The organism is Snodgrassella sp. CS2 (assembly GCF_050310315.1).
In the GTDB taxonomy this organism is placed as follows: Bacteria; Pseudomonadota; Gammaproteobacteria; order Burkholderiales; family Neisseriaceae; genus Snodgrassella; species Snodgrassella alvi_E.
Window position 1 is genome coordinate 458,812 of record NZ_JBNPBA010000001.1, and the last position, 115,343, is coordinate 574,154.

Here is a 115,343-nt window from a genome sequence, read left to right on the forward strand (position 1 = left end):
TAGCTATCGTTAATGTTTCTGCACCCACCTTATCGCTGGGGCACATCGGTATTTTTTATGCTTTAGCTGAAGCTGCCGGACTGGATGATCAGCAAGCTGCTTCACTATTACAGCTAATGCAGGCAAAAGACGCCTCAGCCGTCGAAAAATGTGTCCTGCAATGGCAGCTTTCGCAACAGTGGATTGATGCCTTCATCGCCTTACCCACCCTATATGGAACGCAAGAAGTATTACAGACCGCCCGCACCATCTTGCCTGACTTACCTGAAATCAGCATAGCACTACAACAGCTTCAGCAAATATGTGCGGCTTTTGCTAGCAACAGCATCTTTATCGATCTGAGCGAACTGCGAGTAGACAATTACCATACCGGATTACTGTTTGCCGCCTACAGTGAAGACTGGCCAGATGCGTTGGCACGAGGCGGCCGTTATGATGGATTGGGCAAATATTTTGGCCGTAGCCGCCCAGCCTCAGGATTCAGTTTTGACTTACGAGATTTAATTGGGCATCTGCCACCAGTAGAAAAACTACGCGGCATAAAAGTCAGCGTGCACGATGGCCCCGCTGCAAAAAACGAAATAGAGCAACTGCGTTCAGCCGGTGAATGTGTCATCATTGATTACACTCCTGAATGCAACGAAGTTAAAGGATGCGACCGCCAACTTGTCTGGCAAAACCAGCAATGGCAACTGATTCCTTTGGAGCAATAACCAACCTTTAGTATGAGCAGGTAAATCTATATGGCAAAAAACGTCGTCGTTGTCGGTACCCAATGGGGTGATGAAGGCAAAGGTAAAATTGTAGACTGGCTGACCGAACGTGCCTCCGGCGTGGTACGTTATCAGGGCGGACATAATGCGGGTCATACTCTCGTAGTCAACGGAAAAAAAACCGTATTGCGACTAATTCCAAGCGGTATTTTACATACAGGAAAACGCTGTTTTATCGGCTCTGGCGTGGTGGTATCACCAGAGGCCTTACTGAGTGAAATGGCTGAATTACAGCAAGCCGGTATTGATGTCACCAAACAGCTGACAATTGCCCCAACTTGTCCCTTAATATTACCTTACCATATTGCACTGGATCATGCCCGTGAAGCAGCCAAAGGCGATAAAAAAATCGGTACCACCGGCCGTGGTATTGGTCCGGCCTATGAAGATAAAATTGCTCGGCGAGCAGTACGGATAATGGATTTGTTTCAGCCAGATGTCTTAGAGCAAAAAATTAAAGATGCTGTTGCTATCTATAACTGCCAGCTTACTGGCCTGTACGGACAAGAAGCTCTGGATGCAGATAAAATCTATCAGCAAACTTTAGAACTGGCAGACCAGATACGGCCGATGGTTGGGGACGTTTCACGCGAGCTGAACGATATGAACGCAAGCGGCGAATCATTACTTTTTGAAGGAGCACAAGGCACGTTCCTCGATATCGATTATGGCACTTATCCTTTTGTTACCTCTTCCAACTGTATTGCCGGTGCTGCAACAGTCGGTTCTGGTGTCGGACCAACTAAAATCGATTATGTTCTGGGCATCGTCAAAGCCTATACTACTCGCGTTGGCTCAGGTCCGTTCCCGACAGAACTCTTTGACAACGTGGGCGAAGGTCTGGCCCAACGCGGTAATGAATTCGGTGCTGTTACCGGACGTCCGCGCCGCTGCGGCTGGTTCGATGCCGCACTGATGAAACGTTCCATTCAGGTAAATGGTATCTCTGGTTTATGTGTTACTAAGCTGGATGTAATGGATGGTATGGACAGCATCAACATCTGCGTTGGTTACGATTATAATGGTGAAAAAATAGATATTCTGCCTTGCGGTTCAGATGCTGTCTCCGCTTGCACACCTATTTATGAAACCATGCCTGGATGGAAAGAAAGTACCTTCGGCCTGAAAACCTACGATGCATTACCGGCTAATGCTAAAGCTTATCTGAAACGCATTGAAGAAATCTGTGGTGCACCAATTGCCATGATTTCTACCGGCCCAGATCGCGAAGAAACTATTTTGCTGCAACACCCCTATGAATAAATAAGTAAAAAGCAAAAACCCATCAATATGATGGGTTTTTTATTATTGTTAGGTTCCTGAACAGTTTTACCTATTTTATGCTATCAAAAGCCACTTGCTTCTTTCTCAACCGGCGCAGCTATTTTGCTTTGTGAAAAAGATTGTGCCACCACAAAGCAACACTATCCAGCCAGCGACTGAACCAACCCGCCTCATCCACATTATGCAGTGCTACCACCTGCTGTTCAGCAATTGTCTGGTTTCCAGCCAGAAGCTTTAACGTCCCTATATTCTGACCTTTATACACAGGTGCCACTACAGGCTGTACAGCATCTAGTTCAATTACAAGCTCTTTAGCTCCATTAGCAGGCACAGTAACATAGGTATCACGCAAAAATCCGACTGGCACCTTTCGATGTGCACCCTTGTAAACAGTGATATCTGCAAGTTTATGTCCCGCCGGATATAAGCGCACCGTATTGAAAGAAGTCAGAGCCCAGCTTAATAGCTTACTGCCTTCAGCAGCTCTGGCCTCACTGCTGTCTGCACCTACGAGTACTGCAATATTACTGCGGTCATTGCGCTTGCTGCTTACAGCCAGATTATATCCGCCATTAATACTATACCCTACAGCCAGACCATCCACCTGATCATCGCGAAACAACAGCAGATTTTGGTTTAACTGCGTTACTCCGTTATAACTAAATGATTTCTTAGCAAACCATTTTTGATACTGTGGAAAATCACTAACCAGTCTCTGTGCTAATATCAGCAAATCTCCCACACTACTGTATTGTCCTTGTGCCGGCAAACCGGTGCAATTCATAAAATGGGTGTGATGCAGCCCCATTTTCTGCGCTTGTGTATTCATACGTTGTACAAAGGCTTTTTCACTGCCGCCCACTGCTTCAGCCAGCGTTATTGCCGCATCATTGGCAGAAATCACCAACATACCCTGCACCACTGTTTCAGCCTGTACCGGCACACCCTGCTGTAAAAACATTCTGCTGCCGTCTGTCTGCCAACCAGTCGAAGAAACCTGCAATTGCTGACGAGCTTTCAGTTTGCCACTTTGCAAAGCATCAAAAACTAAGTAAGCCGTCATCAGCTTAGTCAAGGCTGCAGGTTCAATCCGAGCATCCTTATCACGGCTTGCCAGAATCATCCCGCTTTGCTCATCCGCCACCGCATACGCTGCAGCATTAATCACAGGCAATTCTACTGCCTGCGTCATTGGCAGAACTGCCAGCAATATCGTTGCCCATAGTCCACAAATTAAATTTCTCATAATTTTTTTAGCACATTCAAAATCGGCTTTGCCTGCATTCACCCAATCTTTAACCGGATATTATAAACATTTGACCGCACTAGATAAGCGATATTGGCAAATTTACTTGCATAAAAAAAACAGCCGCGTTATCGTTAATTTTTGATTAATTCCGTTAAGCAGATAATCTGCATAATAAAATCAGACTCTTCTTTATAAGCAATCATGAACAAACACGCAAACTACCTTACCCGCATACTCACCGCCGCTGTTTACGACGTGGCCATTGAAACGCCTTTGGATTATGCCACCAACCTATCCGACAGACTCAACAACCACATCTGGCTAAAACGTGAAGATTTACAGCCGGTATTTTCTTTTAAAATCCGTGGCGCCTACAACAAAATGGCCAAGCTGGACAAAACTACTCTAAAAAAAGGGGTTATTACTGCTTCAGCTGGCAACCATGCACAGGGTGTAGCTTTGTCTGCGCAAAAACTAGGATGTGAAGCAACAATTGTCATGCCTCAAACCACACCACAAATCAAAATTGATGCCGTCAGAAAACGGGGAGGAAAAGTTGTATTGGCCGGTGAGTCATACAACGATGCTTATAACCACGCCATGCAACTGGTTGCCGAAAGCGGCTTAACCTACATTCCGCCGTTTGATGATCCTGATGTGATTGCCGGACAAGGCACCATTGGCATGGAAATTCTGCGTCAGCATGCCAAACCAATAGATGCAGTTTTTGTAGCCATCGGTGGTGGTGGCCTCGCTGCTGGCGTTGCCGCCTATATCAAAAACGTACGTCCAGAAATCAAAGTAATCGGCGTTGAAACCGAAGATGCTTGTGCCATGAAACAATCCATTGCAGCAGGTAAACGCATCGAATTATCTGAAGTTGGCCTATTTGCCGACGGCACCGCCGTCAAACTGGTGGGCGAAGAAACATTTGCTTTGTGCCGCGACCTTTTAGACGACATCATCATTGTCGATTCCGACAGCATTTGTGCGGCGATAAAAGATATCTTCGATGATACTCGCAGCATTACCGAAACCTCAGGTGCACTTGCCCTAGCCGGCCTAAAAGCATATATCGCAAAGAATCAGTGCCAGCATCAAAATTTGATAGCAGTCACAAGTGGTGCCAACATGAACTTTCATCAGCTTCGTTATGTATCCGAACGTTGTGAGCTGACCGAAGGCCATGAAGGTATTTTTGCTGTTACCATACCGGAAAAACCGGGCAGCTTCCGCCACTTTATTGAACTGATAGGCAACCGCAGTATTACAGAATTCAATTATCGCTACGGGGATAACCAGAAAGCGCATATTTTTGTCGGGATCCAGAGTAACGACATCGCCGATTTACAGAAGATTGCACAGGAACTAAACAGCAACGGTCTACCTACCATTGACTTAACTCATAACGAAATGGCCAAACTGCATATCCGCTATATGGTGGGCGGTCGCACTGGAAAAGTAGCCAATGAGCGCCTGATAAGCTTTGAGTTCCCAGAGCGGCCAGGCGCATTAAAACGCTTTCTGTTACACATGCAGTCTGACTGGAATATTTCCCTGTTTCATTACCGCAACCATGGTGCAGATTTCGGCCGCGTATTAGTGGGTCTGGATATTCCTCCTTCTGATACAGAAAAATTCCATACATTTTTGGAACACCTTGGTTATCAATATCAGGAACAGACGCATAATGCTGCTTATCAGCTGTTTCTGAGTGAAACCCTAGACAAAAAATAAATCCAGTATAGACTGTAGTAATGGCTTGAATTAACTCAGTCTTAAGTGTTTAAAAATTAGAAAAACAACTGGTAACATCAAAAGACATTATCGGCAGGCTGCAACAATCAAATTTTTTAAGCGGAATAAATTGCTCAGCCTGCCATAATTTTTAACTAGATAACAATTCCTGCTTATCTCACCATGCCAGAATTATCAGCTCTATTTTGAGAAAACTTCTTTCAAAGCGTTATTTTCCCCAATAAAAGTCCAATCAAAATAAAAAAAGCTAAAGATTAAACCAATCTTCAGCTACAACAAATAATAAGAAAAATACGAATCAAAAATTAATACTGCCAAAATTTATTTTATATTCCGTCGTTCATAGACAGCCTGCGCCAAGGTACCGGCATCGACATACTCCAGCTCTCCACCCAGAGGCATACCGCGAGCCAGCCGCGTAATTTTAGCTGGAAAATCCGTAAGCAACTGCGACAGGACATAAGCCGTAGCATCACCTTCAGCTGTAAAACTCGTAGCAATAATAATCTCTTCTACTTCATATTCCTGTAACCTTGTAACCAGCTTATCCAGCGCTATAGCCTGTAAATCTGCGCCCTGTGTCGGGTTTACCTGTCCCATCAGCACAAAATACAGCCCATCATGACAATTCGCTGATTCCATACTGGCTACATCCACTGGCATCTGCACAATCATCAGCCGCTTCGCGTCACGAGTTTTATCCGCACAGATGGCACACAATTCACCTTCGCAAAAAGTATTGCACAACCGACAATGATGCACCTGTAACAAAGCGGCCTGAATAGCAGCGACTAACTCCTCTGCACCAGCACGCTTATGCTGTAGTAATTCATAAGCCATACGCTGTGCCGTTTTAGGTCCCACATTCGGCAAGACTTTTAACGCATTGGTTAAACGGCTCAAAGCATCAGTGTTTTTTGTGCTCATTCTATTACTCATTAACACGCTGCTGAAGATTTAATTTATCAGCCAATATACAATTAGCGGCAACAGCCATTTGATTGATTTTATTTCAGATTTAAATCAATTACCGCATGGCAAAAGCTAAAAGGAAAAAGCCGCTGCAAACGCATGTTCAGCCAATTTATGCTATTTTTTAAGATAAAAGGAAGAGCAACTCATCCAAATCACCCTCCCTGTGTAATAAATTATTTAAAGAAATCACCCATACCAGCAGGCAGATTCATACCTTGCGTAAACTGCCCCATCCGTTCAGAAGAAGTGGCCTCAGCCTTACGCACTGCATCATTTACCGCAGCCGCAATCAAATCTTCTAGCATTTCTTTATCTTCAGCTGCATCGGCAAGCAGAGTGTCATCAATATGAATACGCTTAACCCCGTAATGACAATTCATGGTTACCTTAACCATTCCGGCTCCAGATTCACCTTCCACTTCCACATTAGCCAGTTCTGCCTGCGCTTTTTTCATGCGTTCCTGCATCTGCTGCGCCTGCTTCATCAAACCACCTAAACCTGCTTTTCCAAACATAGCAACTTCCTTTTACTTCAAATTTAAACGGAAAAAATTAAACCAAATATTGTAATTAATCTTCAGCCAGACGCAAGCTTTCAGGAATCCAACTTGCGTTAAAGGTATCCATTAGCATTTTTACCGCTGGCTGCGCTTCCAGAATCGATTGTGCCTGCTGCTGAGCTTCAGCATGCAGACGCTGTTGACGCATCTGCGGTGTTTCCAGCGTACTTTGTTCTTGCCAGCTGCAAGTCTGCAGCCGAATCGGCCGCTTATAAACTTCCGAAAGAGTTTCAGCTAACCGCGTTAATAATTCACGGTTAGCTGTCGGTTCTCCCTGCTCTGCAAGCGCAATCGTCAATTCACCAGTATGTTCTTCATAGGCAGCAACGGCAGAATGTTGGCTGAACAACTGTACAGCTCCAAGCCGGTGTGCCAGCAAAGTTAATATTTCTGGCCAGTTCTCAGCACTTAGAGGCGGAAAACTATTCTGAAGTATTTCCGGTTGTGTTTTATCAGCTTGATCAGCAGCTAAGCTGCCTGAGTCAACCTCCAACTGTGGAGTAGAAAACTGCTCAGACACATCAGGCTCATCAGAGGTTAACAAAGGCGGTGGCATAGAATTGTCATCAACTGCATCAGGCAAATCTGAAGGAACATCTTCCCACGGAGGTGGTAACCCCTCATCAGCCATTGCTGATCTATGAGCATTCACATCAGGTGGAACTGCCTGATAATCAATACCACTAGATGTTGCTGCTGGGGTGGTTTCCACGTGTGTAGCGGGCTCTGCCTGTACATTTTGCTCAGCATCAGTGCTCACCCCTTCGTTACCCGATATATCCGCAGATACTGGTGTCTCCACAGATTTAAAATATTGTCCTTCAGCAACCAGAAGATTACTATCCGGCGGATTTTGCAGTTGAGTGCCGCTAAGCTGACCATGCAGAAGTTGAGTATTTACTGCAGCAAGTGGTGTAAAAGCCAACATGCGCAGCAAAGTCATTACGAACCCAGCCTTCTCATCCGGTGCCAGAGGTAAATCCGCTTTACCTCGTAAAGCGCATTGATAGTAGAGTTGTATTTGCTCACCAGAAAACTGGCCGGCAAAGCGGGTTAAAGCCGCATATTCAGGTTCATCCGATGCAATGGCAGAAGGCACTGTTTGCAAAATAGTTAAACGTTGTAACAATAAAGCCAGCTCTGTCAGCGCACTGTCAAAACCCACTGCACAGCTAGCCATTTCTTCAGCCTTGGATAACAAAGCTTTTCCATCACCTGTAGCCAGCGCTTCCAGTAAAGCATACAAATAGCTTTTATCCACCGCGCCAATCATATTGCGCACATTTGCTTCGGTCACCTTGCCAGAACCAATTGCAATTGCCTGATCAAGCAAACTAAGCGCATCGCGCATGGAACCGGCAGCCGCTCTACCCAACAGCAGCAATGCCGCATCTTCATAATCAATCTGTTCCTGCTGTAATACATAAACCAGATGATCGTGCACCTGCGTGCTGTTCAAATTACGCAACACAAATTGGAGGCAGCGGCTCAATACTGTAATCGGTACTTTTTGTGGGTCGGTTGTAGCCAGAATAAACTTCACATGTTCGGGTGGTTCTTCCAGCGTTTTAAGCATGGCATTGAATGCACTTTTGGACAGCATATGCACTTCGTCAATAATATATACCTTATAGCGTCCCATCGTAGGTGCATACTGCGCGTTTTCCAGCACCTCACGGATATTATCAATCCCTGTATTAGAGGCCGCATCAATTTCCAGTACATCAACGAAGCGTCCAGCATCAATCTGACGGCATGAATCGCACTGATTACACGGTTCGCCATGTTCAACATGCAAACAATTGAGGCTTTTAGCCAGAATACGGGCGATGGTAGTTTTACCTACACCACGTGTTCCAGTCAGCATATACGCATGGTGCAAACGGCCTTTATCAAGCGCATTCACCAATGCCTTAACCACATGCTCCTGCCCCACTAAATCAGCAAACCTTTTCGGCCGCCATTTACGCGCCAATACTTGATAAGTCATAACCGTCCACAACCGCCAGCCACAGCAGAATCTATACTCAAAAAATGAAATTTTGTCTGTCAGAAATACACAGACAGGCACCACATTGTAACCAAAAACAACCTACAGTGGTTAGGATAAAAGACAGCAAAAAATCGTAGATAACAATAAGAAATCGTTTAGAAGAAATCGTATTAATAAGGCCTGTCAGAAAGAATTCAAGCATTATCAGCAAACGACTTTTTTACATTCTGTAATTCATTGCCATAAGAAGATTAAATACTAAATATGAAACATAATTTACTGCACCCATACCAGCTTTACATCAAACAACTCAGATCAATTTATACAACTGGAATAATGAGTTCAGCACATTTTTTCGTAGCTCTAGGTTTGGTACAAAATTCAGAAGGTAGCTTAGCTTATTCGCCAAGCCACCTAGCTCAGCAGTTAGCTTGGACAAAGTGACAAATTAAACATTATAAATTTGCATTAGCATCAGCCAGATTATTGGCAATCTGCCGCACCGCAGCTACATAATGCCGGCTGTGATTATATTGCCAGACCGTATAAAAATTATTTAGCCCAAACCAGTAATCATACACACCGGGTGATATTTCTAGCCGGTACAAAATACCCTTTTCCTGATTGCCTATCTGCGCCGGAATCACCACACCCAGTCGACGCAATTGCCCAGCAGTATATTTTAGGGAAGTTGGCTCATCAATAATCTGTAGTAATTGTGGCGTTGGCTGCATACTCACCTGTACCGCAATCGGTGCACCAGACTGCCAGCCATGTTGCTTCATATAATTGGCCACTGAAGCCAGCGTATCACCGGCATTGCGCCAGATATCCCTATGCCCGTCACCATCCCAATCTACAGCATATTGATGAAAACTGGATGGCATAAACTGCGGCATACCCATTGCTCCGGCAAAACTACCTTTGAAACTAAATGGATCCTGTTTTTCCTCATAAGCCAGCTGCAAAAATTCTGCCAGCTCGCGCTGAAAATAAGCTGCACGGCGCGGATAGTGATATCCAAGGGTAGTCAGCGCATCCGCCACACGATATGAACCCATACTCGCGCCATAATTGGTTTCAATACCCACTATTGCAACCAGTAATTGTGGCGTTACACCATAGCGTTTGGAAACCTCCTGAATCACAGCAGCATTATTCTGCCAAAAAGAGTTACCTGTACTGATACGCACATTATTTGCATTATTCTGAACAAAGGTATACCACGGTAGAGAGGTGCCCGGCTTATCCATGCCACGGATAATACTCGGGCGATAGCGTACTTGCCGAAAAAAATTCTCCAGTTGCTCGCGGCTGTAGTGACCACGTTTTATCTCATTATCAATAAAGCGGTTCACATCATTACGGCCTAGCAAATCTAAACCGCTATCGGTTAATGCAAACACTTTTTCATCAGCCTGTGTGGTTACAGTAGCCGTTACAACAGGTTTAATTGGTTTATTCTGCATAGATTGTGTGCTTTGGCAGGCCGCCAGCAATAAGGCTGCACCTGTAATCAGTAGGTATTTCATTATTATGGTTCCTAATATATGCTTTATGCACAGTCTAAACTATTTTTACCATCTATAACAAAAAAGCTGTCTGGAATAATCCAGACAGCTTACGCTTTCCTGATGTGTGGTCAGTTATACTTATTCAGCAGCAGCCACAACAGTTACCGTAATAGCAGCCACAGCATCACTGTGTAGCGCTACTTCGATTTCATATTCGCCAATGGCTTTTAACGGACCGTTAGGCAGACGTACATTAGCTTTCACTACTTCCACACCGACTGCTGCTTTAATGGCTTCTGCAATATCATGAGTAGTAACTGAACCAAACAAACGGCCGTCCACACCAGCTTTCTGAGCAACGCTGATTGTCTGACCATCCAGTTTCAGCTTGCGTGCTTCGGCGTCGGCCAATACTGCTGCTTGATGAGCTTCATACTCAGCGCGTTTTTCTTCAAATGCAGCCAGATTGGCAGCATTGGCACGCTGTGCTTTGCCCTGAGGAATCAGAAAATTACGGGCATAGCCGTTTTTTACATTAACTAGATCACCCAGATTACCCAGGCCACCGACTTTTTCTAACAAAATAATCTGCATAATAACTCTTCCTTATTATTTATGTTGATCGGTGTAAGGCAGTAAAGCCAGAAAACGGGCACGTTTTACCGCTGTAGATAGCTGACGCTGATAATGTGCTTTGGTTCCAGTAATACGAGCCGGAATGATTTTACCGTTTTCGGTAATAAAATCTTTTAACAAGTCAACTGCTTTATAATCAACCTGTTTGATACCTTCCGCAGTGAAGCGGCAAAATTTTCTACGTTTGAATGATTGACGAGCCATGTCGTTTAACCTTTATATTCGCGAATTTGTTGGATATGCAGTACCGGCCGAGAATGATAAATACCTTTTTGGCTCAGAAATCCATTGATTTCCACCATACTACCCGGCTGATACGGCCAGTGTGCAGCCAAATCACCTAATGCTTTTGCCTGAATTTCCATTTTCGCCAGAAACCGCTGTTGTAGCTCCATCTGCCACGATTCATGGGTAAGCCACATAGTCAATACCGGCAAACCAGCGGGGGTATAACGTAATTCATTCAGACTTTTAATCTGAGCACAAAGGCATAATTGATTCAGCAAACCAGCCTCAATAAATTAATCAGGCTTCAGCTTGCTCTGAAGTGGCTTCAGTGCTGTTACCTGCTAACAGATTCTTGGACTTCTCGTCTTTCATCATCGGAGAAGCTTCAGTTACTGCTGCGTCCATTTTCACAGTCAAATGACGCAGTACCGCATCATTAAAGCGGAACGCAGTCTCAATTTCGTCAATCACTTCTGGTGTAGTTTCAACGTTCATCAGCACATAGTGTGCTTTGTGAATTTTGTTGATCGGGTAAGCCAGCTGACGGCGACCCCAGTCTTCCAAACGGTGAATTTTACCGTTGGCATCAGTAATCATGGTTTTGTAACGCTCAACCATAGCACCGACCTGTTCGCTTTGATCCGGATGGACAATGAACACGATTTCATAATGACGCATGAATACTCCTTGTGGCTAATCAATCCCTTTACCATGCGAAGTGTAAAGGGCAAGGTTGGAAAACCAGCTATTATAAATATTTTTGCATACAGAATCAAATAATAGTCTGCCATCTCCACCCAAATATTGTGAATAACTGTTTTATATACAGACATACTATGAGATTTCTTTGTATCACTGTAGCCCAAAATGTCACTTTACTGTTCTTAAGTCACATCATTAACCCAAAACATTTCAGTAGCCATACTAAATTTTGATAACGACGGTTTACAGAACTCCACTAAAACGCCTACCATTAAGGTTATATTCAAATATTGTTTCTTTGCCCCACCATGAATAACTATTTCGACTCCATGTTTGCCCGCAAAGAATTTCTGGCACGCCTGATGGTACACAGCTTAAAAACCAGCAGTGGCTGGCTCGAACTTGCCTTTGCTGTGATAATTATGTTTGGTACGTACTGGCTAAGCTTGAAAATACTGGCCGTTATCAACCGACATACTCAGCAAAGAGAAATCAAATTTCCGGTTCTGCTTCATTTTATTACACGCTTATTATGGCCGGTATTACTGTTACTGTGTACCATCATTGCCATGGTTATCTGGCGCTTCAGTACCGGTGAATCTGTTCTGTGGCTACAGCTTACGGCCTTTACCGCACGCTGGCTGCTGATGATTCGTATTATCATGGCCGTATTGCACAACGCCATACCCAATAACCGCTTCAACGAACGCTATGAGCGGTCTCTTTCTACCTTTTTATGGGTATGCTTTCTGCTCTGGCTCACCAGTCTGGATACCTTTATTATTCGATTACTCAAATCACTGGCCTTGCCAATAGGTTCAACCAGCCTGAGTCTGTATACCGTCATTACCGGCAGCATTATTGTTGGCATCGCTATCATTATCGCAATGTGGCTATCGCGCATCACCGAACAGCATATACTTAAAGCAGAAAAACTTGATGTAAATCTGCGCTATGTGCTGGTGAAAATTGTTAAAACTCTGCTTGTGGTTGTGGCTGTACTGATTGCGCTTCCAATGGTAGGTATCAATCTCACTATTCTGTCTGTATTCGGTGGTGCATTGGGTGTTGGACTTGGTTTGGGTTTGCAAAAAATTGCCAGTAACTATGTATCTGGTTTTATCATTTTGGCAGACCATTCCGTGAGACCAGGCGACCGGCTGAATATCAATAATTTTACCGGTTATGTGACCAAAATAACCGCTCGTTTTGTGGTCTTGCGCAGCAGTGATGGTTCTGAAGCATTGATTCCTAACGATACCTTCGTTTCCAATACAGTAATCAATGATTCCTATTCCAGCAAAATCATGTCTAACAATCTTACCTTACAGGTTGCTTACAATACCGACCTGCCACAGGCACTTGAAATATTGAAAGAAGCAGCAGCCAAACAGGCACGAGTGTGCGACGACCCAAAACCAAATAGTTTTGTCACTGGGTTTGCCGATTCGGGTATCAATCTGTACGTTAATTACTGGATTCGCGATCCCGAAAATGGATTTATGAGCATTAACTCAGCCATTTTGCTGGAAATATGGAACCGTTTCAAAGAAGTAGGTATAGAATTTCCATTTCCGCAGCAGGAAATCCGCATACTTAACGATGCAAGCGATCCCATTACCTGTGACAGCATAACGCACCAAGTTACTACTGAAGAAGAACCATCTTTTTCTGAACCACTGCCAACTGCACTCAGCGTTTCTTCTTTTCATGCAGGCCAGCATAAACCTCATGAGTAGTCTTAACACCTATAAAATGCCGGTGTCTGTACTGGTGGTGGTTTATAACAACAACCACCAGATACTGCTACTTGAGCGCGCAGATAAACCCGGCTACTGGCAATCAGTCACTGGCAGTCAAGAAGCCGGAGAAACTCTGGAACAAACAGCCAGACGTGAACTGGCTGAAGAAACTGGTATTATTTCTACCGATATTGTCGACTGGCAGTTTTCAAGCGTGTTTGAAATTTATCCACATTGGCGGCATCGTTATGCATCGGGCGTAACACATAACACTGAACATGTTTTTTCGGTTTGTATAGACGCTTCTACTCCTATTAAACTATCACCACGCGAGCACCTGCGTTACCAATGGTGCCCTCTAGGGCAAGCTGCTGAGCAGGTTTTCTCACCTTCCAACCGTGCAGCACTTATCCAGTTGCCCCAACGCTGGTGATTCTATTTTTCCAACACCTTTCATGAACGCCATCACTATTGCCACTTACAATATTCATAAAGGCATGTCTGCACTAAACCAGAAAGTACAGCTGTTGCAAATGACTACAGCTTTACAGCAGCTTGCTCCAGATATCTTGTTTTTACAGGAAGTACAGGGATACAACAGCAAACGAGCAGACAATATTCCTGATTTTCCTCGCCAACCACATTACCAGATTCTCAGTGAACAACTGGACTATCACGTGAGCTACGGCCGCAATGCACGCTACAAATACCGCGATCATGGCAATGCTATCCTTAGCCGCCACCCCATGATCACTTGCCATAACCTGGATATTAGTGTCAATAAAATGGAACAGCGTGGACTGTTACACTGCGAAGTTCAGCTTCCACAATGGCAAATGCCATTAGTGTGTTTGTGTGCTCATCTCAATCTGCGCGAACCAGATCGTATTAAGCAGTATCAAACTATATATGATTATATTCAAAGTGAAATAGACCCTGCGAAGCCCTTGATTCTGGCCGGAGACTTCAACGACTGGCGCCAGCGTTCTTACAATACTCTTGACCCAAAACTGAATCTGCAAGATGCATTTTGTAATTACCACAACGCACCAAAAACTTTTCCTGCACGCTTACCCCTTTTAAGCCTCGATAGAATTTTCATCCGCCATTTAAAAGTACTGGCAGCCAAACCATTAACTGGTCAGCCTTGGCAGAAACTATCTGACCACCTGCCCTTGTTTGCCATCATTTCTCCTGAAAACGAAAAAAATTCATCAGCACACTAATCGTGCTGCTACAATTAATCAAAAACCATATAGAATAGCAAAAATAAACAAAGGGATAGATAATTAGTTAGTAACTATTTTGTTAACCTTAATACCTTAAATATCAGATTGAATTATGCTCGCTTTCTTTACAAGACAAATACTGAGCCTATTTTCATAATAGCTTTCAGCAGTTTCAGCAGCAAAGTTTTCTCATCATGTCTAATTAGCGAATTGCAAGATGCCAAACTGGTTTATGCAGACATCACAAAATATACTGAAGTTTGGCATCAACTCTTTGCTATTTTATTTTTTATTTCTTCTGGTAGTTTGTTTCTTTTTATATAAGATTCCAGAAAATTTTCAATTGCAAAACTCATAACACCGTATTTAAACTAAACCTGTTATTAAAAGATTTATCTTTCCAATTGTTTGGTTTTGTCTCGCACTCACTTAATTAAACAAGCATATTCATCCGAATATAATTTTCTCAGCCAGTTCCATCGCTATTTCGTTACCTGCAACCTTTAATTATTTGCACTTAGTGTAATGCTGGCTATGTGGCTATTTTAATCTAGACAATGATGCCAGATTTCTTTCACCATTATTAATAAAATTATTTTATATTAAAATTTAAATTTAACCATTCAAATTATGATGTTGAATATAGGCTTTGGTTTGCCATCCATAAAAATACAATCGGTAAATTTGCTGTCTTCAAATCATTAGAATTCATTGATAAATTTCACTCGGCATACATTGCGCCCATAACCTCACGCCAAACAATTAGATACAAGTTAGCTGAATGCATATTAAAAACAGTATCTAAGCAATCTATTGATAAATTAAAATTATAATTATTCAACTAATAACAATAGGCATTTACTCGTTCAATTATCAAACAAGCTTACATCCAATCCCAAAAATCAGAACCTATTTAGAACAATCAGGCGTCGAATAGACGATTAGAAGTACCCTGTAAAAAGGATTAAAATACCACACTCAATTTCACCAAACCTCACTGGCGGTGATATCAAACTCATTAATACTATTAACAGTATGCTGAGTAATAAAATAATAGGATAGCAATTATGAATTTTCCTCCCCGTATCATGCCAAACACCCGAATGCGAAGAATGCGGCATGATGATTTTTCACGCCGCATGATGCGTGAAACCATCCTAACAGCAAATGATTTTATTTTGCCGGTTTTCGTGCACGAAAAAAGCGGTCGCACTCCGGTCGACTGTATGCCCGGTGTTGAACGGTTATCCATTGATGAATTGTTAAAAGTTGCCGAACAAGCACTTGAACTTGGTGTACCAGTACTGGATTTGTTTGGCGTACCCAATCCAGAATGTAAAACAGCTGACGGACGTGCAGCATGGGATGAAAATGGTATTATCCAGCGGGCTATTCGCGCTTTAAAATCACGCTTTCCTGAATTGGGAGTGATGGCTGATCAGGCTCTTGATCCCTATACCACTCACGGGCAGGATGGATTACCAGATGCAAATGGCTATATTCAAAATGACGAAACAATAGAAGCTATTATAAAACAATCATTATCTCACGCCGACGCAGGTGCAGATATTCTTTCACCAAGTGATATGATGGATGGACGGATTGGTGCCGTACGTGAAGCTCTGGAAGAAAATGGTTTCATCCATACCCGCATTATGTCCTATGCTGCCAAATATGCCTCTGCTTTTTATGGTCCGTTTCGTAGTGCTGTAGGTAGTGCAGGAAATTTGGGTAAAGGGAATAAATATACTTACCAGATGGATCCCGCAAATAGCAATGAAGCACTTCATGAAGTCGCACTGGATATTGCTGAAGGTGCTGACATGGTAATGATTAAACCAGGTATGCCCTATCTGGACATCATACGAAGAGTTAAAGATGAATTTGCTGTACCTACTTATGCATATCAGGTTTCAGGCGAATACGCTATGCTTCAGGCTGCGATACAAAATGGCTGGCTAGATGCGGACAAGGTGATAATAGAAAGCTTACTGGCGTTTAAACGAGCTGGTGCTGATGGCATCCTGACCTATTTCGCACTAGATGCTGCTCAACGGCTCAAACAACAATCCAACGTTTAATTTTTCATTCATCATCAATCCCATAACGATTGCATAGAGCTGTCGTAACCGATCTTCCTTTATAGCTAAGGCCGGCAGCATCCATGCAATCCCAGAACAATCTAAACTCTACTTTTTTCCTCATATTCTGGCTGATCCAAACTACCCTAACACTTAAAATTTTTGATTAAAATTACAGCATCATTTACATACTTATTTAATAACTTTGAAACACTCGAATTTACTTTGCGCTATTACAATTTAATTTAAATAATTCTTGGCTCAGCTATAAAATGGCATGTTAATTGCTTTAATGAAAAATGAAATAAGTTAATCTCTATCCAACATTGATACATTAAAAAATTAAATAAAATAGACATCTACATCGATTAAAAACTTTATTTGCTTCGTATTTTAATTAATCTTATCAACCACATTCATCCTTAGCGATAAAATTACAACACAGCTAATTTTTTTATTACGAAACTATATTTATATAAATTTCCTTAAAATATAATTTGTTACCTTTTTTTATAGCTTATTTTCTATTTTGAAATACAATCAGCATATTCGATATGCGCAATTAAAATTATAAGAGAGCTTATTTTGATATAGATTAATTATTTCTAAGAAAACTAAATTGTAATTCATGTAAATATCATCTTCTTAGATAGCAGCAGGAAGAAAACCAATTTATAATTTTTAGTTATATATCAATTATTTATTCATATACCTAGTAAAGATATTTTCAATTCAGAAATGTAATCCAGTAGCAATAATTGTGTGTTAATAATTGTATTAATATATTAATGTAATTTTTAAGCTTTACCCATTTCTTCCCATGTCTATAAAAAAAATAAAAATAAATGTATGATTTTTATATAAAATAAAAACAGAAATAAAAACAAGAATAATACTTATTTAACATTCCTTAAATAACATATAGCCACAGGCAATATACAGTTTGCCAACATTGTCTTAAAATAGTAACTCCCGTTTTTTACAAACGTTAATCGTGTTTCCCGTAATGTTGAGGTCGTTACATGAAATTAAGTAAGCTCTCAGGGATAGTATTGACGATGCTGATCGGTTCGCTGTTGTTAAGCGGCTGTGATGCAGCTCTGCTAAACCCTAAAGGCCATATAGGTCAGGAAGAACGCACGCTGATACTGACAGCAATCTGCTTGATGTTGATAGTCGTAATTCCGGTGATTATTATGGCAATTCTCTTCTCTCTGAAATACAGAGAGGGAAGCAATGCCAAATATTCGCCGAAATGGGCGCATTCCAATAAACTCGAGGCCGTAGTTTGGGGCATTCCTATCCTGATTATTCTCATTCTGGGAACAATCACTTGGAAAACCACTCATTCTCTGGACCCGTATCGTCCGCTGGAAAGTGATAAAAAACCAGTAGTAATTGAAGTTATTTCATTAGACTGGAAATGGCTGTTTATTTATCCAGAACAGGGTATTGCTACAGTTAATGAAATCGCTTTTCCGAAAGACACACCGGTGGAATTCAGAATCACTTCCAATACAGTGATGAATTCATTCTTCATCCCCCAGCTGGGTAGTCAGATTTACGCTATGGCCGGTATGCAGACCAAGCTACATCTGGTAGCTGATACTGCCGGTGAATACAAAGGTATTTCATCCAGCTACAGCGGTGCCGGTTTCTCTGGTATGAAATTCACTGCCATTGCTACACCGGATGAAGCCAGCTTCAATCAATGGGTGGAAAAGGTGAAACAGTCGCCAAATACACTTAATGACATGGCTTCATTCAACAAACTGGCTGCGCCTAGCCAATTCCACAAAGTGGAATACTTCTCCAGCGCAAATCCGAGTTTGTACGGCAACGTGATTGCTAAATTTGCCAATCACAATATGCCGGCTACTCTACAGGCCAGTGCCGCCAGCAGTGCTGAGTAAGCTTGCGAGGAAATAAACAATGTTCGGAAAATTATCTTTAGATGCGATACCGTTCCATGAACCAATTGTCATGGTAACGATTACAGCCATCATCGTCATAGGTTTGGCGTTGGTGGGTGCAATTACGTATTTTCATAAATGGACCTATCTGTGGAAAGAATGGTTTACCACAGTTGACCACAAACGTATCGGTATCATGTACATCATTGTCGCAGTCGTGATGTTGGTACGTGGTTTCGCCGATGCTGTGATGATGCGTAGCCAGCAGGTACTTGCCTCGTCTGGTACCAGTGATGGCTTTCTGCCGCCACATCACTATGATCAGATTTTCACCGCCCACGGTGTAATCATGATTTTCTTTGTAGCGATGCCATTTGTTATTGGTTTGATGAACTTCGTCATTCCGTTGCAGCTAGGCGCGCGCGATGTGGCTTATCCATTCCTAAATAATCTGGGTTTCTGGTTTACTGCTGTCAGTGTGGTGCTGGTTAACCTGTCACTGGGTCTGGGCGAATTTGCCCAAACTGGCTGGCTGGCTTATCCACCGCTGTCTGGATTGGAATTCAGCCCTGGAGTTGGTGTAGATTACTGGATATGGAGTCTGCAGATATCAGGTATAGGTACTACGGTAAGTGCGGTTAACTTTATCGCTACCATACTGAAAATGCGTGCTCCTGGCATGACTATGATGAAAATGCCTATCTTTTGCTGGGCTTCTTTCTGTAGCAATATTCTGATTCTGACTTCTTTCCCGATTTTGACTGCATCTGTAGCGATGCTGACATTAGACCGTTACCTTGGCACCCACTTCTTTACCAATGAACTGGGCGGTAACATGATGATGTATATCAACCTGATTTGGGCATGGGGTCATCCAGAAGTTTATATTCTGATTCTGCCAATTTTCGGTGTGTATTCAGAAGTAACTGCTACATTCTCACGTAAAACCATGTTCGGCTATACCTCAATGGTATGGGCCACCGTGTGTATCACCATCTTGTCTTTCATCGTATGGCTGCACCACTTCTTTACCATGGGTTCTGGTGCCAACGTTAATGCGTTCTTTGGTATCGCCACTATGATTATTTCCATTCCGACTGGGGTGAAAATATTCAACTGGTTGTTTACTATGTATGAAGGCCGTATTTCTTTCCATGTCCCAATGCTGTGGACGGTAGGCTTTATTATTACTTTCTCCGTAGGTGGTATGACCGGCGTACTGTTAGCTGTACCAGGTGCCGACTTTGTACTGCATGGCAGTCTGTTTTTGGTAGCCCACTTCCATAACACTATTATCGGTGGTGTGGTATTCGGTCTGTTTGCAGCGCTCAACTACTGGTTCCCGAAAGCATTTGGCTTCAAGCTGAATGAAACATGGGGTAAACGCGCCTTCTGGTGTTGGTTTATCGGCTTCTTTGTTGCGTTTATGCCGTTATATGCACTGGGCTTCATGGGCATGACCCGTCGTTTGAGCCAGCACATTGACCCAGCTTTCCACACGCTGCTGTGCGTAGCTGCTGCTGGTGCTGCCATCATTGCTCTTGGTGTGGTATGCATGGTGATTCAGGTAGTGGTTTCCTGCATACATCGTAAAGAAAATCTAGATGTGACCGGCGACCCATGGGATGGCCGCACACTAGAATGGTCTACTTCTTCTCCAGTACCCTTCTACAATTTCGCTATTCAGCCTCAAGTTGAATCCCGTGATGCATTCTGGGACGAAAAGGAAAAAGGTATTGCGTATAAGAAACCAGCTAAATATGAAGAAATTCATATGCCGAAAAATACAGCTGCCGGTCTCGTTATCGGTGTATTCTCCCTGATTTTCGGTTTTGCCATGATTTGGCATATCTGGTGGATGGCCATCATTGGCTTCGCTGGCATGATTATTAGTCTCATTGCCAAGAGCTTCGACACCGACGTGGATTACTACGTACCGGTTGCTGAAATTGAAGCCATTGAAAGCAAACGTTTTAATGAATTAACTAAAGCAGGACTGAAATAATGTCAACTGAAACCTTGATTCACGGTAAGGCGCCTGAACACGCTCACCACGACAACGGTTCACTGAAGGTATTCGGGTTCTGGATTTACCTGATGAGTGACTTGATTTTGTTCTCTTGTCTGTTTGCCACCTATATCGTGCTCCTGCCGGGCACGGCTGGTGGCCCAAGCGGCAAAGACATTTTCGAGCTCCCTTTTGTGCTGGTAGAAACTTTTGCTCTGTTACTGAGTTCCATTACATACGGCTTTGCCGTACTGGCAATGAATCGCAATAATCAGAGTCAGGTTTTGTTGTGGCTGGTTATAACCTTTGTATTCGGTGCCTGCTTCATCGGGATGGAGCTGTATGAATTCCATCACCTGATTACACATGGTATGGGACCGGATCGCAGTGGATATCTGTCTGGCTTTTTTGCTCTGGTAGGTACCCATGGTCTGCACGTTACCGCCGGTCTGATCTGGATGGCAGTTCTGATGATTCAGGTTGCTTCGCGTGGTCTGACTAGTGTTAACCGTATGCGTATTAACTGCCTGAGCCTGTTCTGGCACTTTCTGGACATCGTGTGGATTTGCGTGTTCTCAATTGTATATCTGATGGGGGTAGCGTTATGAGTCAGTCAAACCATCAAGACCATATTCCACAACATGGCAGTGCTAAAAACTACGTCATTGGTTTTATCCTGTCGGTGGTATTAACTCTGATTCCGTTTCTGATGGTCATGAATCATGCAGCAGACAAGAAAACTTTGTTTGCGGTGATTGTGATTACAGCTGTATTACAGCTTATTGTTCAGTTGGTATGCTTCCTCCATTTGGGCAGTAATCCCGAAGAACGCTGGAATCTAATTTCATTTATTTTCACCGCAATTGTGATTGTATTGCTGGTAGGCCTTTCCATTTGGATTATGTGGAGCCTGAATGCAAACATGGTGTTAGGTTAAAGGCAGTTCATGATTAAGCCATACCTGCAAGTAACTAAACCAGGTATTATCGTCGGCAACCTGATTTCGGTTGTCGGCGGGTTTTTGCTGGCTTCCAAAGGCAGCATTAACGGTTTCCTGCTAATTCTTACTCTGCTGGGCGTGTCTCTGGTAGTAGCTTCTGGCTGTGCGTTCAATAACCTGATTGACCGTGATATCGATCCGAAGATGGAACGTACCAAGAATCGTGTTCTAGTACGAGGGCTCGCCTCTGCACGGGTGACCTTTGCATTAGCCACGATACTGGGTATTGCTGGGTTTATTGTGCTCTATTTTGGTGCTAACCCGTTGGCCATGTGGTTATCTGTAATGGGCTTTGTGGTTTATGTAGGGATTTATAGTCTCTATATGAAACGGCATTCTGTTTACGGTACCCTTATTGGCAGTCTGTCAGGTGCCGCACCTCCAGTGATTGGTTATTGTGCAGTAAGCAATAATTTTGATGCTGGTGCACTTATTCTGCTAGCGATTTTCAGTCTCTGGCAAATGCCACATTCCTACGCTATTGCGATTTATCGCTTTAAGGATTATCAGGCAGCCAATATTCCGGTTTTGCCAGTGGTAAAAGGTATTGCGGTAGCCAAACACCATATCACGTTTTATATCATTGCTTTTATGTTTGCGACACTGATGCTGTCTATAGGTGGTTATGCCGGATACAAATATCTGGTGGTGGCTGCTGCCGTCAGTGTATGGTGGCTGTGTATGGCACTATCTGGTTATAAAGCACAGAATAATGACCGTATATGGGCACGTAAACTGTTTGTATTTTCGATTATAGCTATCACTACCTTAAGCATTATGATGTCGGTAGATTTCATGACACCGGCTTCTCCTACTGTATTAAGCTTGGCTGGTTGATACCGTAAACATGAATACATAATAATACGCAAACCACCCCAACCTGCCTTTGTTTCTTTTACAATAGGCAGGTTTTTCTTTTAAGCTGTACTCAATATGAATTCCAACAATAATGATACACACATGAACTCCGCCGAAAGGCGAGCAACATGGGGATTAGGAGCGGTTTTTTCATTGCGCATGCTGGGCATGTTTATGGTTCTGCCGGTACTGACCACTTATGGAATGACATTACAAGGAGCCAATGAAAGCCTGATCGGACTGGCTATAGGTATTTATGGCCTGATGCAGGCTTTACTACAGATTCCTTTTGGCTTATGGTCAGACCGTTTTGGACGCAAGCCACTGATTGTGGGCGGTTTGATAATCTTCACTCTGGGCAGCATCATTGCCGCTGTAACCACCTCAATCTGGGGCGTGATTTTGGGACGAGCTTTACAGGGTAGCGGCGCAATTGCCGCAGCCGTAATGGCTCTACTTTCAGATTTAACTCGTGAACAGAATCGCACTAAAGCGATGGCTTTTATCGGTATCAGCTTTGGCATAACATTTGCATTGGCCATGGTATGCGGCCCAATTATCACACATGCATTTGGTTTACACGGTCTATTTTGGGTCATTGCCTCACTGGCAGTAATCGCTATTGCACTGACGTTATTTTATGTACCCGTGAGCAGTGTTCATGTGCTCAATCGTGAATCTGGTATCGTAAAGGGTAGCTTTGTTACTCTATTGTGTAATGCACCCTTACTCAAGCTCAACATAGGTATTTTCTGTCTGCATTTTCTTCTGATGTCTACCTTTGTTGCTCTGCCTTTGCAACTTGAGCAAGCAGGATTTCCAGCATCCAAACACTGGCAAATTTATTTATACACAATGCTGATTGCATTTATTACGGTCTTGCCACCGATCATTTATGCAGAAAGTAAACGCCGGATGCGACGCGTTTTTGTCATATGCGTTACCGGTCTGATGCTTGCAGAAACAGTTTTATGGCTGGCCAATGTTTCCTTTTGGTCCCTAATTGTAGGTGTATTGTTGTTTTTTATTGCGTTTAATTTGATGGAAGCCTTGCTGCCATCTTGGGTAAGCAAAGAAGCGCCTGCCGGTTTTAAAGGCACAGCAATGGGCATTTACGCTACGGGACAGTTTCTCGGAGTAGCCTGCGGTGGCACTATCGGTGGCTGGCTGGCTGCACATTGTGGTGCTCATTCAGTTTTTTTGTTTGGTACAGTATTAGCTGTGGTGTGGTTGCTGCTAAGTTTTACTATGCAGGAACCACCCTATCTGGCTAGTCTGCGCTTGACGCTGGGCAGCAATCAGATTTTGCCCGAGAATGCACGCCAACAATTATTGCAGCAGAATGGAATTAGCCAAGTTTTGATTGTGCCTGAAGAACACAGTATCTACATTAAAATTGACAGTAAAATTACCAGCCGCCAACAGTTGGAAGCTTTTATCAACTCCATCTGCAGATAGGTATCTATTAACAAGACGGTTTTTCCGTATCCGGCTCATAGTTTAAATTAAAATAGCTGCCAGAATTTAACTTACGCTAATTATTTATTTCTAAGCAGTTTTATTTTTAGACTTGGCCATATTTTATGGCGTTCAATATTGATAATTTTTTCTACCATTTCTCACAGGAATGAAGTATTTATGCTTGCTCAAAGGCCTGCATAATTTCCTGTGCTAGCACAATCTGGCTATCAACTACTTTTGTAGCACCAGCTTGGATAAATAATTGCTTATCCTGTTCATATCGGCTAAACGTCACGATTTGCAATTGAGGATTGAGTGCCAGTGCAGCTTTGATAATTGAAACAATCTCTGTTTTATTTTGGATGGTAATAATCAAATTTCTGGCTTCGGACACAAATACTGCATCAAGCATCCCATCAGACAAAGCGTGTCCGTAAGCCACTGGTATCTGACGTGCTCGTAGTTCTGTTACTACGTCAAGCCGGTTTTCCTGAACATATACTGTTTCATTCTGAGCCTGCAAATGCCTGATAATTTCCTGCCCTACCGGACCAGCACCAACGAGGACGGTATGATTGCTGACAGCTGGCGCAACAGCCATGTCTTCATCAACAAAATAAATCGATACCGGTTTAATGGGAGCAGCCACTTTTGCATGAGGCTTATCAGACATCATTCCGCTGTCAATCACGCCTGGTGCTGCTGAGGTAGCCTGTTGATTCTGTTTTTCTAGATACCGGTTTAGCCAGACAAACAGAAAAGGATTACAAATAATGGAAATTAGGGCACTCCCTAATATCAAATCGCTGGCCAAGGGAGGCAATATTTTGTATACCGACCCTAAGCTGGCTATCATAAAAGAAAACTCCCCAATCTGCGCCAATGCTACGGCAATGGTTAATGCTGTTTGTGGCGGATAACCAAATACGCGCACAATCAGAAATGCGCCTGCACTTTTGCCAATTACCACAACCAGCAGGGTTGCTATGAGCAATAAGGGTTCACGAATAATAATACTGGGGTCAAACAGCATCCCTACTGAAACAAAGAACAAAACTGTAAAAAATTCTCTCAATCCGCTCGAAGCATCTTCAGCTGTGTGATTCATACTGGTTTCACTGATGATCGCTCCAGCAAAAAACGCACCCAGTGCAAATGAGACACCAAAAAGATAATTGGCTAATATGGCGCAACCCAGGGCTACGGCTATAACCGCCAGCCGGAATAGTTCTGGACTACCGGTGCCTACTACACGCTGTAAGGACCAGGGTATGAGACGGCGCCCCAGAAACAGCATCACTACCACAAACGCAATAATCTGAACACTGGTTTTGCCTAGTAAATAAAATAAATCAGCACTCGAAACACTTCCTTGTCCTGACAATACCGGCGCCAGCGCCGGAATCATGACCAGCACAAACACCATGGCTATATCTTCCACAATGAGCCAGCCGGTGGCAATGCGGCCTTGCGTAGAATCCCCCAGATGCCAGCGCTGCAAAGCAGCTATTAAAACTACCGTAGAAGCACAAGATAAAGCCAGCCCAAACACAATTCCGGCACCAGAGCTCCAGCCGGCCAGCCATGCCAATAGCCAGCCTAACAGGGTAGCCAGTGCAATCTGTATCAGTGCTCCAGGAATGGCAACACGTTTGACTGCAAGCAAATCGCGGATAGAAAAATGTAAACCCACTCCAAACATGAGCAAAATTACGCCCAACTCCGCCAGCTGCTGTGATAAATGCATATCAGCAGTAAAACCTTTGGTGTACGGTCCAACAATAATCCCTGCAAAGAGGTAGCCAACTAAAGGTGGCATACGTAATTTGTGGGCTATATAACCGAGTATAAAAGCAAAAAATAATCCGCCTACAATGGTTTCTACCAGTGGAAATGAGTGGTGCATTGATTTCTCAGGGTAATAATCAGTAATAGTAAGTAATCTATATTAACGGATAATTCTTGATAAATAAAAGCTTTTATCAGCTTTTCATATATAATTATCGTTTTTTATCTAATCTTTGCATATATTATAGTTAAGTATCCCCATTTATTAATTGCATTAATGAAGGGGACATCAAATTGTACTTATTTCGGAGACATATTCCATATTCTTAGTTGAATATGGAAATATTATTTTTCTGCACGAAATAGTTAAATTTTTTTTATTTGTGTCTGCCTTGTACTTAATAATGTTAGTTAAATTTACTATAATATTGGTTTAGGAAAGTTTTATTAATGACTATAAACAGGATACCGCCGGTAGTTGCCTATCCGGGTAAAAGCGCTTTGTTTATTACGCTTGGCATTAAGGACAATGAAACAGCAGTTGCTGAAGTTCTTGATTTTATCACCGGTTTTTCAGCTTTAATACGCAGTCTACATGGCCGTTTTCATGATGAACATTTCAATGCGTTAATGGGGATTGGTTCGGATGCGTGGGACAGATTGCGTCCAGCGAAACCCAAACCGAAAGAGCTAGTGCCTTTTACTGAAATCAAAGGTGCTAAGCATACTGCTGTGGCCACACCAGGCGATTTATTTTTCCATATTCGTGCAGACCGTCAGGATATTTGCTATGAAATGGCCGCAATGATCCATGAAATTCTGGGAGAGGCCACTTATCCGATAGATGAGGTCAGCGGATTCCGTTATCTGGATGGGCGTGCCATTATTGGTTTTGTCGATGGTACTGAAAATCCTGACGACGAACGCAAAATGGATTATGCCGTGGTTGGAGATGAAGATCCGTTGTTTCGTAACGGTAGCTATGCTTTCACTCAGAAATACCTGCACAACATGCAGGCATGGCGACAATTATCAGTTGAGGAACAAGAAAAAACTATCGGTCGGCGCCGATTCAATGATATTGAACTTTCCGATGAGGAAAAACCGCAGACAGCACATAACAATGTCAGCAAAGTTTATGATGCTGAGGGTAATGAACTAAAAATAGTTCGCGCAAATGTTGCTTTTGCCCATCCATCGAAAAATGAATATGGTACATTCTTTATTGGCTATGCCCGTTCATTTGCTGTTACCCGTCAGATGGTTAAACAAATGTTCACCGGTAATGCAGAAGGACATGTCGATCGTTTGCTGGATTTCAGTACCCCAGTGAGCGGCAGTCTATACTTCATACCTTCTCCTGATTTAATGGATGAATTTGATTCGTAAGTTACTTTTGCATGTTTTATTCAAGGGGAACCTGCTCGAAACTGCGACAGATTCGGTTTAACTCTAATTTATAACATCATCTCAATAAAGGAAAACTGTTTGCATGGGTAGTGTACTTTTTTTACAGGCCATCACCGTTATTTTTTCGTTGTCCATAGTCACGACGCTATTAAATAAACGGTTGTTTGATATGCCACAGGCCATCGGTGTGCCGATTGTTTCCGCAATTCTTGTATTCGCTCTGCAATGGGGTATGAATTTGTTCGGACGCAATCATTTTATTCATGTGGATATCCAGGCGTTGAAAGCTGCGGTTGGCCATATTAATTTTTATGATTTTCTGGTTAACGGTGTAATCTGTTTTATCCTGACTTCCTCTGCCCTCAAATTCAAGATTTCCGATTTAAAACGCTACTGGCGTCAGATATTAATTTTAGCCACTCTGGGTTTGCTGTTGTGTTCCGTACTGTTTGGCGGGCTGCTTTATGCTTTCCAGTTTCTGGTAGGAGATTATGTCCCGCTGCTCGTGCTGCTACTACTTGGTTCTGCCCTCGGTGCCACTGACCCTATCGGTATCAAGGGCGTATTGAGCTCAGTTCGCACACCTCGGCATCTGATGGTTAAGCTGGAAGGTGAATCTTTATTTAACGATGCAATGTGTATCGTGGTGTTTATGACCATTTTAACGCTGATTAACGGCCAGCATGTATCACCCATAGGTGTGATTGAGAATTTCTTCTATGAAATTATTGTAGCCGTGATTATCGGTTTTATCTTTGGTATCGGCGCATTACGCCTGCTACACGGTAAACATGAAAATGAATCACTGATTTTAGCCACTGCCCTGCTCGCTTCTGGTTCATATCTGGTAGCCTATTTTGCCCATGCTTCCGGCCCAATTGCCTGCGTGGTTGGTGGTCTGATTGTCGGTAATAAATGGCAGGAAGTATTGCAGAAAAAAGAAATAGATGATGTTAATAATTTCTGGCATGCGGTAGAAGGGATCATCAATTCTTTCCTATTTACCCTGATTGGTCTGGAACTTTTTATTGTAGACATGAGCAAAACGCTGGTTATCGGCGGTATTGTTGCATTCGTGTTACTACATCTGAGCCGCTTTATCGGCAATATTCTGGCCTTTATGCTGTTTCCTAAAGTGCATAAGAAAAGCTACCACGGCAGCCTGACCATTCTGTCATGGGGTGGTGTGCGCGGCGGTATTTCTCTGGCTTTGATTCTAGCCGTAGCCAATATGCCGGCATTGGCCAAATACAGTGATATTCTTGTTGGTTATACTTTTATCTGTGTATTGCTATCAGGTGTAGTATGTGGTCTGGGGTTACCGGAAGTATTGAATGCGTTTTATTACAATCCGGACGAGCCGAAAACCGGTTTTCGCGGCTGGTATCAGCGCCAGTGCCATCGTTTTAACCGCAGTGGTGTGATGTATACTATTGAAGATCGGTCTGATGGTTCAGAATATATTTCTGTTTATAATCCGATTGCTGTAGCTACCGCTGCTGCTGACCCGAGTGAAGAGATTGCTCTGACACCAGAAGAATTAAAACAGAAAGTAGACAAATTGGAAAATCCGGATAATTTTTAATCTGAATCTAAAAATGCCGGCTTCATCAAGCCGGCATTTTTATTAAGTGTTTATTAAGCCATGTAGGCAAAACTTTTTTTATTTCAATTGTGCCTCTATAAATTCTCGTACTGCTGCGGCATCGTTATCCATGATGGTAACACGCTGTGGTAAATCTTCCAGCCCAGCCAAATTATCTGGCCGCGGGATTTTGACATTATCACCTACGGCTTCATGGATAGTCTGGGCAAATTTAGCTGGCTGTGCTGTTTCTAGACAAACAATAATTTCACCAGCTTCGCGCAATTGCCGTGCAACTTTTACACCATCAGCAGTATGAGGATCTATTAGCTCGCCGTCTTCTGCATAAACTTGTGCAATAGTATGCAGACGGTCGGTATGTGTGCTTTTACCAGCAGCAAAGCCATACTGGTTGTGGATTTTGTCGAGCAATGGGCTTAGGTCAAACCCGCTGCCAATGGCTACCTGTTGCCAGAGCTGCTGCACTTTAGCACCATCGTGGTCCAGCAAATCATATACAAAGCGTTCGAAATTGGAAGCTTTGGAAATATCCATCGAAGGGCTGGAGGTAACAAAAGTATGTGCTGCATCCCGCGGACGATAATGACCAGTATTGAAAAATTCGTTCAATACATCGTTTTCATTTGTGGCAACTATCAGACGGTGAATGGGCAGACCCATACTTCGCGCAATATGTCCGGCCAGTACATTACCGAAATTACCGCTTGGTACACAAAATGATACTTTCTGCTCGTTACTGTTGGTGGCAGCAAAATAGCCTTTAAAATAATACACCACTTGCGCCACTATCCTGCCCCAGTTAATCGAATTAACCGTACTCAGATGGTAATTAGCCTTGAAAGCATGATCATTCTGTAAAGCTTTCACAATGTCCTGACAATCGTCGAACATACCTTTGATAGCGATATTGAATATATTGCCATCCTGCAAGCTGTACATTTGTGCACGCTGAAAATCGCTCATTTTGCCAAAAGGCGATAACATGAACACATTTACTCTGTCTTTACCCCTCAAGGCATATTCAGCTGCAGAACCAGTATCACCGCTGGTGGCGCCGATAATATTGAGATAACGGTTTTCTCGTCCAAGCACATATTCAAAGAGATTGCCCAATAACTGCATGGCCATATCTTTAAAAGCTAGTGTAGGGCCATTAGATAACGCTTGAATATTGACACCGTCATGCAACGTTCTCAGAGGCGTAATTTCATCGCTACCAAATACATCTGCAGTATAGGTTTTGCTAATGATTGTCTGTAAATCCGCTTTAGGTATGTCAGTAGCAAATAAGCTGATGATTTGCAGAGCCAGCTCAGCATAGCTCAATGAGCGCCAGTCATGCAGAGTAAATGCATCGATATGTGGATAGCTTTGTGGCAGTAACAATCCACCATCATCAGCCAGCCCCGCCATTAATGCCTGACTAAAGCTTTTTGTTGCTGTCTGCCCTCTGGTACTAATGTATTTCATTGTTTCTCCTGTATGATTCTGAAATCATATCTGAACCATAGTTAATAACGCTGCATTCCGTAGCTGCATTTTTCAGCCTCTGATGCAATTAATACACTTACATTCTGCTGGCGATTTTGTGGATTGACCATTTTGATTACTTCTTCGATGCTGAACTTACGTTTGTTTTGCTCAGCAATACAACTACAATACTGTTTACTCACTCCAGAAAGGTCAATTGTACCGAGTCCACGGATAAGCAGTGGCTTACTCAGCTGAAGCTGACACTCATTATTAATCATGTAACCAGCTATGCCGGAGATCAGTCCGTATTCTGCTTTTTTATCATATTGAATACCGACCCCTATCACTACCACTACAAAAACCAGCAGAAACAATATTTTATTCATGAATTTTTGTCAGTTGCATTATAATCAAACCCGAATACAACCACCCTTTTTTAAGATATGTAATCACACGATTATACACGCAATGTAAAATCTGAATAGCGGGCAAACTTCATTCAATCAGGTACAATATCTTACACGAATTGCCGTGTACAGAATGACACGATATGGATTTATTTAATCAAAAACCTTTAGCCCCACTGGCAGAACAGTTACGTCCACAGAATCTGGATGAAGTGATCGGCCAGCAACATCTGATTGGTGAGGGTAAACCATTACGGGTCGCAGTAGAAACTGGACATCTACACTCTATGCTGTTGTGGGGTCCTCCTGGCGTTGGTAAAACCACACTGGCACGCATTCTGGCACAGAGTTTCAATGCTCAGTTTATTCCATTGTCAGCGGTTTTTTCCGGTGTCAAGGAAATTCGTGCGGCGGTCGAAAAGGCGCAGCTGGCATTACAACATGGTCAGCGCACTATATTGTTTGTAGATGAAGTGCATCGCTTTAATAAATCTCAGCAGGATGCATTTTTACCCTATGTAGAAAACGGTCTTTTCACATTTATTGGCGCCACCACTGAAAACCCCTCTTTCGAAGTGAATCCAGCTCTTTTAAGCCGCTCACAGGTTTATACGCTGCATTCGCTCAGCATTGAAGAATTAAAACAGCTTCAGCAGAAAGTATTCAGTCTGCAGGCTTTCAAAACATTCAGTATTGATGAGGATGCTCAGACACTCATTCTCAACAGTGCCGACGGTGATGGTCGGCGTTTTCTAAATCTTCTGGAGCAATTAATTCACACTGCACAGGCTCAGCAGCAAAGTGTTATCAGTGCAGCATTAACGGCCAGTAGTCTTGGCACACAGCTGCGTCGTTTCGATAAAGGTGGTGACAGCTTCTACGAACAGATTTCTGCTTTACATAAGTCTGTACGTGGTTCCCATCCTAATGCCGCTATTTACTGGTTTTCACGCATGCTCGATGGTGGCGCAGACCCGCGCTATCTGGCAAGGCGCATTATCCGTATGGCGTGGGAGGATATCGGGTTGGCAGATCCTCGGGCAATGCAAATAGCGAATGATGCAGCCCTCACTTATGAGCGTCTGGGCAGCCCCGAAGGCGAACTAGCTCTAGGGCAGGCTGTATTGTATCTAGCCTGTGCTGCCAAAAGTAATGCAGGATATATGGCTTATAATGAGGCACGTGCATTTGTTAAACAGCATCCCTCCAGTGAAGTGCCTGTACATTTGCGCAATGCACCTACTAAGCTGATGAAAGAGCTGGGTTATGGCAGAGAATACCGTTATGCACACGATGAACCCAATGCTTATGCAGCTGGTGAAACTTATATGCCAGACGGTATGGAAGAACCGTCTTTTTATCAGCCAGTAGCACGCGGGCTGGAAATTAAAATCGCGGACAAGCTGGCATTTTTACATAATCTGGACGAAGAGGCCGGTCAGAATGCAAACAAATAAGCAATCACTTTGTACACTTGAAACCCAGCCATTTGGCTTGATAGATGGAGACAGCGCCACACTATGGACATTGTCCAATAGCAACGGCATGAAGGTATCGGTAATGGATTTTGGTGCCATTATTACTTCAATTGTAATACCAGACCGAGACGGCAATTCAGTGGAATGTGTACTGGGCTTTGATAATGCTGAAGACTATGCCAGCAATAGCTATCGTGCCAACAATCCGCATCTGGGAGCAGTAATCGGGCGACATGCTGGCCGTATCAGCCATGCGAAAGCAAAGCTAAATCAGGAATGGATTCAGTTGTCACCCAATCAGGGCGAGCATCACATGCATGGCGGATTTTGCGGCTTCGACCAGAAATGGTGGACAGTGCATACCACGCACACAGATGACGAATGCGCTTCCATCACGTTGCAATTATTCAGCGCCGATGGAGAAGAAGGCTATCCCGGCAATCTGAACGTTCAAGTTTGTTATACTCTGACAGCTAATAATGAGTTAAATGTTGATTTCAGCGCTGAAACAGACCGAGATACGTTGATTAATCTTACTCAACACAGTTATTTCAATCTGGCTTTGCGTGAAAATACTGTCAGCGAGCATCAGTTATGGTTGTTACCTATGGAAGTAATTGATACAGATGCAGATATGATGCCTACTGGTGAGGTTTCTAAGACACCAGCAGCACTGGATTTCCATTCTGCCCGCCCTATTGGCAATAGTGTAATTGATACTGCCTATATCTTACCTCCTCATTCCAATCAAAGCATTGTAGCGAGTATTAGCGCGCCAGATACGGGACTTTCAATGGCGGTTAAAACTGATGCACCGGTAATGGTGGTTTATAACGCCCAGCATCTAACAAAACAACCGATACCGCAACGTAAAGCACTGCAACCATTTGCTGCCATCTGTTTTGAACCGCAGGGTTATACCGATGCAGCAAACCAGCCAGCTTTTCCCAATAATATTCTCCGGGCCGGGACTACATATAAACAGCATATCAGCTATATATTTAGCCGCAATCCTATCCAACCCATATGTAGTTAACCCTACTTAGACCTACAACTGCTGGATGAAGGCAAATTAAGGTGTAAAATCTTTGATTGCTAAACAGAGTAAATCCAGTTCGACTAAGGACCATATCGGTACATTGCTCGTGATAAAATGAATACGTCTTTTACCAACCCATATTGCTTAGCATGAAATGGAATGATATTCAGGCCATAGCATTCGATCTTGATGGTACGCTGGTCGATTCAATTGCCGATTTGTGTGCAGCGGCCAATCATATGCGTGCCGAAATGAATCTGGCACCTTTACCCGCAGAAGAACTCACCAGCTACGTAGGCGATGGTTTGTCTAGTCTGGTGCATCGGGCGCTCAGTGGAAGTAAAGACGGACAGGCTGATGAAGCTAGCTGGGCACAAGGTTTTACTGCATTTATTGCTTATTACCGTACTCATCTAAGTGTTCATACCCGTCCCTATCCTGAGGTTGAAACCGCACTAGCTCTATTTCGTAACAGGGGATTACCCTTAGCGGTAATTACTAATAAAAATGAAATTCTTGCAGTGGAATTATTGTGCGAACTGGGACTGGCCGATTCTTTTAGTTTAGTGGTAGGTGGTGACACACTGAGTGAAAAGAAACCCTCCCCTATGCCCTTATTGCACACAGCCGAAGTATTAGGTGTTGCTATTCAGAATTTATTAATGGTGGGTGATTCAGCAAATGACATTCTTGCAGCCAAAGCTGCCGGTGCCTTAAGCTGTGGCGTAACTTGGGGCTATGCCGATATGGGACTACTGGCACAAAACCCCGATACCAAACCAGATATCATTATTGACCATCTGCCTCAGATTGATGATGGCATGCGGCATCATGGCGATAGTGAAATCCGCGCATGAAACCAAAAATCAGCTTACGCGGCCGTGCCATTGCTATATTGGCACGGCAAGAAATCAGCCGTGCTGAGCTGACACGTAAATTACGCCCGCATGTAGAAGAAAACGATGATATTGAATCTTTGCTAGATGAACTAGCCGAGCGGCACTGGCAATCTGATGCTCGCTATGCGGAAACCTACATCAACAGTAAAAGCCGTATACACGGCAATCTGCGATTACAGCAAAGCCTTAAACAAAAAGGAGTTAAAGCGGAGCTGATAGCCGATTATCTGCCAAACAAAGCGGAACAAATCAGTAATGCAGTCGCTGTTTTACAAAAAAAATATCGCCGGCCTCCATCTGATTTAAAAGAAAAGCACAAATATATGCATTTTCTAGCCTATCGTGGATTTAGCATGGATATTATCAATACAGCTATGCATCGTGCTTGGGAAGAGAGTATTCTTCCAGAGGAAGAGTTTTGGGAATAGCGTATAAAAGGCAATAAAAAAATTGATGGGTTTGATGAAAAAAGCTGAATTAGTTACGCGCTCAGTTTTTGGCAAATCGCGATAATTAAAAAGTCCGGTAATTGGCCGGACTTTTTAATTATTGACAGACTATATCAATGCAGACTGACATCTTCACGTTTCACTTTGTCATTACTGGTGCCGGTAGGTTTGGTTGACCAGTAACCTGCAAGAAACGAACCGGAAATATTATGCCACAGTGAGAATATTGCTCCGGGGATTGCAGCCATTGGCCCAAAGAAATTCGTGCCTAATACTGCAGCCAGACCTGAGTTCTGCATACCTACTTCCAGTGCAAGGGTACGACAAATGGATTTATCAAAACCAAACAGCCGTCCACCCCAATATCCACCAATCAGCCCCAAACCATTGTGCAGAATTACGCCAAATACAACAATAGCTGTTTCAATCCCTATTTTATCACTGCTCAGCGAAACTACCGTTGCCAATACAAGGATAATTACGCACATGGTAATCAATGGCAATGAGGGTACAATTTTTTTTACTTGCTGCGGGATAAAATAATTTATCCCCACTCCGATAGCAATCGGTAATGCCACAATAAGCAGAATTTCCTTGAGCATATTCACTACCGGTACAGCAATAGAAGCTGCAATGTACAATTTAGCCAGTAATGGCGTAGCAAAAATACCCACTACAGTAGACAGCGCACTGATGGTTACCGAGAGTGCAACATCCCCTTTAGACAGAAATACCATAACGTTGGAGGCAGTACCACTGGCTACACATCCTACCAGCACCATGCCTGCTTGCAATTCCGGCGACATGTTAAGCAATCTGGCTATCAGCCAAGCTGCCAGCGGCATAATCAGATAATGCAGGCCAATACCGGCCACGATTGGTGCCGGCCGTTTTAATACACGGGTAAAATCGGCTATTTTCAGTGTCATGCCCATGGACAGCATTACCAGCATCAGCATTTCTGAAATATAAGGTTTCAGTGGTGCGAAAACAGCAGGATTCAGATAGGCGAAGATAGAACATAAGGCTGCCCACAGTGGGAACAGCCTTGTAATGATAGCAATCACGAGAATTTTCTCATGTAATAACAGTAATCAGCTTAGGCAGCCATTGCTTTGATTTTGGCAGCCAGACGGCTTTTATGACGTGCAGCCTTGTTTTTATGGAAAACACCTTTATCAGCAATGCGATCAATCACTTTAACGCTTTCGCTGTAAGTAACCTGAGCAGCGGCTTTATCACCAGCTTCAACAGCTTTCAATACTTTTTTAACCGCAGTGCGAAAAGCGGTACGCAAGCTAGCGTTGTGAGCACGTTGTTTTAGTGCCTGACGAGCGCGCTTACGAGATTGTGCACTATTGGCCATCAATATCTCCTAACATACATATACAAATCATGAAACGCCGAATTTTAATGACTTCGCAGCATAAATGCAAGTGCCCTTGTTGTTTTTTAGCTGGCTTCGGCTGGTGGCAAGTAATTAAGATTACTTAGCTTACTCGTGTTTTTCGTCCTTGATGATGGCATTTTCCGGCAGCTGGCGGAAGTAATCACTATGCCAGTATGCTTGTGTACCTTCACGTATCAGTACCAAGCATACGGCAGCCAGAGGCAGCGCCAGCAGCATGCCTACAAAGCCCAGCAACTGTCCAAAAGCCATTAAGGAAAAAATTACCCAAAAAGGTGACAGTCCAATGCGGTCACCGACAATTTTCGGCGTAACGAAAAAACTTTCCAGAAACTGGCCAATTGCAAACACACCCCATACCATCAGTAGTCCTGTCCAGCCATTAAACTGCAATAAAGCTGCCAGCGTAGCCAGCAACAATCCGGTAAATGCACCCAGATACGGTACAAACACAAGCAAACCAGCCACCATGCCAATCGCAAATCCTGATTCTAGTCCTACCAGAGCGAGTCCCAAACCATATACCAGCCCCATAATGACCATCACTAATAATTCACCGCGCAGAAATTCACCCAGAACAGTATCCATATTAGTGGAAATGCGATTGTAGACCGGTAGAGCTCGGCGAGGAATCAGGTGGCGGATACCGGCTGTCCAGCGGTTCCAGTCGAGTAGAAAGTAGTACAACAGGAATGGCAATAACAACAGATTGGTTATCCATTCCACCATGCCGCTGCCATGCTGCCATACCACTGGCAACACTTTCGAAGCAGCATCCTTAATGCTGGCATTGTGGGTTTGAATCCATTGACCAACATAGCGGGACATGTAATCAGCATCCCAGCGCAGGCGAATATGAAAAGTCTGATTCAGCCACGGAACCAGTTTATGATGAACCCAATTGAGAAAATCTGGCAGCTTTTCATAAATGCTGTCGAGCAGATTAATCAGCATTGGTATGACAATCAGTAACAATACCACGATTACACTCAGCCCTAGCAGCATCACGAGCATGGCTGCAATAGAGCGTGGGATCTTCAAACGGCGCAATTTTTCTACCAGCGGATTAAGAATATAGGCCAGAACCCCTGCTGCTACAAAAGGCATTAATATCGGTTTTAGTCCGATAAACAAACTGATGGTGCCCAGTAGTACTAGCGCGCCAATAATCCATGGAGTAACAGGAGAATGTTTTTTGCTGTTGATATTCATTAAATATACTCTTGCTGATTAAAAAAATAAGCTTGCAGCAATAATCAGGCAATAACCTGCCTTTTATTATTCTAATAATAACTGAATAAATAACGTTCTGAAATAATTTATCTGCTAAGGTGATTATATCTGTAAATATTACGTAATGATCATGGAATAAGCTATCTCATCTATTTCTATCTTCTCACTGCCCAATAAAAAAGCCAGCTGTTCGAACCAATTCGAACAGCTGGCTATAACAAGCCTTCAACAGCTTATTTTTTACGCTGTGGAGGTAAATCAGTACAGGTTCCCATGGCTACTTCAGCAGCCATGCCAATAGATTCACCAAGTGTTGGATGCGGATGAATGGTACGGCCGATATCATCTGCATCACAACCCATTTCGATGGCCAGACAGATTTCACCAATCATGTCGCCGGCACTGGGGCCGACAATGGCACCACCAATAATCAATCCACTATCGGCATCGAAAATTAGTTTCGTCGCGCCCTCACTGCAACCATTGGCTACAGCTCTGCCAGAGGCTGCCCATGGAAACACTGCTTTAGTGATTTTGACACCATCTTTTTTAGCCTGATCTTCGGTTATACCAGCCCAGGCCACTTCGGGATTAGTATAGGCCACACCAGGAATTACCCTTGCGTCAAAATAAGCTTGATGACCGGCGCAGTTTTCGGCAGCAACGTGACCTTCATGTACAGCTTTGTGCGCTAGCATTGGTTGGCCGACAATATCTCCAATTGCATAAATATGCGGCACATTAGTACGCATCTGTTTGTCTACATTGATAAAGCCACGTTCGGTAACCGCTACACCGGCATTTTCAGCACCAATCAGCTTACCATTCGGGGCACGGCCGGCAGCCACCAGTACTAGATCATAGCGTTGTGGTTCAGCTGGTGCTTTATCACCTTCAAAGGTAACATAAATACCGTCTTCTCTGGCTTCCACTGCTGTAGTTTTGGTGTTCAGCATAATATTATCGAAACGATGTTCGTTTTTCTTTTGCCAGATTTTTACCATATCACGGTCAGCGCCGAGCATCAGGCCACCCATCATTTCCACTACATCTAGGCGTGCACCGAGCGTACTGTAAACCGTGCCCATTTCTAGGCCAATGATACCGCCACCGATTATCAACATTTTTTCGGGCACAGATTTCAATGCCAGTGCACCGGTAGAATCGACAATGCGTGGATCCTCTGGAATAAACGGCAGATTCACCACACGACTGCCGGCTGCAATAATGGTGTTTTTGAAAGCCAGAGTAACTGTTTCGCCGGTTTCTGTTTTACCTTCGCCGGAAGTCAGTTTGACCTCAATGTGATGTGGATCGATATACCGGCCATTACCGCGGATAATATCGACTTTACGTGTTTTAGCCATACCGGCAAGACCACCTGTCATTCTGGCAACTACTTTTTCTTTGTAGCTGCGTAGCTGGTCTATATCGATTTTTGGAGCCGGATACTCAATACCATTGGCTTTAAGCTCTTTTACTTCGTCAATCACTGCAGCGTTGTGCAACAATGCTTTGGAAGGGATACAACCCACGTTCAAACACACACCGCCTAGCGTGGCATAACGCTCTACAACTGCTACTTTGAGGCCTTCGTCGGCCGCAGCAAAAGCTGCAGAATAGCCACCAGGGCCACCGCCTAACACGACTACATCATATTCAGCATCACTGCTGCCGCTGTAAGTGGCCACTTGCGAAGCTGCAACGGGAGCTATTTCACTGGCCGGTGCCGCTGCTTTGGCTGTTGCAGCCGCAGCTTCTATTACAGCAATCACCCCACCCTCAGAAATTTTATCGCCTACTTTAACTCTAACCTCCTTTACCACGCCGGCTATTTCAGCCGGTACATCCATCGTAGCTTTGTCAGTTTCCAGTGTAATGAGGGTATCGTCTACCGCAATGGTATCGCCCGTTTTGATTTCTACCGCTATGATATCAACATTCTGATAATTGCCAATATCCGGTACTTTCAGTTCAATTAAGCTCATGATCTAACCTTTTCCAGACTGTTGTATGTTAAACAACAGTATGTGCCTGTATTTCATGTATTCAGGCTGCCGAAAACGTTTCGGTTTTCAGGCAGCCTCCGGAATTGAAGTTTTACAGAGTAACGCGGCGGAAATCAGCCAGCAGCTGGCTGATAAATACCAGAAAACGCATGCCGGCTGCGCCATCAATCACACGATGGTCAAAAGATAGTGACAGCGGACACTGTAAGCGCGGTTCGAACTCCTTACCATTCCAGCTTGGTTTAATCTGCGATTTGCAAACGCCAAGAATCGCCACCTCAGGTGCATTGATAATTGGCGTAAAGCCGGTGCCGCCGATGCCACCTAGAGAAGAAATGGTGAAGCAGGCACCTTGCATTTCCTGTGGTTTGAGCTTGCCTTCACGTGCACGCTTACTCATGTCGGCCAGTTCCTGCGTGATTTCTTTGAGGCCTTTTTTATCAGCATTTTTGATAACTGGTACGACCAGACCATTCGGCGTATCAGCAGCAAAACCGATATTGATGTATTTTTTCAGTATCAGGTTATTGCCATCTAAAGATGAGTTGAATTCCGGAAATTCTTGCAAGGCTTTCACACAGGCCAGAATGATAAAAGCCAGCGGAGATACTTTCAGTCCTGCGCGCTCCCATTCTTTATTCAATTGCTTGCGGAAAGTTTCCAGTTCGGTCATGTCCGCATCTTCTTGCAAGGTGACATGCGGAATCATTACCCAATTGCGCGCCAGATTCTGACCAGATATTTTCTTGATACGCGACAGCTCTTTGACTTCGATTTCACCAAATTGACTGAAATCTACTTTCGGCCATGGCAATAAATCCAAACCACCACCCAGAGCAGTGCCAGCACCACCATGCTCGACTTTCTGCATGACTTCTTTGACAAAATTGCGCAAATCAAGCGGAGTGATGCGTCCTTTGCGACCGCTGCCACTTACTCGACCTAAATCTACACCCAGCTCACGCGCCAGTTTGCGCACAGAGGGGCTTGCATGGGCTTTTTCAAACCCTTTTTCGTCGATATCAGAGCTGCCAAATGCTTGAGAAACATGGCTCTTAATTTCGGCACGCAATTCATTGTTTTCTGCTGACGGCGTAGCTGCAACCTGTTTTTTGATTTCCGCAGCTTGTTTCTGATCCTGCGTAGCCGATTCAGCAGCAGGAGCAGAAACGGCGGCTACTTCAATGAGTGCACTGCCTTCTGATACTTTGTCACCCACCTTCACATGTACAGCGGTTACTTTTCCGGCCACTGTGGATGGGACATCCATGGTGGCTTTGTCAGTTTCGAGTGTAACCAGTGTCTGGTCTACTGCGACTTCATCACCTACTTTGATGTCTACTTCTATAACATCTACATTAGAAAAGTTACCGATATCAGGTACATTTACGGCTACCGGCTTGGCTGCGGCAGCTGCCGGTACTGTAGCTGCAGCTTTGGCCGGAGCTTCAGCCGTTTGCGTTGTAGTGGCTGCATCAGCAGCTTCTACTTTGACAATCACACTGCCTTCTGAAACTTTATCCCCCACTTTGACCAATACTTCTTTTACCACTCCTGCGTGGTCAGCCGGTACGTCCATGGTGGCTTTATCGGTTTCAAGTGTAATCAAAGTATCGTCTACGGCAATTTTATCGCCCACTTTTACAGCCACGTCAATGACATCGACACCGGTATAATTACCGATATCCGGTACTTTTATTTCTACAATCTGACTCATCATTATGTCCTTTGGTGACAGCAGGCTGTTGCCTGCGTCCGACAATCGTTAGCTTATACAGCCAACAAAACCTGCCTGAAACCCAAGAGGATTCAGGCAGTCGGTTCATTAGCGTGTCCAGCTCGGTTCTACATCAGCCTTGATACCATATTTGTTGATGGCATCCTGAACAACCTGTTTGCTGATTTTACCTTCATCAGCTAAGCCATTCAGAGCAGCCACCGCTACGTGGTAACGGTTGATTTCAAAGAACTCACGCAAATTGTCACGAGAATCACTGCGGCCGAAGCCATCTGTACCCAACACAGTAAATACATCTTGTGGGACGTAAGCGCGGATACGGTCGGCAAAGTGACGTACATAATCAGTAGAGGCCACCACCGGTCCTTCATGGCCAGACAGCAGTTGAGTAACGTAAGGTACTTTCTGTGTATCTGTTGGATGCAGACGGTTGTAACGTTCGATATTGATACCATCACGGTATAGTTCATTAAACGAAGTCACGCTCCAAACATTGGCTTCTACGTCAAAGTCCTGTTTCAGTAATTCTGCTGCAGCTATCACCTCTTGCAAAATTACGCCGGAACCCATCAGCTGCACTTTTAGTTTGCCGCCTTTAGCTTCCTGCAACAAATACATACCGTTCAGAATCTGCTGTTCTATACCTTCACGCTGTGGCATGGCCGGATGTTTGTAGTTCTGGTTCATCAGAGTGATGTAATAGAAAACATCTTCACGGTCTACATACATGCGCTGCATACCATGCTGAATAATTACAGCTACTTCATAAGAGAATGAAGGATCATATGAGATGCAGTTTGGTATCAGTTCTGCTTGAATATGACTGTGGCCATCCTGATGCTGCAAACCTTCACCATTTAGAGTAGTACGGCCGGCAGTACCACCCAGCATAAAGCCACGGGCTCGTTGATCCCCAGCAGCCCAAGCCAGATCACCAATACGCTGGAAACCAAACATTGAGTAATAGATATAGAATGGAATCAGTGGATAATCGTTGTTTGAATAGCTAGTAGCAGCTGCTATCCATGAACTCATAGCGCCTGGTTCGTTAATACCTTCTTGAAAAATCTGACCATTTTTAGATTCTTTATAGAACATGAGCTGGTCATGATCCTGCGGTGTATAAATCTGTCCTTTCGGATTCCAGATAGCATACTGACGGAACAAACCTTCCATACCAAAAGTACGGCTTTCATCCGGTACAATCGGCACTACGCGCTTACCAATGTTTTTGTCTTTCAACAATGTGCTCAAGATACGCACAAACGCCATAGTCGTAGAAAATTCTCGGTCGCCACTATCTTGTAGTTGTGCGGCAAATTCGCTCAATGGCGGAATTGGCAGCTTTTCAGAATCGGGGTGACGATATGGTAGGAAGCCACCGAGCTGAGCACGACGCTCCTTCATATATTGCATTTCTTCGCTGTCTTCCGGTAAGCGGAAGAATGGCAGAGTGTGTTCCATCTCTTCATCGGTAACCGGAATTTCGAATCGGTCACGGAACTGTTTCAGCGATTTCATGTCCATTTTCTTAGCCTGATGGGCTGTATTTTGCGCTTCGCCAGAAGCACCCATGCCATAGCCTTTAATGGTTTTAGCCAGAATCACGGTCGGACGTCCATCTGGATTGTTCACGGCTTCGTAGTAAGCTGCATAAACTTTATGCGGGTCATGGCCGCCACGATTCAGAGACCAAATTTCATCGTCTGACATGTTGGCCACCATGGCTTTCAGCTCAGGCGTATTGAAAAAATGCTCCCTTACATAGGCACCATTCTGAGATTTATACATCTGATAATCGCCGTCTACACATTCTTCCATGCGTTGTTTCAGCAGATTGTCTTTGTCCTGAGCCAGCAGTGCATCCCAGCGGCTGCCCCAGATTACTTTCAATACGTTCCAGCCAGCACCGCGGAAGTTGCCTTCCAATTCCTGAATAATTTTACCGTTACCACGTACCGGACCATCCAGACGCTGTAAATTACAATTCACTACGAAAATCAAATTATCCAGACCATCACGGGCTGCCAGTGCAATCGCACCCTGACTTTCTGGCTCATCCATTTCGCCGTCGCCACAGAATACCCACACTTTACGACCCTGTGTTTTGGCCAGACCACGGGATTCGAGATATTTCAGTAAGCGAGCTTGATAGATACCCTGTATTGGACCAAGCCCCATAGATACGGTTGGAAACTGCCAGAAATCAGGCATCAGCCAAGGATGTGGGTAAGAAGATAGGCCGTGGCCATGAACTTCCTGCCGGAAATTTTGCATCTGCTCTTCAGTTAATCGACCTTCTACAAAAGCTCTGGCGTAGAAACCGGGAGCACTGTGTCCCTGGAAAAATACAAGGTCGCCTTCCTGATTTTCTGTTTTACCATGCCAAAAATGATTAAAACCGACATCATACAGAGTAGCACAGGATTGGAAGCTGGCTATGTGGCCGCCCAATTCGAGATTTTTTTTGCTAGCGTTCAATACCAGTGCCGCTGCATTCCAGCGTACCAATGATCGAATACGATGTTCTAATTCATGATTACCCGGTGATTTTTTTTCTTTACCAACAGGAATAGTGTTGAGATAGGCGGTGGTGGCTGAAAATGGCATGTAGATGCCACGGCGGCGTATATAGCGCACTAAGCTTTCCATTAAATAATGTGCGCGCTCAGGCCCCTCTTCTTTTAATACTGAACTGAGCGAATCCAACCATTCCTGGGTTTCAATCGGATCGATATCTTGATCATGGAAGTCAGCAGACATAGCAATATCCTCTTTCATATGGGATTGAGTCATGAACAAAACACTTTATGTTGTTGCTATTTCATCTATTTATTTTCTTTTTATCATCAATTACTTTAATTGCTTTACCAAATTGATAAGAAAAAATACATATAAATTCAAACAACTTACAATAATTCAGCATAATCCAAACTGGATAAAAGCATACATTATTGTGATGCAACATACTGTATTTTCGCTTAAATCGTACCAGTGTAATAGGCAATCGGCAATGTCTTTTTACACCAATTTTCTGATTTAAAACAACCAAACATATGTTCACAAATTAGTATATATCAGCCTTTTAGTCTGTAGATTAAAGGACAAAAAAGGGTAATTCATTGGCGCATAAAGTAAATGAAAGAGGGATATAACCTTTAAAATGTTATGAGCATTAACATAAATCATTTACATTTGAATGATTTTAAAAACACAACGCTAAACAAAAAAAAATTATTCTATTAAGCTTAATTTTACACAAACCATTATGAATACAAATATTTTATATTCATTAATAACATATACATAATAAAACGTTTTTTAGATTACAGAATAAATCCTTCAGATCCACTGAAAAAATTTTCTGTATCTTTGTTTTTCTTATTTCTATTTAAATTTATTTTTATGTCTGCGCCTTATTCACATCGAGTTGTTAATTTGAAGATACGGGGCTGATTTTAGTCAGCATCGGTAAGTCCAATACTACATTGAGAAACTATAAAATACGGATTACATAAATCTGTAAGAAGGTATGCAGGTTTGATTCTGTTATCTGAAATTTCCTAAACCATGTTTATTCAGCTACTGCGAAAACCATGATAGTTAGGTACTTTAAACTTTAACCGTTTGTCCCCAAGTTTGGATACAATGCTAATTTGAAAATCTAAAAAAATCTGCACAAAGGACGGAACATGGCAGACCGCAATTATTATGAAATTCTGGGTGTAGACCGCAAAGCCAGCGACGATGATATTAAGAAAGCCTATCGTAAGCTGGTACGAAAATATCATCCGGATGTCAGTAAAGATCCAGATGCTGTAGCCAAAACCAGTGAAATTAATATTGCCTACGAAACTTTGCATGATAAGGAAAAACGAGCCGAATACGACGCTATGCTGGACAATCCGTTTGGCCATGGCGCCCAGCAACAGGCCGGTGGTCGTAGCGGATTTAATTATCAGCAATACGATTTTGACCCCAGCCATTTTGGTCAGAACGGTGCTTTCGGTAATGGTGATTTTCATTTCGATGATTTATTTTCAGCATTTGGCAGCCGTGGGGGACATGGTTTTCAGCAAAACCGTACTGGTCCGATCAAAGGGGAAGATCAGCATGCAGAGTTGGTAATTGACATCGACGCAGCCTACCACGGTGCTCAGCGCAGCATGTCACTGGAAATGCCTACGCTCAATGCTCAGGGTCAGATGAGCTACGAGCGTAAAACCCTGAATGTTAAAATTCCGGCTGGTATAACAGAAGGACAACAAATTCGTCTTAGCGGACAAGGCTTGCCCGGTTTTAATGGTGGAGCAGCTGGAGATTTATACTTAAAAATCAGTTTTCGCAATCAGGACAACCTGTATGTACAGAATCGAAAGGATGTATACCAGCGCATCAGTGTGGCACCATGGACAGCAGCATTGGGCGGTAAAATTGACGTCAGCACACCTGCTGGCAAGTTAAGTATGAATCTTCCGGCCAACAGTCATAATGGTCAGAAAATGCGCCTGAAAGGCAAAGGCATACCAGCCAAAGAGGCTGGCGATTTGTATCTGCTGATTAATATCGTTCTACCCAAGAGCGACACCGAAGCTGACCGCGCCGCGTGGCAGGCATTGGCTCAGCACTATGCAGGTTTTCAGCCTGAGAACCACGTTTGATAGCAGGAGCGTAACATGAATAATATTCAACAAGATATAGAGTTAAGCTTTGACGATTTGGTTCGCGCCTGCGACAATCAAAGCAGTTGGGTACTGAGTCTGATTGCTGAAAGTGTCATTCCTGCAACTCAGAAACCAGAACTAGCACGCTACACTGGCTATCACATGGCAATTGCACGGCGTGCATGGCGCATTCACCGTGATTTCGATGCCAGTGCCAGTGCCACCGCCCTGATCTTGCAATTATTAGATGAAGTGGAAGATTTGCGCCGTCGCGGTTAGTACGGTATGGTTTTGATTCAGTGAAAGCAAGCTTACTGGTCGTTGTCTGGTAATTGTGCTGACCCCATCCGCCGTAAAATTACATTGGCTTTGCGGCGGATTTCCTTATCGTGCGGGTGGTCAGCGTAGTATAAAGGTCGAGGAACTCGAGCGGCCAACTTGGCTGCCTGTTGTGCCGATAATTGCATAGCTGTACGTCCGTAAATTGTCTCACTTGCCGCTTCTGCACCATATACGCCATAGCCCCATTCAATAACATTCAAGTACAAAGCGAAAATCCTGTCTTTATTCGTTGTGGCTTCCAGTAAGGAAGTGATTACTGCCTCTTCTGCCTTGCGCCAGTAATGGCGGCTTTCAGATAAAAACAGATTTTTGGCCAATTGTTGGCTGATGGTAGAACCGCCTGCCCGAATCTTGCCCTGATGTTCATTTTTTTTAATTGCCGTACGAATGCCGTTCCAGTCGAAACCATCATGTTCGGCAAAGCGTGCATCCTCAGATGCAATTAGCGCTTTTTTCAGATTTGGCGAAATGCGGTTATATGCTACCCATTGGTAATTTAGTTCCGTATCAGGACGGGAAGCAGCCAGTTCATGCATACGCAGCAACATAAATACCGTACGGTGAGGTGCTACAGCACGGTAAGTTAAAAGGCTGCCATAAACGTATGCATTAAACAGCAAAAACAACGTCACCAGCATAATCAATAAACTGCGCACAATTTTCATCTTTTTTCCATTTCCGCGCGCATCCGCTTTGTTACCGGCCGGATATCCGGTCTAAATCCATGCCATAATTCGTAAGAAGCAGCTGCCTGTGCAACCAGCATTCCAAGACCATCTGCCAGCAGCGGACATCCTGCAGTCTTTGCCTGTAGTAGATACGGCGTTAGTTCCGCCGCATACATCATATCGTAGGCTAGTTTGGCCTCTGCCAGCACAGCAGATGGTATGGGCAAGGTCTGCCCGTATAAACTCCCAGAAGTGGCATTGATGACAACATCATATTGAGTTTGAATCTGATGATATTCACACCAACTTACTTCATGTTCCTGTGCCAACGACTGTACTTTGTGCACTGTACGGTTAGCAATGGTTAATGAAGCCGGATGTTGCTGCAAAAGTGGTTGAATCACTCCACGTGCCGCACCACCGGCACCCAATAGCAATATGTGCTGATTAAAGAGTGAAAACGACAACAACTCTTCAATTGCTCGCACTAGTCCAATACCATCTGTGTTGTCGCCAAGCAAACAATTATCATGCCAAAACAGTGTATTGACTGCTTTTGCTGCCTCCGCTCTGGAAGTCAGCTTATCGGCAAGCGTAAAAGCTTCATGCTTGAACGGCACCGTAACATTGGCACCAATGCCGCCTGCTGCAAAAAAAGCCTTTGCAGTAGCCGCAAATTCGTTCATGGGTGCCAAACGACGTTCATAGATTAATTCCCGTCCTTCCTGTGCAGCAAAAGCCTGATGAATCTGTGGCGAGCGACTATGCGCAATCGGATTTCCAAACACAGCAAACATAGTGTTCCGTTCCCCTCTGCAAAAAAATTAGCTGTTGCTATTATCCAGCCTCTACCACTCTATGGCAAAAATGCATGAAAAAACGTGTGAGCACAATAAAAAATTAAATAATTAATGACGATATAACTCTGATTCAGCCTCATTCGATTTAAAGCTGCCAACTTTTGCTTTTGGGCAAATAAGCTGATTTCCAACATACAATCAGACCTGTATTTAAGCAACATACGTAAAAATTTATTTTTAATTAACCTAAACTTACTATATTATCTACTTAAGACTTAATCGTTTTATATTCGTTTTATCTAACTATACTAAATATAGCCTGATTACATCCAGGTAAACACATAACTACTTATCAATGTTCTGAACCAGCATTCAGTTTGTCTAAAACTGTTGAAACAGCCGGCATTCAGATTCCTTTTATATCTGCACCTAAACGTACAAAGCCATTGATACAGTAATTATCCGGGATGACTCATGCATAAACATCACACTTTCACACCCCACCTAACAAACAAACTGCCCCTTCACGTTAAGCTAGGCTATGCTATCGGACAAATGGCCGATTCAGTTGCCTACAATTTTTTTTATGTTTTTTATCTGTTTTTCCTTACCAACGTGGCTAACATCCCACCTGCGCAGGCCGGAACCATCGTACTGATAGCTGTTGTATGGGATGCGGTGGCAGATCCACTGGTCGGGCAATTTTCCGACAATATCAGTCTGCACTGGGGTAGAAGGCGGCCGCTAATGCTGGCGGCCATTCTTCCCTACAGCCTACTACTGTTGCTGCTCTATACCGATATTCCAGCTCTTAGCATCAATCAGAAAACGATATATTTCACAATCATTGCCATTCTGTTCTGGTCTACCTACAAAATTTATGTAATTCCCTTTTATACACTTGGTGCAGAAATGACTAACGATTTTGATGAACGTACGTCGGTACGTGTCTGGGCAGGATATGCTCTGAATATAGCGGTGTTGATTTCTTCTTCAGCACCGCCCTTAATCGTTAAATGGATTGTTGATGCTGGCTACAGCGTAAGCAGTGGCTGGCATGGCGTCAGCTTGATATTTGCTGTTGTTACACTAGGAAGTGGCCTTACGTGCTGGTATCTTACCCGCGGTTACGAATTACCAGCCCAGAAAAAAACATCCTCAGCACTCAATCCAATTCATTTACTGGCTTTTTTCAAAGCAGTTATTTGCAACATGAAAGAAATAGGACGGCTGTCATCAAGTAAATTTCTTGGTGCTTCGGTGTTTTTCTGGTCGGCAGCCTATGCCCTCAGTACCGGCGCACTTTATTATCTGTTTCTAAATAATCTGGCGTACAGCGAAAAGGATGCTGCCATTGCTTTCCTAATATTCAGCCTGCTCGCTCTGGCATGGCTGCCGGTGGTGAATTACACCGCACAGAAATTTGACAAGAAAAATGTCTATTATCTATCCATGCTGATCAGTTCTATCGGTACTGGAATTTTTTTCTTTAGTGGTTTTCCCAGCCCTAGCATGCTACTGCTATATTTAATTCTGCTTCAGCTTGGAAACAGTTATTTTTGGACTATTTACTACGCCATGATGTACGACATCTGTGAGCTGGATGATTTTATCAACAGCAAACGACGGGAAGGCGCAATTACTTCCCTGATGTCATTTTTACAAAAATTTGGTAGTGCACTAGCCATCTGGTTTATCGGATTGTATCTTGCTCAGCACGGCTACATTTCGTCCAGCGGGCAACAACAAATTATTCAACCACCTCAAGCACAGTACGCAATTCTAGAACTAAACACATGGATTCATGCACTCGCCGGTATACTGGCTGGGTTTTTCGCCATAGGCTATCCTCTCACCCGCAGCCGCTATCAGGCATTACTCAGTGCACTAAATGCAAAAAAAGCGTGCAAGCCCCATAATTCCAGCGATTTCAAACAATTACTTTAAATTTTTTTTAAAAAAGTGTATCCTTTTCTCTCCTATAACAAAAAATGAAACTACAAGGAGATGAAATATGTCTAAAAAACGTGCCCGAGAATTAGGTATTCCATTAACAGGTATCACTGGTAAATACAATGCTATTACCGATGTTACAGGTGTAGAAGTCGGCTACAGTACCGTCATATACGGTACACCAGATGATTACACCGGACCCGGTTCACCTTTTGCCCGGACCGGCGTTACCGCCATTTTGCCCAGAGGTCGCCAGCGAAGTGCCGTTTTTGCTGGTCGGCATGATTTAAATGGTAACGGAGAACTAACCGGTACACACTGGGTGGACGATTCCGGCCTGCTACACGGTCCGGTACTGATCACCAATACCAACAGCGTGGGTATTGTGCGCGACACCACCAGCAAATGGATGATTGACAACCATTTTTACTATCCCTATGTTAACAATGGCCAGCCGGTAGACGGAGTTGGTTATTTTTATCCGGTAGTGGGAGAAACTTGGGATGGATTGCTCAACGATATCAACGGATTTCATATCAAACCGAAACACGCTTTAGAAGCCTTGCATAATGCCCATCCAGGGGCGATTGCCGAAGGTAATGTTGGCGGCGGAACTGGTATGATTTGTCATGATTTCAAAGGTGGCACCGGTACTGCATCACGACTGGTCAGCACTGAAGCAGGGAATTTCACGCTGGGGGTACTGGTACAGGCCAACCATGGCATGCGAGACACTTTTCAAATATGCGGAATTCCTCTCAAAGATGAATTCGGTCCGGAAACGATGCCGATTATCAATACCTTTGCCCCCAAACCGGGTACTGGTTCAATTATTGTTATTATCGCCACCGATGCACCCTTACTACCGTGGCAGTTAAGTAAACTGGCTAAGCGTGTACCAATTGGTATTGGCTTACTTGGCGCCTATGGCGATAATGGTTCTGGTGACATTTTTCTGGCGTTTTCTACAGCCAATGAAGATGCATATGGAATTGGGATTAGCAAAATTGATTTTCTGAGTGATGAAATCATCGATCCGTTGTATGTCGCTACCGTAGAAGCTGTACAAGAAGCGGTGCTGAATGCCTTGTGTGCAGCAGAAACTATGGAAGGGCGCGACCATAATCTGGTACAGGCTCTTCCGCAAAACCAACTTGTAGCCATATTAAAAAAATACGGTAAAATTAAATAATTACCTGCTAGTATTACACTACAGCCCGCTAGTAAAGTTAGCGGGCTATTTTGATTTAGCATTTTTTTCTCATCTATCTAAACTAGACTCTCAGAATTGGGTTTTGCCAACCATCTTCAAACACAAAGTTGTTCTACTTAAGCAAGATTAGATATTAAATAAAGCAAAGCAATTTGCGACAATCACCCTACTTTCTAGACCACCTTAGACTAATAGTTCAGTATTTCAGATATAAAGAAGAATAAATATTTATAACAACATGTTTTTAAATAAATTAATTTAACAACCACAGTAAAGTCTTCTTTTTTTACATCAGTGCATTTTTTTTACAAAACAATTGTGGCAGAATCAAGATAACTTACAAGAGAGTGCACCACTCTCCATACCTTAATGGGAGTCCTAAAATGTCAATAAAAGAAGTAGTCAGCCTGATAGAAGCAAACGATGCTAAATTTATCGATTTGCGCTTTACCGATACCAAAGGCAAACAACAGCATGTATCTGTCCCTGCCCGAATTGTGCTGGAAGATCCAGAAGAATGGTTTGAAAACGGGCAGGCCTTTGATGGTTCATCCATCGCCGGTTGGAAAGGTATTCAAGCTTCTGACATGACCCTGAAACCGGATGCCTCCACTGCATTCATCGACCCTTTTTATGATGATACAACCGTAGTTTTAACCTGTGACGTTATCGACCCAGCAAATGGTCAGGGCTACGATCGCGACCCGCGTTCCATTGCCAAACGTGCCGAAGCTTATCTGAAGTCAACAGGCATTGGTGATACCGCTTTCTTCGGACCAGAACCTGAATTTTTTGTATTTGACGGCGTAGAATGGCAAACCGACATGAGCGGCACCCGTTACAAAATTCATTCTGAAGAAGCTGCATGGTCCAGTGGCGAATCTTACGACGGCCAAAATACCGGCCACCGTCCGGGTGTAAAAGGCGGCTATTTTCCAGTTGCACCTGTAGATTCAGGACAGGATCTGCGTTCAGCCTGCACCCAGACATTAGAAGCCATCGGTATTCCGGTTGAAGTTCATCATCACGAAGTGGCTACTGCTGGCCAGATGGAAATCGGTACTCGTTTTAACACACTGGTTCGTCGCGCAGACTGGACTCAGGACATGAAATACGTGATTCAGAACGTAGCTCATAATTTTGGTAAAACTGCCACTTTTATGCCAAAACCAATTCTGGGTGATAATGGTTCAGGTATGCACGTACATCAGTCCATTTGGAAAGACGGTCAGAATCTGTTCTCCGGAGACGGCTATGCCGGTCTGTCTGATCTGGCTCTGTATTACATCGGCGGCATCATCAAACATGCCAAAGCACTGAACGCACTTACCAATCCGTCCACCAACTCTTACAAACGGTTGGTTCCGCATTTCGAAGCACCTACCAAACTGGCTTACTCTGCCAAAAACCGCTCAGCTTCTATCCGCATCCCTTATGTAGCCAGTGCCAAAGCGCGCCGTATCGAAGCACGCTTTCCAGACCCTACCGCCAACCCGTATTTGGCGTTTACCGCCTTGCTGATGGCAGGTCTGGACGGTATTCAAAACAAAATTCATCCGGGCGATCCGTCTGATAAAAATCTGTACGACCTGCCGCCAGAAGAAGATGCATTGGTTCCAACCGTCTGCGCCTCTCTGGAGGAAGCATTGGAAGCATTAAAAGCAGACCACGAATTCCTCACTCGTGGTGGTGTATTCAGTCAGGACTGGATTGACAGCTACATCGATTTCAAGAGCGAAGATGTCAAACGTATTCGTATGGCTCCTCACCCACTTGAATTCGAACTGTATTACAGCCTATAAGAGCTCAGCTTTAAACTAATCACTCAGACCGTTCACACTCAGGATCATATTGCCCTCGGCACATTTATCCTGAATGTGTGGCGGTCTTATTTTCAATATAGCTGCATCCAGCATAAACAAAAGCAGCTTAAAGCCAGCCAACATATTCAGCTTAGAACCAAGCAAATTGTCTGCAGCCAATTTCGCAGCACTGGACTTTTTTCAAATATCCTCATTCATCACACATCTTCATAACAAAAAATCAGAAGTGTATCTTTTTTTGCGATAAGCATATCACCACACAGCCATTCATAGCAGTTATCACAACGATAAGGTAACATTACGTCTGTCTAAAGTTAAAACATCTTCATTATGACCGCGCAAGATATGCTCGCCACCGTAGACCTTGGTTCAAACAGCTTTCGTCTGCAAATTTGTCATAACCAGAATGGCCATTTACAGGTAGTCGATTCCATCAAGGAAATGGTGCGTCTAGCTGCAGGTCTTGATGAACAGAAAAATCTTGATCAGTCTTCGCAACAACGCGCCCTCGACTGTCTGGCCAGATTCGGTGAACGGTTGCGGGGTTTTAGTCCCGATCAGGTACGTGCTGTGGCCACCAATACTTTCCGAGTAGCCAAAAACATAAGCCAGTTTATGCCTCTTGCCGAAGCCAAACTGGGTTTTCCCATCGACATCATTGCCGGACGCGAAGAAGCACGCCTGATTTACACTGGTGTGGTTCACACCCTGCCACCTAAAGGCGAAAACATGCTGGTTATCGATATTGGTGGCGGTTCAACTGAATTTGTCATCGGGCATGAATTACAGCCTGCCATCACCGAAAGCCTTAGCCTCGGCTGTGTTTCCTACAGTATGCGTTTTTTTCCACGAGGCAAAATAAATAACAAAAATTTTCAGGCCGCCGTCAATAGCGCACGTGCCGAAATACAGCGCATCTCTGTAGCACTCAAAAATATTGGCTGGGGCTATGCTATTGGAACATCGGGTTCAGCCCGTTCCATCCGCGATGTTATCGCCGCTGGAGATGAATCTATTGATGCCATTACTGCAGCACAGATGCAGAAAATTGCCTGCCGTATCATCACCGCCGGCAGTACCAAAAAAGCCAGACTAGAAGGATTAAAACCTGATCGCCTAGAAGTTTTTGCCGGCGGGTTAGCTGTAATGACAGCAGCTTTTGCCGAGCTCAACATCCGCGAAATGACCATCACCGATGCCGCTCTACGCGATGGCGTATTCTACGACATGATTGGTCGCCAGCTGGGCGATGATATGCGCAACCAAACCATTGCTGACTTCCAGAAACGTTACCATGTAGATACTATTCAGGCACAGAGAGTTGCCACTTTGGCGCAAATGATATTTAGCCACCTCACCGCCTCCATCAGCTCAGACCATTCAGAGCAATGGCAGCAGTACGTTCGCTGGGCAGCATTACTTCATGAAATCGGGCTAGATATTTCACACACAGGCTTTCATAAGCACGCTGCATACATACTGGATCAGGCAGATATGCCCGGCTTTTCGCGCAAAGAACAACATATATTGGCCACGCTCGTATTGGGACAACGTGGCGACCTGCGTAAAATAGCCGAATTTAGCCAGCAGGAAATGCTATGGCTTGGTATCTTGTCACTGCGGCTAGCAGTACTATTTTGCCGTGCAAGACAGGATATACAGATACCCGTAAATCACTGTGACATCCACTATCACAAAAACAGCCATCAGCTACTCATCAGTCTTGACAAAGAATGGTTACAACATAATCCGCTAACCGCCAGTGCCTTATTGCAGGAATCTGCTCTATGGCAGAAAATAGGACTGCAGCTTGAAATTAAGGCTATCTGAAACCTGTTCAGTGAGGTTGTTCCATGAGTACACCGCAACATGTTTCCAGTAACAAACTGGTTCAGACCCACAACCTACCCAGTCTGGTTCATCGTAGCAACGTGAGCAACATGCCGGCACAATCCATGACCATCATTCAGATTAATGCCAGCCAGTTTCTCAACCACACCTACACCGAAGCTGATATCCGCACAGAAAACATACCGGCTCTCAGCAAAGACAGCCTGACCTGGATTCATCTTGTCGGTATAACAGATAACGACCAATTACATGAGTTATTACAGCCTTTCAACATCCACGAACTGGCGATGGAAGATATACTCAGCCGTAAACAACGCCCAAAAATTGAAGACTACGGTCACTATCTATTCGTTGCTGCACGTATTTTTGTCTATAAAAAGCAGAAACTTCAGTACAACCAAATTTATCTCATCATTGGCCAAAACTACATCATCACCTTTCAGTTCGAACCATTAGGGTTACTACATATCATTCGCAAGTACATCCAGCATAATTACAGTAGCATTTACAGCAAAGGCATTGATTTTCTGGCTTATTCATTACTGGACCGTATAGTAGACGATTATTTTGTAACTGTAGATGAATTTGATAACCGCGTAGAAGGACTAGACAAACGCCTATTTAGCAACAGCAACAAAAACCTATTAATGTCCATTCATCAGCTCAAACGCGATGCCATCAGCCTACGCCGTACCCTCTCACCCATACGCGATATCATCGGCCGCATCGTACATAATGAATTTTCTTTATTCAGCCAAGATATACACGTCTATTTACTTGACGTCTACGACCATACGCAGCAACTGATGGAAACACTCGACAGCGCACGCGACACTGTAACAGGCATGATGGATGTACACCTATCCTATCAGTCCAACCACCTTAACGAACAAATGCGCATGCTCACTGTAATTACCATCATTGTCATGCCTCTGAATGTCCTCACCGGCATATATGGGATGAATTTTGATAACATCCCCGAGCTGCACTGGCACTATGGGTACTATATCGTCCTTGGCCTGATGGCAACCATTATCGTTAGCCTGTTAATTTATTTTTACCGGCGCCACTGGTTATAACCTTTACCAGCTTTTATAATTACACACAGTCTTCAAAGAAAGACAATTATTCACATATAAACACACATATCAAAGGTAAAACAATGGTTCCTACACCCTTACCACCGCAAGGTGCACAGCATCAGCTATCTATGTCCGTACTTATGACACCAGCATTGGCAAATTTTCATGGTAACGTTCATGGCGGTGATTTACTCAAATTGCTAGATCAGGTAGCCTATGCCTGTGCCAGCCGCTATTCTGGCGAATACGTCGTGACCCTGTCCGTGGATCAGGTAATTTTTAAAGAGCCCATCCATGTAGGTGAGTTGGTGACCTTTTATGCTTCTGTCAATCATGTAGGCCGTACTTCGATGGAAGTAGGCATACGGGTAGAAGCACAGGATATCCAACACCGTAGTGCCCGCCATACTAATAGCTGTTATTTCAGCATGGTAGCCGTCGATAAAAACGGTAAACCTACTAAAGTACCACCATTATGTATCGGCACTGATGAACAGGCGCGCCGTTTTCAGGAAGGTGCCATCCGTAAGGAAGCACGCTTAAAAGCAGCTAAAGCCAAACACAAACCAACCGTTTAAATATCTTAGAAAGTTAGCATCAATGTTTACAGGCATCGTACAAGGATTAGGTATCGTCACCGCCATCAGCGAAAAGCAGAAATTGCGCACTATACAAGTACGCCTGCCACAAGGCGCCAGCGACAGCCTCTCTATCGGTGCCTCCGTAGCCAACAATGGCTGCTGCCTCACCATCACGGCTATTAAAGGTGATGAAGTCTCTTTCGATATAATGGCAGAAAGCTTGGCCAGAACCAATCTCGGCCAACTAAATATCGGTGATGCCGTAAACATTGAACGCGCCGCCCGTTATGGTGATGAAATTGGTGGCCATATCATGAGCGGACATATTTTTACTACTACAAGCATAACCCGCATTGACGATACCCCGCCAAATCGGACTGTCTGGTTCAAACTACCAGCTAAGGCCGCTCCCTATATTCTCACCAAAGGCTTTATTGGTTTAAATGGATGCAGCCTCACAATCGGTGAGGTAACCACAGAAGAATTCAATGTCCACCTGATACCTGAAACCATGAACAGGACACTTTTTGGAAGATGTCAGGTAAACGATTGCATCAATCTAGAGATAGATGCTCAGACACAGGCAATTGTAGATACCGTGCAAAAATATATGCAATTGCATGCATAAACAATAAATTCATTGCTACACCAAATTTTTAAACCCCGTTTTAAAGCATTTTTATCAGCCATTACTATTTAATAAAAAAAGGCAGACGGAAAACCTGAACATTAGAAAAGAACAACAATCCAAACCATTAAATGATAATATTTGTAAATAATTACTATATATTATTAATTATATTTAAAATAATAAAGCTATTGCAATTTTTAATTATTTTACACTAGGATACTTATTGTTATGGAATGGTTTATCAGCTGTATGACCACAAATTATTTTAATTTCCAAGGTCGAGCCCGTCGTAAAGAATACTGGTTGTTTATCTTGTTTCTTTACATAATTTGTATCGGTATAGGCGTCATCGCAGGTTTTATGGGAGTTGGAAAATCTAGTACAGCCATAAAAGCGCTTCAATTGATTTTACTTTTAATATTTTTTATACCTTCATTAGCGGTACAAGTGCGTCGATTACACGATATCAGTCGTTCTGGCTGGTGGATTTTATTAAACTTAATTCCTTTAATTGGCCCACTAGTAATATTTATCTTCAACCTATTGGACTCCACACCGGGTGATAATGAATACGGTCCAAATCCTAAATATTAAAACATTCAACCACCTCAGCAAAAATGTTTTATGAGGTGGTTAAAAATACTTTATAAGAATTTTATTAATATCCAAGCTAATATATTTTATAACTATTCTAGTGAATTAAAATAAAGATAATCTTAACTTAGTTTTCTGTTTAATCGCTTTATCAAATATAGTTTTATGAGAGCGTAAGCATTCAGTGAAAAAAATATGCGTGAATAATAGTTATAGATTTATGATGATTTATCATATCTTTCCTATTTGATACAGTGTATATATTAATGTTTTTAAACAAATCAATGTCAGTTACACCAATGCATGATTAAAAACTTAATACAAGAAATTTCTAAAATCAAAATTTATTCTTAGTCAAAATATAATATTAATCAAATTTCAAATATATTTAATTTTTCTTTTTAAAAATAAAGCATTCGAGAAATAGATGAATTGTCTAACCAATCAAACCAAATTTAAGCTTGAATAACAAATCATATAAATTATTTTAAATTATATTGGTATGGTATTATTTAAATATAAAAACACAGTACAAGATAAACTGCTTGCGAGAAAACTTCATTCAACATAATTCTTTATCGGATTTAAATTAAATGCTAAAAAGCGAGAAGCAAAATAACAATAGAATATAATAAAAAGGTTTTCTTATTTAATTATCAGGTTCTTTTTTTAATTATAGTTATCAGCGCTTGGCCTATTGATTTAAGTTTGTTTGAGTTGAACAATTGCATGATGATTGCAAAATTGATGATAGAAATAATTACCATCCCCAAACCAAATTACATGAATAATATATTAGCATTATCAATTTTTGTGCCGTATCAATACTAAGACACATAATAACCGTCTGGATTTTTGAAACAAAATTCAATATTTTTATAAATTAACAGTTGTAATCGGTTGTATTGGCAGTATACTCAATACTCTATTATCTTTAATATTATTTTATTGGTAGTGGTTTTCTAATTTTGCCCGCAGCTTGTTTGGCGGTCTATCTAACCTGATGGTATTTCAAAGGGGATACAGATTATCCAATAGACCAAACATCCCAAACATTCCTGAATAAAAACCTGAAGAACGACCTAACAATAAAATATTTATAAACACTGCGATAAAATATCGTAAACCAAAGAAGAAACAAAATTTTGTATTTTTTGTATTAACTGATATTTCAATAGTCTGCATATTCCAACAAACAACAAAGCGGCAAGAGCTTATTGCAGCCTATCTACACAAGTCATCGCGAGTAGTGCAGATTAAAGCATCCGGTATCACCTAATCAGGAGTAAAATACACATTATTTTGCCAAGGGAGCGTTGAAAACATCATGAGCATTGCCACCATTCCAGAAATTATTGCCGACATTAAAGCAGGCAAAATGGTTATTCTTACTGATGCAGAAGACCGTGAAAACGAAGGCGATTTAATTATGGCGGCACAATTTGTTACGCCGGAAGCCATCAATTTTATGATTAAGTACGCCCGCGGACTCGTATGCCTACCTTTAGAAGAAGAAATTGTAGACCGTCTACGCCTGCCCCTGATGACTCAGAATAATGGTGCCCAGTATGGCACCAATTTCACCGTTTCCATTGAAGCAGCTCATGGTATCACTACCGGTATTTCTGCCGCAGACCGGGCTCATACCGTACAGGCAGCTGTTTCACCAGCCGCAAAGGCAGAAGATATTGTACAACCAGGCCATATTTTCCCACTGCGTGCACAAAAAGGTGGGGTGTTGGTACGTACCGGCCATACTGAAGCCAGCGTTGATCTAGCCAAACTGGCTGGTCTGATTCCAGCAGCCGTTATCTGTGAAATCATCAATGATGACGGTACCATGGCAAGGATGCCGGAACTAAAGATTTTTGCTGAAAAACACAACATTAAAATCGGAACGATTGCTGATCTGATAGAGTACCGCAGCCGCCATGAAAGTTTGATAGAAGAATTGGGTGTCAACACCATTCATACCACATGGGGTGATTTCACTCAGCATGTGTATGTAGATCAGCTATCAGGAGAAACTCATCTAGCATTGGTAAAAGGCAATCCAGAAACAGCAGATGAAGTATTGGTTCGGGTACACGAACCATTCAGCGCCATGGATTTTTTACAACCAAATCAGCTACACACATGGCCACTACCGGAAGCCATGGCTCGCATTCAGCAAGCAGATGCCGGCGTAATTATTCTTATGCATCGAACCGAAACCGGTGCTACCCTGCTCGACCGTACTTTACCAAAAGGCACTCATCAGGCCAGACAATGGGACAGCAAAACCTATGGCATAGGCGCACAAATACTAGCCGGACTTAAAGTAAAACGTATGCGAGTAATGGGTAAGCCATCAGCCTTTACCGGTTTGAATGGTTTTGGTCTTGAAGTATCCGGATTTGAAGAACCAGCTAAATAATATTTCTTTACGAAACAAGTATATATTTTAGTAGGCTATTTGAAATACAATACGCACCCTCAGGCTGTCCGAATTATCTGATGTCATCATCTGCTGCCATCAGATAATTCGGACAGCCTATTGTAATGTGGCTTTCAAGGATAGAATTTCATGCAACTCACCCCACAAAAATGGGCTGCTTCCGGTTTAACTGTTGGCTGCGTGGTTTTCGGGCTCGGCAGTCTGATTGTCAAATTTGTTTCAATTGGTTCCTATGCCGTAGCCCTGTGGCGCGTATTCATAGGTGGTATCGTTTTTTTGCTGCTCAGCCGACATTTTGGACAAAAATTACCAACTAGCGGTACGGCTAAACGGTTTTGTATTCTGTCCGGCGTATTTTTAGGTTTCGATCTGGCTTTCTGGCATGAAAGTATTCACGCTGTTGGGCCTGGGATTTCTACTTTACTCAACAGCATGCAGATTTTTTTTCTAGCTGCCATCGCATGGTTTTTCTTCGGTGAACGACAGAGTAAACTACAATTATTCAGCATGCTGTTGTCTGTAATCGGCATTATACTCATTGCCCATCCTGAGCTGCATCACAACAGCCATGGCGGATACGGCATATTTATCGGCCTGATTTCAGGCGCTGCCATGGCTGCCTCTATGGCCTGTATCCGGCAGGCACATCAGGCAGAACCAGTTTCATTATTTCCACTCATGCTGCTGGTAAGCGTAGGGGCAGTAGCTGCATTAATTGTACCCAGCATTCTGATAGACACTCATCGTTTTTGGCCATCAAACATGAAAGATGTGCTGCTGATAATGATTTACGGCGTAGTCATGCAATGTTTTGCATGGGGATTGATTGCCTATGCCGTACCCCTCCTATCATTAACCTTAACCGGACTGTTATTACTGAGCGAACCAGTGGCTGCCATATTAATAGACTTTTTTATCCTCAATAAACCCATTAACGCAGTCCAATGGACAGGAACAGCTTTAACTCTTCTAGCCATCTATCTGGGTTCACTCAAACCCAGACACAATCCGAAAAAAACCGCATAGGCATTCCACCCCATCATCAAATTCGGTAAAATCAGTCCGATAAATACCAGCATTAGCGTTGTAAGAGCGTGAACATATTTGTCTGTTCTTACACTTTACGCTTCTGGCTAAACTGACAAAAGGAAATCAAATGAATATCATTACCCCAGAACATAATGGTACCGGTCTGCATATCGGCATTGTACAGGCACGTTTTACCAATCCGATTGGCGTAGAACTGGTTAAAGCCTGCACTGATCGTCTGGTTAAACTAGGGGTAAACGATAACGATATCACACTGGCCACAGTTCCCGGTGCATTGGAAGTACCTCTGGTATTACAAAGCATGGCTCGCAGCGGAAAATTTGACGCTTTAGTGGCTATTGGCGTAGTGATTCGTGGTGAAACCTACCATTTCGAACTGGTATCCAATGAAGCTGCCGCAGGCGTATCCCGAATCAGTCAAGAACACCAAATTCCGATTGCCAATGCCATTCTTACCACCGAAAATGATGCACAGGCACTGGCACGCATGTATAACAAAGGCAGTGAAGCTGCGGTGGTGGCCATTGAAATGGCCAATTTGCTTAAAACCAAATATTAATTATTTTCCGAACAAGGACACCTTATACATGTCAATGATCACTCCACGCCGGCGTGCCCGTCAGTTTGCAGTACAGGCTCTGTATCAAGCTCAGCTAAACAAAGAAGAATCTGCCGCCATTATTGCCCAGAATATTCGTGACAATGAGTATTTTGCCAAAGCCGACGGCGAATTATTTACTCAGATTTTTTTCGGCGCCTATAACAATCAGCGCGATTATATGAAACGAATCCGCCCGCTACTGGACCGACATGAAGACGAGCTGAGTCCAGTGGAGCGTGCTGTATTGTTAATGGCTTGTCATGAACTTTCCGCTATGCCAGAAACACCCCATCCCGTCATTATTAATGAAGCTATAGAAATTACCAAAACCTTTGGCGGAACTGATGGCTACAAATTCATCAATGGGATTCTGGATAAACTTTCTGCCGAACTGAGAACTATATCTTAAAACAAATTTTATTTTTGCAGAATGACAAGCAGACTGACAAACAGTCTGTTTTTTTACAAAACGAGCACTGATCATAATTCATAATATTTAACATATATTGCGTAAAATTCATCATATATTTACAATAGTGTATATAATTTTCTTGAGAATTTTTATGCAAAATAAATCTAATATGAAAATTGCAGTTTCGGATTTAGGCATAAGCCAGCAATCCTGTCCTGCTCTGCCAAAAGATGGACTGGAGCTGGCAACCCCCGCTCTCCGTATGAGCGCCGTAATGATCAATCAGGTAATAACCTCTTTGATTTTTATACCTTTATATATTCTGATGTGTTTATCGATCCCAGATAAAGCCGATTACGATACAGATAATGCAACAGATATTCATCAGTATCAAAGTCTAGATTTTGTGAGCTGGATAAGCCAGCCTGCCACAAAAATTATTATTGGTTTAACCTTTATTGTACTGATTGTTTATACTTTATGGCAGATTTACTGGATGAGCAAATACGGACAATCTATAGGTAAACGCATACTTAAAATCTGGGTCATCCGAACAAATGGAGAAAATCCCGGATTTGCCCGTAATGTAATTTTGCGTGAATTAATTTATCAAATTCTGGTAATTGTTTTTAGTTTAATCACATTTGGTATCGGATATTTTGTATTTATGTTAGTTCCTGCTATGGTATTTATTAAAAAGTGGAACCGACGTACATTTCAGGATTTTATGGCTGGTACCATTGTTGTTTCTACTAAAAATACCGTTAAAGATGAAAGAATCAGAATTACACTCCCTAAATGAGCAGCTGTATTTGTGATTGTATAATTAATGTCGATTAAGTAAAAATTACGCCACACCTATTTCTTATGTTGACATACCACTTACATCTAAAACTTAAGAACAAATACATAGAAATTCAGCAACTATTTTGAATATTAATTATCAAAACGTTGAAAAACAAATAACAATCTTTAGAATATTTGATTTTAAATGCTTAAATAATAGCATTGAGTTATAAACTTAACCCATCCTTTACAATAACCGATAGACAATTATTATGCCTAATAACCTCGAAAATTTTTCTTCTAATCTCGTGGATGCTCAGTCTGAAAAAGAAACAGAAGTTGAGCTGGCTAGTCCATGGAACAGAATTGCCGCCTACATCATCAATACTCTGTTGACATCGATAGTTGTAACGCCAGGAATAATCATCCTTATCATAGAAATGATTCGATCAAAATCTATAGGTTATAATCTGATAGGTTCTGTATTATGCATAATGATACCGCTAACCATTTATGGAATCTGGCAAATTATATTAATGAGTAAAACAGGTCAATCGTTAGGCAAGCGGTTGATGAATATCAAAGTTATTGGCATGGATGGACGAAATCCTGGATTTATCGGTACAGTTTTACTCCGTGAAATGGTTTTTAATATGATTGTCACTATTGTTTCGTTAATATTAACGTTTATTTTTGTGGGTCTCTTGAATTTTCCTAAGACTTTAACCAGTAATTTTTTTGAATATCTGACACCATTTATTCTACTAGTGATGCTGTTTAGAAAAAAAACCCTCCATCGTACACTTCAGGATTATTTAGCCCGCACTATAGTAATCAAAGTTAATAACTAAACATAATATTGTATTAATTAACTAAATATTTTTATATATAAATTTATTTTTTAAAACAACATAGACTGTTTTAAACTATGATGACAAGCATTAGTGAGTCAGTTAACCAAATCAGATAGAGCAGTGATATAAGCTGCTCTATCAACTCACAAATAATCAATATAGAAAACAACTTTATTCATATCATGCTTTGCTTTCACTCACCTTATTATATAAATTTAAATAATTAATCAAATTATGTTTTTAATACAATAATTACCAAATACATTTATGCAAATCAAGAAAATTAGTTAAAAACAATTTTTTCATAATTATTTTGCCATGTCAGAGCAGAGAATATGTCATATTTTCATAATAATCGTTTGCTTCCACAAGATATATATTGCTAAATAAAATTTTGTAGCTAGATATATATTTTCATAATATGCGCACATTAATATTAGTAAATAACAACTCACTACGAAATAATAAGATACTAAGCTCAGCACCATTTGGAACTATTTCTAAAATAATTGTTTATACTAGGTTTTAATGTATATCGAGTCGGCTAACCGTTTTATCATCTGTTGATTCTTATAAGTATTATCATTTTACGCATTGTCAGCTGTTATTGGTTCTGAATTTTATCGATATATATAACTGATAATTTCCAATTTTTAATCACAAAATATTTATATGAGCCGTTTTCATTCGATGAGTCTGAAATTAAAGTTGAGCTAGCTTCACCTTAGAAACGTACCATAACGGTTATTGTTAACTGACTTATTTCATATCTGTGATTAATGCTAGGAACGATTTTATTTCCCTTTTTAGTGTAATATTCCACAGCAAATGGCCCAAAAATTCGATATCGTATTAGGTGTTTTTTTACCTTTATAATCTTTTTCGTTGGCCAGAGTATATTAATGAGTACCAAAAGGCAAAAATTTGGCAAAAACTAATAGGCAGAAAAGTGATCGTGATTAACAGAAACAATCCCGAGTTTATAGTTACAGTTTTAATGCGTTATGTATTGCCTTTTTTGGGCTAATAGTCATTAATCTAACAATAAATTTGATTATCTATCCAAATATCATTCCTACATTGAATTAACCCAATCTGATTGCACTATTTTTATGTCATTTGTATGATGATACTGTTTCGTACTGAGAATTTCCATCGTACGCTTGAAGACTACTTGGCTAAAACAATTGTAATCAAAATTTAGCTATGAGTTTACAAACATCAACTGCCTGCGTACCATAGCTGGCAGTTGTTTTACATTTACATATAAAAAACAATACAAGGGAATGCATCATGCCACAATACCGTTCACAGACATCCACACACGGGCGAAATATGGCCGGTGCGCGTGCACTATGGCGCGCCACCGGTGTCGCCGATCAAGATTTTGGCAAACCAATTATCGCTATTGCCAACTCCTTTACTCAATTTGTACCAGGCCACGTACATCTACACAATATCGGTCAATTGGTTGCACGTGTAATTGAGCGTTCCGGCGGGATCGCTAAAGAATTTAATACTATTGCCGTAGATGATGGTATCGCCATGGGACATGAAGGTATGCTTTACAGTCTACCCTCACGCGATTTGATTGCAGATAGCGTTGAATATATGGTTAATGCGCATTGCGCTGATGCCTTGGTGTGCATATCCAATTGTGACAAAATCACTCCGGGAATGCTGATGGCATCAATGCGACTTAATATTCCGACTATATTTGTTTCCGGTGGCCCTATGGAAGCCGGTAAAATTATCGCTACTACAGACGGCCAGCAGCACACACGCAAACTGGATCTGATTGATGCCATGATTGAGGCCGGTAACGATAAAATCAGCGATGAAACCGTTGCTAAAGTGGAGCGCAGTGCCTGTCCAACCTGTGGTTCATGTTCGGGCATGTTTACCGCTAATTCTATGAATTGTCTGACAGAGGCACTGGGCTTATCTTTACCCGGTAATGGCTCACTATTGGCCACTCATAGTCTACGCAAAGAGCTGTTCCTTGAGGCCGGCCGACGAATTGTTGAGCTTGCCAAACGCTATTATGAACAGGATGATTGCAGTGTGCTGCCACGAAGTATTGCAACAAAGGCTGCGTTCAATAATGCCATGAGTCTGGATATTGCCATGGGAGGTTCTACCAATACGGTATTACACCTTCTTGCCGCTGCGACTGAAGCTGGTGTGAATTTTAAAATGGCAGATATTGATCAGTTGAGCCGGCATGTACCCTGTCTGTGCAAGGTGGCACCGGCCACACAAAAATACCATATGGAAGATGTCCATCGCGCCGGAGGTGTAATGGCCATTCTGTCCCAGCTTAATCGTGCCGGCTTGCTGGATACCAGTGTACACACTGTACATATGCCTACATTGGCCGAAGCCATCTCACATTGGGACATTGGCAATCCAGCCAATACTGATGCCCGTCACCGTTATCAGGCGGCTCCGGGCGGTGTACGCTCTACTGAGGCTTTTTCACAAAGCTGCATCTGGCCTGAGCTTGATTTAGATCGCGAAAACGGTTGTATTCGTGATAAAGAGCATGCCTACTCTCAGGATGGCGGTTTGGCGGTGTTGTTTGGTAATCTGGCTGAACGTGGTTGTGTAGTGAAAACCGCCGGTGTGGACGATAGCATTCTGAAATTCACTGGCCGTGCCCGTGTATTTGAAAGTCAGGATGAGGCTGTTGAAGCGATACTGGGTAATCAGGTTGTGGCTGGCGATGTTGTCGTTATTCGTTATGAAGGTCCCAAAGGGGGGCCCGGTATGCAGGAAATGCTCTACCCGACCAGTTACCTGAAATCCAAAGGTCTGGGCAAAGCCTGTGCTCTACTCACCGACGGCCGTTTTTCCGGTGGTACATCCGGTTTGTCTATCGGACATGCTTCTCCTGAAGCAGCCGAAGGTGGCAATATTGGGCTGGTGCATGAGGGCGATATCATTGAAATTGACATTCCACAGCGACGCATACATTTGGCAGTCACCGATGCAGAATTAGCGCAGCGTCGAGCAGAAATGGAAAGCCGTGGTGCTCGTGCATGGAAACCGGTAAACCGTCAACGCCATGTTTCCGTTGCATTGCGCGCTTATGCCGCCATGACTACAAGTGCCGATACTGGTGCTGTTCGTGATGTATCTCAGGTAGAAAGACAAGATTAATTAGTCTAAACATTACCCGTTTTGCAGCGAAATTAAAACTCGATCTGTAAAACGGGTATTTTTTTATACTTAATATAACTCTATTTCTGGTTTTGCTCATAAAAAACTATTTGGCAGCCAAAGTTTCTTAATTATTACATCTACATGGTATCAGCAGGAATAGCATGATGCGTGTAATCGTGTTATGTTAACTAGGATATTTCCTGTTTTTTAACTGTCTGACCATGTCTACAGCAGATTTTCCTTTCCCTGTCAGTACCGCCACGCAGGCTAAACTGGCCAAGCTCAATATCAATAATATCTGGGATCTGGCTCTGCATCTGCCTTTACGCTATGAGGATGAAACTCATATTACCCCAATTGCCGATGCTCGTGCCGGTATTCCCGTACAGATTGAAGCCACGGTCACTCATCAGCAAATCCAGTTTCGTCCCCGTAAGCAGTTAATCGTACAAGTACAAGATTTATCCGGACATGTTCTGTATCTGCGATTTATTCACTTTTACCCCAGTCAGCAAAAGCAACTAGCAGAAGGGAAAGTGATTCGGGCGTTGGGAGAAATCAGACACGGTTTTTTTGGTGATGAAATGGTGCATCCAAAAATCCGCACTGATATTGAGCAAGGACTATCAGAAAGTCTAACTCCTGTTTATCCCACGGTTAATGGCCTGAATCAACCTGCATTGCGACGGCTGATTCAGGCCGCACTGAAACATCTGCCTGACGACGATACATTACCTGATGAACTATTGCAGCAATTGCACTTACCACCATTATTACAAAGTCTGAAATTTCTGCATTCTCCTCCACCAGAATACTCAGTACAGGATTTACATCAAGGCACTTTACCTGCCTGGCAACGATTGAAATTTGATGAGTTACTGGCACAGCAACTATCGATGCGGCTGGCACGCCAGCAGCGATTAAATGGACATGCTGCAGCTCTATCTGGTAATGGACACATCAGCAAGCTTCTACAGACAAATTTAGGTTTTGCTTTAACCAGTGCCCAGCAACGTGCTATTAATGAAATCAAAACCGATCTGGCACAAACACATCCAATGCATCGTCTATTACAGGGAGATGTAGGCAGTGGTAAAACCATTGTATGTGCACTGGCCGCCGCTATTGCGGTGGAAGCAGGTTTTCAGGTTGCAATAATGGCGCCCACGGAAATTTTGGCAGAACAACATTATCTGAAATTTCAACAATGGTTTGCCTCTCAAGGGATAACAGTTGGCTGGCTCTCGGGCAGTGTGCGCAAAAAAGCTAGAGAAAACACCAAAACAGAGCTGGCGAATGGAACATTGCAACTCGCTGTAGGTACACATGCCCTGTTTCAGGAAGATGTTTCGTTTCATAATTTGGGTTTAGTCATTGTTGATGAACAGCACCGCTTTGGCGTAGCTCAACGTTTAGCACTGAAAAATAAGGGCAGTGACGTACATCAGTTGATGATGTCTGCTACACCGATACCACGCACATTAGCCATGAGCTTCTTTGCTGATCTGGACGTCTCAGTTATTGATGAATTACCACCGGGACGCACCCCTATAGTGACCCGACTGGTCAACAGTACTCGTCGGCAGGAAGTGGAAAAACTGGTACAACATACCTGCATTCAGGGTCGGCAAGTGTACTGGGTGTGCCCTTTAATTGAAGAGTCGGAAACATTACAGTTACAGACGGCAGTTGATACCGTTGCCCAGTTACAAGCGGCACTACCCCAGCTAAACATTGGCCTGATACATGGGCGCATGAAATCGACGGAAAAAGCAGAAGTGATGGCCGCATTTGCGGCTGGCACGATACAGGTGCTGGTAGCCACAACGGTCATTGAAGTGGGTGTAGATGTCCCAAATGCCAGCTTGATGGTCATTGAACATGCAGAACGGATGGGGCTAGCGCAGCTGCATCAGCTACGTGGTCGTGTGGGTCGTGGTTCTGCGGCCAGTCGCTGTGTTTTATTGTTTAGTGAACCGTTGAGCGATTTGGCAAAAGCCCGTTTGAAAGTGATTTATGAAAATACCGATGGATTTGAGATTGCTCGGCAGGATTTAAATATCCGTGGACCGGGAGAGTTTCTTGGCGCGCGTCAAAGCGGTGTACCAATGCTGCGTTTTGCAAATTTGGAAGAGGACTTGCCCTTACTGGAAAAAGCCCGCAATCTGGCACCACTGCTGATTAATCAGCAACCACAAGTGGTCAGAAAGCATTTACAGCGCTGGCTGGCACAACGAGCTGCTTATCTCGGTGTATAAAGGATGATGGTTACCGGATTTAAAATTTTACTAACACTTTGCTTGCACACAATTTTTAGAAAAATTGATCCCTTTTTAAGTTTTTCATCATTTATAAGTTCAAAATTCCGCTCAAGATTAATCTGTGCATTCTTTAGCTCGTTTTATCTATCGATGTCTGAATGAATTGTTTAGGATTATTGAATATAATTATAATGATTTCATTATTTATCAATATATTAATACCATTTGTATTTATATATTTTTTAAAATTATTTCTTTTTTTATGCCATCTTATACTTGAATGATATTTGGGAAAGCAAACCAGCAACTATCATCGGTTAAGACAAAATCCGAAATTGGTTTCAAGTGGCCGTTATTCAACAGTAATAGCTTCAAGCATAACTGATAAACATATATTCTACGTTAGCAGATATATATCTCATTTATAAAATGCCATTATGATTTCAGCCTGACTTTATGACAATCATAAATTATTTAATATTTCAAATATTTATCCCAAATGCGTCATTTTATCTGTATTTTATTACCTACGAATAGTCAGATTATTCTTTTTTCTAGATAAGAAAATAAAAAAAACCTGTTTGAACAATCAAACAGGTTTTTAGCATCTGGCACGCCCACGGGGAATCGAACCCCGGTTACCGCCGTGAAAGGGCGATGTCCTAACCGCTAGACGATGGGCGCGTTAGCTTGATGGTGCACCCGGAGCGATTCGAACGCCCGACCCTCTGGTTCGTAGCCAGATACTCTATCCAACTGAGCTACGGGTGCACTGCTTTCGAACTCGTTTAAGAGTCACCGAAAATCAAGAAGCGCGATAATACGCAATAATTTGCTTCTTGGCAAGAAAAAAACCGCACAAAATTAAAAATAATATTTATACACATGATTTAAATAATTATTTATCCATTTCATCAGTGCTAATAATTACAACATGCCAATACCCGACACTTCACGTGCCAGCTTCGCTGCTGTGTTATCCGTCATCCCGCCAACAAAATCCAGCACTTTCATATAAGCCTGATACAAATTATCGTCACGAGTTAGTTTCTGCTCTTTCAATAATGACAATGCCAGCTCCTGCCGCTTGCTCATTTTGTCGGTTTTAATAAAGTCATGTACTGCTGGTACCAGCAGACCCAATATCGAACCAAGACAGGGAAAAGTAGCGATTTCGGTAATTAATTTGCTCTGATGACGAAATATGCGTTTACATGCCAAATCCTTAGCAGCATTAAGCGCATCACTAACATCAGGACTTGCCAGCTCAATAAGATCTTTACCGCGAAATTCGCCGTTTAATAAATCTCCATGATACTTGATAAAGGTATGCGCGATATCATCTACAGCACGGCCAATGGCGATACCACGCAATCGTGCACAGTGTGCCTGACTAGTGTCTGAATGCAAGTTATATTCCTGATTGATCAGTCTAGATAAAATTTGCTCAACTTCTTTTACCTGCAATAGTTCCAGTTCGACTGCATCTTCTAAATCGAGTAATGCATAGCAAATATCATCAGCCGCTTCCATCAGATAGGATAAAGGATGCCGTACCCATTGATTCTCACCCGCAGTAAGCAAGCCTAGCTGTTTTGCTACGCAGCGAATAAAAGGCAGTTCAGTCTGATAAATATTGAATTTATTTCGCCCTTTTTGTGCTGAACTTGTCCATGGGTATTTCATTAAAGCGCCGATAACCGACGCTGTGAGCCTCATTCCGCCATCATTCTGATACATTTCCAGACTAGCTACCAGACGCAGGCTATGTGCATTACCTTCGTAAGTTTCAATATCATTGCGTTCAACGGCACTGAGTTTATGTAAATAATGGGCATGTTGGGGATCACGGAACCATTCACGCAAAGCCTCTTCACCAGTATGGCCAAATGGCGGATTGCCAAAATCATGTGCTAAACAAGCCACCTGTACAATGGCTCCGATATCAGCTGGGTGACTGTCTGGTGGTAAAAAATCACCTTTTGCAAGCATTACGCCGACTCGATTCCCCAGACTACGTCCCACACTAGCCACTTCTACACTATGAGTCAGGCGATTGTGTGTGTGGTCATGTAAAGCAAATGGATGCACCTGTGTTTTACGTGCTAGCCGGCGAAAACCACTGGAAAACACCACACGGTCATAGTCTATATGAAAATCTGTACGTAGAGCTTCTGCACCTTCTTCACTGGACGCGGTTACGGTAGGGACGATACTGCCATTGTTCGGTTTAAAACGCTGGGTACTTAACAGTTGTTTCCAGTTCATCCTGTATCGAGATGTTGTATTCATATTTCGGCAGTTGACAAGCTGAATGCTCCCTGATTTTTTCAGTCCAATATCATCTTTCTCAGGCATTCAACCTTGTTTCAACTCATTTATTCCTTCGTTATTATGCTGCCTTAATGATAACATGCTGCAATCGGCATCGGAATCAGAATTGATTTTTCCATTCACGTAAACAGGTAAAAACAGCCAGCGGCTGATTAGCATTTTGTCGCGGCAGACCATGTTGTATTGCAGCGGCGATTACCTGCGGCTGGCTGATACGTAAAAAAGGATTGATAGCGCGTTCATGAGCTAATGTAACCGGCAGAGTTGGCGGCGTTTCAGCTTGTCTTGAGGCTTTCTGGATTGCCTCATTATCCGGCTCAATTGCATGCGCAAATCTTAGATTGGCCGCAGTATATTCATGTGCCGGATAGAACAATGTATCAGGAGAAAGACTGTTTAGACGTTGCAAACTGGCAAACATTTTGGCCATGGCTCCGGGAAGCACCCGCCCGCAACCTGCACTGAAAAGTGTATCACCACAAAACACATGTTGCCGGCTCTCGTCATCGGTGAGTATATAAGCCAGATGATCTTCTGTGTGCCCAGGTACGTGCCATACGGATACCTGTTGTCCGAAAGCTGCAAACCGACTCCCTTCTGTAACTGGCCAGTTTACCAGCCTCCATCTATTCGACCCAGTAACCACACACTGTGGAAACTGCTGTAACAAAGCAGAAACCCCGTCGACATGGTCATAATGTGTATGAGTCAGCCAGATGGCATTAAGAGTTATCTCATGCTCAACCAGATAATCAATAACACCTTGCGCTTCTCCAGGGTCGACCACAACAGCCTGCTTTTCCTGATGTAACAGCCAGATATAATTATCAGTTAAGGCGGGTATCGGAAGAATCTGCATCACAGCCCACTCCAACTTTAGCAATACAATAACCAATATTGCAACGCAATCAATGTTTTACCATCATGAATCTGATTACTGGCCAACGCTTTACGCACCTCTTCCCTACTGAGTAAAACAGGCTCGATTATCTCATCTTCGTCTGCACTCAGCTTACTATCAGCTTGCACATTTTCAGCAAGATAAAGATACATTTTTTCATCACCAAAGCCTGGAACGGTGTAAAAAGTGTGAATGAGTTTAACTTCTGTGGCTGTATAAGGGGTTTCTTCAGCCAATTCACGCACAGCAGCGTGAGCCGGATCTTCATTTTTTCCATCCAGCTTACCTGCGGGAATCTCAAGTAAGGCTTCCCCTACCGGATAACGCCATTGACGCACCAATACTACTTTTTGTTCTGATGTTACCGCCAACACTGCAGCTGCACCTGGATGCTGCACCACTATCCGTTGCGCCTGATTACCATTGGGCAGACAAACAGTATCTTCAAATACATTGATAAAGGCACCATGATAAACTTCTTCACTGCTGATTTTAGTTTCGGTTAGATTCATAAGAATAAATTTTTTAGTGTAGTTGAGAACCTTAGCGTAGCCATTTCAACTGTAGTTGACAATATTAGTGGCGCTGCTTTAGCGTAAAATAAATGAATCTGTATCCTGTTTCGGTAGTTTGTTTATGTATCGGTCTATATTTGCGATTGCTGGTGGTGCGGCACTGGGTGCTGTTGTACGTTGGCTATTAAGTATCAGTCTAAACACCATTCATTCCACTCTACCCTATGGCACCTTAGCTGCAAACTGGATTGGCGCTTATTTGATCGGGTTGTCAAGTGGTCTGTTTCTACATTTCGTAAATATAGCCCCTGAATGGCGCTTGTTCGTTATTACAGGATTTCTGGGCGGATTAACCACGTTTTCAACCTTTTCCATGGAATCAGTACAATTACTTCAGTCCCACCGCTATGTACTTGCGCTCACCCATATGCTTTTACATACAGGCGGCTCTCTGCTGCTCACCATATTCGGCTTGTTTTGCATACAGTGGTGGCTAAAATTCGTCTGAAAAATACTATAAATAAGTCATATCAAAGTACTGCCAATAAAAAAACAGCATTGATATGCTGTTGATTTTCATCTTGCTTATTCTCAACCGTCTATCGGTCTGAGAGGGGTGTCCAAAACCAGCTGATACAAAGCCGCATCCAGCCAGTGGCCAAATTTAAATCCTATCTGTGGTAGCGTGCCTACATGAGTGAAACCCAGCTGTTCATGCAGGGCGATGCTGCCACTATTAGCCGCATCAATCACCCCCATAAGAATATGCATATCAGCCTTACGTGCACGTTCAATCAGTTCCTGCATCAGCATGCGCGCCAGTCCCTGTCGACGGCAGTCATCACGCACATAAACACTGTGTTCTACGGTATATTTATTTGCTGGATAATCTCTGAATGCACCCCATGAAGCAAAAGCCAGCAGATCACCTTGCTCGTTCACTGCACCGATTACAGGACAGTTACGCGCACGTTTGGCGGCAAACCAGCCATGCATAAATGCCAGTGTACGCGGTTCATAATCATATAGAGCCGTAGAGGAAGCAATCGTATGATTAAAAAGTGCCAAAATGGCTTCTGCGTGCGCCTGCTCATTACAATCTACTAGTTTTATCGCAGAATTTTTGCTTGTACTCATCATTATCTCCCATATAAAAAAACTGCCTGTGTAAACAGGCAGTCAATATAAATCAAACCAGACCTTTCTTGGCCAGATAACCTTCATAATCACCCAGATAATATTCAAAGCCACCTTCACCATCTAGCTCAATAATCTGCGTTGCAAGACTGGAAACAAACTGACGATCATGGGATACAAACACCAATGTACCTGGAAATTTTTCCAATGCCATATTTAGCGCTTCGATGCTTTCCATATCCATATGGTTGGTCGGTTCATCCATAACCAGCACATTTGGTTCTTGTAAAATCAGCTTACCATACAGCATGCGGCCTTTTTCACCACCAGACAGCACCTGTACTTGTTTACCGACTTCATTGCTGCCAAACAACAGCCTCCCGAGAGTGCCACGGATAACCTGTTCATCATCACCTTCTTTACCCCATTGGCGCATCCACTCTGTTAACGTCATCGGTACGTCAAAATCATTTTCATGATCCTGTGGGTAATAGCCAACCTGAGCTTTTTCCGCCCATTTCACACTACCACTATCCGCTTTAATACCTTCGTTATAAGCTTCATCATAAGCTCCTGCCAAGAGTTTCAGCAAAGTGGATTTACCGGCACCATTTGGGCCGATAATTGCCAGCCGTTCCCCCGCATCCAGCATAAGACTCAGCTTTTTGAACAATTGGCGGTCAAATCGTTTAGATAAATCCTGCACTTCCAATGCCTGCCGGTGCAATTTTTTCTTTTCATCAAAATTAAAACGGATAAACGGACTCTGACGGCTGGATGGCTTGACTTCCACCATATCGGCCTTGATTTTATCTGCCAGCTTGGCGCGACTGGTAGCCTGCCGTGCTTTAGATTTATTAGCCGAAAAGCGAGCTACAAACTCCTGCAGCTCCTGCAATTTTTCCTTGGCTTTGGCATTGTCTTTCAGTGTACGTTCGCGTGCCTGCGTAGAAGCCAGCATATAATCATCATAATTACCTGGATACAGCGTAATGCCACCATAATCCACATCAGCCATGTACGTACACACTTCATTTAAAAAGTGGCGGTCGTGCGAAATGATAATCATGGTAGATTCATAACTATTCAATACACCTTCCAACCAGCGGATGGTATTGATATCCAGATTATTGGTGGGCTCATCCAGCAGCAGCACATCCGGTTTGGAAAACAATGCCTGCGCTAACAACACGCGCAGCTTAAACCCCGGCGCCACTTCACTCATATTAGCATTATGCAAATGCTCATCTATACCCACACCGGCAAGCAATTCAGCAGCTCGGGCTTCCGCCGTATAACCGTCGTATTCTGCAAATTTGGCTTCCAAATCTGCCGCGCGCATATAATCATCTTCGGTTGCATCCGGATTGGCATAGATAGCATCACGCTCTGTCATCGCGGCCCACATTTCAGTGTGCCCCATTAAGACCACATCAAGCACACGCATATCTTCATAAGCAAACTGATCCTGCCGCAGTTTACCCAGACGGAGCCCCTGATCTATGGCTACTTCACCACTTGTAGGCTCCAGATCGCCACCCAGAATTTTCATAAAAGTTGATTTACCTGAGCCGTTGGCACCAATCAAACCATAGCGATGGCCGCCACCGAACTTCACCGATACATTCTCAAACAATGGCTTAGCGCCAAACTGCATCGTAATATTATTGGTACTAATCACAGGAATGCTTCCTTTAAAATCCTGACAAAATAGACTGATTTTAGCACAGGCTTAGGCCGAAATTCCGCAAACCGTATTCCGACATTTACAATAAAGGCATTAAAGTGTAAAAACCACTTTTATTTACCACTGATGCATACTGTCATGACCCGATTAAGCCCCAGAATGATTGCTTTATTATTGCTCTGCGGAGCCATTGCTGGTGTGGCAGGTATGTCCTTAATCGGACTGCTGCATATGATTCAGCAGCTTGTCTATGGCATCAGGCGTATTGACGGCATCACTTTTCGAGACATGGTAGAACAAACCAGTGCTATGCATCGTCTGCTGGCTGTGTCTGGCTGCGGCATAGTGGGTGGCATTGGCTGGTTTCTGCTGCACCGTTTTGGTGCCAAACTAGTAGATATCAAACAGGCCATCAGTACCAGCACCACCCCCATACCGCTAGGTACGACTGTGATTCATGCGTTGCTGCAGATTTTAACAGTGGGTATGGGCTCACCCCTCGGGCGGGAAACCGCTCCACGTGAAATTAGTTCTGCTCTAGCGGATTGCATCAGCCGTCGATTGCAAATCAGCGCCGAGGAACGGAAAATTCTCTTAGCCTGTAGTGCGGCAGCAGGTCTGGCAGCGGTGTTTGATGTACCACTAGCCGGTGCCCTGTTTGCTCTAGAAACGCTACTTTTCAGCTTTCAGCGCCAATGCGTGATTGCTGCCTTAATTTGCTGCACAACTGCGGCATGGGTAGCACGGTTGGGTTTAGGCAGTTCAACTTCCTATCAGCTACCGACACTTACTCTTAATAGTACATTATTAGTTTGGGCGTTATTACTCGGCCCTATTATCACCGCCGGTTCTTGGCTGTTACAACAGCAATTAGCTTACTGTAAACCCGCAAACCGCAGCACACCGCGCCTAATTTTTATCAGTGTTGCCGCTTTCGTACTAATAGGTGTACTGGCAATGTGGCTGCCGGAAATACTGGGCAACGGAAAAGCAGGTAATGAATTATTATTTAATGACAGCATTAGTTGGCAATATGCAGCAGCTCTGCTTATTGGCAAGTGGCTTGCCTTGTTACTGGCTACACGAGCCGGTGCTTATGGCGGTTTTATTACACCCTCAATGATGATTGGTGGCCTTGTTGCCTTACTTGCGGCTACCGCATGGAATAGTATATTGCCTCCTGTGCCCTTGATAGCAGCCGTAGTAGTTGGAGCAACAGTTTTTCTGGCGGTACAGCAAAAAATGCCTCTGACCGCAATATTATTTGTAATAGAAATAACCAATATCACACCTGATATTATTATGCCAGTCAGCTTGTGTCTGCTGACTGCTCTTCCAGTACAGCAGGCACTAAACAAATAGAAAATCTGCGCCGAATTCCCTCATTTATACTGAGCAAGTTTCACCCTCTGCCAGCCAGTCGTGTATCTGTAAATACTTGGCTAGCTGAGCTTCAGCAGAACCCGTTTCAGGCTCATACTGATATTCGAAACGGGCAGCAGGCGGCATAGACATCAGGATAGATTCCGTACGTCCGCCAGCATTTAAACCAAACTGTGTGCCTCGGTCACAGAGTAGATTAAATTCTATATAACGTCCGCGCCGGTAGAGTTGAAATTGTCGTTCACGCTCGCCATATGATGAATTCTTGCGCCGCGCCACAATTGGCAAATATGCTTGTGTATAGGCTGAGCTCACCGCCTTTATAAAAGCAAAACATTGAGCAAAATCCCAGCGGTTTAAGTCATCAAAAAACAAACCGCCCACCCCCCGCTGCTCTCGCCGGTGTGGCAAATAAAAATAGCGGTCACACCTCTGTTTGAATTCCGGATACACTGCTTCTCCAAATGGCTGACAAGCTGCCTGAGCTACCCGATGCCAGTGTAAAACATCTTCTTCAAACGGATAAAACGGTGTTAAATCAAAGCCTCCACCAAACCACCATACAGGACTGGCGTGCTCAGGATAGGCCACAAACAGACGCACATTGGCATGGCTAGTAGGCACATAGGGATTACGCGGATGAACCACCAGTGATACCCCCATAGCTTCATAAGGTGCTCCAGCCAGATGCTGACGTTGCCGTGTAGCAGAAACCGGCATTGCTTTACCCTTTACATGGGAAAAATTTACTCCTGCCTGTTCAAATACCGCCCCGTCTTTTAAAACCCTCGTACAACCAGAACCTAAAGCACCAGACCAATTATCTATTATAAAACTGCCCGTTCCATCAGCTCCTGCCAAAGTATCAGCTAAATCGATCTGTAAATTTTTAAAAAAATCTAAAACTTGATTAAATACATCACCACTCATGAAAAAACCACAAACTTTGATTAATTAATATATGTATAATGTTAATTAATTTACAGCACAAAACAACCACAGCAGCAGAATTTTTAAATCTGTGGATTATTGTGTAAGAAAAAGTATTTTACTGCACATTTATCAACCGCAATACACCAGTAAAAATATCAATAAACCGATAAATGTCTGAATTGTGTTTTCGGCACTAAATTTATTACGCACACTATTAAAATAAGGAAATTTCAATGCAACTTTATCTTTACGACCATTGCCCTTTTTGCGTCCGTGCGCGGATGATATTTGGAAAAAAAATAGTACCAGTTGAAAATATTTTTCTGCTAAATGATGATGAAAACACACCCATAAAACTCATTGGCAAAAAAATGGTACCCATACTAGTCAAAGATGATGGCAGCGCCATGGGTGAAAGTCTGGATATTGTGCAATACATCGACAATCTTTCAGACAGTACACATTTAAGCCCTACTGTCCGACCAGAAATTCAGGGCTGGATCAAAATCGTTGATACTTACCGAAACTTCCTCACCGCGCCACGTTGTACACAGATTAATCTGCCTGAATTTGCCACCCAAAGTGCCATTGATTATTTCGTCAACAAAAAAACTGTCATCTACGGCGATTTTCAACAGCATCTACTAAACAGCCAAACCTACATCGAACGTTTGAATGCCGACTTAATTGCCTTATCACCACTCATTCACAGCGACCGTGGTGCGAATGGAACTTTTGGCATGGAAGACATCCTGTTGTTCCCGATTCTGCGCAATCTTACTATGGTTAAAGGCATTGAATGGACTGCACCTGTATTAGACTACATGCATAGCATGAGCCGCATTACTCGTATTCCGTTGTTTGATGACCGCGCCATCTGAAACAACCTCTCCCAAAAGTGCAGCCGCTAAATTTAGCGGCTGCTTTTTTATTTAAATAATATTTAAAATTATAAACTTATAATGAATTTTATTAACATTATTGTATTGTGGATTTCACAATACTACAATAGATTAAATATTGATAAAGAATTAACATACCTTTAATTTGAATATTTTGAATATAAATTACAGGCATGATATTTAAATGAATATTCAGCCTACTCTATATTTATTCAAAGCATTAATAAGTAATCAACTTTAGAGGAAATACATCATGTCTAAAACCAAAACCGTTTCAGAAATACTTGTTGATGTACTCACCGCAGCAGGAGTAAGCAACTGTTATGGCATCATCGGCGATACGCTGAATTTTGTCGGCAAAGCCATCCAAAAAAGCAGTATAAACTGGGTACATACCCGTCACGAAGAAGCTGCAGCCTTTGCCGCTGGTGCGGAAGCCATGATTACCAACAAGCTTACAGCTTGTGCCGGTTCTTGTGGACCAGGCAGCCTGCATTTGATTAATGGCCTATATGAATCAAATCGAAACAATGCACCTGTGATTGTCATTGCTAGCCAGTTAGCCGCTACTTCAATGGGAACAGGCTTTCCACAAGAAGTTGATTTTCTCAAAGTCTATCAGGATACCAGCGTATTTTGTCAGATGGTAAATCAGCCACAGGAAGCGCAGCGCATATTTACGCAAGCTGCTCAGGCAGCCATCAATAAACGTGGTGTAGCCGTGGTCATCCTGCCTAGTGACATCAGCAAGATGGAAATAGCCGAACAACCTATACAAATTTGGCAGCCACAGCCGGTAACCAGACCAAATGATCAAGAAATCGAAAAACTAGCCGAAGCCATTAATCAGGGTAAAAAAATCACCATCTACGCCGGCTATGGTAGTAAAGATGCTCATGACGAAGTGATTGCTCTGGCAGAAAAACTAAAAGCTCCGGTGGTACACACTTCACGAGCTAAAGACAGCATTGCCTGGGATAACCCTTATCTAGTAGGCATGACGGGTATGTTCGGCACCAAAGCCGGCTATGAAGCAATCAAGGAATGCGATACGCTTTTATTATTAGGCTGTGGCTTTGCATGGTCTGAATACTATCCTGACCACACCAGCATTATTCAAATTGACCATGATGCCACTCAGCTGGGGCTACGTCATCCAATCAATCTAGGACTAGTTGGAGATGTAAAAACCACTTTGCAAACTGTGCTCCCAAAAATTCAAGCAAGAAGCGATAGCAGCTTTTTGGATCACTACACTGCACTATTTGCCAAAATCATGGAGAAATTTCAATCATTTGCCACCCCGGATGATAAACACCCAATACATCCACAGCAATTAGTTGAATTAATTGATAAATATGCAGATGATGATGCTCTGATTACGGCAGATGTCGGTACACCAATGCTCTGGGGTGCCCGCTATCTAAGCATGAATGGTAAACGGCGTTTTCTCACCAGCCTAAAACATGGCACCATGGCTAACAGCATGCCTCAGGCTTATGGCTTTCAAAAAGCTTTTCCAGGCCGGCAAGTAATTTCTTTATCAGGTGATGGCGGACTAGCCATGCTGATGGGTGATTTACTTACTGCCAAACAAGAAAATCTGCCCATTAAAATTGTCGTTTTTAACAACAGCTCTTTAAACTTCGTTGAGCAGGAACAAAAAGGTGAAGGACTGGTCGAAGTGTATGTAGACCTGAAAAACGGCGATTTCAAGACTATAGCCGAAGGTTGTGGCTTCAGCGCGCAAAGTGTAAGCAAATCTTCCGAACTGGAAACAGCCGTTCAAAGTTTTCTGGCACACAAAGGACCAGCTTTGCTGGACGTGGTTATCAGCGACAAAGAACTGATTATGCCTCCTTCAATCAGCTATGAGAATGTTAAAAACATGGTTTGGTATGGTTCTAAAGCCATTCTTGAAGGCAAAGGTAAAGATGTTATCGACATGATAAAAAATAACATTTAAACCAAAACGAACAAACTTACTGCTCAGCATCCGGTTGGGCAGTAAGTTTTATTATATCGGTCAGATTTTGGTAAACCATTTAAAATATCTATTTTAACGAAACTGCCCCAAATCAGCCTAAGTTTAGAGTTTGGAATTTTCCCAAATATCACATTTACTAAATACAAAAATAATCAGAAAAAAATAATAACTAGCTAATATCCCAAAAAATATCACTAAATAAACTTAAAATAGCGCAAGGTATCTGACACACCTTGGCTCAGAATCATCAGATACCATATAGCCTAGACTCATTCTCAATCGAGCTTTGCCCTAAATTGGTTTTGAGATTTCTGTTTTGAAAATCATTGCGGTTTACAGAATTCACACAGTCTAACAACACTTTATAATTAAAACGTTAACTTATTATGTTCAATAATAGCTGCTTTTTAACAATCCCTTTCAAACAGCAAACATCAAATAATCAATCATCAGTTAATTAACTACGCATAAAAAAAGATATTTCGTTTTTAACAACACTTTATTAAAAATTTATAATTATTAAAATCAAATAGTTAAATATTAACAATAATTAATTCTTTTCAATCAAAATGATTTAACGTATTGTTATTTCATAGCTTTTAATCAAATTGATTAAAAGCTATCTGTCTGCGGGAATTTTGTACGGACTGTTTCACAGACCACACAGAAAAACTTCAGGCTAGAAATTAATATGATCATTCACAGCTGTAATAAGCTACCCAGCGATTGAGTTAAACTCAATAGTTGGGTAGTTTTCGTTTAAAAATCGATTTTAATCCGCATCAACGGAGATATATAAACGGATATACCCGTTTATTCCTGTTTATTTAGCTGGCGGACAGCTTTTTTCATCTTACGATACCAAATACACTGTTGTCGCTTGTCTGGCAATCCACCTGCACCATATTGCCAATCAATATATTGCATCAGCAAAGCTGCCAAATCTGCATTAAGGAGATTATGTTCGGCCAGAAGAGCTTGCAGCTCCAGCGGTCCCATTGCCGCTAATTCATCTTCTTCACCTTCTATTACGGATTGCTTCAGCAAATTAATGCCGTCAGTAAGCGGCTGTGACTGCACATCTCCCTGCCGCCGCAACCAAAAAACTAACGGCAATGCCATAATGATGATGACAACAACAATCATCACAACCAGTACAGAGGCAGGTAAATTTTTCAAATTTAGCCACGTTAGAATTGATTTCTGGCTTCCTGTATCATAGTTGACAACCCATTGCTGCCAGTAAAACTGGCCATTATCCAAATATTTCTGCAATAAAGGATAAGAAGATGTCAAACTGGCACGTTGACCTGCGGGGAGAGCATCTTCAATCCCTTTTTCTATCCGTGAAGCAGCGGCTGCAGTAGTCGGATCCACACGTTGCCATCTGCCTTTTTCTGCAATCCAGATTTCAACCCATGCATGTGCATCCTTGCTTCGAATCTGCCAAAATTTCCCTTCAGGATGATATTCACCCCCCTGATATCCGACTACCACTCGTGCAGGGACACCCACTGCTCTTGCCAGCCACACAGTAGCATCTGCATAATGCTCACAAAACCCCTCCCTACTTTGAAATAAGAAAAAATCTGTACGATTTACAGGTTCATCACTGGTTTGAGGAGTGAGTGTGTATTGAAAGTGATTATTACGAAAATAATCCATTATATGACGGATGAATTCTTCACTACTACCAGATTGTCTGGCCAGCTGCTGTGCCAATTGACGAGTTTGCGGATTTAATCCATCCGGCAGCTGAGTGTAATAACTCAGTAAAGCCTCATCCATCTGCTGATATAAATATGGCGTCAACTGAGAATACAAATGAATACGACGTAAACCTTCTCTGCTACGATTTACCCGCACCACATTGCCAACGCGTCGGTTTAAATCTGGCTGACCGTCAGCCAAGGGTTGATCTAACGCTGGAATACGGCCATGGTCATCCTGAATAATCAGCTGGTAACCCAAAAGCCGATTATTGCTTTGCTGAGCCAAATTATCTTTAGACGGCAATTGCAATGAGTCTTCATCTGTGTATTGTTCTTTTACTGCCCGCCATTCACCATCATAATTTCTACCCATTACCAATACACGCCAGTAAAGATCGGCTTGTCTGGGTTTAACATCATTATCAAAGGTAGCATTGAAAATCAACGCATTGTCTAGGACTAAATTACTGACACTACCCGCAACCAGCGTATCCGATATACCTGTTGTAGCAGCTGATTGCTGCGGCTGGGGTATTCCCCATAAGGGCTTATCCTTACGTGGGACAACTAGAAACAGAATCACCGCCAATGGAAAAGACAGTAACAGAATCAATGCACCCTGACGAATAGCGGCTGATGGCTGAGTAGCGGCGAGTAAACCTAAAGCTGAAATAAGGCAGAATAAAGCCACAATCAGCCAGGGCGCCATCAATATGCTCTGATTAAACAGTAGGCCGCCACCCATTAAAATCAACTGAGCCAGAAGCAGAATTTGCCAGTCACGCAAGGTTTCTCCCTCGAAGGCTTTCAGCATAATCATCAGCATCAGCAAGGAAACACTAGCATCACGTCCAATGATGGTGCCCAGTCGAAAATATATCCATACCGTTGAACCCAGCAATAATATTACCAATGCCCATAATGGCAGCTTTTTGATTTTAGTAAAAAGTAAACCCACTCGTATCAGCCACAGCAAGGCAAATGCTGCACCAACACTCATAGGTAAATCAAACAGCAACGGTAAAGCTATCCAAGCCAGCATCAGCAACAGAATTAACTGCGTACGCTTAGGGGGAGATTTACGCAAAAATACCGGATCAGCTAGCCACATTACCATCTACCCAGAGCATTCAGACATTGTGTTCGTTGTGCAGTCGCTGCTTCATAGCGCTGACGCGGTAATTCGAGAATATACTTTTCACCACGGGCATCTGCGGCCAATACTCTGAAGCACATTTTACTGGCCATCTGTTCTACACTGGTGCCCTGCGGATAATCGCGATAGGAAATCAGCAATGGATCTGCCAGCGGAGCACCTTGGTCAAAATACTTATCCAGTAAATCACCACTTTTAGCATAATGCTTCCATGCAATCTGCCGTGCTGAAATAGCATTTTGGTGTGGAAGTAGATAAGCCGGATCTTGTCCACTCTGGCTGATTTGGCTGTTTTGCTCACCACTAATGCTTTTTACTGACGAAATAGTATGTTCGATCGGTTGTGGAAAAATAACAATTTCATCTGTAAATTCCCACTGTGTTTTAATCATTACCAGACCAAACGGAGCCATACTGGCACCTGCTAACATTAGTGTTGGCAAAATGCCGCGCCGTTGTGGTGGTAAAGTCCAGACAAAATCAGTATTCTCAGGTGTAATTTTCCACAGCTGCCAGTCCTCTGGAGTACCGCTAATTTCCTGTGCCGTCTGTAACCATAACCAACGTGTTCGTTTACTATTGTCACAGGCACGTAAAGTCAGTACACAATCTTTACCGGCAAAATATTCTGATTGCGGCACAACAGCCAAAATCAGACCACTTAGCTGCCGGAAACTGGCCAGCGCTCCAAACACCAATATACCCAGCAGCCAAAATACCAGCGCATAAGCTACATTGATCTGATAATTCACCGCCATAATCCACAGCAGAATACAGGCAATAGCCAATCCCCATCCCATGCGTGTCAGATTAAAACGTATATTTCGAGCACGCAAAGCCGTATGCCCGTCTATCAACGTGGGTATAGACACCTCAGACCACGGCAACATTATCCAGCATCCCATTAAGCAGCGTACTGCTTCTGGATTGACTCTGCACTGGTTGCAGGCGATGTGCTCCCACGGATACCCAGACAGCTTTCACATCTTCCGGTACCACATGTGCCCGCCCATGTATCCATGCATAGGCTTTGGCTGCCTGAACCACTGCCAAGCCAGCACGAGGACTCAGACCTACAGCAAACATACCCGGAGTCCGCGTAGCCGCCACCAGTCGGTACACATAATCAGCAGCGGCAACAGATACATTAACTTTAGCCACTTCTGCCTGCCACTGCTGCAGTGTTTCCCCATTACAAACGGCTTTTAGGCGTGGTACAAACTGGCGGCGTCCGCCAGAAACATAAAGCAGCTTCTCTTCTTTTTCAGCAGGATAGCCGATACTCAGACACATCATAAAACGATCAAGCTGCGATTCAGGCAAAGGATAGGTACCGAGCTGTTCGGTCGGATTCTGTGTAGCCACTACCAGAAAGGGCTTAGGCAGTGTATAAGTTTTCCCATCTACAGAAGCCTGCCCTTCTTCCATCGCCTCTAATAAAGCCGATTGCAGCTTGGGTGAAGCACGGTTGATTTCATCGGCCAGTAAAAAGGAATTGAAGACCGGTCCCGGATGAAACACAAATTCGCCACTTTTAGGCTGGAATATACTCACACCAAGCAAATCAGCCGGCAGCATATCGTTGGTGAACTGAACACGCTGGTATTTCAATCCCAGTACTGCAGCCAGTGCATGAGCGAGCGTGGTTTTGCCGACTCCTGGGACATCTTCCAGCAGAATATGTCCGCGAGCCAAAACACAGGTCACAATCTGAATCAGTAATTGTTGTTTACCCAGAATCAGGGCATTAAGCTGTTTGAAAATTGGTTCTAGTTTTGGATTCATGTATTAAAATAGTAGATAAAGGGTATTTGTCAGCAATACTGATAATAGTTACAATGCATTTCTCAAAGATAATAAACACAACAAAAGTTGTTTATTATGTTTTCATGCAAAAAGCATTGATAAAAGTACAGACTGAAAACACAAACTGTATGATTAATAACTAAGTTTAACATTATGTATGCTAAATAGTAAATTAATCAATGCGAATATATTCCACAGCCAGTATCTCAATATTTTCCACCCCATCCGGACCATGCAGACGTACTTCATCACCTTCATGTGCTTTAAGCAATGTACGTGCCAGCGGCGATACCCATGAAATCTTATTACGACTAGTATCAATCTCGTCGGTACCTACGATGCGTACCGTTTGTTCTATTCCATTGCCGCGTAGAATGGTTACCGTTGCACTGAAAAATACCTGATCACTTGCCTCACGTGTTTCTGGGTCAATCACCTGAGCAGCCTCAAGCCGTTTAGTCAAAAACCGAATCCGCCGGTCAATTTCTCGCAACCGGCGTTTACCATACAGATAATCACCATTTTCACTGCGGTCTCCATTACCGGCTGCCCAGTTAACCACGTTCACGATTTCCGGCCGTTCCTTGTGTACCAGTTGATAAAGCTCGTCCTGTAAAGCCTGATGACCGGCTGGTGTAATGTAATTGGGCGCAGGTTGCGTCTGCACATCAGACATAATCTGTCTCCATATTTAACACAAAAAGGCTGTCTGAAAAATACAGACAGCCTGCTTCATTTTCAGCTAATTCAGTGGTTATTTACGCTGCGCATCCACTGCAGCCAAAGCAACCATATTTACAATACGGCGTACAGAAGCCATAGGAGTAACAATATGCACGGATTCATTCATACCCATCAGAATCGGGCCAATGGTTACACCATTAGAAGAAGTACGCAACAAATTGTAGCTGATGTTGGCTGCCTCAACATTAGGCATCACCAGCAAATTGGCTGCACCTTTAAGCTTGCAGTCCGGCATTAATTTCTGACGCAGTTTTTCATCCAGAGCCAGATCACCTTGCATTTCACCATCAACATTCAGTTCTGGATCTGCTTCTTTAATCAGAGCCAGAGCTTCCTGCATTTTGCTGCTGCTGGGCTGTTCCAGTGAACCAAAGTTGGAATTAGACAACAGCGCTACTTTAGGTTCGATACCGAAGCGTTTGATCTCATTCACACACATCAGTGTGTTTGCAGCAATTTGCTCGGCAGTAGGTTCAGGATTGACGTAAGTATCAGCAATGAACATATTGCCTGAAGTCATAATGAGTGCATTCATTGCACAAGCATTCTGCTCAGCATTGTTATAGCCAATTACTTCTTCCAGAATATTGAAATGGTCATGGAAACGGCCAACTGTACCACAAAGCAAGGCATCAGCACTGCCCATTCGTACCATCATGGCACCAATCAGTGTAGAGCTGCTAATCATGCGACGACGTGCCATCTCTTCAGTAACGCCATGACGTTTGCGCAGCTCATAATAAGCCTGCCAATATTCACGGTAGCGCGGATCATCCTGATTATTGACGATTTCAAAATCTTTGCCTGACTGAATAGTCAGACCTAGCTTTTTCGCCCGTGCTTCAATAACGGCCGGACGGCCGATAAGAATTGGGTAAGCCAGTTTATGATTGACTATATGCTGGGTAGCATGCAAAACGCGCTCATCTTCACCTTCACACAATACCACACGTTTTACATCTTTCTTCGCCTGTGAGAATACCGGTTTCATAAACAGACTGGATTTGTAAACAAACTGACTCAGTTTTTCTACATAAGCATCCATATCTGCAATCGGACGGGTTGCAACACCTGAATCCATCGCTGCTTTGGCAACAGCCGGAGCAACAACCGCAATCAGGCGCGGGTCAAAGGGTTTCGGAATCAGATATTCACGACCAAAAGACAGCTCGGCATTACCATATGCTGCAGAAACTTCGTCACTCAGCTCGGCTTTTGCCAGCTCAGCAATAGCGTGCACACAGGCTAATTTCATCTGTTCATTAATAGTGGTAGCGCCGACATCCAGCGCGCCACGGAAAATGAACGGGAAGCACAATACATTGTTTACTTGATTCGGGAAATCAGAACGTCCTGTACCAATTACAGCATCCGGCCGCGCTGCTTTGGCTTCCGGCGGCCATATTTCTGGTGTCGGATTGGCCATAGCCAAAATAATCGGGTCTTTAGCCATGGTTTTGAGCATGTCTACGCTCAGAACATTTGGGCCGGACAAGCCAAGGAAAATATCCTTGCCATGTACGGCATCAGCCAGCTTGCGCTGACCATTATCAGGAATGGCAAATAGTTTTTTCGATTCCACCATGTTTTCTTCGCGATTCTGGTAAATTACACCTTTAGAATCACACACAGTGATGTTTTCGCGTTTCATACCCAGCGCTACCAAGAGCTCCAGACAAGCAATAGCCGCAGCACCAGCTCCAGAGCAGACTAGCTTAACCTGACTGATGTCCTTACCTACTACTTCCAAACCATTTTTAATCGCTGCTGCTGTAATGATAGCAGTACCATGCTGATCGTCATGGAATACCGGAATATTGCAACGTTCACGCAGTTTTTTCTCAATATAGAAACATTCCGGCGCTTTAATATCTTCCAGATTGATACCACCGAAAGTGGGCTCTAGAGAAGCAATAATATCAACTAGTTTATCTGGGTCAGTTTCGTTTACTTCGATATCGAATACATCAATACCGCCAAATTTTTTGAACAGTACCCCTTTGCCTTCCATTACCGGTTTGCCGGCTAATGCACCAATATTGCCCAACCCCAGCACGGCTGTACCATTGGAAATTACAGCCACCAGATTACCGCGAGCAGTATAACGATATGCATTCAAGGGATCACGGTGAATTTCCATACATGGTGCAGCCACACCCGGTGAATAAGCCAGTGACAAATCATATTGTGTAGCCAGCGGCTTGGTTGGCGTAATCTGAATTTTACCGGGACGGGGTTCTTCATGAAAATGTAATGCTGCTTCTTTGATTAATTCATCCATATCTGTTCTCAGTCTTAGGTTTTTCAACACCAATAAGCTGTTCTTGAAAGAGCACGCTAAAAGTCACTTCTATCAGAGCAATTTATAAATAATAGGCATTGATAAAAGTAGTTCACATTATAGCGTTATTTAACAAAATCATGCACCGTTTTATTATCAGTATAATCAACTGCCATGCGGGATAAATAACAGATTCGGTCCTCGCAAACGTAAATAAAACAAATAGCTGATCAAATTTAGCAAAATTTAAAATTACAATTTTATTTCAAATACTTATCTAAAATTAACCTAAATCATTTATTTTTATTCATTTATATACTAGCTAAAACTAAATTTTAACTTTTGCAATTAAGGAAATGATTAGCGCTCACCTTTTACACTGTAACCATAATTGCTTTTCAGTTTTTTTGTCATGCAACTTGTAATAAATGTTTTTAATTTGAGGATGTGGGTTTCTATAAATAAATTAAATTTGGAAAAGGCATAATTCACAATTTAATTGTGAATAAATATAATGGATTTTTTTAAGATCATCTGTTGCAAATAAAAATTAAGAGATTTTTTATTGGATATCTTTTGGTAAGTTAATAGTTTTTATCCTGCTTCATTTCTAATTCAATCATTGTTCCAAGAATCAGTTATTTTCGTTGAATAAGAACAAACGCTTGAAAGCAATTTCTGTTAATTTATTAATATCATTTTTATCTTGTACAATATGCATTTTTCGATGGCAATTGGGGCATAAGGCGACCAGATTGTCTAAAGTATCTGGGCCATTTTGTGATAGCCATACGACATGATGGCATTCTAAATACGGTTGTTGTTCTTGATTGACAAAGGGCGCAAATTGTTCACATAAATCACAATAACCACGCGCTTGGCGTTTTACATATTCCACTAATTCCATACTACGTCGATAGCGCGGTGTTTTTACGGTTATTTTACTGGTTTGTTTAGTTTCTTGATTTTGGCGTTGAATTTTAGCTATGAGCTTTTTATCTGAAAATCTGGATAATGCGGTTAATCTATCTTGCTCAAAATGATTCACCATTTCTACCGGTAATCCACCTTGTTTCAAGCGTAGTGGAAAAATATATACTTGTCGCCATTGGTTTTTAGCATCTAACTGTTGAGTACAATAAGGCTCTCCCGCTTTAAGCATTTCGCCAATATAAGTATATTGATATTCTGCTAACACTTCGAAATAATGTACTTGTACGCCATTATTATCTATATTTGCTAATGTTTTATTTTGAGCAAAATCTAAAGATTGATCACCAATCTGGCCCATTCCGGTGTAATGTAAAATGTCATTTTTCCACACATCTTTATAGACCGACTCAAGATGATTGGTTATCAGAACTAATGTGTTAGTTCGATTTGATTTACGCATGCCCCCTTGTGGTGAACATTGAAATACATCACATAATTGCTTGTTATTTAAAATTGTTCCTTGGGTTAACGTAATCATGGGTTTAAATGGAAGCAAAAACTGATGTTTAACACTTTAAAACAAATTATTTAAAATGCCAACACAATGGTTTAGGTGCAAGCTATATCAATCGACAAATAATTTTTTTAGGATTATGTGTCTATATTTGCTTGTATAAGCTAAATAAAATTTTTATCAATTTATTCTATTAACTAACATAATTTTTCTAAAAATATATTGACATATCAACAAGTAAAGGCGGTATTATTTTACCGCTTTTTGTTTAGCAGTCAGTCTTAGCGGACTGGATTTAATGTAGCCAACCGCATAATTTTAATATTTGTGCGGTATTTGCTTATTCCCAAATGTTATTCATAAGCCATATCATTGCCGTCACGCTTTTACTCAACGCTCAAGTGGTTGCTAATATCTGTAATCGCGATTTACCTGTAGCTGAACAGGCGCGCCAACTTAGTGCGCTGGATTTGACGTTGTCAATTGAGTATTGTGAATCTGAAGATTATATCTTTCAGGAAATAACGCAAACTTTAGGCAAACTAATGATTGAACGTGAAAATCTGGGCAGTATTACTGGTGTAGCCATGGTTGAAATGTTAAATTTGCCGGTAATCTGAATGCTTCGATTGGTGGATTATGGTGTTGTCTGGCGAAAATCAAGAAACATGCTGAAGTCATCAGCCATTATCATGCTCATAAGCCCATTCAAGAATAATTTCATTTGAAAAAGCCAGCGGATTTATTGAGCAAATTCACTGGCGTTTGCGCCTATGTTTGATTGTTTTATAGGGTCAGTTCCATCTGGATGTTGACTCTGTTGAATGTACTATGAAGGTTGGTAATTTCTTTAAATCCGGCTTGCTGATAAAGATGGATGGCTGGTTTCAGGCTAGTATGGCTTTCTACATAAAGTTTTTTTGCGCCCTCTTCTCTGGCTTTGGCAATGATTGCCTCTATCAAATGTCTGCCAATATGTTTGCCCTGTGCCTCTGGGGCCACTGCTAATTTGGCTAGCTCATAATCATATGGGTCACCATGCAGCTTTATCAGGGCACATACGCCTACTGGTTTGCCGTTTTCCAGTGCCACCAGTATGTGGCCGCCTTTGTCGAGGATGGCTTGTCTAGGATTATCCAGTAGCTGATAATCACTGTCTTCCATTTCGAAATATTTAGCTATCCACGCTGCATTCAAATCACGAAAAGCAGAATGATAGCGGTCACTGTAATCAACAATTTGCATATTTTCTGCGACATTCATGATGCATCCTTTTACATGAAGTTGAGTATCGGCCAGCCATGGCGGTGGGCATACTTTGCTAGTTTTTCATCAGGATTGACGGCTACTGGGTCAGTTACTAGTTGCAGGAGCGGTAAATCGTTATGTGAATCGCTGTAAAAATAAACTTTGGTAAAATCGCTCAGTTGTTGCCCTCGTTGTGCCAACCATTGTTGCAGACGGATAACCTTACCTTCTTTAAAGCTGGGTGTGCCTACGTAGCGTCCAGTATAGTTACCTGCTGCATCTGTTTCTAACTGTACGCCGATAATATTCTGAATACCAAATGTTTTTGCAATCGGGGCGATAATAAACTCATTGGTAGCCGATAATAGCAACATTTCATCTCCAGCATCACGATGCCCCTGTACCAGCATTTTTGCCATGGTGGAAATATGCGGTACGATAAAGTCACGCATGTATTCGCTATGCATGCTGTCCAGTTCGGTACGGCTAAATCGTGCCAGCGGTGCGAGCTGGAATTGCAGGAATTCATCTATATCAAGACAGCCATTTAGGTAATCCTGATAGAATTTATTGTTTTTCATGTCAACAAACGCTTTGTCGACCAGTCCTTTCTGCATCAGGTACTTCGGCCATTCGTTATCCGAATCACAATTAATCAAAGTATGGTCAAGGTCAAAAATAGCCAGATTCATGCATGTTCCTGTTGTTTAAGTAGCTGCCGCAGTAAGGTAAGAGTGATGCGCCGCCCCTGCGCAAGTGAATAATCATTTAAGGTATTGAGCATTAGCAATAGACTGTCCAAATCGCGGCGCCAGTGAGCCAGCAGGTAACGGATAACTTCAGCATCCACCGGTATTTGCCGTGCCCGTGCCATGCCTACCAATGCGTTAAATTTCTCTTCGTCGCTTAATGGTTTGATTTCATATACCAAACAAAAAGCCATACGGGTACGTAAATCTTCGCGAATCATAAGCTGCTGAGGGGGGATGGCTGAGCTTAAAAGCAGATTGCCCTGACGGGTATTGCGAAAGTGGTTGAATAAAGAAAAAAGCTGCTGCTGCTCGGCAGGGCTGAGTAATTCAATCTGATCCACAGCAACGCAATCGAGGTCAAACAGCCAATAACCAAGGCCTTCGCTCGCAGCGTCAACATATTCGGCTTTCAGACCGCGCGATTGCGCCTGCGCTACCCATGCTTTTAGTAAATGGCTTTTACCGCTACCGGCTTCGCCCCAAACAAAGATAAACGGGTCTGCCTGCTGCTGTAAAACATAAATCAGTTCGGCGTTGGTATGGCCGAGAAATTTGTCAAATCCGGGATAGCTGCGATCATCAAAGTCAAATATCAGTTGGTTCACTACGTTAGACCAGTTTGAAAAGGTAGTGCGGCCTTTGATTGTACGCTGTCTGCTTTGTTTCTTTCAAGCAGCACATTGGAGTAATGCTACTGAGGAATAAGGATTTTACGTTTGCACTTGTCCATGGCAAAAAGATGAAATTATTCTTTTGGCTTTACTCCAAATACTTGTGTCCAAAGCTGCTTTACAACCTGATAATTGGAGAGCAAAGTGGCGTCTATGTTGGTGTTGACAGCGTCGCGCAAACGAGTGTTGTGCTGTTGCTGGCGATAATACCGATAAGCCATGCGACTGCCTTCGGCCATACAGCTGTCTACTAGCCCCAATTCGGCAGCGATGCTGAGCAAGGCAATATTACCGTAATTGTTTAGCAATTGCGGATACTGATGCGCATGTGCCAGTATCAGATACTGCACAATAAATTCCACATCCACTACTCCGCCGCGGGCATATTTTACATTTGTGTCTACGGGTGGATGTGTAGGAAACATTTTTTCGCGCATGGCGATGATTTCGTTGCTTAAAGAGACGATATCACGTTTGCGGCATAATATTTCGCTACGTACCCCATCAAAACGTATGCCCACGTTGCTGTCGCCACCAATGAAGCGGGCTCGGGTTAGGGCCTGATGCTCCCAAGTCCATGCACTTTCACGTTCATAGCGTTCGAATGCCTGTATATGGGTAACAGTAAAACCTGAATCGCCATTCGGGCGCAGCCGTAAATCAATATCGTAAAGTGTACCTGCACCGGTTGGTACTGTTAGCCAGCTGGTGAGACGGCGGGCCAGACGTGTATATGTATCAATAGCATCGGGATGGTTATCATCAAATACATAAACCAAATCCAAATCTGAGGTATAACCTAATTCTTTACCCCCCAGTTTGCCATAACCAATCACAGCAAAATGCGGGGTTTCAGTGTGACGTCGTGGTAATTGCGCCCATACTCTATTCAGTGCATTTTGTATAATTAAGTCTGCCAGTGCAGAAAGCTGATCTGACAACCCTTCTACTGTCCACAAACCGGCTAAATCCTGTACCGCCAGACGAAAAGTCCATGCATGCTGGAACCGGCGCAGAACATCCATTTGCGCCTCAACATCATCATGGCAATCATCCAACAAATTTGTCAGCTCCTGCGCATGTACTGTCCAATCAGTATCCTTGCGCATTAGTTCATTGCTAAGCAGTTCGTCCAATAATACCGGATGCCGCTGTAAGTATGTAGCAACCCAGCTGCTTTGACTCATGAGTCCGGCCAGTTTATCTAAAGCTTCCGGATGCTCATGCATAAAGGCCAAATATGAACTGCGCCGAGCAATGGTTTCTACAAAATCAAGCAATCGGGTTAATGTAGTATCTGGTTGCGGATATCTGGCTGCTACGCTTAGTACAGACGGAATCATGTCATCAAAACGCTGTTGCGCAGATGACGATAGCTGCCGGTACTGACTGCCATGATGTAGTTGTTGCAGACGCTGAATTACATTATGAGCATTAAAGCCATGTGCTGTTAGTAAAGAAGTTTTTTCTTCGCTATCACTGTCAAACTGCCAAACACGTACCATATCAGGATCTTGTGCTTTGGCCTTATCGTCCGGCTCAGTGAAAATGGCATTGAAAATCTGGTTAACAGCACAACGGTGCTGATTCAATGCAAAAAGGTAGTGCTCATAATCGGCATAGCCCATACTCTTCGCTAGCATTTGTTGCTGCTCAGTGCCGGCCGGCAGCATCTGCGTTTGCTGATCATCCCAATATTGTAAGCGGTGTTCGGTATCTCTCAGAAAATGGTAAGCCTGTAGCAAGATATCAACATTTTCTGCTGACAGCATGCCTTGTTCCTGCAAGGCATGCAGGGTTTCCTGTGTGCCTTTTAGTTGCAGGCTGCGTATCTGACCGCCACGTATCAGCTGGAAAATCTGGGCAATAAATTCCACTTCACGAATGCCACCGGCACCCAGTTTGATATTGTCCGCCATGCCTTTGCGGGTCACTTCACGCTGAATTTGCTGATGCAGATTGCGCATGGCATCGTAGGCATTGAAATCCAGATATTTACGGTACACAAACGGCCGTACAAGTGCAGCGATATGATTCGGATAGTCGGTTACTAATCGTGCCTTAGTCCATGCATAGCGCTCCCATTCCCGTCCTTGCTGTATCAGATATTGTTCCAGCGCGGTTTCATTTATTACCAATGCCCCAGCATCACCATCTGGACGCAAGCGCATATCTACGCGGAAAACCTGCCCGTCGCCAGTGATATCATTCAGTAGCGATATGATTTTCTGGCCAACTTTGGTAAAAAATTCCTGATTGCTTTTCTGGCGTTTACCGTTGGTGTCGCCAGCTTCCGGAAAAACAAAAATTAAATCTATATCAGAGGAAACATTCAGTTCATATCCACCCATCTTGCCCATGCCCACTATACTCAGCCGCTGAAATGTATTGCTGTGGGCGCCAATTGGTTCGCCATAAAGTCCAGCATAATAAGCATGTGCATACTGTTCAGCGATATTGATGGTGAAATCAGCTAGATGAGTTATGGTGGTGGTGACTTCCTGTAAATCACTTGCCCGTGCCAGATCGCGCGCCATGATATGTGCAACTACATAGCGGCGCAGCAGGCGCAACTGGCGTTTCAACTCTGCCTCATTTTCACCAGCCTGCAATTGTGTCCAGTTGGCAAAACCGTGAAAATCTTCCAACTTCAGGCGTCTTTCCAGCCATGGAAAAAGTTTGTTCTGGTCGAGCAAATGGTTATCTAGCAGACGACTGAGAAACAATGAATATGGACGGGCTGTGGCGAGAATGTGTGCAGGTGTCATGTTGCTGTTGAATTGGTAACAGTTGTGTGTGAGCATGATACCGCCAGACCTAAATACTGTGAACTGACAACTTTCAGATAATTAACAATGGCTCATCCGTACAATACTGTTGGCATCACCCATTAAATACTAATAAAGGGAATATTCATACCATAATGAATATTCCCTTTTCTTTATACGGATTCAGTTACAATCGTATTGATGTAATGTATTAGTGATGATGGTGGTCGTGGGCACCATGTACATGGCCGTGTTCCAGCTCTTCTGCAGTAGCTGGGCGGATGTCTTTTACAGTTGCTTTAAAGCGAATGCGCTGGCCGGCTAAGGGATGATTACCATCCACTACGGCTTTACCATCAGCCACATCGGTGATACGGTATACCATCACTTCACCAGTTTCTGGATCGTCAGCTTCGAACATCATGCCCACTTCTACTTCTACCGGAAACACATCCAGTGGTTCGATGCGAATCAGATCTTCCTCCTGCTCGCCAAAAGCATCATCCGGAGACAATGTAACATCTACTACATCGCCAACTGCTTTATCGTGCAACTGTTCTTCCACCAACGGGAAAATACCATCATAACCACCATGCAGATAGCTGATAAGTTCTTCCGTTTTATCTATCAGCTGGTTATCTGCATCAAACATTTCATAATCCAGCGTCACTACAGAGTTTTTGGCGATTTTCATAATTTTTTCCATAATCAATAAACTGCACGAGCAGCAAACAGGATGTAGTTTAACATGGAACCAGCAACATCACATGCCGCTGATGTTAAGGCACCATCAGGATTGCAGACTGTCCAGTCGCGCCATCATTCCGGCCAATATACTTTTGCCTTCCGAGTGACTGACAATGGGTTCACTACCTTTGCGCCCAAGCAAACGTATATCACCTGCCGGCATTTCATCTATGAAACGGCTGGGTTCATGAAACTCCCACGTTCCGGCACGTTTGCGCTTATGACAATGGGTCAGCGTGAGTGTCTGACGAGCACGGGTAATACCAACATACATCAGCCGGCGCTCTTCATCGATATTGCCTTCCTCCACGCTATCTGCATGCGGAAAAACGCCTTCTTCACAACCAACCAGAAACACATATGGGTATTCCAATCCTTTCGAAGCATGCAATGTGGACATACTCACCATATCCGCATCTTCGTCTTCCTTACCATCCAGCAAGGTCATCAGGGCAATGGCCTGGGCTATTTCAAGTATATTTCTACCGTCTTCCTCTCCTTTTTTACTAATCCAGCCGAGCAAATCCTGTACATTACGCCACTTGATTTCACCTGCACGCCCTTCTTCTGTGTTGAGTAGATGTGCTTCATAAGCAATATCAGACAACAGATTGTGTAGCAAGTTGCCAGCTGCTTCAGTACGTGCGCGTATTTGATAATCCGCCAGCATCGCCATAAACTGCTGTAAAGGCTCACGGCTCTTGGCAGATAGTTCTGCCAAAGCACTCATACTGCGCGCCGCCTCGTACAGGCTGCATTGCGCCACTTTGGCATAATTGTTCAGCTTTGCCAGTGTCGTTTCGCCCACTCCACGCCGCGGTGTAGTCACCGCGCGTAAAAAAGCCGGATCATCATCGGGGTTGGCGAGTAAGCGCACATAAGCGAGCACATCCTTAATTTCAGCCTTGTCAAAAAAACTCTGCCCACCAGAAAGACGGTAAGGAATCCGTCTGCTGCGCAAAGCTTCTTCAAATACTCGCGCCTGATGATTACCCCTGTACAGGATGGCAAAATCGCGATAATGCACCGCATCTCCGCCTACCAGTTTCTGGTGCGCAATGCGGCTAACCACCAAATCGGCCTCATGGGTTTCGTTTTTACAGGCAATCACATCAATCATATCGCCAAGCCCATATTCACTCCATAAAGTTTTGGCGAATAACTTAGGGTTATGGGCTATTACTTGATTGGCCACGCGCAGAATACGCGCAGTAGAACGATAATTTTGCTCAAGCTTGATGATTTTTAAATCTGGATAATCCTGCTGCAACAGACGCAGATTTTCCATATTGGCACCACGCCAAGCATAAATGCTCTGGTCATCATCACCTACAGCAGTAAATTTTCCATCCGCCCCTGTAAGCAAACGCATTAGCGCATACTGGCAAGTATTGGTATCTTGACATTCATCCACCAGCAGATAATGCAGGCGCAGCTGCCACTTATAGCGGATGTCTGCATCTGATTGCAGCAGCTCAACCGGTATGCGGATTAAATCATCAAAATCAACTGCCTGATAACTTATTAGAGTATCCTGATAAGAGGCGTACAGCTGCCCTATCTGATGTGTCCAGCTATCATCTGCCTGCCGAATTATAGTTTCTGGTGACAACAGGCTATTTTTCCATAATGAAATTTGGTGCTGTGCCTTAAATACCATTTCACGGCCACTGCTACCCAGCAACTCGCTGATAATTTTGCCCGCATCGGCACTGTCGAGAATAGAAAACTGTTTTTTATAACCTGCTGCGGCCGCTTCTTCGCGCAGAAAACGCATACCCAATGAATGAAACGTGCTGATGTTTAAACCACGGGTCTGCGATTTGTGCAACAAATGCCCTACACGCTCTTGCATTTCACGAGCCGCTTTATTCGTAAACGTAATCGCGGCAATCTGATGCGGTGGATAACCAGCCTGCTTGATTAGATAGGCAATTTTTTCAGTAATCACACGCGTTTTACCGCTGCCAGCACCAGCAAGTACCAGTAACGGCCCATCCAAATAATGGATAGCCTGATGCTGTTGTGGATTAAGATTCAACATGATTTACTAGATACTTTCCGGAGCAATAGATGAGACATCTGCCTGATAACAGCTAATCCTGACATCTGTGAATCGGATAGTAAACTTAAATTTGCCAATCGATTGGCGCCATACCGTGCTGTTGCAGATATGCATTGGCTTTGGAAAAATGCTTACAACCAAAAAAACCACGGTAGGCGGATAAAGGGGAAGGATGGGGCGCAGTCAGTACCAGATGCTTTTGGCGATTTATCATCGCTCCTTTTTTTTGTGCATGACTACCCCAAAGCATAAAAACAACGTTCTGACGTTCTGCATTCAGTGCAGCAATCACATGGTCAGTAAATGTTTCCCAGCCCAGCTCAGCATGAGAATGTGCCTGACCAGCGCGCACAGTTAAAACTGTATTGAGCAGCAATACACCTTGTTCCGCCCAGTGTTGCAGATAACCATGCTGTGGTATACAAAAACCAGAAATATCGTCTGCTAATTCTTTGTAGATATTAACCAAAGATGGTGGAATAGCAATTCCCTGCCGGACTGAGAAAGATAGGCCATGAGCCTGTTGCGGACCATGGTAAGGATCTTGCCCTAGAATCACCACTTTTACCTGTGCAAACTCAGTAGCCTTAAATGCATTAAACACATCTTGAGCAGGCGGATAAATAATTTTACCGGCCATTCTTTCGGCACGGACAGTTTCCAGAATATGCTGAAAATATGGTTGCTGTTTTTCTGCACCAATTGCCTGATGCCATGTCTGCATATGTTCTCCCCTATACGATTAGGATAATTTCTGCTTTACCCTGATACTCACTCATGCAGCCAATTTTAGCATACAGATACAACCACTAATCATGCTTGAAACGCCAGAAATGAGCCAGAGGACCATAACCGTGTCCTAAATGCCAATGCTGTCCAGCCTCAATGGCGCCGTGCACATAGCATTTAGCCACAGCTACTGTATTAGCTAAAGTTTCATGCTGTGGACGTAAAGCGGCAATTGCTGCTGAAAGCGTACATCCAGTGCCATGTGTATGAGATGTTTTAATACGCAGACTCTTAAAGCAAACTGGTTCGCAATCCTTTTCCAGTAACCAGTCTATGGCTTCTTCATCTTCACTGAGATGCCCGCCTTTGACCAGAACAGCCTGACAACCTTCATCCAGCAGAATTTGCCCCTGCTCCAGCATTTCATCACTAGAAGTAGCCATCGTTTTCTGGGTTAGCAACGCCAGCTCAAACAAATTAGGAGTAAGTATATCGGCAAGCGGCATAAGCATTTGCTTCATAGCTTGCACGGTATTTTCTATAGACAGTGCCGAACCAGAGGTGGCTACCATTACCGGATCTAATACAGTAAAAGGCAGATGAAATTGCTGCAAAGACTCTGCAACGACACGTATACTTTCAATATCCGCAAGCATACCGATTTTGAGCGCATCAATACGGATATCCGACATCACAGCCGAACATTGTGCCTCAATCATATCCGGTGTTACCACCATGACCTTTTGCACACCAAAAGTATTTTGTGCTGTTATTGCAGTAATGACACTGGTACCGTAGGCACCAAGTGCGGCAAAAGTTTTTAAATCCGCTTGTATACCTGCACCACCACCGGAATCCGAACCGGCTATAGTCAATGCACGAGGGTAAGGCTTGGCCAAGGCCATAAGCAACTCCCAAAATAATTTTTATTAGTCAAGGATTTAATTTATATATACATCCTGCAAAAAAAACAAGTCCATACAAATAAACCAATCAGTTTAAACAACCTTGTTTGTAAAGGGAAAAACCGCCAGAAATATAATATTTGCAATTAAAAACAGAAATTTAATTCAAACAATCAGTCAGTAAAACTGTGTTCCGCATCAGGAAAAATCTTAGCTTTAACTTCCTGTACATAGGCTCCGACAGCAGCCTGAATACTGGTTTGATTGTGCATGAAATTCTTCACAAATTTTGCTGTTTTGCCTGGATAAATTCCCAGCATATCATGCATCACCAGTACCTGACCGTCACAATCGACACCGGCACCAATACCTATGGTTGGACAGCTTACAGATGCGGTTACTTTTGCTGCCAGAGCAACTGGCACACACTCCATCAGCACCATATCCGCTCCGGCTTGAGCATGTGCCTGAGCATCAGCTAGCAATTGTGCCGCAGCTTCACCGCGACCCTGAACTTTATAACCGCCAAGCGTATGTACTGATTGCGGCGTCAGGCCGATATGTGCACACACAGGAATACCACGTTGCTGTAAAAAATGCGTAGTTTCAGCGATCCATTCTCCACCTTCCAACTTTACCATGTGTGCTCCGGCCACCATCAGCCGAACAGCTGCCGCAAAAGCCTGCTCTTTACTTTGCTGATAAGCACCAAATGGCAGATCTGCCAGTATCAGTGCCTGCTGATTGCCTCGCGCCACAGCCGCAGTGTGATAACAAATATCGTCAACACTAACCGGAATAGTTGAAGCTTGTCCCTGCACTGCCATACCCAAGGAATCACCAATCAGCAGTACGTCAACACCAGCATCACTCATCAGACGAGCAAAACTGGCATCGTAACAAGTTAACATAGCGATTTTTTCGCCTGCGGCTTTCATTTTTTTTAAAGTGTGAATGGTATGCATAAATTGATAAATCAAATAATAATATTTATTAGAAAACACGGCCGGTAGTTATACACAGTCTGTTTCTGCAAGGAAACAACAAATTCATCAATCAGTAAAACTGATAAACAAACGGCCAAATTGAATGTGCGGCAAAATACCACAGACAACCTTTTTACCCGAGCAGATTAACAAATATTTTGCTAAAGATAAATTTAACCGGCACGATGATACGTGCGCTTGTCCTCAACATTACTAATCATCCGTATCTGCTCATCTAGCAATCACGCCAAGCATCATTTTTTTACGCTTGTAACCAAACCATGCAAATTGTGTGAATGTGTATACTGATTTTCAATCCAATAAACAAAAACCGTACTTTTTTCTACCAAAAAGTACGGTTTCCAAACTGAATAACACATGCATCAGTATGCAAAAAATATCAAACAAACATCATAATGGCATTTATATTTTTTTACCCCCGATTAAACTGCGCTGCACACTGAAATAGCAAAATTACTACAGATAAAAACGGCTGAAACTTACTTTCTTACGCAAAAAAATATTCAGCTTTACTCGACAGCACAACACATTAGTTATTCGCTTAAATTCAGATAATTACGACTTCCCTGCATATTAGCAATGGTATTAAGCAACAACTCAAAATGATCTTCATTACCCAGAAAATCCAGCTCATTGGTATTGGCAATCAGTAATGGAGCATGCTGGTATAAATGGAAAAAACGGCGATATTCAGCATGAATCTGCTGTAAATAACCAGCAGGAAACAAATTAATCATACCATCCTCACGCTGGCGCAGACGCTTGTCCAGCAATTCATCATCCGCTTCCAGATAAATCACCAAATCCGGTACCGGAAATTTAGGCATCACCTTTTGCTTGATTTGCCAATACAACGTCTGCTCTTCTTCACGCAGAATTATCGGTACATATATCTGGTCTTTCTCCAGCAGAAAATCAGCAACAATACGTGAACGCCGTTCATCTTCAGCATAGATAACATTGATAGCTTCACAACGGCGCATCAGAAAATGCATCTCTGTAGCCAGCCCGTGATTGGCAGCATTTAGATAGAATTTTTCTAAAAACGGATTGCTTTCAGGTATCTCTGATAACAGTAAAGCATCAAAATACTGTGCCAGACGACGGCTCAAAGCTGATTTGCCACTGCCAATAGATCCTTCTACGACAATGTAGCGATAATCCATATTTTCCCCTGACTTAGTTTTGATCGCCTTCAATAATCGTGGCTGCATCCGGCTGTGCTTTAAGTAATTTTGCCGCCAGAGTAGAGGCACTGCCATGAGTGCCGATTACATAGTATGGTGCAATAGCAGCTAGTGGAGCCATTACGAATGCGCGTTCATGCGCACTTGGATGAGGCAATTTCAAATCAGATTCATTAATGGTCTGATGATTGTAATCAATTACGTCCAGATCAATCATACGCGGACCATTTGGCACATTGCGCACACGTCCCAGCTTATTTTCCAGTTCTAGCATGGAATGTAGCAATGCCTGTGCACTTAAAGTGGTATGAACCAAAACCACCGCATTGACAAAATCAGGCTGGTCAGTCAATCCCACCGGCTTGGTAAGATAAAGTGGTGAAATTGCCTTTACACGGATACCACTAACCTGATTCAATGCAGCCATAGCTGCTTCAACCTGTTTGCGCGGATTTCCTAGATTAGCGCCCAAAGCAATAACCGCTGTTACTGTTTTCATGCTCCCTCCTGCTTGGATTTGTTAGTGCGTTTATTACGATTTCGTTTTGATTTTGTAGAGGTTGTTTTTACCTGCATCGCAGTGTGAATCAGCTCTTCACGCTCTGCATCCGTTCCCTGCTGGAAATTCTGCCACCACTGCACAGTTTCCTGAGCCACTTCGCCAAGATTGGCGCGCAGACACAGAAAATCAAAAGCAGCACGAAAGCGCGGCTGAGCAAGTAGACGATATGGCCGTCCACCGCGCATTATTTCAAATTGCGGTTGCAGAGACCAGATTTCACGCATAGTAACACCATAGCGCTGTGGTACACCCCAATGTTTATCTATGTGCTGACGTTCTGAAGCCATGGCAGCATGCATGGCTCCATTACTGCGCATACCGCGCGCCTGTTGTTGGATCCATGCTTCACGCATATGCGGCCACAATACTGCCGCCAGTACAAATCCCATGGAAACGGACTTATCCGCACGCAGACGCTCATCAGTATTTTGCAGAGCCAGCGCAGCTATGTGCCCACTGCCGCCTGCTCCAGGCATCAGTGCATCCAAGAGCGGATGAATATTTTTTAAACCCAATATATCCATCTGACGCAGACATGCTTGCGCATAACCACTGAATAGAATCTTTAACACTTCATCAAATAGCCGTGCCGGTGGCTCCCGCTGAAGCAACTGCGCACATTCGGCAATTGGTTTGGATGTCTGTCTATCAACCGAAAATCCAAGTTTGCCTGAGAGTCTGGCTGCACGCAACATGCGTACCGGGTCTTCCTGATAACGCTCCTGCGGATTGCCAATCATCACCAGACGACGATTGCGGATATCCTCCACGCCATGATGAAAATCCAAAATGACCTGTCTATGTGGATCATAATAAAGTGCGTTGGCGGTAAAATCGCGACGCATGGCGTCCTGTTCCAGCGTACCAAAACTTACATCTTTCATAATCCGCCCCAGCTCATTATGGCTACTGACGGCACCACCACGGAAAGTTGTAACTTCAATGGTTTCTGGCCCCACCATGACATGTACAATCGGAAAGCGTCGGCCAATAATGCGGCTGCGTCTGAATAGTTTACGCACCTGTTCGGGCGTGGCATTGGTGGCGACATCATAATCTTTGGGAGACACACCCAATAGCAAATCCCGCACCGCTCCACCTACCACATAAGCCTCAAAGCCTTCTTTCTGCAAACGGGATATCACTTTTTCCGCAGCGAAACTCAGCTCATCCGCCTTAATATGATGTTGTGCAAAGGGTATTTCCCGTTTTCTGCCTTTACTGACAGTCTTACGCGGCAAAACCCTGTGTAACCACTTTTTTAGCATAGAAAATACATAAGCTTATGAAAAAATACTCGCGTGCCACAGCAAACACGACCACTAAAACAGCGTAGTATAACCTATCTATTCGTTTCTCATCATTGTTAGCAGACCAAACACGTACAATTCTGCCTGCTTCTTCACCAGTATGGTGCACTTTGTATATAATAATACACCTGTTTCTAAATAACATATGCAAGAAGAAACTTATATGTATAACTATCAGTCTGACACAACCCAATTTCTGAATAAATACCTAAATGAACACCCAGAGGAGGCTCAGGCTCAGATCCAGCATCGCGGCTTGCTGTGGGATGTTCAGCTAAATCCAGAAGATGAAGCAAATTTTGCTGCCGCCAAACTGCCAAAAAAAGGCTATACCTATTTAACCGAATAATCTCCTGCCGACCTGTCATGAGTCAACGAGCTGGTGTGAATAGTCCTGCGCTTAATACTTATCTGGCGGAGGTAAATCCCCAAGAGCACCCTTTACTGGCACAACTGCGTGCTGAAACTGCCCGGCACCGCAAAGGAAATATGAGTATTGCGCCCGAGCAGGCGCAGTTGATGACATGGTTAGCAACGCTGATACAAGCACGCTATTATCTAGAAATCGGTGTTTTTACCGGCTACAGCAGCACTGCCATGGCACTGGCTTTACCGGAAAACGGTCACATAACTGCCTGTGATATTAATGTCACTTACACCGATATCGCCCGCCGTTACTGGCAAGAAGCCAATGTCAGTCACAAAATACAGCTCTATTTACAACCGGCCTTGATAACGTTGGATAAACTGATTGCGGCTGGACAAAGCAATCAATATGACATAGCTTTGATTGATGCCGATAAACCGCCAACACCTTACTATTATGAACGCTGCCTGCAATTGGTTCGCTCTGGCGGCATTATTGCCATTGATAATGTACTGCTGCATGGGCGTGTGGCTCAACCTGCAAACACGCACGAACCAGAAAGCGTTCAGATTATGCGTTCATTTAATGCCAGCCTGAAACATGATTCGCGTGTGCAGCCACTAATCATCCCTCTGGGTGATGGCCTGACCTTGATGCAGAAAAAATAATAACAATCACCTAGAGGAGAGCAGCACCAAATGTTTTTATTTAATTATCGTTATCTATTGCTGGCTGCACTGGCTATGATAACCATCAGCTCATGCAGTACCATGAGTACCTCCTCTGCCCCTGAAAATACAACTAATTCAGAGGCGCCTGCACCGTATACCCTTCAGACAGCAGACCAATTGAGCCAAATGAAAACCCAGATAATGAGTCTGCAAAGTCAGGTAACCACTCTACAAAATCAATTGAATGATTTACGCCAGCAACAATCAACCCTATCGCGTTATTTAAATGTACATATTCAGCCTGCTCGGGTGAACCCAATAAAAAATACTGGCAATAGCGATAATACAGATGAAGCCAGACGCCTCTACAACGCCGGACTATATGCTCAAAGTATCAGACTTTTAAAAAATGCAGATAGCGGCAGCAATGGCAGCAAGCTGGCACAGGAGCGCATGTGGCTGCTACTACAAAGCCATATGCGTCTAAATAATTGCGAATCGGTCATCAATATCGGCAAACGCTTCAGCAATTTGTTTCCACAAAATAGCCAAACGCCCAATGCCCTATATAAGGTGGCACAATGCCAGACACATTTACAGCAGCAGGATATTGCCCGTACCACCTATCAACGCATTATCAGCAACTATCCCACTAGTAATGCAGCAAATAAAGCCAAGCAGCAACTGAAAAAATAATTTACAAACAGAATAAGAGCAAAACATGAATACTCCTCAAATCGGCATCATCATGGGCAGCAACAGCGATTATCCGGTAATGCAGCAAGCAGAACAGTTTTTACAACAATTCAGCATTCCTTATGAAATAAAAGTTGTTTCTGCACACCGCACCCCAGATTTAATGTTTGAATATGCCGAAAATGCACGCTCCAGAGGACTCAAAGCCATTATTGCTGGTGCCGGTGGTGCGGCGCATTTGCCCGGCATGGTAGCTGCGAAAACCACGCTGCCTGTACTGGGTGTACCGATTCCAAGCAAATATCTGCATGGCGAGGATTCCTTGATGTCTATTGTACAAATGCCCAAAGGGGTACCGGTAGCCACCTTTGCCATCGGCGAGGCCGGTGCAGCCAATGCAGCCTTATTTGCCATTGCAATGCTGGCAAACAACAATCCCCAGCTAGCTCAGAAACTCACGGAATTTCGAGAAAATCAAAGACAAAATGTTTTAGCGATGAATTTACCCAGTCAGCCAGCCTGATAAATCAGGAATTGGCCTGCACCTCATGCTAAGTAGCGTTTATTTTCTTCCAAACAATTGGCATCTTTAACAGACTTTTTCTGATAATAATCGCTTAATACTGTCCATAGCTGCTGTTTCTAAGCCATAAGAGTGAGAAAATTAGCAACAGTAGCTTTTTAGTATCAGCTACCTACCAGTCTATAAATACAAAAGCGGTTGCCGCACCATAGCAGCAACCGCTATTAATCTGCAAAACCATTATTTTTCAGTACGCAAATCCTTACGCAAAATTTTGCCTACCGCTGATTTAGGCAATTCTTCACAAAATTCGATGTCCTTCGGTACTTTATATCCCGTCAGATTCTGGCGACAGTATGCAATAATTTGCTCACGTGTCAGTGCAGGGTCACGCTTAACCACAAATAATTTTATCGCCTCACCTGTTTTCTCATTTGGCACACCGATACAGGCTGCTTCCAATACCTCTGGCATAGCAGCTACTATTTCTTCAATTTCATTCGGATAAACATTAAATCCCGATACCAAAATCATGTCTTTTTTACGGTCAACCAAACGTACATAACCCTTGGCATCGATTTCTGCCATATCACCGGTAGCGACAAAGCCACGGCTATCCAATACTTTGGCCGTTTCCTCAGGGCGGTTCCAGTAGCCCTTCATTACCTGTGGTCCTTGTACCCACAACTCTCCTATTTCACCTATGCCCAGCACTTTACCGTTATCATCTCGAATTTCAATATCGGTATTGGATACTGGTAAACCGGCTGTACCCGTGTATTCAGGATTATTCAACGGATTGGCACACACGCCTGGGCTGGCCTCAGTCAGACCATAGGCATCGATGATTGGCACCCCTGTAATCGCTTTCCATTCCTGCGCCACATTTTTCTGCGTCGCCATCCCGCCACCCAAAACAAGCTTCCATGATGAAAAATCATTTTTTTTGAATTTTTCATTATGAATCAGAGCATTAAATAGCGTATTCACCCCACTCATCACGGTGACACGATTACTTTGGAGTACTTTAACCAGCGCATTGATATCACGCGGATTGGTAATCAGAATATTTTTGGAGCCAGCATTGGCAAATATCATGATATTCACAGTGAGCGAAAAAATATGATAAAGCGGAAGCGGTGTTACTACCACTTCCTGCCCCGGTACCAGATTGGCCTTAATCCACTCTGATGCTTGCTGCATATTGGCAACAATATTTCCATGAGTCAGCATTGCACCTTTGGATATACCAGTTGTTCCACCCGTATACTGCAATAAGGCCAAATCCTCCAGCCCAAGCGGCACTGGTGTAAAGCGCTGCTTTTTACCCAATGCCAGCGCTTGCGGAAAAGTAATGGATTGCGGAATATGAAATGGTTTCACCATTTTTTTGATTTTGCGCAGCATGAAATTCACCAGCGTGCCCTTCAGCCAGCCCAACATATCTCCCATACTGGCGACAATCACCTGTTTTAGTGATGTCTGCTCCAGCACTTTTTCCACCGTATGTGCAAAATTTTCCAGCACAATAATGGCCGTCGCACCTGAATCAATTAGCTGATGCGCCAGTTCACGCGGAGTATACAGAGGATTGACATTTACGACTACACCGCCAGCCTGCAATACCCCGAACACGGCCACTGGATACTGCAACACATTCGGCATCATAATTGCCACGCGCTCACCCTTTTGCAGCTTAAGCACATTCTGCAAATAAGAAGTAAACTGATTCACCAAAGTCGCAGTCTGCGTATACGTCAGAGTGGTACCCATATTAGAAAAACTCGGCTGCGGTCCGAACTTCTTCACACTGGTGTGCAGCACGTCAATAATCGACGAATAAGCACGAACATCCACTTCTGCGCGCACCCCTTCCTGATAACTTTGTAACCAGATTTTTTCCATTATCTTTTTTCCTTTGCAACAATGCGCCTGATTTAATGTGAAGTAAGGGAACATCAGTCAAAACAGACTGTAAAGAAAACATCAAATCAGTACGACTGCATCATTGCTAGCAAGATGATTGCCCGATTATAGGCAATCGGTTGAAATTAAATTAATTATTATTAATACTGTGGCTATCGGTATCGCTGATAATACCACCACCCAAACACATTTCGCCAGCATACAGGACAGCTGACTGGCCTGGCGTCACAGCCCATTGCGGCTCATCAAATACAAGCTCGGCACTGCCGTTATCAAGATAGCGCAAAGTAGCAGAAGCATCCGGCATGCGGTAACGCGTTTTCACTCCGTAGCGACCTTCAGCCGGCTGCTCAGGCGTTGTGAAACTTAAATCATGCATAATCAGGCTACGGCTGAATAGAAGCGGATGGTCATGCCCCTGTACCACTAAAAGTTCATTTCTTTTCAGATTTTTTCCAGCCACAAACCATGGTTCGCCATCACCACCGATGCCTAGCCCTTTACGCTGACCCAAAGTGTAATACATCAGACCTTCATGTTCACCTACAACATTTCCTTCCGGTGTGACCATTGCACCCGGATTGGTAGGTAAATATCGTTGTAAAAACTGCCGGAACGGCCGTTCTCCGATAAAACAGATACCTGTGCTGTCTTTTTTTGCTGCTGTAGGCAACTGTGCCTGCTCCGCTAAACGGCGTACTTCAGTTTTTTCAAGTTCACCTAACGGAAATAATGCTCGTTGCAGCTGATAAGGCTGGAGACGATATAGAAAATAGCTCTGGTCTTTGTTTTGGTCGAGCCCTTTAAGCAAATAATGCACACCATTGCGCACCTCTTTGCGGGCATAATGACCAGTAGCAATTACATCAGCACCACCGGCCAGAGCATGGTCCAGAAAACATTTGAATTTAATTTCCGCATTGCACAGCACATCCGGATTTGGTGTGCGCCCTGCCTGATATTCATGTAGAAAGTAGGCAAAAACATTATCTTTATACTGGCTGGCAAAATTGACAATGTCTATATCCATACCAATCACATCGGCCACTGTAACAGCGTCAAGTGAGTCCTGCTTGATGGAGCAATACTCGTCATCGTTATCGTCTTCCCAGTTTTGCATGAAAACACCGCGCACATCATAACCGCCCTGTTTGAGCAGCAAGGCAGTCACCGATGAATCCACACCACCAGACATTCCAACAACAATGCGTTGAGATAAATCAGCTTTTGTATTCATTTACATTTATCCAAAATCGGCGCCGATTTTGCCACAGCCGGAGCATAGCGACAACTTACAGGCAGCATTAATACTGCATAAGGCTTGCTAACCGCCAGCATAAACACACAATACACTGCAATAAACATTAATGTGTTTACACAAGCAAACATCAATTTGAGTAGGAACAAAATAAAAAACACAGGCTGTCATCACTGCGTAATCTGCCTTAAGCAAATCAATCACAATCCCGACAGCCTGTGCAAATGCAAATCAGACTCAATTCTGATGCAGGCGGTGCAATACTTCATCCCGCCCCAGTAAAGCCAATACCTGATCAATCGACGGCGTTTTGCCAGTACCACAGACTGCCAGCCGCAATGGCATACCCAATTTACCCATTTTAATATTTTCTGCTTCACAGAATGGCGCAAACAAGGCATGTATACTTTCCGCATCCCACTGTGGTAGCTTTTCCAGCTCAGCGGCAAAACGCTGCATTCGTACCGGTGCATCCATATCCCAGTGTTTAGCCACTTCTTTTTCACTCGGTGTGGCTTTGACATAAAAATAGCTACATTCTGAGGCTAGCTGATTCAAATCCTGAGCTCGTTCCTTTACCAAAGCTATTACATCGGTCAAAGCAGGCTGTTCAGCCACCGCAATGCCCTGCTGTTCTAATCGTGGGCGTACCAGTTCAGCCAGACGTGTATCATCACTGGCTTTGATGTGCTGAGCATTCAGCCACAGCAACTTTTCGTGGTCGAAACGGCTGGCAGAAGGGCTGACATCCTTTAAATCAAACCATTGCACAAACTGAGCCATCGTGAAAAATTCGTCATCACCATGCCCCCAGCCCAAGCGTGCCAGATAATTCAACAGAGCTTCCGGCAGAATACCCTGTTTATCATAATCCACCACACTAACTGCATCACGGCGCTTACTCATTTTGGCGCCTTTTTCATTTAAAATCATTGGCAGATGTGCGTATTGCGGCAGCGTGGCTCCCATTGCACGCAGAATATTAATCTGTTTTGGGGTGTTATTAACGTGATCATCACCACGAATAACCTGCGTAATCCCCATATCATAATCATCTACCACCACACAGAAATTATAGGTAGGGGTACCATCGGCGCGGGCAATAATCAGGTCATCTAAATCTTGATTGGCAATAGCAATATGGCCTTTGACCAAATCATCCCATGCCGTTTCACCAGTCAGCGGCATTTTAAAACGCACTACCGGCTGCACACCCTCTGGTATTGCTGGTAGAGTTTTACCCTCGTCCGGACGCCAGCGCCGGTCGTACCAGAAATGTTCGCCACGTGCTTCTGCTTCCTGCCGCATCGCTTCCAGCTCTTCACGGCTGGTGTAGTCATAATAGGCATGGCCAGAAGCCAGTAGCTCACGCAATACTTCAGCATAGCGGTCAAAACGCTGCGTCTGATAAAACGGGCCTTCATCATAGTCCAGACCTACCCAGTGCATCCCATCCAAAATTGCCTGCACCGATTCAGCAGTAGAGCGTTCCAAATCAGTGTCTTCAATGCGTAACACAAATTTACCCTGATGTTTACGCGCAAATGCCCATGAAAACAAAGCCGTGCGCACACCGCCAATATGTAGAAAACCGGTAGGACTGGGAGCAAAACGAGTACGTATCATGATAACCATTTCAGACGCAGAAAAACCGCTATTGTACGCGTAAGCCAGCCTGAACAAAACCCGTTCATGCTATGCTTGCTATTGCTACCCATAAGCTTTGGAAAGGCGGAATCTTTATGACAACACCGAAACATCTGGCTGTTTACTACACTGGAGGCACCATCGGCATGCAGTCCACTCCTGCCGGATTAGCGCCGGCAAACGATCTGCCGCGTCTGGCCGCCCCCATCTTTCAGGAATTTAGTGAAGAAGTACATTGTGATTGGTTTATCAGCGACCCCTTGATTGATTCGTCGGCCATTACCTTGAGCAACTGGCAACATTGTTTAGAATGGATAGACAGCACAGCCACAGATTATGATGGTTTGCTGATTCTGCATGGTACTGATACCATGGCTTATACTGCCAATCTCATCGCACTGGCACGGCCACAGCTAGGTATTCCTCTTATCTTGACTGGCGCTATGCTGCCACTAGCAGCTGATAACAGCGATGCCCCACTGAATCTGCGCACAGCATTGGCCGCGTTTAGCTTACGCGATTTTAATCAGACTGCTATCGCATTCAACGGCCAGCTCTGGCCAGCAATTGGCAGTGTAAAAATCAGTACCGAGCGGCCGGAGGCTTTTGCCAACCCACAATTTGGTACACTCGCGCAATGGTCGGCTACCGAAGGTTGGTTTAACACTAACCTTCCAGCCACCCCCCCCTCTACTGCACCAGCAAGCTACTGCATTAGCAACACCGTTCGAATCCATTGTTTTACCCTTACACCGGGAGCCAATCTAGACATGATTAGCGCCAGCCTAAATCAAAACGCGCCGGACGGAGTGGTACTGCAAAGCTACGGCAATGGCAATACACCAACTGATGCAAGCTTTCTGGCAGCCATTCGACACATCAGTCAACAATCCACACCGGTATTAAATATCAGCCAAGTTTTGCAAGGCAACGCCTCCGCAGTTTATGCCCAAGGAAATGAACTGCGCGCTGCTGGCGTGATTAATGGCGGTAAATGCAACCTAGAAACTGCTGTAGCCATTCTGACTCTTGCCGCTAGCAATCATTGGAGTAAAGAAAAAATTGAAAATCTGTTAGAAGAGCAGAAGCTGATTTAAACGGTTCTACTATGGAGCAGGATAATTTGTCGAAACCAACTTGTTATCCTGCATATTCCGATATACTTAAAAAAATATTATTTTTTTATCTTAATAGCATTATTAATAAAATAATTTTTTAATTAACAAATAAAATCCTCTATTTTCATTCTCATGTATTTCCACTATCACCTGTATCCTATTTGAAATATTGTTTATCAAGCATTTATATTCACTATTTAATTTATATATTAACAATTTCCCTGATCGCGCTTTACATATTAAAAAGCCATTGGGTACCAGCTTTTACAATGTATCAGCCGATATGTGATATAACACTTTTATTTCAGTATAGATAAATTAAACGTGGTAGAAAAAATTAGTTTAAAACAAAAGGCCTATATTATTCTTGGTTCTTTTCTGGTGGCCGCATTCATTATTGGTATTGCCGGTGCGCTACAGGCACCCACTCTCAGCCGTTATCTGGCGAAAGAAGTGCAAGCTAACCCCTATCAGATCGGCCTATTTTATTCAGTCAATGCCATTGCTGGTATTGTTGTGAGTTTTCTTCTGGCGCAGTACTCAGATAATAAAGGTATCCGCCGCAATATTATTTTATTCTGTTGTCTGATGGGCATCGGTAACTGTATCACCTTCGCCTTTTCACGCCACTACCTATTACTTATCTCTGTGGGTATCTTTTTTTCCGCATTTACGTCAGCTGCGATGCCACAGATTTTTGCTTCAGCACGTGAATATACCGACCATACCGGACGTAATGTCGTGGTATTCAACGGCATTCTCCGCGCACAGTTATCATTAGCATGGGTTATCGGACCGCCCTTATCCTTTACATTGGCAGTTAAATATGGTTTTACCGCCATGTATCTGAGTGCAGCGGCTATGTTCTTGGTTGCCCTCCTAATTATTTTTATGTTTTTTCCTGCTATCAGACGTTCTGCTCCAGCCAGCAAATCTTCAGAACCAAAAGAAAAAATATTTCGCAACCGCAACGTAATGTTTTTATTTATCGCTTCAATCTGCATGGGCACAGCCAATATGATGTATTTAATTGACATGCCGCTGTATCTGAACCAGATTTTGCCATCCGCCCCATCCCTGCCCGGACATTTGATGGGCGTAGCCGCAGCCATTGAAATTCCGGCCATGCTGGTGGCTAGCATGCTGGTACCGCGTTTTGGAAATAAAAACCTAATTTGCTTTGCCGTAATATGTGGCATCATTTTCTATATAGGCATGATTATCAGTCAGAAAGAATGGATACTGATTGCGCTACAACTATTCAATGGCCTGTTTATCGGTATTGTAGCCAGTATTGGACTGATTTATTTTCAGGACCTGCTGCCAGGGCGGACGGGAGTAGCTTCAACACTATTTAATAACTGTATTTCGTGCAGCATCATTCTGGCCGGTATGTTGCAAGGCACCGCTTCAGCCAATTTTGGCCATCATTTAATTTATATTCTTGCTTTAATCATGGTATCGGTTTCCCTGATTTTCAGTCTAATAATTACCAATCCGGTACATAAAAAAACCAAACACTTAAAAAATTGATTCACACATCCTGAGCCATTTCTGGCCATCTTTCAGGCTGAACTAAACGGTTCAGCTTTTTTACAACATATACCTAAACTCAGATTTCTGTATGGCGAGCGCCCACCAAAAAAAGAATATATGCATAAATTAAGCAATTAAATAACCATATCAAATTAGTTTGCAATACTAATTACCAACATTAATACAGATAAAATTATATAATTCCACTCATTCAGCATTTAAAACCATAATTTTTGCACATGCATCTTTCGGTTGCATTGACAGTGCAAATTTAATCCCGTAACTTAACAGAAAAATCCAAATCTTTTTTTGGTTGAATAAATACAGTCAGTTAATGACATAGTTACATCGCATTACCATACATTCAGTATGCGAAAACACCAGCTCAGGCCGGTCTACATTTTTCTGGAGAGAATTTTATGAATCAAACAAGCAACGTGCGTCAGCGCCAGCTGGCTGCCGCCCCGCGTGGTGTCGGCTTTATGTGTGACTTTTATATTGATCACGCTAAAAATGCCGAATTTTGGACACCTGAAGGCAAACGTTATATTGATTTTGCCGGTGGCATCGGCGTACTCAATACCGGTCACCTACACCCTAAAGTTCAACAGGCTGTGGCCGACCAGTTGCAGAAATTTTCTCATACCTGCTTTAATACCGTGCCGTATGAGCTCTATGCCAAAGTAGCCGAAAAAATCAATGCACTTGCGCCCATCTCCGGCGATAAACGTACAATGTTTGTTACTTCCGGTGCCGAAGCAGTAGAAAACGCCATCAAAATTGCCCGAGCCTATACCAAACGCCGCGGCGTCATTGCTTTCAATGGTGCTTTTCATGGCCGCACCAATCTCACTATGGCTTTAACCGGTAAAATTGCCCCTTATAAAGTTGATTTTGGGCCATTTCCAGCCGACATCGTTCATGCGCCCTATCCCAACGCTTTACATGGCGTGAGCATAGAGGATGCCCTTTATGGTCTGCATAATATTTTTAAATGCCATCTGGCCGCCAGCGACGTTGCAGCTATCATCATCGAAGTAGTACAAGGTGAAGGAGGCTTCAATGTTACCCCAAATGAATTCCTGCGCGCTTTACGACAGCTGGCAGATGAACACGGCATTGTGCTAATTTTTGATGAAATCCAGTCTGGTTTTGCCCGTAGCGGCAAGCTGTTCGCCACAGAATGGACAGGTGTTGAACCCGATTTAATGACTATTGCCAAATCTCTGGCCGGTGGATTTCCCTTATCCGGCGTAGTAGGCAAAGAAGTTATTATGAACGCACCGGTAGTCGGTGGTCTGGGTGGTACCTATGCAGGCAGCCCGCTAGGTCTGGCTGCGGCTGATGCTGTGATCGATGTGATTGAAACCGAAAAATTGTGTGAACGCGCCACAGTGCTGGGCAACCGTTTAAAGGAACGCTTCAACAGTCTGAAACAAACCATACCAGAAATTGCCGAAGTACGCGGCCCCGGCTCCATGGTTGCACTTGAACTAGTGAAAGCAGGCACGTCCGAACCCAATGCCGAAATGACCAAAAAAGTTCAGCAGTTAGCACTTGAAAATGGACTGATGATTCTCACCTGCGGCCAGTACTATAACGTCATCCGCTGCCTGTACCCGCTCACCATTGAAGCCAATGTATTTGATGAAGCACTAAACATACTTGAAGCAGCCGTGCGTCAGGCTCAATAATAACTACTCAGCAAGCTGCCTGTGCTCACCGCATATTCGGCAGCCTGTAATGTCTGATACAGTTAATTTGGAAAAAATTATGCAACTGCATGATCGTGCACTTTTAAAAACCCAATGTCTGATAAATGGCCAATGGGTAAATGCTGATAACAGCGCTGTTATTTCAGTTATCAATCCGGCCAACGGACACAATCTGGCCGATGTACCACGCATGGGCGCCGCAGAAGCAGAACGTGCCGTCGCCGCGGCACAGGCTGCCTTGAAACCATGGCAGGCTAAATCAGCCAAAGAACGCAGTAATTTGCTGCGCCGCTGGTTTGAGCTGATGATGCAGCATCAGGAAGATTTAGGCATTATCCTAA

General features: G+C 43.3%; 97 protein-coding genes and 2 tRNA genes (2 of these 99 only partly in view). 50 read left to right on the plus strand and 49 right to left on the minus strand.

Features of this window, described 5'->3' with window-relative positions; genetic code table 11:
* Positions 1–713, plus strand: partial view of an ATP phosphoribosyltransferase regulatory subunit gene (locus tag ACQP6D_RS02220; RefSeq protein ID WP_427857319.1) — the 3' portion only. It extends 445 nt beyond the left edge of the window; 713 of the gene's 1,158 nt are visible here — the last part of the coding sequence; its start codon lies off the left edge, out of view; its stop codon occupies positions 711–713.
* 30 nt (positions 714–743) lie between these two features.
* Entirely contained in the window at positions 744–2,036 is a 1,293-nt protein-coding gene (locus tag ACQP6D_RS02225) for an adenylosuccinate synthase (protein ID WP_427857320.1), read from the plus strand.
* A gap of 118 nt (positions 2,037–2,154) precedes the next feature.
* Here ACQP6D_RS02225 and ACQP6D_RS02230 read toward each other — a convergent pair whose 3' ends face one another.
* Entirely contained in the window at positions 2,155–3,303 is a 1,149-nt protein-coding gene (locus ACQP6D_RS02230) for a D-alanyl-D-alanine carboxypeptidase family protein (RefSeq protein ID WP_427857321.1), read from the minus strand.
* A gap of 204 nt (positions 3,304–3,507) precedes the next feature.
* Here ACQP6D_RS02230 and ilvA point away from each other — a divergent pair, with 204 nt between their 5' ends.
* Positions 3,508–5,043 (plus strand): threonine ammonia-lyase, biosynthetic, encoded by a 1,536-nt coding sequence (gene ilvA, locus ACQP6D_RS02235; protein ID WP_427857322.1) that lies wholly within the window; start codon positions 3,508–3,510, stop codon positions 5,041–5,043.
* A 342-nt stretch (positions 5,044–5,385) separates the two neighbouring features.
* On the opposite strand, the gene recR is transcribed toward ilvA, so the two are convergent.
* The 8 genes from recR to rpsF form a co-directional block, all read right to left on the minus strand.
* Positions 5,386–5,991, minus strand: a complete 606-nt coding sequence (recR, locus tag ACQP6D_RS02240; RefSeq protein ID WP_267408099.1) for a recombination mediator RecR — start codon at positions 5,989–5,991, stop codon at positions 5,386–5,388.
* A gap of 221 nt (positions 5,992–6,212) precedes the next feature.
* A complete protein-coding gene (locus ACQP6D_RS02245) occupies positions 6,213–6,554 on the minus strand; it encodes a YbaB/EbfC family nucleoid-associated protein (RefSeq protein ID WP_100139961.1) in 342 nt (113 codons plus the stop codon).
* A gap of 55 nt (positions 6,555–6,609) precedes the next feature.
* A complete protein-coding gene (gene dnaX / locus ACQP6D_RS02250) occupies positions 6,610–8,589 on the minus strand; it encodes a DNA polymerase III subunit gamma/tau (RefSeq protein ID WP_427857323.1) in 1,980 nt (659 codons plus the stop codon).
* Between the two features lie 458 nt (positions 8,590–9,047).
* Complete coding sequence (gene mltB, locus ACQP6D_RS02255) at positions 9,048–10,124, minus strand: lytic murein transglycosylase B (protein WP_427857324.1); 1,077 nt, start codon at positions 10,122–10,124, stop codon at positions 9,048–9,050.
* A gap of 120 nt (positions 10,125–10,244) precedes the next feature.
* Positions 10,245–10,700 (minus strand): 50S ribosomal protein L9, encoded by a 456-nt coding sequence (gene rplI / locus ACQP6D_RS02260; RefSeq protein WP_100139958.1) that lies wholly within the window; start codon positions 10,698–10,700, stop codon positions 10,245–10,247.
* A 15-nt stretch (positions 10,701–10,715) separates the two neighbouring features.
* Positions 10,716–10,946 carry a 30S ribosomal protein S18 gene (rpsR, locus tag ACQP6D_RS02265; RefSeq protein WP_025330416.1) on the minus strand — a complete coding sequence of 77 codons (231 nt, stop codon included), beginning with the start codon at positions 10,944–10,946 and terminating at the stop codon, positions 10,716–10,718.
* A 5-nt stretch (positions 10,947–10,951) separates the two neighbouring features.
* Complete coding sequence (priB, locus tag ACQP6D_RS02270) at positions 10,952–11,248, minus strand: primosomal replication protein N (RefSeq protein WP_267408102.1); 297 nt, start codon at positions 11,246–11,248, stop codon at positions 10,952–10,954.
* Between the two features lie 19 nt (positions 11,249–11,267).
* Positions 11,268–11,648, minus strand: a complete 381-nt coding sequence (gene rpsF / locus ACQP6D_RS02275) for a 30S ribosomal protein S6 (protein WP_100139956.1) — start codon at positions 11,646–11,648, stop codon at positions 11,268–11,270.
* Positions 11,649–11,980: 332 nt separating this feature from the next.
* Here rpsF and ACQP6D_RS02280 point away from each other — a divergent pair, with 332 nt between their 5' ends.
* From ACQP6D_RS02280 to ACQP6D_RS02325, 10 genes are all read left to right on the plus strand, one after another.
* On the plus strand, positions 11,981–13,411 hold the full coding sequence (locus ACQP6D_RS02280; protein ID WP_427857325.1) for a mechanosensitive ion channel family protein: 1,431 nt from the start codon (positions 11,981–11,983) through the stop codon (positions 13,409–13,411).
* Positions 13,404–13,847, plus strand: a complete 444-nt coding sequence (nudB, locus tag ACQP6D_RS02285) for a dihydroneopterin triphosphate diphosphatase (protein ID WP_427857326.1) — start codon at positions 13,404–13,406, stop codon at positions 13,845–13,847. Before ACQP6D_RS02280 ends, nudB begins: the two co-directional genes overlap by 8 nt.
* 22 nt (positions 13,848–13,869) lie before the next feature.
* Entirely contained in the window at positions 13,870–14,640 is a 771-nt protein-coding gene (locus ACQP6D_RS02290) for an endonuclease/exonuclease/phosphatase family protein (RefSeq protein ID WP_267390087.1), read from the plus strand.
* Between the two features lie 1,070 nt (positions 14,641–15,710).
* Entirely contained in the window at positions 15,711–16,724 is a 1,014-nt protein-coding gene (gene hemB / locus ACQP6D_RS02295; RefSeq protein ID WP_267390085.1) for a porphobilinogen synthase, read from the plus strand.
* Between the two features lie 1,022 nt (positions 16,725–17,746).
* Positions 17,747–18,637, plus strand: coding sequence for a ubiquinol oxidase subunit II (gene cyoA, locus ACQP6D_RS02300; RefSeq protein WP_100139952.1), 891 nt, complete (start codon positions 17,747–17,749; stop codon positions 18,635–18,637).
* A 19-nt stretch (positions 18,638–18,656) separates the two neighbouring features.
* The gene (gene cyoB / locus ACQP6D_RS02305; RefSeq protein WP_100139951.1) at positions 18,657–20,642 is read left to right on the plus strand and encodes a cytochrome o ubiquinol oxidase subunit I; all 1,986 of its coding nucleotides are present in this window, start codon (positions 18,657–18,659) and stop codon (positions 20,640–20,642) included.
* Complete coding sequence (locus ACQP6D_RS02310) at positions 20,642–21,253, plus strand: cytochrome o ubiquinol oxidase subunit III (protein WP_367421839.1); 612 nt, start codon at positions 20,642–20,644, stop codon at positions 21,251–21,253. Before cyoB ends, ACQP6D_RS02310 begins: the two co-directional genes overlap by 1 nt.
* On the plus strand, positions 21,250–21,582 hold the full coding sequence (gene cyoD, locus ACQP6D_RS02315) for a cytochrome o ubiquinol oxidase subunit IV (RefSeq protein ID WP_100139949.1): 333 nt from the start codon (positions 21,250–21,252) through the stop codon (positions 21,580–21,582). The genes ACQP6D_RS02310 and cyoD overlap by 4 nt, the downstream gene beginning before the upstream one ends.
* 9 nt (positions 21,583–21,591) lie before the next feature.
* Positions 21,592–22,482, plus strand: coding sequence for a heme o synthase (cyoE, locus tag ACQP6D_RS02320; protein WP_100139948.1), 891 nt, complete (start codon positions 21,592–21,594; stop codon positions 22,480–22,482).
* Between the two features lie 96 nt (positions 22,483–22,578).
* Complete coding sequence (locus ACQP6D_RS02325) at positions 22,579–23,961, plus strand: MFS transporter (RefSeq protein ID WP_427857327.1); 1,383 nt, start codon at positions 22,579–22,581, stop codon at positions 23,959–23,961.
* A 178-nt stretch (positions 23,962–24,139) separates the two neighbouring features.
* Here ACQP6D_RS02325 and ACQP6D_RS02330 read toward each other — a convergent pair whose 3' ends face one another.
* Positions 24,140–25,870 carry a cation:proton antiporter gene (locus tag ACQP6D_RS02330; protein ID WP_100152387.1) on the minus strand — a complete coding sequence of 577 codons (1,731 nt, stop codon included), beginning with the start codon at positions 25,868–25,870 and terminating at the stop codon, positions 24,140–24,142.
* A 332-nt stretch (positions 25,871–26,202) separates the two neighbouring features.
* Here ACQP6D_RS02330 and ACQP6D_RS02335 point away from each other — a divergent pair, with 332 nt between their 5' ends.
* Together ACQP6D_RS02335 and ACQP6D_RS02340 are read left to right on the plus strand one after the other, a co-directional pair.
* Positions 26,203–27,141, plus strand: coding sequence for a Dyp-type peroxidase (locus ACQP6D_RS02335; protein ID WP_267390081.1), 939 nt, complete (start codon positions 26,203–26,205; stop codon positions 27,139–27,141).
* A gap of 103 nt (positions 27,142–27,244) precedes the next feature.
* Positions 27,245–28,747, plus strand: a complete 1,503-nt coding sequence (locus ACQP6D_RS02340) for a cation:proton antiporter (protein WP_267390080.1) — start codon at positions 27,245–27,247, stop codon at positions 28,745–28,747.
* 78 nt (positions 28,748–28,825) lie between these two features.
* On the opposite strand, the gene thrC is transcribed toward ACQP6D_RS02340, so the two are convergent.
* Positions 28,826–30,238: a threonine synthase gene (gene thrC / locus ACQP6D_RS02345; RefSeq protein WP_427857328.1), complete on the minus strand. Its 1,413-nt coding sequence runs from the start codon at positions 30,236–30,238 to the stop codon at positions 28,826–28,828.
* Positions 30,239–30,279: 41 nt separating this feature from the next.
* The gene (locus ACQP6D_RS02350) at positions 30,280–30,627 is read right to left on the minus strand and encodes a hypothetical protein (RefSeq protein WP_267390078.1); all 348 of its coding nucleotides are present in this window, start codon (positions 30,625–30,627) and stop codon (positions 30,280–30,282) included.
* A 164-nt stretch (positions 30,628–30,791) separates the two neighbouring features.
* Between ACQP6D_RS02350 and ACQP6D_RS02355 the strand changes: the two genes are divergently transcribed.
* The 4 genes from ACQP6D_RS02355 to recX all read left to right on the plus strand — a co-directional run bounded on the left by ACQP6D_RS02355 (position 30,792) and on the right by recX (position 34,492).
* Positions 30,792–32,105, plus strand: a complete 1,314-nt coding sequence (locus ACQP6D_RS02355) for a replication-associated recombination protein A (protein ID WP_100139942.1) — start codon at positions 30,792–30,794, stop codon at positions 32,103–32,105.
* A complete protein-coding gene (locus ACQP6D_RS02360; protein WP_427857329.1) occupies positions 32,092–33,162 on the plus strand; it encodes an aldose epimerase family protein in 1,071 nt (356 codons plus the stop codon). The genes ACQP6D_RS02355 and ACQP6D_RS02360 overlap by 14 nt, the downstream gene beginning before the upstream one ends.
* A 152-nt stretch (positions 33,163–33,314) precedes the next feature.
* The gene (locus ACQP6D_RS02365) at positions 33,315–34,022 is read left to right on the plus strand and encodes a phosphoglycolate phosphatase (RefSeq protein ID WP_100139940.1); all 708 of its coding nucleotides are present in this window, start codon (positions 33,315–33,317) and stop codon (positions 34,020–34,022) included.
* Positions 34,019–34,492: a recombination regulator RecX gene (gene recX / locus ACQP6D_RS02370; protein WP_100139939.1), complete on the plus strand. Its 474-nt coding sequence runs from the start codon at positions 34,019–34,021 to the stop codon at positions 34,490–34,492. Before ACQP6D_RS02365 ends, recX begins: the two co-directional genes overlap by 4 nt.
* A 134-nt stretch (positions 34,493–34,626) precedes the next feature.
* Here the strand turns inward: recX and panS are convergent, their stop codons facing one another.
* The 6 genes from panS to aceE form a co-directional block, all read right to left on the minus strand.
* Complete coding sequence (gene panS / locus ACQP6D_RS02375) at positions 34,627–35,580, minus strand: ketopantoate/pantoate/pantothenate transporter PanS (protein WP_267390074.1); 954 nt, start codon at positions 35,578–35,580, stop codon at positions 34,627–34,629.
* A 32-nt stretch (positions 35,581–35,612) separates the two neighbouring features.
* Complete coding sequence (rpsT, locus tag ACQP6D_RS02380) at positions 35,613–35,879, minus strand: 30S ribosomal protein S20 (protein ID WP_025330392.1); 267 nt, start codon at positions 35,877–35,879, stop codon at positions 35,613–35,615.
* A gap of 129 nt (positions 35,880–36,008) precedes the next feature.
* A complete protein-coding gene (locus ACQP6D_RS02385) occupies positions 36,009–37,127 on the minus strand; it encodes an AI-2E family transporter (RefSeq protein WP_370389361.1) in 1,119 nt (372 codons plus the stop codon).
* 260 nt (positions 37,128–37,387) lie between these two features.
* Entirely contained in the window at positions 37,388–39,142 is a 1,755-nt protein-coding gene (gene lpdA / locus ACQP6D_RS02390; RefSeq protein WP_427857330.1) for a dihydrolipoyl dehydrogenase, read from the minus strand.
* A 112-nt stretch (positions 39,143–39,254) separates the two neighbouring features.
* Complete coding sequence (gene aceF / locus ACQP6D_RS02395; RefSeq protein WP_369608979.1) at positions 39,255–40,880, minus strand: dihydrolipoyllysine-residue acetyltransferase; 1,626 nt, start codon at positions 40,878–40,880, stop codon at positions 39,255–39,257.
* 108 nt (positions 40,881–40,988) lie between these two features.
* Positions 40,989–43,697: a pyruvate dehydrogenase (acetyl-transferring), homodimeric type gene (aceE, locus tag ACQP6D_RS02400; RefSeq protein WP_370387913.1), complete on the minus strand. Its 2,709-nt coding sequence runs from the start codon at positions 43,695–43,697 to the stop codon at positions 40,989–40,991.
* Positions 43,698–44,593: 896 nt separating this feature from the next.
* Here aceE and ACQP6D_RS02405 point away from each other — a divergent pair.
* Together ACQP6D_RS02405 and ACQP6D_RS02410 are read left to right on the plus strand one after the other, a co-directional pair.
* On the plus strand, positions 44,594–45,562 hold the full coding sequence (locus tag ACQP6D_RS02405) for a DnaJ C-terminal domain-containing protein (RefSeq protein WP_267408117.1): 969 nt from the start codon (positions 44,594–44,596) through the stop codon (positions 45,560–45,562).
* 15 nt (positions 45,563–45,577) lie between these two features.
* A complete protein-coding gene (locus tag ACQP6D_RS02410) occupies positions 45,578–45,844 on the plus strand; it encodes a chaperone modulator CbpM (RefSeq protein ID WP_100139932.1) in 267 nt (88 codons plus the stop codon).
* A 32-nt stretch (positions 45,845–45,876) separates the two neighbouring features.
* On the opposite strand, the gene mtgA is transcribed toward ACQP6D_RS02410, so the two are convergent.
* Positions 45,877–46,572: a monofunctional biosynthetic peptidoglycan transglycosylase gene (gene mtgA / locus ACQP6D_RS02415; RefSeq protein ID WP_100156830.1), complete on the minus strand. Its 696-nt coding sequence runs from the start codon at positions 46,570–46,572 to the stop codon at positions 45,877–45,879.
* Complete coding sequence (aroE, locus tag ACQP6D_RS02420) at positions 46,569–47,372, minus strand: shikimate dehydrogenase (RefSeq protein ID WP_427857331.1); 804 nt, start codon at positions 47,370–47,372, stop codon at positions 46,569–46,571. The genes mtgA and aroE overlap by 4 nt, the downstream gene beginning before the upstream one ends.
* A gap of 477 nt (positions 47,373–47,849) precedes the next feature.
* Between aroE and ACQP6D_RS02425 the strand changes: the two genes are divergently transcribed.
* The 16 genes from ACQP6D_RS02425 to recG all read left to right on the plus strand — a co-directional run bounded on the left by ACQP6D_RS02425 (position 47,850) and on the right by recG (position 68,666).
* Positions 47,850–49,322, plus strand: a complete 1,473-nt coding sequence (locus tag ACQP6D_RS02425; protein ID WP_427857332.1) for an MFS transporter — start codon at positions 47,850–47,852, stop codon at positions 49,320–49,322.
* Between the two features lie 67 nt (positions 49,323–49,389).
* Complete coding sequence (locus tag ACQP6D_RS02430) at positions 49,390–50,520, plus strand: P1 family peptidase (RefSeq protein ID WP_427857333.1); 1,131 nt, start codon at positions 49,390–49,392, stop codon at positions 50,518–50,520.
* 404 nt (positions 50,521–50,924) lie between these two features.
* Positions 50,925–52,343 carry a type I glutamate--ammonia ligase gene (gene glnA / locus ACQP6D_RS02435; RefSeq protein WP_100139927.1) on the plus strand — a complete coding sequence of 473 codons (1,419 nt, stop codon included), beginning with the start codon at positions 50,925–50,927 and terminating at the stop codon, positions 52,341–52,343.
* Between the two features lie 351 nt (positions 52,344–52,694).
* Complete coding sequence (ppx, locus tag ACQP6D_RS02440) at positions 52,695–54,194, plus strand: exopolyphosphatase (RefSeq protein WP_371688361.1); 1,500 nt, start codon at positions 52,695–52,697, stop codon at positions 54,192–54,194.
* Positions 54,195–54,217: 23 nt separating this feature from the next.
* On the plus strand, positions 54,218–55,294 hold the full coding sequence (corA, locus tag ACQP6D_RS02445) for a magnesium/cobalt transporter CorA (protein ID WP_267403696.1): 1,077 nt from the start codon (positions 54,218–54,220) through the stop codon (positions 55,292–55,294).
* Between the two features lie 83 nt (positions 55,295–55,377).
* Complete coding sequence (locus ACQP6D_RS02450; RefSeq protein ID WP_371688362.1) at positions 55,378–55,875, plus strand: acyl-CoA thioesterase; 498 nt, start codon at positions 55,378–55,380, stop codon at positions 55,873–55,875.
* Positions 55,876–55,897: 22 nt separating this feature from the next.
* The gene (locus ACQP6D_RS02455) at positions 55,898–56,506 is read left to right on the plus strand and encodes a riboflavin synthase subunit alpha (protein WP_371688363.1); all 609 of its coding nucleotides are present in this window, start codon (positions 55,898–55,900) and stop codon (positions 56,504–56,506) included.
* Positions 56,507–56,737: 231 nt separating this feature from the next.
* A complete protein-coding gene (locus tag ACQP6D_RS02460; protein ID WP_367441339.1) occupies positions 56,738–57,103 on the plus strand; it encodes a DUF805 domain-containing protein in 366 nt (121 codons plus the stop codon).
* A gap of 1,327 nt (positions 57,104–58,430) precedes the next feature.
* The gene (gene ribBA / locus ACQP6D_RS02465) at positions 58,431–59,519 is read left to right on the plus strand and encodes a bifunctional 3,4-dihydroxy-2-butanone-4-phosphate synthase/GTP cyclohydrolase II (RefSeq protein WP_370386422.1); all 1,089 of its coding nucleotides are present in this window, start codon (positions 58,431–58,433) and stop codon (positions 59,517–59,519) included.
* A gap of 150 nt (positions 59,520–59,669) precedes the next feature.
* Positions 59,670–60,566: a DMT family transporter gene (locus tag ACQP6D_RS02470; RefSeq protein ID WP_427857334.1), complete on the plus strand. Its 897-nt coding sequence runs from the start codon at positions 59,670–59,672 to the stop codon at positions 60,564–60,566.
* 130 nt (positions 60,567–60,696) lie between these two features.
* Complete coding sequence (gene ribH, locus ACQP6D_RS02475; protein ID WP_427857335.1) at positions 60,697–61,149, plus strand: 6,7-dimethyl-8-ribityllumazine synthase; 453 nt, start codon at positions 60,697–60,699, stop codon at positions 61,147–61,149.
* A gap of 34 nt (positions 61,150–61,183) precedes the next feature.
* The gene (gene nusB / locus ACQP6D_RS02480; RefSeq protein WP_367442352.1) at positions 61,184–61,600 is read left to right on the plus strand and encodes a transcription antitermination factor NusB; all 417 of its coding nucleotides are present in this window, start codon (positions 61,184–61,186) and stop codon (positions 61,598–61,600) included.
* Between the two features lie 154 nt (positions 61,601–61,754).
* The gene (locus tag ACQP6D_RS02485) at positions 61,755–62,405 is read left to right on the plus strand and encodes an RDD family protein (RefSeq protein ID WP_427857336.1); all 651 of its coding nucleotides are present in this window, start codon (positions 61,755–61,757) and stop codon (positions 62,403–62,405) included.
* Positions 62,406–62,661: 256 nt separating this feature from the next.
* Positions 62,662–63,240, plus strand: coding sequence for an RDD family protein (locus ACQP6D_RS02490; protein ID WP_370386424.1), 579 nt, complete (start codon positions 62,662–62,664; stop codon positions 63,238–63,240).
* Positions 63,241–64,536: 1,296 nt separating this feature from the next.
* Entirely contained in the window at positions 64,537–66,405 is a 1,869-nt protein-coding gene (ilvD, locus tag ACQP6D_RS02495) for a dihydroxy-acid dehydratase (protein WP_427857337.1), read from the plus strand.
* Between the two features lie 224 nt (positions 66,406–66,629).
* The gene (gene recG, locus ACQP6D_RS02500) at positions 66,630–68,666 is read left to right on the plus strand and encodes an ATP-dependent DNA helicase RecG (protein ID WP_427857338.1); all 2,037 of its coding nucleotides are present in this window, start codon (positions 66,630–66,632) and stop codon (positions 68,664–68,666) included.
* Positions 68,667–69,278: 612 nt separating this feature from the next.
* Here recG and ACQP6D_RS02505 read toward each other — a convergent pair.
* The 5 genes from ACQP6D_RS02505 to ACQP6D_RS02525 all read right to left on the minus strand — a co-directional run bounded on the left by ACQP6D_RS02505 (position 69,279) and on the right by ACQP6D_RS02525 (position 72,416).
* Positions 69,279–69,353, minus strand: a tRNA-Glu gene (locus ACQP6D_RS02505).
* Positions 69,354–69,363: 10 nt separating this feature from the next.
* Positions 69,364–69,440: transfer RNA gene (locus ACQP6D_RS02510), tRNA-Arg, on the minus strand.
* 156 nt (positions 69,441–69,596) lie between these two features.
* Positions 69,597–70,937: a deoxyguanosinetriphosphate triphosphohydrolase gene (locus tag ACQP6D_RS02515; RefSeq protein WP_100156817.1), complete on the minus strand. Its 1,341-nt coding sequence runs from the start codon at positions 70,935–70,937 to the stop codon at positions 69,597–69,599.
* A gap of 166 nt (positions 70,938–71,103) precedes the next feature.
* Entirely contained in the window at positions 71,104–71,862 is a 759-nt protein-coding gene (gloB, locus tag ACQP6D_RS02520) for a hydroxyacylglutathione hydrolase (RefSeq protein WP_427857468.1), read from the minus strand.
* A gap of 17 nt (positions 71,863–71,879) precedes the next feature.
* The gene (locus tag ACQP6D_RS02525; protein WP_267390055.1) at positions 71,880–72,416 is read right to left on the minus strand and encodes an NUDIX hydrolase; all 537 of its coding nucleotides are present in this window, start codon (positions 72,414–72,416) and stop codon (positions 71,880–71,882) included.
* Between the two features lie 124 nt (positions 72,417–72,540).
* On the opposite strand from ACQP6D_RS02525, the gene crcB reads away from it, so the two are divergent.
* Positions 72,541–72,927, plus strand: a complete 387-nt coding sequence (gene crcB, locus ACQP6D_RS02530) for a fluoride efflux transporter CrcB (RefSeq protein ID WP_100139909.1) — start codon at positions 72,541–72,543, stop codon at positions 72,925–72,927.
* A gap of 83 nt (positions 72,928–73,010) precedes the next feature.
* Here the strand turns inward: crcB and ACQP6D_RS02535 are convergent, their stop codons facing one another.
* The gene (locus ACQP6D_RS02535) at positions 73,011–73,556 is read right to left on the minus strand and encodes a GNAT family N-acetyltransferase (protein WP_367413875.1); all 546 of its coding nucleotides are present in this window, start codon (positions 73,554–73,556) and stop codon (positions 73,011–73,013) included.
* Between the two features lie 52 nt (positions 73,557–73,608).
* The gene (locus ACQP6D_RS02540) at positions 73,609–75,237 is read right to left on the minus strand and encodes an ABC-F family ATPase (protein ID WP_427857339.1); all 1,629 of its coding nucleotides are present in this window, start codon (positions 75,235–75,237) and stop codon (positions 73,609–73,611) included.
* A gap of 144 nt (positions 75,238–75,381) precedes the next feature.
* Here ACQP6D_RS02540 and ACQP6D_RS02545 point away from each other — a divergent pair, with 144 nt between their 5' ends.
* Positions 75,382–76,605 carry a chloride channel protein gene (locus tag ACQP6D_RS02545; RefSeq protein ID WP_180295872.1) on the plus strand — a complete coding sequence of 408 codons (1,224 nt, stop codon included), beginning with the start codon at positions 75,382–75,384 and terminating at the stop codon, positions 76,603–76,605.
* A gap of 24 nt (positions 76,606–76,629) precedes the next feature.
* On the opposite strand, the gene hemF is transcribed toward ACQP6D_RS02545, so the two are convergent.
* Positions 76,630–77,556, minus strand: a complete 927-nt coding sequence (hemF, locus tag ACQP6D_RS02550; protein WP_427857340.1) for an oxygen-dependent coproporphyrinogen oxidase — start codon at positions 77,554–77,556, stop codon at positions 76,630–76,632.
* Between the two features lie 236 nt (positions 77,557–77,792).
* On the opposite strand from hemF, the gene grxB reads away from it, so the two are divergent.
* Both grxB and ACQP6D_RS02560 read left to right on the plus strand, forming a co-directional pair.
* Entirely contained in the window at positions 77,793–78,440 is a 648-nt protein-coding gene (gene grxB / locus ACQP6D_RS02555) for a glutaredoxin 2 (protein ID WP_427857341.1), read from the plus strand.
* Between the two features lie 274 nt (positions 78,441–78,714).
* Entirely contained in the window at positions 78,715–80,427 is a 1,713-nt protein-coding gene (locus ACQP6D_RS02560; RefSeq protein WP_427857342.1) for a thiamine pyrophosphate-dependent enzyme, read from the plus strand.
* A gap of 834 nt (positions 80,428–81,261) precedes the next feature.
* On the opposite strand, the gene ACQP6D_RS02565 is transcribed toward ACQP6D_RS02560, so the two are convergent.
* The 6 genes from ACQP6D_RS02565 to ACQP6D_RS02590 all read right to left on the minus strand — a co-directional run bounded on the left by ACQP6D_RS02565 (position 81,262) and on the right by ACQP6D_RS02590 (position 89,618).
* The gene (locus ACQP6D_RS02565; protein ID WP_427857343.1) at positions 81,262–83,271 is read right to left on the minus strand and encodes a transglutaminaseTgpA domain-containing protein; all 2,010 of its coding nucleotides are present in this window, start codon (positions 83,269–83,271) and stop codon (positions 81,262–81,264) included.
* A complete protein-coding gene (locus tag ACQP6D_RS02570; RefSeq protein WP_267403729.1) occupies positions 83,271–84,206 on the minus strand; it encodes a hypothetical protein in 936 nt (311 codons plus the stop codon). Before ACQP6D_RS02570 ends, ACQP6D_RS02565 begins: the two co-directional genes overlap by 1 nt.
* Positions 84,190–85,101, minus strand: a complete 912-nt coding sequence (locus ACQP6D_RS02575) for an AAA family ATPase (protein ID WP_427857345.1) — start codon at positions 85,099–85,101, stop codon at positions 84,190–84,192. Before ACQP6D_RS02575 ends, ACQP6D_RS02570 begins: the two co-directional genes overlap by 17 nt.
* A gap of 193 nt (positions 85,102–85,294) precedes the next feature.
* Positions 85,295–85,798, minus strand: coding sequence for a transcription elongation factor GreB (greB, locus tag ACQP6D_RS02580; protein WP_100139899.1), 504 nt, complete (start codon positions 85,796–85,798; stop codon positions 85,295–85,297).
* Between the two features lie 78 nt (positions 85,799–85,876).
* Positions 85,877–88,147, minus strand: coding sequence for an NADP-dependent malic enzyme (locus tag ACQP6D_RS02585; RefSeq protein WP_100139898.1), 2,271 nt, complete (start codon positions 88,145–88,147; stop codon positions 85,877–85,879).
* 634 nt (positions 88,148–88,781) lie between these two features.
* Positions 88,782–89,618, minus strand: coding sequence for an HNH endonuclease (locus ACQP6D_RS02590; RefSeq protein ID WP_427857346.1), 837 nt, complete (start codon positions 89,616–89,618; stop codon positions 88,782–88,784).
* A gap of 326 nt (positions 89,619–89,944) precedes the next feature.
* Here ACQP6D_RS02590 and ACQP6D_RS02595 point away from each other — a divergent pair, with 326 nt between their 5' ends.
* On the plus strand, positions 89,945–90,214 hold the full coding sequence (locus tag ACQP6D_RS02595) for a hypothetical protein (RefSeq protein WP_427857347.1): 270 nt from the start codon (positions 89,945–89,947) through the stop codon (positions 90,212–90,214).
* Positions 90,215–90,380: 166 nt separating this feature from the next.
* On the opposite strand, the gene ACQP6D_RS02600 is transcribed toward ACQP6D_RS02595, so the two are convergent.
* From ACQP6D_RS02600 to pcnB, 12 genes are all read right to left on the minus strand, one after another.
* Positions 90,381–90,857, minus strand: coding sequence for a GNAT family N-acetyltransferase (locus tag ACQP6D_RS02600; RefSeq protein ID WP_267390045.1), 477 nt, complete (start codon positions 90,855–90,857; stop codon positions 90,381–90,383).
* Between the two features lie 11 nt (positions 90,858–90,868).
* On the minus strand, positions 90,869–91,534 hold the full coding sequence (locus ACQP6D_RS02605; RefSeq protein ID WP_427857348.1) for an HAD family hydrolase: 666 nt from the start codon (positions 91,532–91,534) through the stop codon (positions 90,869–90,871).
* A complete protein-coding gene (gene hda / locus ACQP6D_RS02610) occupies positions 91,531–92,199 on the minus strand; it encodes a DnaA regulatory inactivator Hda (RefSeq protein ID WP_100139895.1) in 669 nt (222 codons plus the stop codon). The genes ACQP6D_RS02605 and hda overlap by 4 nt, the downstream gene beginning before the upstream one ends.
* A 140-nt stretch (positions 92,200–92,339) precedes the next feature.
* Positions 92,340–95,069 carry a bifunctional [glutamate--ammonia ligase]-adenylyl-L-tyrosine phosphorylase/[glutamate--ammonia-ligase] adenylyltransferase gene (gene glnE / locus ACQP6D_RS02615; protein ID WP_427857349.1) on the minus strand — a complete coding sequence of 910 codons (2,730 nt, stop codon included), beginning with the start codon at positions 95,067–95,069 and terminating at the stop codon, positions 92,340–92,342.
* Positions 95,070–95,244: 175 nt separating this feature from the next.
* On the minus strand, positions 95,245–95,727 hold the full coding sequence (locus ACQP6D_RS02620; protein WP_427857350.1) for an FKBP-type peptidyl-prolyl cis-trans isomerase: 483 nt from the start codon (positions 95,725–95,727) through the stop codon (positions 95,245–95,247).
* Between the two features lie 96 nt (positions 95,728–95,823).
* Complete coding sequence (locus ACQP6D_RS02625; protein ID WP_427857351.1) at positions 95,824–97,824, minus strand: UvrD-helicase domain-containing protein; 2,001 nt, start codon at positions 97,822–97,824, stop codon at positions 95,824–95,826.
* Between the two features lie 85 nt (positions 97,825–97,909).
* A complete protein-coding gene (gene ung / locus ACQP6D_RS02630; protein ID WP_367423022.1) occupies positions 97,910–98,569 on the minus strand; it encodes a uracil-DNA glycosylase in 660 nt (219 codons plus the stop codon).
* Between the two features lie 85 nt (positions 98,570–98,654).
* Positions 98,655–99,479 (minus strand): bifunctional hydroxymethylpyrimidine kinase/phosphomethylpyrimidine kinase, encoded by an 825-nt coding sequence (gene thiD, locus ACQP6D_RS02635; RefSeq protein WP_267390041.1) that lies wholly within the window; start codon positions 99,477–99,479, stop codon positions 98,655–98,657.
* 173 nt (positions 99,480–99,652) lie between these two features.
* Positions 99,653–100,444 (minus strand): 3-methyl-2-oxobutanoate hydroxymethyltransferase, encoded by a 792-nt coding sequence (panB, locus tag ACQP6D_RS02640; protein ID WP_100152715.1) that lies wholly within the window; start codon positions 100,442–100,444, stop codon positions 99,653–99,655.
* Positions 100,445–101,019: 575 nt separating this feature from the next.
* Positions 101,020–101,652 (minus strand): deoxynucleoside kinase, encoded by a 633-nt coding sequence (locus ACQP6D_RS02645; RefSeq protein ID WP_100139891.1) that lies wholly within the window; start codon positions 101,650–101,652, stop codon positions 101,020–101,022.
* A 13-nt stretch (positions 101,653–101,665) separates the two neighbouring features.
* A complete protein-coding gene (gene folK / locus ACQP6D_RS02650) occupies positions 101,666–102,172 on the minus strand; it encodes a 2-amino-4-hydroxy-6-hydroxymethyldihydropteridine diphosphokinase (protein ID WP_427857352.1) in 507 nt (168 codons plus the stop codon).
* Positions 102,169–103,503, minus strand: coding sequence for a polynucleotide adenylyltransferase PcnB (gene pcnB / locus ACQP6D_RS02655; protein WP_427857353.1), 1,335 nt, complete (start codon positions 103,501–103,503; stop codon positions 102,169–102,171). The genes folK and pcnB overlap by 4 nt, the downstream gene beginning before the upstream one ends.
* 205 nt (positions 103,504–103,708) lie before the next feature.
* On the opposite strand from pcnB, the gene ACQP6D_RS02660 reads away from it, so the two are divergent.
* From ACQP6D_RS02660 to purE, 4 genes are read left to right on the plus strand one after another with little or no spacing between them, the layout of a single operon-like run.
* Positions 103,709–103,894, plus strand: coding sequence for a DUF3460 family protein (locus ACQP6D_RS02660; RefSeq protein WP_100139888.1), 186 nt, complete (start codon positions 103,709–103,711; stop codon positions 103,892–103,894).
* 17 nt (positions 103,895–103,911) lie between these two features.
* Entirely contained in the window at positions 103,912–104,580 is a 669-nt protein-coding gene (locus tag ACQP6D_RS02665) for a class I SAM-dependent methyltransferase (protein ID WP_427857354.1), read from the plus strand.
* 30 nt (positions 104,581–104,610) lie between these two features.
* Positions 104,611–105,279, plus strand: coding sequence for a tetratricopeptide repeat protein (locus ACQP6D_RS02670; protein WP_427857355.1), 669 nt, complete (start codon positions 104,611–104,613; stop codon positions 105,277–105,279).
* 25 nt (positions 105,280–105,304) lie between these two features.
* The gene (gene purE, locus ACQP6D_RS02675) at positions 105,305–105,802 is read left to right on the plus strand and encodes a 5-(carboxyamino)imidazole ribonucleotide mutase (protein ID WP_100139885.1); all 498 of its coding nucleotides are present in this window, start codon (positions 105,305–105,307) and stop codon (positions 105,800–105,802) included.
* A gap of 240 nt (positions 105,803–106,042) precedes the next feature.
* Here purE and ACQP6D_RS02680 read toward each other — a convergent pair whose 3' ends face one another.
* The 3 genes from ACQP6D_RS02680 to gltX form a co-directional block, all read right to left on the minus strand.
* Positions 106,043–107,707: an AMP-binding protein gene (locus ACQP6D_RS02680; RefSeq protein WP_427857356.1), complete on the minus strand. Its 1,665-nt coding sequence runs from the start codon at positions 107,705–107,707 to the stop codon at positions 106,043–106,045.
* Positions 107,708–107,858: 151 nt separating this feature from the next.
* Positions 107,859–108,965 (minus strand): tRNA 2-thiouridine(34) synthase MnmA, encoded by a 1,107-nt coding sequence (gene mnmA / locus ACQP6D_RS02685; RefSeq protein ID WP_427857357.1) that lies wholly within the window; start codon positions 108,963–108,965, stop codon positions 107,859–107,861.
* Between the two features lie 258 nt (positions 108,966–109,223).
* Positions 109,224–110,615, minus strand: a complete 1,392-nt coding sequence (gene gltX / locus ACQP6D_RS02690) for a glutamate--tRNA ligase (protein WP_180297459.1) — start codon at positions 110,613–110,615, stop codon at positions 109,224–109,226.
* A gap of 113 nt (positions 110,616–110,728) precedes the next feature.
* Here gltX and ACQP6D_RS02695 point away from each other — a divergent pair, with 113 nt between their 5' ends.
* The 4 genes from ACQP6D_RS02695 to ACQP6D_RS02710 form a co-directional block, all read left to right on the plus strand.
* Positions 110,729–111,730 carry an asparaginase gene (locus tag ACQP6D_RS02695; RefSeq protein ID WP_427857358.1) on the plus strand — a complete coding sequence of 334 codons (1,002 nt, stop codon included), beginning with the start codon at positions 110,729–110,731 and terminating at the stop codon, positions 111,728–111,730.
* Positions 111,731–112,075: 345 nt separating this feature from the next.
* Positions 112,076–113,284: a sugar efflux transporter gene (locus ACQP6D_RS02700; RefSeq protein WP_370387894.1), complete on the plus strand. Its 1,209-nt coding sequence runs from the start codon at positions 112,076–112,078 to the stop codon at positions 113,282–113,284.
* Positions 113,285–113,706: 422 nt separating this feature from the next.
* On the plus strand, positions 113,707–114,981 hold the full coding sequence (gene gabT / locus ACQP6D_RS02705) for a 4-aminobutyrate--2-oxoglutarate transaminase (protein WP_427857359.1): 1,275 nt from the start codon (positions 113,707–113,709) through the stop codon (positions 114,979–114,981).
* 49 nt (positions 114,982–115,030) lie between these two features.
* Positions 115,031–115,343 carry the beginning of an NAD-dependent succinate-semialdehyde dehydrogenase gene (locus ACQP6D_RS02710; protein ID WP_427857360.1) on the plus strand. 1,175 nt of this gene lie beyond the right edge of the window, so the window shows 313 of its 1,488 coding nt (coding positions 1–313); it begins with the start codon at positions 115,031–115,033; its stop codon lies beyond the right edge, outside the window.

Excerpts from the sequence above, each read along its gene's own strand:
- ACQP6D_RS02245 (WP_100139961.1), bottom strand. The coding sequence starts at position 6,554 with ATGTTTGGAAAAGCAGGTTTAGGTGGTTTGATGAAGCAGGCGCAGCAG.
- ACQP6D_RS02355 (WP_100139942.1), top strand. The coding sequence starts at position 30,792 with ATGGATTTATTTAATCAAAAACCTTTAGCCCCACTGGCAGAACAGTTA.
- ribH (WP_427857335.1), top strand. The coding sequence starts at position 60,697 with ATGAATATCATTACCCCAGAACATAATGGTACCGGTCTGCATATCGGC.
- rpsF (WP_100139956.1), bottom strand. The coding sequence starts at position 11,648 with ATGCGTCATTATGAAATCGTGTTCATTGTCCATCCGGATCAAAGCGAA.
- ACQP6D_RS02585 (WP_100139898.1), bottom strand. The coding sequence starts at position 88,147 with ATGGATGAATTAATCAAAGAAGCAGCATTACATTTTCATGAAGAACCC.
- ACQP6D_RS02225 (WP_427857320.1), top strand. The coding sequence starts at position 744 with ATGGCAAAAAACGTCGTCGTTGTCGGTACCCAATGGGGTGATGAAGGC.
- ACQP6D_RS02625 (WP_427857351.1), bottom strand. The coding sequence starts at position 97,824 with ATGTTGAATCTTAATCCACAACAGCATCAGGCTATCCATTATTTGGAT.
- ACQP6D_RS02325 (WP_427857327.1), top strand. The coding sequence starts at position 22,579 with ATGAATTCCAACAATAATGATACACACATGAACTCCGCCGAAAGGCGA.
- glnA (WP_100139927.1), top strand. The coding sequence starts at position 50,925 with ATGTCAATAAAAGAAGTAGTCAGCCTGATAGAAGCAAACGATGCTAAA.
- ACQP6D_RS02410 (WP_100139932.1), top strand. The coding sequence starts at position 45,578 with ATGAATAATATTCAACAAGATATAGAGTTAAGCTTTGACGATTTGGTT.
- folK (WP_427857352.1), bottom strand. The coding sequence starts at position 102,172 with ATGAAAACAGTAACAGCGGTTATTGCTTTGGGCGCTAATCTAGGAAAT.
- ung (WP_367423022.1), bottom strand. The coding sequence starts at position 98,569 with ATGCAGACATGGCATCAGGCAATTGGTGCAGAAAAACAGCAACCATAT.
- ACQP6D_RS02565 (WP_427857343.1), bottom strand. The coding sequence starts at position 83,271 with ATGTGGCTAGCTGATCCGGTATTTTTGCGTAAATCTCCCCCTAAGCGT.
- hemF (WP_427857340.1), bottom strand. The coding sequence starts at position 77,556 with ATGAGTGGTGATGTATTTAATCAAGTTTTAGATTTTTTTAAAAATTTA.
- ACQP6D_RS02350 (WP_267390078.1), bottom strand. The coding sequence starts at position 30,627 with ATGAATAAAATATTGTTTCTGCTGGTTTTTGTAGTGGTAGTGATAGGG.
- thiD (WP_267390041.1), bottom strand. The coding sequence starts at position 99,479 with ATGGCCTTGGCCAAGCCTTACCCTCGTGCATTGACTATAGCCGGTTCG.
- ACQP6D_RS02645 (WP_100139891.1), bottom strand. The coding sequence starts at position 101,652 with ATGGATTATCGCTACATTGTCGTAGAAGGATCTATTGGCAGTGGCAAA.
- pcnB (WP_427857353.1), bottom strand. The coding sequence starts at position 103,503 with ATGCTAAAAAAGTGGTTACACAGGGTTTTGCCGCGTAAGACTGTCAGT.
- purE (WP_100139885.1), top strand. The coding sequence starts at position 105,305 with ATGAATACTCCTCAAATCGGCATCATCATGGGCAGCAACAGCGATTAT.
- ACQP6D_RS02590 (WP_427857346.1), bottom strand. The coding sequence starts at position 89,618 with ATGATTACGTTAACCCAAGGAACAATTTTAAATAACAAGCAATTATGT.
- ACQP6D_RS02360 (WP_427857329.1), top strand. The coding sequence starts at position 32,092 with ATGCAAACAAATAAGCAATCACTTTGTACACTTGAAACCCAGCCATTT.
- ACQP6D_RS02230 (WP_427857321.1), bottom strand. The coding sequence starts at position 3,303 with ATGAGAAATTTAATTTGTGGACTATGGGCAACGATATTGCTGGCAGTT.
- ACQP6D_RS02665 (WP_427857354.1), top strand. The coding sequence starts at position 103,912 with ATGAGTCAACGAGCTGGTGTGAATAGTCCTGCGCTTAATACTTATCTG.
- greB (WP_100139899.1), bottom strand. The coding sequence starts at position 85,798 with ATGTCTGATGTGCAGACGCAACCTGCGCCCAATTACATTACACCAGCC.
- aceF (WP_369608979.1), bottom strand. The coding sequence starts at position 40,880 with ATGAGTCAGATTGTAGAAATAAAAGTACCGGATATCGGTAATTATACC.
- ACQP6D_RS02545 (WP_180295872.1), top strand. The coding sequence starts at position 75,382 with ATGACCCGATTAAGCCCCAGAATGATTGCTTTATTATTGCTCTGCGGA.
- ACQP6D_RS02485 (WP_427857336.1), top strand. The coding sequence starts at position 61,755 with ATGCAAAATAAATCTAATATGAAAATTGCAGTTTCGGATTTAGGCATA.
- ACQP6D_RS02460 (WP_367441339.1), top strand. The coding sequence starts at position 56,738 with ATGGAATGGTTTATCAGCTGTATGACCACAAATTATTTTAATTTCCAA.
- ACQP6D_RS02575 (WP_427857345.1), bottom strand. The coding sequence starts at position 85,101 with ATGAATCCAAAACTAGAACCAATTTTCAAACAGCTTAATGCCCTGATT.
- ACQP6D_RS02335 (WP_267390081.1), top strand. The coding sequence starts at position 26,203 with ATGACTATAAACAGGATACCGCCGGTAGTTGCCTATCCGGGTAAAAGC.
- cyoA (WP_100139952.1), top strand. The coding sequence starts at position 17,747 with ATGAAATTAAGTAAGCTCTCAGGGATAGTATTGACGATGCTGATCGGT.
- rpsT (WP_025330392.1), bottom strand. The coding sequence starts at position 35,879 with ATGGCCAATAGTGCACAATCTCGTAAGCGCGCTCGTCAGGCACTAAAA.
- ACQP6D_RS02605 (WP_427857348.1), bottom strand. The coding sequence starts at position 91,534 with ATGAATCTGGCTATTTTTGACCTTGACCATACTTTGATTAATTGTGAT.
- ACQP6D_RS02365 (WP_100139940.1), top strand. The coding sequence starts at position 33,315 with ATGAAATGGAATGATATTCAGGCCATAGCATTCGATCTTGATGGTACG.
- crcB (WP_100139909.1), top strand. The coding sequence starts at position 72,541 with ATGTATCGGTCTATATTTGCGATTGCTGGTGGTGCGGCACTGGGTGCT.
- ACQP6D_RS02330 (WP_100152387.1), bottom strand. The coding sequence starts at position 25,870 with ATGCACCACTCATTTCCACTGGTAGAAACCATTGTAGGCGGATTATTT.
- gabT (WP_427857359.1), top strand. The coding sequence starts at position 113,707 with ATGAATCAAACAAGCAACGTGCGTCAGCGCCAGCTGGCTGCCGCCCCG.
- gloB (WP_427857468.1), bottom strand. The coding sequence starts at position 71,862 with ATGCAGATTCTTCCGATACCCGCCTTAACTGATAATTATATCTGGCTG.
- cyoD (WP_100139949.1), top strand. The coding sequence starts at position 21,250 with ATGAGTCAGTCAAACCATCAAGACCATATTCCACAACATGGCAGTGCT.
- hemB (WP_267390085.1), top strand. The coding sequence starts at position 15,711 with ATGAATTTTCCTCCCCGTATCATGCCAAACACCCGAATGCGAAGAATG.
- recX (WP_100139939.1), top strand. The coding sequence starts at position 34,019 with ATGAAACCAAAAATCAGCTTACGCGGCCGTGCCATTGCTATATTGGCA.
- ACQP6D_RS02695 (WP_427857358.1), top strand. The coding sequence starts at position 110,729 with ATGACAACACCGAAACATCTGGCTGTTTACTACACTGGAGGCACCATC.
- rpsR (WP_025330416.1), bottom strand. The coding sequence starts at position 10,946 with ATGGCTCGTCAATCATTCAAACGTAGAAAATTTTGCCGCTTCACTGCG.
- ACQP6D_RS02290 (WP_267390087.1), top strand. The coding sequence starts at position 13,870 with ATGAACGCCATCACTATTGCCACTTACAATATTCATAAAGGCATGTCT.
- cyoB (WP_100139951.1), top strand. The coding sequence starts at position 18,657 with ATGTTCGGAAAATTATCTTTAGATGCGATACCGTTCCATGAACCAATT.
- aceE (WP_370387913.1), bottom strand. The coding sequence starts at position 43,697 with ATGACTCAATCCCATATGAAAGAGGATATTGCTATGTCTGCTGACTTC.
- aroE (WP_427857331.1), bottom strand. The coding sequence starts at position 47,372 with ATGTTTGCTGTGTTTGGAAATCCGATTGCGCATAGTCGCTCGCCACAG.
- cyoE (WP_100139948.1), top strand. The coding sequence starts at position 21,592 with ATGATTAAGCCATACCTGCAAGTAACTAAACCAGGTATTATCGTCGGC.
- rplI (WP_100139958.1), bottom strand. The coding sequence starts at position 10,700 with ATGCAGATTATTTTGTTAGAAAAAGTCGGTGGCCTGGGTAATCTGGGT.
- ACQP6D_RS02560 (WP_427857342.1), top strand. The coding sequence starts at position 78,715 with ATGTCTAAAACCAAAACCGTTTCAGAAATACTTGTTGATGTACTCACC.
- ribBA (WP_370386422.1), top strand. The coding sequence starts at position 58,431 with ATGAGCATTGCCACCATTCCAGAAATTATTGCCGACATTAAAGCAGGC.
- mtgA (WP_100156830.1), bottom strand. The coding sequence starts at position 46,572 with ATGAAAATTGTGCGCAGTTTATTGATTATGCTGGTGACGTTGTTTTTG.
- recR (WP_267408099.1), bottom strand. The coding sequence starts at position 5,991 with ATGAGCACAAAAAACACTGATGCTTTGAGCCGTTTAACCAATGCGTTA.
- corA (WP_267403696.1), top strand. The coding sequence starts at position 54,218 with ATGAGTACACCGCAACATGTTTCCAGTAACAAACTGGTTCAGACCCAC.
- dnaX (WP_427857323.1), bottom strand. The coding sequence starts at position 8,589 with ATGACTTATCAAGTATTGGCGCGTAAATGGCGGCCGAAAAGGTTTGCT.
- ACQP6D_RS02670 (WP_427857355.1), top strand. The coding sequence starts at position 104,611 with ATGTTTTTATTTAATTATCGTTATCTATTGCTGGCTGCACTGGCTATG.
- ACQP6D_RS02525 (WP_267390055.1), bottom strand. The coding sequence starts at position 72,416 with ATGAATCTAACCGAAACTAAAATCAGCAGTGAAGAAGTTTATCATGGT.
- ilvD (WP_427857337.1), top strand. The coding sequence starts at position 64,537 with ATGCCACAATACCGTTCACAGACATCCACACACGGGCGAAATATGGCC.
- ACQP6D_RS02595 (WP_427857347.1), top strand. The coding sequence starts at position 89,945 with ATGTTATTCATAAGCCATATCATTGCCGTCACGCTTTTACTCAACGCT.
- ACQP6D_RS02455 (WP_371688363.1), top strand. The coding sequence starts at position 55,898 with ATGTTTACAGGCATCGTACAAGGATTAGGTATCGTCACCGCCATCAGC.
- thrC (WP_427857328.1), bottom strand. The coding sequence starts at position 30,238 with ATGAAATACATTAGTACCAGAGGGCAGACAGCAACAAAAAGCTTTAGT.
- panB (WP_100152715.1), bottom strand. The coding sequence starts at position 100,444 with ATGCATACCATTCACACTTTAAAAAAAATGAAAGCCGCAGGCGAAAAA.
- ACQP6D_RS02425 (WP_427857332.1), top strand. The coding sequence starts at position 47,850 with ATGCATAAACATCACACTTTCACACCCCACCTAACAAACAAACTGCCC.
- ilvA (WP_427857322.1), top strand. The coding sequence starts at position 3,508 with ATGAACAAACACGCAAACTACCTTACCCGCATACTCACCGCCGCTGTT.
- lpdA (WP_427857330.1), bottom strand. The coding sequence starts at position 39,142 with ATGAGCTTAATTGAACTGAAAGTACCGGATATTGGCAATTATCAGAAT.
- ACQP6D_RS02680 (WP_427857356.1), bottom strand. The coding sequence starts at position 107,707 with ATGGAAAAAATCTGGTTACAAAGTTATCAGGAAGGGGTGCGCGCAGAA.
- mltB (WP_427857324.1), bottom strand. The coding sequence starts at position 10,124 with ATGAAATACCTACTGATTACAGGTGCAGCCTTATTGCTGGCGGCCTGC.
- glnE (WP_427857349.1), bottom strand. The coding sequence starts at position 95,069 with ATGCTCACACACAACTGTTACCAATTCAACAGCAACATGACACCTGCA.
- ACQP6D_RS02570 (WP_267403729.1), bottom strand. The coding sequence starts at position 84,206 with ATGTTGCCGTGGTCTGAGGTGTCTATACCCACGTTGATAGACGGGCAT.
- ACQP6D_RS02620 (WP_427857350.1), bottom strand. The coding sequence starts at position 95,727 with ATGAAAATCGCCAAAAACTCTGTAGTGACGCTGGATTATGAAATGTTT.
- ACQP6D_RS02430 (WP_427857333.1), top strand. The coding sequence starts at position 49,390 with ATGTCTAAAAAACGTGCCCGAGAATTAGGTATTCCATTAACAGGTATC.
- nudB (WP_427857326.1), top strand. The coding sequence starts at position 13,404 with ATGAGTAGTCTTAACACCTATAAAATGCCGGTGTCTGTACTGGTGGTG.
- ACQP6D_RS02660 (WP_100139888.1), top strand. The coding sequence starts at position 103,709 with ATGTATAACTATCAGTCTGACACAACCCAATTTCTGAATAAATACCTA.
- ACQP6D_RS02515 (WP_100156817.1), bottom strand. The coding sequence starts at position 70,937 with ATGAACTGGAAACAACTGTTAAGTACCCAGCGTTTTAAACCGAACAAT.
- ACQP6D_RS02600 (WP_267390045.1), bottom strand. The coding sequence starts at position 90,857 with ATGAATGTCGCAGAAAATATGCAAATTGTTGATTACAGTGACCGCTAT.
- ACQP6D_RS02340 (WP_267390080.1), top strand. The coding sequence starts at position 27,245 with ATGGGTAGTGTACTTTTTTTACAGGCCATCACCGTTATTTTTTCGTTG.
- ACQP6D_RS02470 (WP_427857334.1), top strand. The coding sequence starts at position 59,670 with ATGCAACTCACCCCACAAAAATGGGCTGCTTCCGGTTTAACTGTTGGC.
- ppx (WP_371688361.1), top strand. The coding sequence starts at position 52,695 with ATGACCGCGCAAGATATGCTCGCCACCGTAGACCTTGGTTCAAACAGC.
- recG (WP_427857338.1), top strand. The coding sequence starts at position 66,630 with ATGTCTACAGCAGATTTTCCTTTCCCTGTCAGTACCGCCACGCAGGCT.
- ACQP6D_RS02450 (WP_371688362.1), top strand. The coding sequence starts at position 55,378 with ATGGTTCCTACACCCTTACCACCGCAAGGTGCACAGCATCAGCTATCT.
- ACQP6D_RS02280 (WP_427857325.1), top strand. The coding sequence starts at position 11,981 with ATGAATAACTATTTCGACTCCATGTTTGCCCGCAAAGAATTTCTGGCA.
- nusB (WP_367442352.1), top strand. The coding sequence starts at position 61,184 with ATGATCACTCCACGCCGGCGTGCCCGTCAGTTTGCAGTACAGGCTCTG.
- ACQP6D_RS02490 (WP_370386424.1), top strand. The coding sequence starts at position 62,662 with ATGCCTAATAACCTCGAAAATTTTTCTTCTAATCTCGTGGATGCTCAG.
- ACQP6D_RS02310 (WP_367421839.1), top strand. The coding sequence starts at position 20,642 with ATGTCAACTGAAACCTTGATTCACGGTAAGGCGCCTGAACACGCTCAC.
- ACQP6D_RS02405 (WP_267408117.1), top strand. The coding sequence starts at position 44,594 with ATGGCAGACCGCAATTATTATGAAATTCTGGGTGTAGACCGCAAAGCC.
- mnmA (WP_427857357.1), bottom strand. The coding sequence starts at position 108,965 with ATGAATACAAAAGCTGATTTATCTCAACGCATTGTTGTTGGAATGTCT.
- grxB (WP_427857341.1), top strand. The coding sequence starts at position 77,793 with ATGCAACTTTATCTTTACGACCATTGCCCTTTTTGCGTCCGTGCGCGG.
- ACQP6D_RS02535 (WP_367413875.1), bottom strand. The coding sequence starts at position 73,556 with ATGAGTACAAGCAAAAATTCTGCGATAAAACTAGTAGATTGTAATGAG.